This is a genomic window from Dickeya lacustris (assembly GCF_029635795.1).
Classification (GTDB): Bacteria; Pseudomonadota; Gammaproteobacteria; order Enterobacterales; family Enterobacteriaceae; genus Dickeya; species Dickeya lacustris.
Genome location: NZ_CP114280.1, coordinates 920,952 through 1,036,294, shown reverse-complemented (window position 1 = coordinate 1,036,294; position 115,343 = coordinate 920,952). Strand labels below are relative to the sequence as shown.

Annotated in this window: 99 protein-coding genes, 1 tRNA gene and 2 pseudogenes (2 of these 102 cut by a window edge); 65 read left to right on the top strand and 37 right to left on the bottom strand. The window is 52.9% G+C overall.

From position 1 onward, the window contains the following. The 4 genes from O1Q98_RS04625 to efeB form a co-directional block, all read left to right on the top strand. On the top strand, nt 1-221 hold the 3' end of the coding sequence (locus O1Q98_RS04625; protein ID WP_125258984.1) for a sensor domain-containing diguanylate cyclase. The gene continues 1,348 nt to the left of window position 1, outside the view; 221 of the gene's 1,569 nt are visible here — the last part of the coding sequence; the start codon falls outside the window, past its left edge; the stop codon is at nt 219-221. A 235-nt stretch (nt 222-456) separates the two neighbouring features. Then, nucleotides 457-1,302 (top strand): iron uptake transporter permease EfeU, encoded by an 846-nt coding sequence (gene efeU, locus O1Q98_RS04620; RefSeq protein WP_125258985.1) that lies wholly within the window; start codon nt 457-459, stop codon nt 1,300-1,302. Nucleotides 1,303-1,420: 118 nt separating this feature from the next. Beyond that, on the top strand, nt 1,421-2,542 hold the full coding sequence (efeO, locus tag O1Q98_RS04615) for an iron uptake system protein EfeO (protein WP_125258986.1): 1,122 nt from the start codon (nt 1,421-1,423) through the stop codon (nt 2,540-2,542). Nucleotides 2,543-2,554: 12 nt separating this feature from the next. Continuing rightward, a complete protein-coding gene (gene efeB / locus O1Q98_RS04610; RefSeq protein ID WP_125258987.1) occupies nt 2,555-3,877 on the top strand; it encodes an iron uptake transporter deferrochelatase/peroxidase subunit in 1,323 nt (440 codons plus the stop codon). Between the two features lie 114 nt (nt 3,878-3,991). On the opposite strand, the gene O1Q98_RS04605 is transcribed toward efeB, so the two are convergent. Together O1Q98_RS04605 and O1Q98_RS04600 are read right to left on the bottom strand one after the other, a co-directional pair. Further along, a complete protein-coding gene (locus O1Q98_RS04605) occupies nt 3,992-7,126 on the bottom strand; it encodes a multidrug efflux RND transporter permease subunit (protein WP_125258988.1) in 3,135 nt (1,044 codons plus the stop codon). A gap of 31 nt (nt 7,127-7,157) precedes the next feature. After that, on the bottom strand, nt 7,158-8,384 hold the full coding sequence (locus O1Q98_RS04600) for an efflux RND transporter periplasmic adaptor subunit (protein ID WP_278143044.1): 1,227 nt from the start codon (nt 8,382-8,384) through the stop codon (nt 7,158-7,160). A 146-nt stretch (nt 8,385-8,530) separates the two neighbouring features. On the opposite strand from O1Q98_RS04600, the gene O1Q98_RS04595 reads away from it, so the two are divergent. After that, entirely contained in the window at nt 8,531-9,268 is a 738-nt protein-coding gene (locus O1Q98_RS04595; RefSeq protein ID WP_125258990.1) for a response regulator, read from the top strand. Beyond that, on the top strand, nt 9,265-10,398 hold the full coding sequence (locus O1Q98_RS04590; RefSeq protein WP_125258991.1) for an ATP-binding protein: 1,134 nt from the start codon (nt 9,265-9,267) through the stop codon (nt 10,396-10,398). The genes O1Q98_RS04595 and O1Q98_RS04590 overlap by 4 nt, the downstream gene beginning before the upstream one ends. Here the strand turns inward: O1Q98_RS04590 and O1Q98_RS04585 are convergent. Beyond that, nucleotides 10,395-11,321 (bottom strand): LysR family transcriptional regulator, encoded by a 927-nt coding sequence (locus O1Q98_RS04585; protein ID WP_125258992.1) that lies wholly within the window; start codon nt 11,319-11,321, stop codon nt 10,395-10,397. The genes O1Q98_RS04590 and O1Q98_RS04585 overlap by 4 nt on opposite strands. Nucleotides 11,322-11,528: 207 nt before the next feature. Here O1Q98_RS04585 and O1Q98_RS04580 point away from each other — a divergent pair, with 207 nt between their 5' ends. From O1Q98_RS04580 to O1Q98_RS04565, 4 genes are all read left to right on the top strand, one after another. Beyond that, on the top strand, nt 11,529-11,921 hold the full coding sequence (locus O1Q98_RS04580; RefSeq protein WP_125258993.1) for a VOC family protein: 393 nt from the start codon (nt 11,529-11,531) through the stop codon (nt 11,919-11,921). Nucleotides 11,922-11,988: 67 nt separating this feature from the next. Then, nucleotides 11,989-12,744 (top strand): sulfite exporter TauE/SafE family protein, encoded by a 756-nt coding sequence (locus tag O1Q98_RS04575; RefSeq protein WP_125258994.1) that lies wholly within the window; start codon nt 11,989-11,991, stop codon nt 12,742-12,744. A gap of 281 nt (nt 12,745-13,025) precedes the next feature. Next, entirely contained in the window at nt 13,026-14,795 is a 1,770-nt protein-coding gene (locus O1Q98_RS04570) for an ABC-F family ATP-binding cassette domain-containing protein (protein ID WP_423201724.1), read from the top strand. Nucleotides 14,796-14,915: 120 nt separating this feature from the next. After that, nucleotides 14,916-15,719, top strand: a complete 804-nt coding sequence (locus O1Q98_RS04565) for a helix-turn-helix transcriptional regulator (protein WP_269975651.1) — start codon at nt 14,916-14,918, stop codon at nt 15,717-15,719. Between the two features lie 23 nt (nt 15,720-15,742). On the opposite strand, the gene O1Q98_RS04560 is transcribed toward O1Q98_RS04565, so the two are convergent. The 6 genes and pseudogenes from O1Q98_RS04560 to O1Q98_RS04535 form a co-directional block, all read right to left on the bottom strand. After that, nucleotides 15,743-16,438 carry a CidB/LrgB family autolysis modulator gene (locus O1Q98_RS04560; protein WP_125258996.1) on the bottom strand — a complete coding sequence of 232 codons (696 nt, stop codon included), beginning with the start codon at nt 16,436-16,438 and terminating at the stop codon, nt 15,743-15,745. Continuing rightward, nucleotides 16,428-16,844, bottom strand: a complete 417-nt coding sequence (locus O1Q98_RS04555) for a CidA/LrgA family protein (RefSeq protein ID WP_125258997.1) — start codon at nt 16,842-16,844, stop codon at nt 16,428-16,430. Before O1Q98_RS04555 ends, O1Q98_RS04560 begins: the two co-directional genes overlap by 11 nt. Before the next feature lie 181 nt (nt 16,845-17,025). Further along, nucleotides 17,026-17,695: pseudogene (locus O1Q98_RS04550) on the bottom strand (response regulator transcription factor). Then, nucleotides 17,688-18,770, bottom strand: coding sequence for a sensor histidine kinase (locus tag O1Q98_RS04545; RefSeq protein WP_125258999.1), 1,083 nt, complete (start codon nt 18,768-18,770; stop codon nt 17,688-17,690). Before O1Q98_RS04545 ends, O1Q98_RS04550 begins: the two are co-directional and overlap by 8 nt. 78 nt (nt 18,771-18,848) lie before the next feature. Then, the gene (locus O1Q98_RS04540) at nt 18,849-20,183 is read right to left on the bottom strand and encodes an ABC transporter ATP-binding protein (RefSeq protein ID WP_125259000.1); all 1,335 of its coding nucleotides are present in this window, start codon (nt 20,181-20,183) and stop codon (nt 18,849-18,851) included. Nucleotides 20,184-20,193: 10 nt separating this feature from the next. Then, entirely contained in the window at nt 20,194-21,948 is a 1,755-nt protein-coding gene (locus O1Q98_RS04535; RefSeq protein ID WP_125259001.1) for an ABC transporter permease, read from the bottom strand. 489 nt (nt 21,949-22,437) lie between these two features. Here O1Q98_RS04535 and O1Q98_RS04530 point away from each other — a divergent pair, with 489 nt between their 5' ends. Further along, a complete protein-coding gene (locus tag O1Q98_RS04530) occupies nt 22,438-23,133 on the top strand; it encodes an MgtC family protein (protein WP_125259002.1) in 696 nt (231 codons plus the stop codon). Nucleotides 23,134-23,208: 75 nt separating this feature from the next. Here O1Q98_RS04530 and katG read toward each other — a convergent pair whose 3' ends face one another. Beyond that, nucleotides 23,209-25,398: a catalase/peroxidase HPI gene (gene katG / locus O1Q98_RS04525; protein WP_125259003.1), complete on the bottom strand. Its 2,190-nt coding sequence runs from the start codon at nt 25,396-25,398 to the stop codon at nt 23,209-23,211. Nucleotides 25,399-25,804: 406 nt separating this feature from the next. Between katG and O1Q98_RS04520 the strand changes: the two genes are divergently transcribed. The 4 genes from O1Q98_RS04520 to phoH all read left to right on the top strand — a co-directional run bounded on the left by O1Q98_RS04520 (nt 25,805) and on the right by phoH (nt 29,868). Next, entirely contained in the window at nt 25,805-26,302 is a 498-nt protein-coding gene (locus tag O1Q98_RS04520; RefSeq protein ID WP_125259004.1) for a YjjA family protein, read from the top strand. A gap of 952 nt (nt 26,303-27,254) precedes the next feature. Continuing rightward, nucleotides 27,255-27,977: an RNA polymerase sigma factor FliA gene (locus O1Q98_RS04515; protein WP_125259005.1), complete on the top strand. Its 723-nt coding sequence runs from the start codon at nt 27,255-27,257 to the stop codon at nt 27,975-27,977. Nucleotides 27,978-28,028: 51 nt separating this feature from the next. After that, on the top strand, nt 28,029-28,541 hold the full coding sequence (fliZ, locus tag O1Q98_RS04510; RefSeq protein ID WP_125259006.1) for a flagella biosynthesis regulatory protein FliZ: 513 nt from the start codon (nt 28,029-28,031) through the stop codon (nt 28,539-28,541). 538 nt (nt 28,542-29,079) lie between these two features. Further along, complete coding sequence (phoH, locus tag O1Q98_RS04505; RefSeq protein WP_125259007.1) at nt 29,080-29,868, top strand: phosphate starvation-inducible protein PhoH; 789 nt, start codon at nt 29,080-29,082, stop codon at nt 29,866-29,868. Between the two features lie 46 nt (nt 29,869-29,914). On the opposite strand, the gene O1Q98_RS04500 is transcribed toward phoH, so the two are convergent. The 3 genes from O1Q98_RS04500 to O1Q98_RS04490 form a co-directional block, all read right to left on the bottom strand. Then, the gene (locus O1Q98_RS04500; protein ID WP_125259008.1) at nt 29,915-31,519 is read right to left on the bottom strand and encodes a methyl-accepting chemotaxis protein; all 1,605 of its coding nucleotides are present in this window, start codon (nt 31,517-31,519) and stop codon (nt 29,915-29,917) included. 480 nt (nt 31,520-31,999) lie between these two features. Further along, entirely contained in the window at nt 32,000-32,209 is a 210-nt protein-coding gene (locus O1Q98_RS04495; protein ID WP_125259009.1) for a hypothetical protein, read from the bottom strand. Between the two features lie 62 nt (nt 32,210-32,271). Next, entirely contained in the window at nt 32,272-33,429 is a 1,158-nt protein-coding gene (locus tag O1Q98_RS04490) for an NADH-dependent flavin oxidoreductase (RefSeq protein ID WP_125259010.1), read from the bottom strand. A gap of 218 nt (nt 33,430-33,647) precedes the next feature. On the opposite strand from O1Q98_RS04490, the gene O1Q98_RS04485 reads away from it, so the two are divergent. Next, complete coding sequence (locus O1Q98_RS04485; protein WP_125259011.1) at nt 33,648-34,610, top strand: AraC family transcriptional regulator; 963 nt, start codon at nt 33,648-33,650, stop codon at nt 34,608-34,610. Here O1Q98_RS04485 and O1Q98_RS04480 read toward each other — a convergent pair. Together O1Q98_RS04480 and O1Q98_RS04475 are read right to left on the bottom strand one after the other, a co-directional pair. Next, nucleotides 34,592-34,816: pseudogene (locus O1Q98_RS04480) on the bottom strand (IS481 family transposase); the annotation flags it as partial. The gene O1Q98_RS04485 and the pseudogene O1Q98_RS04480 sit on opposite strands and share 19 nt — an antisense overlap. Before the next feature lie 157 nt (nt 34,817-34,973). Then, entirely contained in the window at nt 34,974-35,378 is a 405-nt protein-coding gene (locus O1Q98_RS04475; protein ID WP_125259012.1) for a YybH family protein, read from the bottom strand. Nucleotides 35,379-35,628: 250 nt separating this feature from the next. On the opposite strand from O1Q98_RS04475, the gene O1Q98_RS04470 reads away from it, so the two are divergent. Continuing rightward, nucleotides 35,629-36,522, top strand: a complete 894-nt coding sequence (locus tag O1Q98_RS04470; RefSeq protein WP_125259013.1) for a LysR family transcriptional regulator — start codon at nt 35,629-35,631, stop codon at nt 36,520-36,522. A 338-nt stretch (nt 36,523-36,860) separates the two neighbouring features. Here O1Q98_RS04470 and O1Q98_RS04465 read toward each other — a convergent pair. The 4 genes from O1Q98_RS04465 to O1Q98_RS04450 form a co-directional block, all read right to left on the bottom strand. After that, nucleotides 36,861-36,950 (bottom strand) — tRNA-Ser (locus O1Q98_RS04465). 179 nt (nt 36,951-37,129) lie between these two features. Continuing rightward, nucleotides 37,130-37,768: an RpiB/LacA/LacB family sugar-phosphate isomerase gene (locus O1Q98_RS04460; protein WP_125259014.1), complete on the bottom strand. Its 639-nt coding sequence runs from the start codon at nt 37,766-37,768 to the stop codon at nt 37,130-37,132. A gap of 345 nt (nt 37,769-38,113) precedes the next feature. Beyond that, complete coding sequence (fabA, locus tag O1Q98_RS04455) at nt 38,114-38,632, bottom strand: bifunctional 3-hydroxydecanoyl-ACP dehydratase/trans-2-decenoyl-ACP isomerase (RefSeq protein WP_125259015.1); 519 nt, start codon at nt 38,630-38,632, stop codon at nt 38,114-38,116. Nucleotides 38,633-38,722: 90 nt separating this feature from the next. Then, nucleotides 38,723-40,450 carry an AAA family ATPase gene (locus tag O1Q98_RS04450; protein ID WP_125259016.1) on the bottom strand — a complete coding sequence of 576 codons (1,728 nt, stop codon included), beginning with the start codon at nt 40,448-40,450 and terminating at the stop codon, nt 38,723-38,725. A gap of 202 nt (nt 40,451-40,652) precedes the next feature. Here O1Q98_RS04450 and matP point away from each other — a divergent pair, with 202 nt between their 5' ends. Then, nucleotides 40,653-41,141, top strand: a complete 489-nt coding sequence (gene matP / locus O1Q98_RS04445; protein ID WP_125259017.1) for a macrodomain Ter protein MatP — start codon at nt 40,653-40,655, stop codon at nt 41,139-41,141. Nucleotides 41,142-41,320: 179 nt separating this feature from the next. Here matP and O1Q98_RS04440 read toward each other — a convergent pair whose 3' ends face one another. Next, complete coding sequence (locus O1Q98_RS04440) at nt 41,321-41,506, bottom strand: GhoT/OrtT family toxin (RefSeq protein WP_125259018.1); 186 nt, start codon at nt 41,504-41,506, stop codon at nt 41,321-41,323. A gap of 636 nt (nt 41,507-42,142) precedes the next feature. Between O1Q98_RS04440 and O1Q98_RS04435 the strand changes: the two genes are divergently transcribed. Together O1Q98_RS04435 and O1Q98_RS04430 are read left to right on the top strand one after the other, a co-directional pair. Beyond that, the gene (locus tag O1Q98_RS04435; RefSeq protein WP_125259019.1) at nt 42,143-42,418 is read left to right on the top strand and encodes a hypothetical protein; all 276 of its coding nucleotides are present in this window, start codon (nt 42,143-42,145) and stop codon (nt 42,416-42,418) included. Nucleotides 42,419-43,256: 838 nt separating this feature from the next. Continuing rightward, nucleotides 43,257-44,912 carry a methyl-accepting chemotaxis protein gene (locus O1Q98_RS04430; protein WP_125259020.1) on the top strand — a complete coding sequence of 552 codons (1,656 nt, stop codon included), beginning with the start codon at nt 43,257-43,259 and terminating at the stop codon, nt 44,910-44,912. Nucleotides 44,913-44,993: 81 nt separating this feature from the next. Here O1Q98_RS04430 and O1Q98_RS04425 read toward each other — a convergent pair whose 3' ends face one another. Further along, nucleotides 44,994-46,460, bottom strand: a complete 1,467-nt coding sequence (locus O1Q98_RS04425; protein WP_125259021.1) for a PepSY-associated TM helix domain-containing protein — start codon at nt 46,458-46,460, stop codon at nt 44,994-44,996. A gap of 142 nt (nt 46,461-46,602) precedes the next feature. After that, nucleotides 46,603-47,064: a DUF2946 domain-containing protein gene (locus tag O1Q98_RS19760; protein WP_125259022.1), complete on the bottom strand. Its 462-nt coding sequence runs from the start codon at nt 47,062-47,064 to the stop codon at nt 46,603-46,605. A 404-nt stretch (nt 47,065-47,468) separates the two neighbouring features. Between O1Q98_RS19760 and O1Q98_RS04420 the strand changes: the two genes are divergently transcribed. Then, nucleotides 47,469-49,037: a glucan biosynthesis protein G gene (locus O1Q98_RS04420; RefSeq protein ID WP_164512979.1), complete on the top strand. Its 1,569-nt coding sequence runs from the start codon at nt 47,469-47,471 to the stop codon at nt 49,035-49,037. Continuing rightward, a complete protein-coding gene (gene mdoH, locus O1Q98_RS04415) occupies nt 49,030-51,585 on the top strand; it encodes a glucans biosynthesis glucosyltransferase MdoH (RefSeq protein WP_125259023.1) in 2,556 nt (851 codons plus the stop codon). The genes O1Q98_RS04420 and mdoH overlap by 8 nt, the downstream gene beginning before the upstream one ends. 175 nt (nt 51,586-51,760) lie before the next feature. Here the strand turns inward: mdoH and O1Q98_RS04410 are convergent, their stop codons facing one another. Beyond that, the gene (locus tag O1Q98_RS04410) at nt 51,761-52,687 is read right to left on the bottom strand and encodes a Kdo(2)-lipid IV(A) acyltransferase (RefSeq protein ID WP_125259024.1); all 927 of its coding nucleotides are present in this window, start codon (nt 52,685-52,687) and stop codon (nt 51,761-51,763) included. Between the two features lie 222 nt (nt 52,688-52,909). Then, nucleotides 52,910-54,007 (bottom strand): NADH:flavin oxidoreductase/NADH oxidase, encoded by a 1,098-nt coding sequence (locus O1Q98_RS04405; protein WP_125259025.1) that lies wholly within the window; start codon nt 54,005-54,007, stop codon nt 52,910-52,912. A gap of 160 nt (nt 54,008-54,167) precedes the next feature. Here O1Q98_RS04405 and trhO point away from each other — a divergent pair, with 160 nt between their 5' ends. Next, nucleotides 54,168-55,226, top strand: coding sequence for an oxygen-dependent tRNA uridine(34) hydroxylase TrhO (gene trhO, locus O1Q98_RS04400; RefSeq protein WP_125259026.1), 1,059 nt, complete (start codon nt 54,168-54,170; stop codon nt 55,224-55,226). A gap of 73 nt (nt 55,227-55,299) precedes the next feature. Here the strand turns inward: trhO and O1Q98_RS04395 are convergent, their stop codons facing one another. The 4 genes from O1Q98_RS04395 to pyrC all read right to left on the bottom strand — a co-directional run bounded on the left by O1Q98_RS04395 (nt 55,300) and on the right by pyrC (nt 58,339). Continuing rightward, a complete protein-coding gene (locus tag O1Q98_RS04395) occupies nt 55,300-55,878 on the bottom strand; it encodes a YceI family protein (RefSeq protein WP_125259027.1) in 579 nt (192 codons plus the stop codon). Nucleotides 55,879-55,904: 26 nt separating this feature from the next. Then, nucleotides 55,905-56,459: a cytochrome b gene (locus tag O1Q98_RS04390; protein WP_125259028.1), complete on the bottom strand. Its 555-nt coding sequence runs from the start codon at nt 56,457-56,459 to the stop codon at nt 55,905-55,907. 289 nt (nt 56,460-56,748) lie between these two features. Further along, nucleotides 56,749-57,003, bottom strand: a complete 255-nt coding sequence (gene bssS / locus O1Q98_RS04385) for a biofilm formation regulator BssS (protein ID WP_035341087.1) — start codon at nt 57,001-57,003, stop codon at nt 56,749-56,751. Nucleotides 57,004-57,295: 292 nt separating this feature from the next. Continuing rightward, nucleotides 57,296-58,339: a dihydroorotase gene (gene pyrC / locus O1Q98_RS04380; RefSeq protein ID WP_125259029.1), complete on the bottom strand. Its 1,044-nt coding sequence runs from the start codon at nt 58,337-58,339 to the stop codon at nt 57,296-57,298. A gap of 177 nt (nt 58,340-58,516) precedes the next feature. Here pyrC and O1Q98_RS04375 point away from each other — a divergent pair, with 177 nt between their 5' ends. Further along, nucleotides 58,517-58,804 (top strand): putative quinol monooxygenase, encoded by a 288-nt coding sequence (locus tag O1Q98_RS04375; protein WP_125259030.1) that lies wholly within the window; start codon nt 58,517-58,519, stop codon nt 58,802-58,804. Nucleotides 58,805-58,869: 65 nt separating this feature from the next. On the opposite strand, the gene rne is transcribed toward O1Q98_RS04375, so the two are convergent. After that, on the bottom strand, nt 58,870-62,118 hold the full coding sequence (gene rne, locus O1Q98_RS04370; RefSeq protein WP_125259031.1) for a ribonuclease E: 3,249 nt from the start codon (nt 62,116-62,118) through the stop codon (nt 58,870-58,872). Between the two features lie 595 nt (nt 62,119-62,713). Between rne and rluC the strand changes: the two genes are divergently transcribed. Continuing rightward, nucleotides 62,714-63,670 carry a 23S rRNA pseudouridine(955/2504/2580) synthase RluC gene (gene rluC / locus O1Q98_RS04365; RefSeq protein WP_125259032.1) on the top strand — a complete coding sequence of 319 codons (957 nt, stop codon included), beginning with the start codon at nt 62,714-62,716 and terminating at the stop codon, nt 63,668-63,670. 74 nt (nt 63,671-63,744) lie between these two features. On the opposite strand, the gene O1Q98_RS04360 is transcribed toward rluC, so the two are convergent. After that, a complete protein-coding gene (locus tag O1Q98_RS04360; RefSeq protein ID WP_125259033.1) occupies nt 63,745-64,329 on the bottom strand; it encodes a Maf family protein in 585 nt (194 codons plus the stop codon). 245 nt (nt 64,330-64,574) lie between these two features. On the opposite strand from O1Q98_RS04360, the gene yceD reads away from it, so the two are divergent. The 25 genes from yceD (at nt 64,575) to O1Q98_RS04235 (ending at nt 86,383) form a co-directional block, all read left to right on the top strand. Continuing rightward, nucleotides 64,575-65,096 (top strand): 23S rRNA accumulation protein YceD, encoded by a 522-nt coding sequence (gene yceD, locus O1Q98_RS04355; protein ID WP_125259034.1) that lies wholly within the window; start codon nt 64,575-64,577, stop codon nt 65,094-65,096. Nucleotides 65,097-65,112: 16 nt separating this feature from the next. After that, nucleotides 65,113-65,283, top strand: a complete 171-nt coding sequence (gene rpmF, locus O1Q98_RS04350; protein WP_012765199.1) for a 50S ribosomal protein L32 — start codon at nt 65,113-65,115, stop codon at nt 65,281-65,283. Between the two features lie 26 nt (nt 65,284-65,309). Continuing rightward, nucleotides 65,310-66,356 carry a phosphate acyltransferase PlsX gene (gene plsX / locus O1Q98_RS04345; RefSeq protein ID WP_125259035.1) on the top strand — a complete coding sequence of 349 codons (1,047 nt, stop codon included), beginning with the start codon at nt 65,310-65,312 and terminating at the stop codon, nt 66,354-66,356. A gap of 6 nt (nt 66,357-66,362) precedes the next feature. Next, a complete protein-coding gene (locus tag O1Q98_RS04340) occupies nt 66,363-67,319 on the top strand; it encodes a beta-ketoacyl-ACP synthase III (protein WP_125259036.1) in 957 nt (318 codons plus the stop codon). Between the two features lie 19 nt (nt 67,320-67,338). After that, the gene (gene fabD, locus O1Q98_RS04335) at nt 67,339-68,268 is read left to right on the top strand and encodes an ACP S-malonyltransferase (RefSeq protein ID WP_125259037.1); all 930 of its coding nucleotides are present in this window, start codon (nt 67,339-67,341) and stop codon (nt 68,266-68,268) included. 13 nt (nt 68,269-68,281) lie between these two features. Beyond that, nucleotides 68,282-69,016: a 3-oxoacyl-ACP reductase FabG gene (gene fabG / locus O1Q98_RS04330; RefSeq protein ID WP_125259038.1), complete on the top strand. Its 735-nt coding sequence runs from the start codon at nt 68,282-68,284 to the stop codon at nt 69,014-69,016. 154 nt (nt 69,017-69,170) lie between these two features. Then, nucleotides 69,171-69,407 carry an acyl carrier protein gene (gene acpP / locus O1Q98_RS04325; protein ID WP_012765204.1) on the top strand — a complete coding sequence of 79 codons (237 nt, stop codon included), beginning with the start codon at nt 69,171-69,173 and terminating at the stop codon, nt 69,405-69,407. A gap of 81 nt (nt 69,408-69,488) precedes the next feature. Further along, nucleotides 69,489-70,730 carry a beta-ketoacyl-ACP synthase II gene (gene fabF, locus O1Q98_RS04320; protein ID WP_125259039.1) on the top strand — a complete coding sequence of 414 codons (1,242 nt, stop codon included), beginning with the start codon at nt 69,489-69,491 and terminating at the stop codon, nt 70,728-70,730. A 128-nt stretch (nt 70,731-70,858) separates the two neighbouring features. Beyond that, nucleotides 70,859-71,662, top strand: coding sequence for an aminodeoxychorismate lyase (gene pabC / locus O1Q98_RS04315; protein WP_125259151.1), 804 nt, complete (start codon nt 70,859-70,861; stop codon nt 71,660-71,662). A gap of 6 nt (nt 71,663-71,668) precedes the next feature. Further along, nucleotides 71,669-72,697 (top strand): endolytic transglycosylase MltG, encoded by a 1,029-nt coding sequence (gene mltG, locus O1Q98_RS04310; RefSeq protein WP_125259040.1) that lies wholly within the window; start codon nt 71,669-71,671, stop codon nt 72,695-72,697. After that, a complete protein-coding gene (tmk, locus tag O1Q98_RS04305) occupies nt 72,687-73,340 on the top strand; it encodes a dTMP kinase (protein ID WP_125259041.1) in 654 nt (217 codons plus the stop codon). The genes mltG and tmk overlap by 11 nt, the downstream gene beginning before the upstream one ends. Continuing rightward, entirely contained in the window at nt 73,340-74,350 is a 1,011-nt protein-coding gene (gene holB / locus O1Q98_RS04300; protein WP_125259042.1) for a DNA polymerase III subunit delta', read from the top strand. The genes tmk and holB overlap by 1 nt, the downstream gene beginning before the upstream one ends. A 19-nt stretch (nt 74,351-74,369) precedes the next feature. Next, nucleotides 74,370-75,164: a metal-dependent hydrolase gene (locus tag O1Q98_RS04295; RefSeq protein WP_125259043.1), complete on the top strand. Its 795-nt coding sequence runs from the start codon at nt 74,370-74,372 to the stop codon at nt 75,162-75,164. A gap of 316 nt (nt 75,165-75,480) precedes the next feature. After that, a complete protein-coding gene (gene ptsG / locus O1Q98_RS04290; RefSeq protein WP_125259044.1) occupies nt 75,481-76,917 on the top strand; it encodes a PTS glucose transporter subunit IIBC in 1,437 nt (478 codons plus the stop codon). A gap of 340 nt (nt 76,918-77,257) precedes the next feature. Next, complete coding sequence (locus O1Q98_RS04285; RefSeq protein WP_125259045.1) at nt 77,258-78,322, top strand: malate/lactate/ureidoglycolate dehydrogenase; 1,065 nt, start codon at nt 77,258-77,260, stop codon at nt 78,320-78,322. A 195-nt stretch (nt 78,323-78,517) separates the two neighbouring features. Then, entirely contained in the window at nt 78,518-78,868 is a 351-nt protein-coding gene (hinT, locus tag O1Q98_RS04280; RefSeq protein WP_125259046.1) for a purine nucleoside phosphoramidase, read from the top strand. A gap of 2 nt (nt 78,869-78,870) precedes the next feature. Next, nucleotides 78,871-79,245, top strand: a complete 375-nt coding sequence (locus O1Q98_RS04275) for a YcfL family putative periplasmic lipoprotein (protein WP_240632740.1) — start codon at nt 78,871-78,873, stop codon at nt 79,243-79,245. 35 nt (nt 79,246-79,280) lie between these two features. Next, nucleotides 79,281-79,883: a penicillin-binding protein activator LpoB gene (gene lpoB, locus O1Q98_RS04270; RefSeq protein WP_125259047.1), complete on the top strand. Its 603-nt coding sequence runs from the start codon at nt 79,281-79,283 to the stop codon at nt 79,881-79,883. Then, nucleotides 79,861-80,700: a phosphotransferase gene (locus O1Q98_RS04265; RefSeq protein WP_125259048.1), complete on the top strand. Its 840-nt coding sequence runs from the start codon at nt 79,861-79,863 to the stop codon at nt 80,698-80,700. The genes lpoB and O1Q98_RS04265 overlap by 23 nt, the downstream gene beginning before the upstream one ends. Before the next feature lie 91 nt (nt 80,701-80,791). Then, nucleotides 80,792-81,817 (top strand): beta-N-acetylhexosaminidase, encoded by a 1,026-nt coding sequence (gene nagZ, locus O1Q98_RS04260; protein ID WP_125259049.1) that lies wholly within the window; start codon nt 80,792-80,794, stop codon nt 81,815-81,817. 33 nt (nt 81,818-81,850) lie between these two features. Continuing rightward, a complete protein-coding gene (gene ycfP, locus O1Q98_RS04255) occupies nt 81,851-82,393 on the top strand; it encodes an alpha/beta hydrolase YcfP (protein WP_125259050.1) in 543 nt (180 codons plus the stop codon). Nucleotides 82,394-82,674: 281 nt separating this feature from the next. After that, nucleotides 82,675-83,982, top strand: coding sequence for an NAD(P)/FAD-dependent oxidoreductase (locus O1Q98_RS04250; RefSeq protein ID WP_125259051.1), 1,308 nt, complete (start codon nt 82,675-82,677; stop codon nt 83,980-83,982). A 459-nt stretch (nt 83,983-84,441) separates the two neighbouring features. Continuing rightward, nucleotides 84,442-84,981 (top strand): glycine zipper 2TM domain-containing protein, encoded by a 540-nt coding sequence (locus O1Q98_RS04245; RefSeq protein WP_125259052.1) that lies wholly within the window; start codon nt 84,442-84,444, stop codon nt 84,979-84,981. A 141-nt stretch (nt 84,982-85,122) separates the two neighbouring features. After that, on the top strand, nt 85,123-85,398 hold the full coding sequence (locus O1Q98_RS04240) for a hypothetical protein (protein WP_125259053.1): 276 nt from the start codon (nt 85,123-85,125) through the stop codon (nt 85,396-85,398). 148 nt (nt 85,399-85,546) lie between these two features. Then, a complete protein-coding gene (locus tag O1Q98_RS04235; RefSeq protein WP_125259054.1) occupies nt 85,547-86,383 on the top strand; it encodes an arylamine N-acetyltransferase family protein in 837 nt (278 codons plus the stop codon). 30 nt (nt 86,384-86,413) lie between these two features. Here the strand turns inward: O1Q98_RS04235 and yegD are convergent, their stop codons facing one another. The 3 genes from yegD to mfd form a co-directional block, all read right to left on the bottom strand. Beyond that, nucleotides 86,414-87,763, bottom strand: coding sequence for a molecular chaperone (gene yegD, locus O1Q98_RS04230; RefSeq protein ID WP_125259055.1), 1,350 nt, complete (start codon nt 87,761-87,763; stop codon nt 86,414-86,416). 127 nt (nt 87,764-87,890) lie between these two features. After that, nucleotides 87,891-89,417 carry an EAL domain-containing protein gene (locus tag O1Q98_RS04225; RefSeq protein ID WP_125259056.1) on the bottom strand — a complete coding sequence of 509 codons (1,527 nt, stop codon included), beginning with the start codon at nt 89,415-89,417 and terminating at the stop codon, nt 87,891-87,893. 496 nt (nt 89,418-89,913) lie between these two features. Continuing rightward, nucleotides 89,914-93,366: a transcription-repair coupling factor gene (gene mfd / locus O1Q98_RS04220; protein ID WP_205744244.1), complete on the bottom strand. Its 3,453-nt coding sequence runs from the start codon at nt 93,364-93,366 to the stop codon at nt 89,914-89,916. Nucleotides 93,367-93,494: 128 nt separating this feature from the next. Between mfd and lolC the strand changes: the two genes are divergently transcribed. The 5 genes from lolC to cobB all read left to right on the top strand — a co-directional run bounded on the left by lolC (nt 93,495) and on the right by cobB (nt 98,673). Beyond that, on the top strand, nt 93,495-94,697 hold the full coding sequence (lolC, locus tag O1Q98_RS04215; protein WP_125259057.1) for a lipoprotein-releasing ABC transporter permease subunit LolC: 1,203 nt from the start codon (nt 93,495-93,497) through the stop codon (nt 94,695-94,697). Then, entirely contained in the window at nt 94,690-95,397 is a 708-nt protein-coding gene (gene lolD, locus O1Q98_RS04210) for a lipoprotein-releasing ABC transporter ATP-binding protein LolD (RefSeq protein ID WP_125259058.1), read from the top strand. Before lolC ends, lolD begins: the two co-directional genes overlap by 8 nt. After that, entirely contained in the window at nt 95,394-96,641 is a 1,248-nt protein-coding gene (gene lolE / locus O1Q98_RS04205) for a lipoprotein-releasing ABC transporter permease subunit LolE (RefSeq protein WP_125259059.1), read from the top strand. The genes lolD and lolE overlap by 4 nt, the downstream gene beginning before the upstream one ends. Before the next feature lie 65 nt (nt 96,642-96,706). Then, a complete protein-coding gene (nagK, locus tag O1Q98_RS04200) occupies nt 96,707-97,636 on the top strand; it encodes an N-acetylglucosamine kinase (RefSeq protein WP_125259060.1) in 930 nt (309 codons plus the stop codon). A gap of 206 nt (nt 97,637-97,842) precedes the next feature. Continuing rightward, on the top strand, nt 97,843-98,673 hold the full coding sequence (cobB, locus tag O1Q98_RS04195; RefSeq protein ID WP_125259061.1) for a Sir2 family NAD+-dependent deacetylase: 831 nt from the start codon (nt 97,843-97,845) through the stop codon (nt 98,671-98,673). A 79-nt stretch (nt 98,674-98,752) separates the two neighbouring features. Here cobB and O1Q98_RS04190 read toward each other — a convergent pair whose 3' ends face one another. Beyond that, entirely contained in the window at nt 98,753-98,968 is a 216-nt protein-coding gene (locus O1Q98_RS04190; protein WP_125259062.1) for a hypothetical protein, read from the bottom strand. A 262-nt stretch (nt 98,969-99,230) separates the two neighbouring features. Between O1Q98_RS04190 and btuC the strand changes: the two genes are divergently transcribed. The 10 genes from btuC (at nt 99,231) to O1Q98_RS04140 (ending at nt 111,389) form a co-directional block, all read left to right on the top strand. Further along, nucleotides 99,231-100,232, top strand: coding sequence for a vitamin B12 ABC transporter permease BtuC (btuC, locus tag O1Q98_RS04185; RefSeq protein WP_125259154.1), 1,002 nt, complete (start codon nt 99,231-99,233; stop codon nt 100,230-100,232). A gap of 68 nt (nt 100,233-100,300) precedes the next feature. Next, entirely contained in the window at nt 100,301-100,852 is a 552-nt protein-coding gene (locus O1Q98_RS04180) for a glutathione peroxidase (RefSeq protein WP_125259063.1), read from the top strand. A gap of 1 nt (nt 100,853) precedes the next feature. After that, entirely contained in the window at nt 100,854-101,678 is an 825-nt protein-coding gene (gene btuD / locus O1Q98_RS04175) for a vitamin B12 ABC transporter ATP-binding protein BtuD (protein ID WP_125259064.1), read from the top strand. Nucleotides 101,679-101,917: 239 nt separating this feature from the next. Then, nucleotides 101,918-102,382, top strand: a complete 465-nt coding sequence (locus O1Q98_RS04170) for an NlpC/P60 family protein (protein WP_125259155.1) — start codon at nt 101,918-101,920, stop codon at nt 102,380-102,382. A 666-nt stretch (nt 102,383-103,048) separates the two neighbouring features. After that, nucleotides 103,049-103,786, top strand: coding sequence for an EAL domain-containing protein (locus tag O1Q98_RS04165; protein WP_125259065.1), 738 nt, complete (start codon nt 103,049-103,051; stop codon nt 103,784-103,786). Nucleotides 103,787-103,987: 201 nt separating this feature from the next. Then, a complete protein-coding gene (locus O1Q98_RS04160) occupies nt 103,988-105,439 on the top strand; it encodes a protein adenylyltransferase SelO (protein ID WP_125259066.1) in 1,452 nt (483 codons plus the stop codon). A gap of 373 nt (nt 105,440-105,812) precedes the next feature. Beyond that, nucleotides 105,813-107,456, top strand: a complete 1,644-nt coding sequence (gene ldtD / locus O1Q98_RS04155) for a L,D-transpeptidase (RefSeq protein ID WP_125259067.1) — start codon at nt 105,813-105,815, stop codon at nt 107,454-107,456. A gap of 181 nt (nt 107,457-107,637) precedes the next feature. Beyond that, nucleotides 107,638-108,186: a peptidoglycan L,D-endopeptidase MepK gene (gene mepK / locus O1Q98_RS04150; protein ID WP_125259068.1), complete on the top strand. Its 549-nt coding sequence runs from the start codon at nt 107,638-107,640 to the stop codon at nt 108,184-108,186. Nucleotides 108,187-108,248: 62 nt separating this feature from the next. Further along, nucleotides 108,249-108,887 (top strand): MBL fold metallo-hydrolase, encoded by a 639-nt coding sequence (locus O1Q98_RS04145; RefSeq protein WP_125259069.1) that lies wholly within the window; start codon nt 108,249-108,251, stop codon nt 108,885-108,887. Between the two features lie 258 nt (nt 108,888-109,145). After that, complete coding sequence (locus O1Q98_RS04140) at nt 109,146-111,389, top strand: YgiQ family radical SAM protein (RefSeq protein WP_125259070.1); 2,244 nt, start codon at nt 109,146-109,148, stop codon at nt 111,387-111,389. A 162-nt stretch (nt 111,390-111,551) separates the two neighbouring features. On the opposite strand, the gene O1Q98_RS04135 is transcribed toward O1Q98_RS04140, so the two are convergent. From O1Q98_RS04135 to O1Q98_RS04125, 3 genes are all read right to left on the bottom strand, one after another. Next, nucleotides 111,552-112,742 (bottom strand): amino acid aminotransferase, encoded by a 1,191-nt coding sequence (locus O1Q98_RS04135; protein ID WP_125259071.1) that lies wholly within the window; start codon nt 112,740-112,742, stop codon nt 111,552-111,554. 252 nt (nt 112,743-112,994) lie between these two features. Continuing rightward, entirely contained in the window at nt 112,995-114,083 is a 1,089-nt protein-coding gene (locus O1Q98_RS04130; RefSeq protein WP_269975655.1) for a porin, read from the bottom strand. Between the two features lie 600 nt (nt 114,084-114,683). Continuing rightward, on the bottom strand, nt 114,684-115,343 hold the 3' portion of the coding sequence (locus O1Q98_RS04125) for a porin (RefSeq protein WP_269975656.1). 411 nt of this gene lie beyond the right edge of the window; only the last 660 of its 1,071 coding nucleotides appear in the window; its start codon lies beyond the right edge, outside the window — the gene reads right to left on this strand; the stop codon is at nt 114,684-114,686.

The window sequence follows — 115,343 nt, the reverse complement described above, 5'->3', positions numbered from 1 at the left end:
AGCAGGGCGAGGCGCTTGGTATTCAGGTGGTTGAGCAGATACGAGCGCGTGCCATTGCGCATCAGGCGTCATTGCTTGCCCATCAAGTTGTGACAGTGAGCGTTGGCGTTTATGCCTACTCCAGCGCCAATCCCTGTAGTCAGCAACGTCTGAAGGAGGGGGCCGATCAGGCATTGTATTTGGCAAAGAAAAAAGGGCGTGATAACTGCGTGCGCTTGTGAACCTTTCTGCTTATTCATCATGATGTTGTCTTGCAACCCCGTCCATTGCCGTAGCGCACCCGGGCCGGGTGGACATATTTAATTAGAAAAAATCGCTTTACCAAACCTTACGTTTGTCTATTAATACGAACCATTATCATTCTTTGTCATGTTCGTGTTAGCGATATGATAATGACCGTCGAGTCCGCAATGTCGCCGCTTGCTGCATGCGATAACGGTGAAGGAGTTGTCAGCCATGTTTGTTCCGTTACTCATTATGTTCCGCGAAGGGCTTGAAGCCGCGCTGATTGTCAGCCTGATAGCCAGTTACCTCAAACGTACCCAGCGTGAACACTGGATGGGCGCTGTGTGGGCGGGCGTTGGGCTGGCGCTGGCGCTCTGCCTGGGGTTGGGCGTGGTGATCAATGCCACCACCGGCGAATTTCCGCAAAAACAGCAAGAGCTGTTTGAGGGCGTGGTGGCGGTGGTCGCCGTCGTCATTCTGACCTGGATGGTGTTCTGGATGCGAAAAGTATCACGCTCGGTGCGCCTGCATCTGGAGTGTGCGGTCGATAACGCGCTCAATGCCGGTAAGCGCCAGGGGTGGGCGCTGGTGGCGATGGTGTTTTTTGCCGTGGCGCGCGAAGGGCTGGAGTCGGTGTTTTTTCTGCTGGCGGCGTTTGAGCAGGATGTCGGCATCGCCGCGCCCATTGGTGCGGTGCTGGGGCTAGTTTGCGCGGTGGTGGTGGGCGCGCTGATTTACTGGGGCGGCGTGAAGCTGCAACTGGCGCGTTTCTTTAAATGGAGCAGCCTGTTTATTTTGTTTGTCGCCGCCGGGCTTGCCGCAGGAGCCATTCGGGCGTTTCACGAGGCCGGATTGTGGAACGAATTTCAACAGGTGGCGTTTGATTTGAGTGCGGTTTTATCCACTCACAGCCTGGCCGGTACGATGCTTGAGGGCATGTTTGGCTATCAGGAAGCGCCGACAGTCAGTGAAGTGGCCGTGTACTGGCTCTACCTGATCCCGGCGTTGCTGTACTTCTTTTTACCTGCGCGCCCGGTGCAACGTGCGGCGACGGTGCCGCAGTCGCGTCAGCGCTAATCACTATTGTCAATCATGATGAGGCGCTGGGCCTGCCACGCGTCGTCATCCAGCGCCCATGATACGGGTATGAATAAAATTACTGCTATTAATCAGTCAATTAATAAAGGATGGCTCTATGTCTACACCCTATTTTCGTCGCACAGCTTTGAGTGTTGCACTGCTGGCATTGCCTGCGTTTGGCGTACTGGCTGCGGATATCCCGCAGGTGAAAGTGACGGTTAACGATAAGCAGTGTGAGCCGATGCAAGTGACGGTGCCTGCCGGAAAAACGCAGTTTGTGGTGACGAATGCCAGCCAGAAAAATCTGGAATGGGAAATCCTCAAAGGGGTGATGGTGGTTGAGGAGCGTGAAAATATCGCCCCCGGTTTCACCCAGAAAATGACCGCCACATTAGAGCAGGGCGAATATGACATGACCTGCGGGTTGCTGAGTAACCCGAAAGGCAAGCTGGTGGTCACGGCGGCGGCCGGAAATACCCCAGTACAAACCAATGTCCTCGATCTGGTCGGGCCGATTGCCGAATACAAAGTGTATGTCACTAAAGAAGTGGACGGGTTGGTTGCGCAGACCAAACGTTTCACCGATGCCATCAAAGCGGGCAAGCTGGATGACGCGCGTAAACTCTATGCGCCGACGCGCCAGCACTATGAGCGTATTGAGCCGATTGCCGAGTTGTTCTCCGATCTGGACGGCAGCATTGATGCCCGTGAGGATGACTACGAGCAAAAAGCGGCTGACCCGAAATTCACCGGGTTCCATCGGCTGGAAAAGGCGCTGTTTGCGGATAACAGCGTTAAGGACATGGCGAAGTATGCCGACCAGCTCTATGCCGATACGCAAGAGTTGCAGACGCGTATTGCCAGCCTGACCTTCCCGCCGAATAAAGTGGTAGGCGGGGCCGCCGGTTTGATTGAGGAGGTGGCGGCCACCAAAATCAGCGGTGAGGAAGATCGCTACAGCCGCACCGATCTGTGGGATTTTCAGGCCAATGTTGAGGGCGCACAGAAAATCGTCAACCTGTTACGTCCGCTACTGACCAAAGCTAACCCGGCGTTGCTGGCAAAAATCGACGCTAACTTTAAAACCGTTGATACGGTGCTGGCGAAATATAAAACGCCGGAGGGCTTTGCCTCTTATGAGAAGCTCAGTGATGCCGATCGCACGGCGCTAAAAGGCCCGATCACGGCGCTTGCGGAAGATTTAGCGCAGTTGCGCGGTGTGTTGGGTCTGGATTAAGGCAGGCGAATCATGAGTCGTTATCATGGCCCGCAGGATGGGCCCTCGACAGGGTTAAATGCGTGCCCGGCGCACGCCGAGCTGGTGTCACCCTCGCGCCGTCGCCTGTTGCAGGGGCTGGGGATGATGGGTGGCGCGCTGGCGCTGGGCGCGGGCCCGGCTGCCGCCACCGGGCAGACTTCCGCCGATGCCGCTGTGGATGAACGCTGGCAAAAGCAGCCATTTTACGGGCCGCATCAGGCCGGGATCACCACGCCGCAGCAGGCTGCCATGATGCTGGTGGCGTTTGATGTGCTGGCAGGCAACAAGGCTGATTTGGCGCGGTTGTTTCAACTGCTGACGCGGCGCATCGCTTTTTTGAGCACGGGCGGCAAGGTGGAATCGGTTGACCCGCGCCTGCCGCCGCTGGATTCCGGCATCATGGGGAGCAATATCTACCCAGACAACCTGACGATTACCGTGTCGGTAGGCGCATCGTTGTTTGATGAACGCTTTGGTTTACAGGCGCAAAAGCCGCGTAAACTTGAACGCATGACGCGCTTTCCCAATGATTCGCTCGATGCCAGCCTGTGCCACGGCGATCTGCTGTTGCAAATTTGCGCCAACACGCATGAAACGGTGTTGCATGCGTTGCGCGATATCATCAAGCAGACGCCGGATTTGCTCAGTGTGCGCTGGAAGCGCGAAGGGTTTATCTCGGCACATGCGGCGCGCAGTCAGGGCAAAGAAACGCCGATTAATTTGCTGGGCTTTAAAGATGGCACCGCCAATCCGAATAGTGCGGATAACGCGCTGATGGATGAAATCCTCTGGGTCGGGCCGCAGTCCGGCGAGCCGTCATGGACACAGGGTGGCAGCTATCAGGCCGCGCGCATCATCCGTTTTCATGTTGAATTCTGGGATCGCACGCCGCTTAAAGAGCAGCAGATGATTTTTGGCCGCGACAAGCACAGCGGTGCGCCGCTGGGCATGGTCAATGAGCATGACGAGCCGGATTACAGCCAAGACCCGCAAGGCCAGGTGATTCCGCTGGATGCCCATATTCGCCTGGCAAACCCGCGCACGCCGGAAAGCCGCGCCAATCTGATGTTGCGCCGGGGCTACAGCTATTCGCTGGGGGTAACAAACGCCGGTCAACTGGATATGGGGCTGCTGTTTGTCTGTTATCAGGCCGATCTGGAAAAGGGGTTTCTCGCGGTACAAAAACGGCTCAACGGCGAGCCGCTGGAGGAGTACATCAAGCCGATTGGCGGTGGCTACTTCTTTGTGCTGCCGGGGGTAAAACACCCTGACGACTGGCTCGCCAGCGTGTTGCTGGGTGGCGAGCCACAATAGCTCATAACACATCACCTCATTAGCATGAGGTGATGTGTTACTCCGCGCACTCCCTATCGGAATAGCCCACACACATCCTGCCGGTTGCACCCGCAGGCAACCGGCCGGGGCGAACTAGTTATCGTTATGCGGCGGGGCGGGCAACGGCGGTTGTCTGGTGCCTGTCAGCCGCTGTTTTACGCGCATGACGCTGGTAAACAGTACCGGGACGAACAGCACCGCCAACACCGTCGCGCTTATCATGCCACCTAACACGCCGGTGCCAATGGCACGCAGGGTCTCGGCGCTGGCACCGGAGGCGAAAGCCAGCGGTATGACGCCGAGGATAAACGCCAGCGACGTCATCAGGATGGGGCGTAAGCGCAATTGGGCCGCGCGTGTTGCTGCCTCTTTCAGGCTAAGGCCTTGCTGATGCAGCTGTCTGGCGAACTCGACAATCAGAATGGCATTTTTCGCCGACAGGCCAATGACAATAATCAGCCCGACACGGAAAAACACATCGTTTGGCATGTCGCGCAGGATAACGGCTGTCAGCGCACCCAGCATGCCAAGAGGCACCACCAGAATCACCGACAGAGGAATGAGCCAGCTTTCGTATAACGCCGCCAACACTAAAAACACCACCACCATCGAGAGCATTAACAGCAGCGGCGTTTGGGCGGCAGACTGGTTATCTTGCAGCGATTGCCCCGTCCACTCGATGCCAAAGCCGGGCGGCAGTTGTGCGGCTAACCGCTCCATTTCCGCCATCGCCTCGCCGCTGGCGTAACCTGTCGCCGCGCGCCCGGAGAGTCGCAGCGCCGAGAATCCCTGATAGCGCGTTAATTGCTGCGCGGTATCGCGCCAGACAGGAATAACCACCTCACGCAGCGACACCATGCCGCCTGCGGTGTTACGCACATACAGGTTAAGCACATCATCAAGTTGCATGCGTGCCGGGGCATCGGCCTGAATAATCACCTGCTGCATTCCGCCTGCATAGGGAAAATCATTCACATACAGTGACCCGATAGCGCCGGACAGCGCATCGCTGATGGTATTAAACGACACACCGAGCGCCTGTGCTTTCTGGCGGTCAATCTCCAGATTAATCGCGCTGCCGGGGGCCAGCCCATCCGGGTAGACATCGGTAACAACCGGGCTCTGGGCTGCCAGTGCCAGCAGGTGAGCCTGTGCTGACATCAGGGCGTCATGGCCGCGATTGGCGCGGTCGAGTAAACGCAAACTGAAACCGGCGGACGTCCCCAAATCTTCAATCGCGGGCGGAATCAGCGACATAATGGTGCCTTCGCGCGCCTGCGACATCGCCTGTTGTGCCAGCTCGGTTTCGCGGGCGATGGAGGTGCCCGCTCGGGCGGCACCGTCTTTGAGCATGGTGAAAGCCAGCGCGGTGTTAGCGCCTGAACCAGAGAAACCGAAGCCGAGAATGGAGATACTGGTCGCCACGCCAGGACGCGCGGCGACATACTCTTCAAAGGATTTCACGACCGCTAATGTGCGCGCTTCAGTGGCATCTGCCGGGAGCTGGAATGAGGTCATGAAGTAGCCCTGATCGTCTTGCGGCAGAAAGTCTGACGGCAGGGCGCGAAATCCGCCGATGACGACCGCAACCAGCGAGAAAAACAGCAACAGCATGCCGCCGGTTCGCTTGAGCAGGGCGCGAGTCGTTGCCTCGTAACGCTGCGTCAGGCGATCAAACCCTCGGTTAAAGACCCCGAAAAGGCCTTTCTTACGCTTATGGTCAGCGCTGACCGGTTTGAGCAGCGTGGCGCATAACGCGGGGGTGAGCGTCAGGGCAAGAAACGCCGAAAACAGGATAGACGTGGCCATTGAGAGAGTGAATTGCTGGTAAATCACCCCAACGGAGCCGCTGGCAAATGCCATGGGAATAAAGACAGCGGACAAGACCAGCGTTATCCCGATAATCGCGCCGGTGATTTCGCGCATGGCTTTGAGGGTTGCTTCTTTGGGCGGCAGCCTCTCCTTGACCATCAGGCGCTCGACGTTTTCCACCACCACAATCGCGTCATCAACGATAATCCCGATAGCCAGCACCATGCCGAACATGGTCAATACGTTAATCGAGAAACCGGCCAGCAGCATCACGGTCAGTGTTCCCAGGAGTGCGATGGGCGCAACAATGGCCGGAATGAGAGTATAACGGACGTTTTGCAAAAACAGGTACATCACTAAAAAGACCAGCACCATCGCTTCAATTAGCGTGGTGATGACTTTTTCGATGGAGAGCTTCACAAAGGGCGCGGTATTAAATGGCAGCGAATATTCCATTCCGGCTGGCATAGAGAATTTTAGTTCGCGCATGCGTTCGTTGATGGCTTCGGCCGTGCGCACCGCGTTCGCGCCGGGCGCGAGCTGAATGGCGGCGGCCGTCGCGCTTTTCCCTTTTTCTCTCACCGAGAAGCCGTAAGATTGCGCGCCCAGTTCAACGCGCGCGACATCGCCTAAGCGCACGCGCGCGCCATTTTCCCGAGCCCGCAACACGATATCGGCAAATTGCGTTGGGGTAGAGAGCTGGCCTTGTACCGTTAATGGCAGCGAAACCTGCTGGCCGGGCACGGTCGGCGTATCGCCTAATCGCCCTGGGGAAACCAGCACGTTTTGTTGGCTGATGGCATCGGAGACATCGCCAAGCGTTAAGCCATAAGCCAGCAGCTTATTGGGGTCAACCCAGACCCGCATCGCTTGTTCTGCGCCAAATAACTGTACCCGGCCGACGCCGTTAATACGGCGTAGCTCGGTGGCGATATTACGCGCCAGATAGTGATTTAACGCCATCATATCGTAGCGGCCACTACGGTCAGTGAGACTGACCAGCATCAGGAACCCCGATGAAGCGGCTTCCACCTGCAACCCGTTTTGCCTGACGATTTGCGGCAGGCGAGGCTCGACGGTTTTGATGCGGTTTTGTATATCAATTTGCGCCAGTTCCGGGTTTGTCCCCGGTTGAAACGTCACATTGATTTGCGCCAGACCGCTGGTATCTGCCGTGGATTCAAAATAGAGCAGGTTTTTAACGCCAGACAGTTCTCGCTCAAGCAGGGTGACGACCGAGTCATTCAACGTTTGTGGGCTGGCGCCTGGGTAGGTGGCGATAATCGTCACTGACGGCGGCGCGACCGAAGGATAGCGCGCTATCGGCAACTGCGGCAGCGCCAGCAGGCCGAATAGCACGATGAACAGCGCAATGACGGCGGCAAAAATAGGACGCTGGATAAAAAATTGCGGCATGGTGTGTCGTTTCCTGATTTAACGCGGGGCGTCATGCGTTGCAGACGCCATCCGACCCCAATACTGCGGTGGTGACGGCGATCCCTTCACTGAGCCGGTCGCCGCCTTCTACGACGACAAGCTGGCCTGGTCGCAGACCTTCCTGAATACGGTATTGCTGGTGAAGCTGCTCGCCGAGCGTCACCGCGACGGCTTGCGCTTTTCTTTGCTCGTCAATGACCCACACTTTGGCGACGCCATCGCTGTGCGTCACCGCTTGTTGAGGGATGAGAATGGCATCATCGTAGTGGCCGCGCGGAAGTCGCGCGCGCACGAACATGCCCGGCAGCAGTTGCCGCTGCGGGTTATCGACCAGGATGCGCACCAAAATATCGCCCGTGCTGGCATCGACCGTGATTCCCGAAAACAGCATGCTGGCGCGTACCGGGTAGGGTTGGCCGTCGCTGCGCAATATGTCCACCGCCACGCCTTCGCTGGCGCGACGGGCCAACATGTCGCGCAGCGGCTCAAGTGTTGACGCTGGCTGGCGAACATCCACATACACCTGGTCGATTTGTTGTACCCGGGCCAGCGCTGTAGTGTCTGTGCTGCTGACGAGCGCGCCTTCGGTAATCAGCGCCTGGTCGATACGCCCGGCAATCGGCGAGTCGATGGTGGCAAATTTTAAATCGAGTTGACGGCGCGCTAAGGTTGCGTTGGCCTGGGCGACATCCGCAGTGGCCTGATCGCGCTGTGCGATGGCGTCATCATAATTTTCCTGGCTGATAGCACCGCTACTCAGGAGAGGCTTGAGACGATTAACCTGAATTTGCGCGCGGTTTAGCACGGAGCGCGCGCGTTGCAGGGTGGCGCTGGCGCTATCGACATCGGCCTTAAATGGCGCGGGGTTAATCTGAAAAAGAGGCTGCCCGGCCTGAATTTCCGCACCCTGTTCAAAGAGCCGATGCTGGATGATGCCGCTGACCTGCGGGCGAATCTCCGCTGTACGCAAGGCGGTGACGCGCCCTGGCAGTTCCTCTTTGAGCGTGATGCTGCCGGTCGTCACTGGCTTGACCGTGACGGCTGGCGGCGGCGCTACCGGTGTTTCCTCGGGGGTATCACAGCCGCTTAACAGCGCGCCGCACAGAACGAGAGTACACACCGATAACGCTTTCATGGCTCGGCGTGGCCGGTGAGACGGGCGGCATTTGGCTGATAACGGTAAGCCGCTGCCGTCTGCGGCGATGCTCTCAGGTTGACGGGGGTATCGGATAGTCATGGTTATGTCGCTATAGTTCAGTTCCGGGCCGCCTATTGGCCCGTGGGCGTGAGTGTGCGCCCTGTATGTGCGGTTTCCGTTGGTGAAAGATGGAGATATGATGGAGAACTTCCACTTTGACGAACATTTTGACGAACGGGCTACCCATGACTGAGTCCATGCCTTCTTTACCGATATCTGACGAATGTAATGGATTGGTGCTGATTGCCGAGGATGAACCGGAAATCGCCGAGATTCTGCGCGCCTACCTGACCCGCAGTGGCTTGCGCACGCTTCATGCGCCCGATGGTCGTAAAGCGCTGGAGCTGCATCTTGCGATGAAGCCGGATTTGGTGCTGTTGGATGTACACATGCCGCAACTGGACGGCTGGCAAGTGCTATCCGGCATCCGTCACCGTGGCGATACGCCGGTCATTATGTTGACGGCCTTAGATCAAGATATCGACAAACTGATGGGGTTACGCATCGGCGCTGATGATTACGTGGTAAAGCCGTTTAACCCGGCTGAAGTGGTGGCGCGCGTTCAGGCGGTACTCCGGCGTACCGGGCTGAGAGCCGCACCGTCGGCCTCTCGGTTCCTGCGTTGTGGGGTTTTTCAGGTTGATGTGGAAAACCACGAAGTGGTGGTGGAGCGAGACCATCACCGTCAGGTGCTGGAGCTGACGTTAACGGAATTCCGCTTGCTGGCGCATATGGCGCGAGCGCCGCGCCGGGTGTTTACCCGAGACGAGTTGCTGGTGTCTTGCTTACCGGAAGGCGATGCGCTGTCTCGCACCGTGGACAGCCACATCAGTAAATTGCGTAAAAAGCTGGCGCAACTGGGTCTGGATGGGGTGCCATCCTGCGTGCGAGGCGTTGGCTATCGACTGGGAGAGCCATCATGACCGCCATGGAGGGACTCAGCCGCCAGATTATGCGCTCGATGGTGGTACTGGCGCTGTCGATCACCCTGCTGATGGTGGTAGGTTCGTACCTGTTCTATGCACTGATGCTGTATGTTTCGCCGGAAAGCCTGTCGCCGAGCGATCAGTGGCTGCCTACCACCATTGAATGGCTCTGGATGGCGGGCACCACTTTGTTGGCGTTGGTGATTGCCGTGGTGAAAGGAATAAGGCTGGCACGGCGTATTTTGGTGCCCGTCAACTCCGTAGCCCACAGTTTGCGCCAGATAGCCTGCGGCGAGCTGAATGCCCGCGCGCAAACCGATGATGACTCGCTGGGCGAGGCGGCAAGGCTTGTGCATGATTTCAATGTGATGGCAGAACGATTGGAGCGCATGGCGCAAGAGCGCGCTTTCTGGAATGCCGCCATCGCCCATGAATTACGCACGCCGGTGACGATTTTACGCGGCCGACTGCAAGGGTTGGCGGAAGGCGTGTTCAAACCGGATACCGTGTTGTTTCATAATTTACTGACGCAAGTGGAAGGGCTGGGGCGGCTGATAGAGGACTTACGGGTCGTTGGGCTGGCTGAGAGCGGCCACCTTGAGCTGCACTGGCGGCAAACGCAACTCGATAGCGAGGTGATGGCCGTCGTGAGCGCTTTTGGCCCGACGCTACAGCGTGCGGGCTTTCACCTTGAATTGGCGCTGGATGCTCACCCGGTGCAGTGTGACCCGGTACGTATTCGTCAGGCGCTACTGGCGCTGTTGGAAAATGCGCAAAAATACGCCGATCCCGGCCTGCTGGTTATCCGCGCCGAAGTGGATAATGCTCAGGCCCGTCTTAGCGTGTCGGACAGCGGCCCCGGTATTGACCCGGTATTGGCCGACAAGATTTTTGATGCCTTCCAGCGCGGCGATACCTCGCAGCGCAGTCCGGCCCACCAACCCCACAAAGGGAGCGGACTGGGATTGGCGGTGGTACAGGCGATCGCGCAGGCCCATGGCGGCGAGGCGCGTTGCTCTACGGCGTCAAGCGGCGGTGCGCAGTTTATGCTGCGTTGGCCGACGTTATCACCGGCGCGCCACGCCGCCAGCGAGACGAACGACACCCTGCTGCCTGCATCGCCCTAATCGTCAGCACAGGTGATGGAATCATCGCCAGCGCCGCGCAAGTGGGCCAGCAGGTTGTTTGCCTCCGGCTGTAGCGTGGCCCCGGCTTTGATGCCGAGCCAGAGCCGTCGCCGCGCCCAGCTATCGCTGAGTCGAATCGCGTGAAGTTCCGTTCCTAAAATCTCAGGGCGAACCGCCCCTTGTGGCAGGATGCTGATGCCAAGCCCGGCCTCGGTCATCCGGCAGATGCCATCGAAACTGCTGACCTGAATACGCAGGCGCAGTATGTTGCCATTATCTTCGGCTGCGTCTTGCAGCAGTTTGAGCAGCGAGCTGCCATTGTTCAGGCCGACAAAGTCATAAGGCAGCGTATCGGCAAAGCTGACTTGCTGCCGTCCGGCCAGCGGGTGCTGTGGGCCCACCAGCACCACCAGTTGATCTTCCCGATAGGGCATTTTCTCCACTCCCGGCGACGGCACATTATCGGCAAAAATGCCCAGGTCAGCCTGACCGGTTACTAGCGCGTTGACCACGGTTTCACTCAGCTTCTCCTCCAGATGAATTCGAACGAGCGGGTGAAGCTGTAAAAATGCAGCCAGCTCCTGCGGCAAAAACTCGATGATGGCCGACGTATTGGCCCAGATGTGTACCTGCCCGCGCGCACCGGCGGCGAAATCTTGCATGTCGGCGGCCATACGCTCGACGCGGCTTAACACCTGACGGGCGTGCTGCACCAGCTCCTTGCCAGCGGCGGTCAGCGCCAGACCGCGCGGCTGACGAATAAACAGGGCGCAGTCCACCGTGCGTTCCAGTTCGGCCACGCGCTTACTCAGCGCAGACAAAGTCATGTGATGCGTGGCGGCGGTTTTGGTCAGGCTGCCAAGACGAGCAACCTGTAAGAACAGGCGCAATGAGTGTAGGTCAATGTGGCTGGGGTTGATCATGGCCGATAACGCTCGTTAAAAACAGACGCGCGCAGCCTAACATGCCCGACCCTTTCCTGACAGGAAAGGGTAATGGAGTATTGAAGGATTATCAAAACCGCGCATCGGGCCTAGGATGTTATCAATTTGTTGAGCAACGTCTCTGCCCGGCGTTGCGGTAACGCCCGTTAACGCCGGGTATAGCCCGGTAACATAAGGAGCGCACTGATGATAAGCCATATTGACCATATCGTACTGACCTGCGTGGATATTGCCGCTACCCGACATTTCTATACTCAGGTATTACAATTGCGCGAAGAAACCTTTGGCAACGGGCGCGTTGCGTTTCATTTCGGTCAGCAAAAAATTAACCTGCATCAGCGCGGCGCGGAATTCTCGCCGCATGCGCACGTGCCTGTGCCCGGCGCGCTGGATCTCTGTTTTATTGCAACCGAACCGCTGGAACAGGTGATTGCGCATGTGCAACGCTGCGATTGGCCGATTGTCGAAGGGCCGGTGACGCGCACCGGCGCCATGGGGGTCATCCGCTCGATTTACCTGCGCGACCCCGATTTAAACCTGATTGAGATAGCGCAATACCTGAACCGCGCAGACGACTGAGTGTGCGTGTATCAGTGCAGGGTGACGTGATTGTGCAATTGACGATGATGTGGAAACTGAGGGCGGTATGTTGTCAGGCGATGTGATGATGTGTTTGGTGCTGGGAATGGGGCTTGGCATTTGCGGTGGGATGTTAGGTATCGGCGGCGGGCTGATCGCCATTCCGGTGATGGGCATGCTATTGGGGATGAATCAGCATATGGCGCAGGGCACGGCGCTGGTGATGATAACGCCGAACGTCTTGATAGGCTTTTGGCGTTATCGGCAGCGTAATCATATTGATACCCGCATGATGTTGAAACTCTGCGCCTTTGCCACGGTGTCGGCTTATCTGGCAGCCCATGTTGCCTCGGCAATCCAGGTGAATAATTTGCAGACCGCGTTTGCCCTGTTCCTGCTGGCGCTGGCGGTTTACTACATCTGGCAGTGGATTAACAGCAAGCGTAGCCGCAAACCGGCGGTGGTACTCTCGCCACGTTATCTGCCGGTTTTGGGGGTAGCCAGCGGTTTTATGTCCGGGATTTTTACCGTTGGCGGTGGGCTGGTGGTGGTGCCTGCGCTGGTGACGCTGTTTGGTTTTACCCAGACGCAGGCGCAAGGAATGGCGCTGGCGTTGGTTGTGCCCGGTGCGTTGGCTGCCTTGGCCTCTTACGCGCAGGCCGGTAATGTGGATTGGGCAACCGGCGTGCCGCTGGCTATCGGCGGTATTCTCAGCGTGTCATGGGGCGTGGCGTTGGCGCATAAATTGCCGGTGATAGCGCTGCGTTTAACGTTTTGTCTGGTGCTGGTTGGCGTGGCGCTGGTGATGCTGTTAGGTAAATAAGCCACGGCGCGATCGTTGGCTGGCATGTTGCTATCATTGCCGTTACAATCGCGCTACCGATTAACCTATAGAAAATCAATAAGGAGGAAACACTATGCTGCGCCGTGAATTGTTTAACACTTCACACCCTCTTGGTGATTGCCGCTGCTCAAGCGTTATCGATATCGTGCTGCGATAACGGTGGCTTGAGCGAAGCAACCTTTTCCCTTCTCTCGGGCTTACCGGGTTCGTCAGCGTTGTGTTGACGAGGCGTTATTACGCCTATAACTCTTGAGTAAGCAATGAGCACATTACTGACCGCACACGCACTGAGCGTGACCACCCCATTCGGCACTCTGCTGGATAACGTTTCATTTACCCTGAAAAAAGGCGACCGCCTTGGACTGATCGGCCATAACGGTTGTGGCAAAAGCACGCTGTTGCATGTGCTTGACGGATCGCTGATGCCGCAAAGCGGCAGCGTCACCCGCGCCCATCACTGTCTGCTGGCCCGCGTTGAACAACATCTGCCAGCTGGTTTACACCCGCTGACGATGCTCGACGCCGTGCTTGACTGTGTGCCGGTTGCCGAGCGCCTTAGCGAGCGCTGGCGCGCGGAAACGCTGCTGGCGCAGATGGGCTTTGCACCACAAGACTGGCAACTGAGCGCCGGTACACTCAGCGGCGGCCAGCATACCCGGCTGTTGCTCGCCAGAGCGCTTATTACGTCGCCGGATTTATTGCTGCTTGATGAGCCGAGTAACCACCTTGACCTGCCGACGCTGCTGTGGCTTGAGCGGTTTTTGCAAAGCTGGAGCGGCAGCTTCATGCTGGTTTCGCATGACCGCCAGTTACTGGATAGCGTGACAAACGGCAGTTATATTTTGCGCGACGGCCAGTTGCATTATTTCGCGCTGCCATGCAGTGCCGCGCGTGAAGCGCTGGCGGCGCGCGATAGCAGCGATGCGCAGCGCCACCAGGCGGAGCAGAAAGAGATTGACCGTGTCAGTGCCAGCGCCAAACGGCTGGCAACCTGGGGGCGGGTCTACGATAACGAAGATCTGGCGCGCAAAGCCAAGCAGATGGAAAAACACATCGTGCGGCTAAAAGAGGCGCAAACCGAGCTCAGTCGCGGTTATCAGTGGCGTCTTACCCTGAGCGGCGAGGCGATTGATGCCGACCGGTTACTGGAAATCAATGCGCTTGCGGTACATCCGGCGGCGGAAAGCCCGATGCTGTTTCACGTCGCACTTCAGCGGCTGAAAAGCGGCGACAGAGTGGCGGTTATCGGGCGTAACGGCTGCGGTAAATCCTCGCTATTGCGCCTGTTATGGCAGCAGTTTTGTCTGGGGCAGGGCGGGGAAGCGATACGCTTTCATCCCCGACTCACGTTAGGCTACTACGACCAGACGTTACAGCAGCTACGTGATGATGACAGTTTGCTGGATGCCCTGACGCCGTTTGAGCCACAACAGCAGGTGCGTAAAATGGCGCTAATCAGCGCCGGGTTTGCCTGGTCGCGCCATCAACAGCCGGTGGCGACATTAAGCGGTGGCGAACGCGCCCGGCTGTTGTTTGTCGGGCTGTCGCTGGCGCGCTATGGCATGCTGATGCTTGATGAGCCCACCAACCACCTTGATTTGGAAGGCAAAGAGGCGCTGGCGCACACCTTGCAAACCTTCTCCGGCGGTGTGTTGTTGGTCACGCACGATCGCACGCTGATAACCCAGAGCTGCAACCGTTTCTGGCTGGTTGAGGCGGGGCACTTGAGTGAATGGCACGATCTGGATGCGTTATACCGGCAACTGAGCGAACCCGGCGCAGGCGAGCAGCCCACGCGACCTGTCGCACCCGCTGGTGATGACGCGGCAAGCACGGGGAATGACCCGCAGCAAGAGGCGCTACTTGGCCAACTGGTGGCGCTGGAGCAACAGTTAGCGCAAGACATGGCGCGTAAACCGAAACATCAAAAAACCGGCGTTGCAGGCCGCCTGGCGTACAGAGATAGCCCGCCTGAGCGTGTTGCTGGATCTGGTGTAACCCTCGGTGCCCCCTCGGTTGAGGGGGCATAACCACCGCGCCGGGCCAGGTTTTACCGGTGCCAATCGGTATCACGGGACGCAGTAATTATCGGGTAAGCCTGGCTTGCCTGCGCTACCTTATCAAAACACACATCATCGAAGAGAGGTCGAATGGTTATGCCCCGTTCGCTTGTGGCTTCCCCGCATCAGCCGATTGCCGGACAACCCGCGCCGATACTGCATGCGTTGCCGCGCCCGGTCTATTTTCGCAGTTATCCGTTGCAAAAAGAGACGGAGGTGGCTGAACACTGGCACCCTTTTGTCGAGTTTCTTTATGCGCGCGAAGGGGGAATGCGGGTTGCGATAGAAGGCAAAACGCTGATTGTGCCGGTGCTCTATGGCGTCTGGATACCGGCGCAGGTGCCGCACCGCGTTCAGGCCACCAGCGATGTGCTGTTAGAGAGTTTGTACATCGAGCCGGATTATGTCGATATTGCGCCTCGCGGCAGCAACGTGGTGCTGGTCAGCGACTTTATTCGTGAGTTCATCCACTACGCGACGCTGAATGTACCGGAGCAATATGATAGCGATGGCGAGGATGCCAAACTGGTCAGCGTATTAACCACCCTGCTAACGCAGTTGCCCGATGCCGGTTTCTCCCTCGTCTGGCCCTATTCAGCACCGCTGATGCGTGTCTGCCGCGCCATTCAACGGGCACCAGAACAACCGCATGCGATTGAGGTCTGGGCCAGTCAAACCGGCATGTCGGTGCGCACCTTTTCTCGTCGCTTTAAAAAAGAGACCGGGCTTACCTTCAGCGAGTGGAAAAAGCGCCTGCGCTTGCTGGAAGCGGTGGTGCGGCTGAAGAATAACCACAGTGTGACGCAGGTGGCGCTGGAACTGGGCTATGCCAGTACCGCATCGTTTACGTTTGCTTTTCGGCAGATGTTTGGGGTGCCGCCTACGCGTTATTGACGGCACCGGCTTGCGTTGTAGTGCTAGCGCGCCAGCAGTAGCAATAGCGGGAACAGCAGTGGAGCCAGCAGTGAAGTGATGATGCCGCACAGCACCAGCGCCAGCGAGCTGAAAGCCCCTTCCTCATAGTCGAGTTCCGCGCAGCGCGCGGTGCCAAGCGCATGTGCCGCTGTTCCCATCGCCAGCCCGCGCGAGGCTTTGGTGTGAATGCGCATGGCGTTAAGCAGCAGATGCCCGAATACCGCACCGAGAATACCGACAAAGATCACACACACCGCGCTGATGGCGGGGATGCCGCCGAGACTGCCGCCAACAGCCATAGCAATCGGCGTGGTGACGGATTTCGGCAGAATGGAGGCGGCGATAGCGGGCGAAGCACCCAGCCGCAGCGCAATCCAGGTGCCGCTTATCATGGCGACCACACTGCCTAGCACGCACACGCTGATAATCGATTTCCAGCGTGCCCGAATCTGATGCAACTGTTCATAGAGCGGGAACGCCAGCGCCACCACCGCCGGTTGCAACAGGCTATTGAGCACCTGGCTGCCGTTAAAATAGCGCGCGTAAGGAATGTGGCTGACCAGCAAAAAAGGGATCAGCACCGCCATCGCGACCAACAGCGGGTTTAGCAGCGGGCTATTCAGCCGCCGGGACAGAGCGCGCGCGCCAAAAAACACCAGCACGGTGAGCGGTAATGACCAGAGTACATCAGGCAACATGGCTCGCTCCTTTTTCTGATTCACCCGGCTGCGAGGTTGCTGTGCGGCGATGCAGCAGGTGTGAGCAGCCGCTGACGGTGATCAGCACGATAAGGGTGCTGACACCGCACGCGATAACCAGCGGCCACCATTCGGCGCGTAAGACCTCGGTATATTGCATAATGCCAACGCCAACAGGCACGAACAGCAGCGCCATGTAGCGGATAAGCAAATGACAGCCGGGCTTCAGCCAATGCGCGGGAATCACGTGCAGTGATAGCAGGAAGAACAGTATCAGCATACCCAGCAGGCTGCCGGGTAAGACCACCGGCAGCACGCCAGACAGCGCGGTTCCAACAGATAAACAGGCATAAATCAGTAAAAAGGCTCTGGACTGTTGCCAGATGTGCATCATAAACGTGTGCATAAATGTGTCTGCCACCGCAAAGAAGTGAAGGGATAACCGTGGGGATTATCGCGCGCTTTGCGGTGGCGTTTATTATTGCATCAGGACGATGTTTATCGAATAAGAGACAACTGCGGCGATGGCCCGCCGCGTTTGTGTTGTTTGGCCGACGGAGTAGGCGGGTTTAGGCTGGCAGACCGGGTTAGTTTGACGAAGTGATGTTCAGCGCGTCGTACAACCGTACCAGTTCTGCCAGCGAGTCGGCCTGCATTTTTCGCATCACGGCGGCGCGCCGTACTTTGACCGTCACTTCGCTTATTCCCAACCGGGCGGCAATCTGTTTGTTCAACAGCCCGGCAACCACCCCTTGCAAACACGAGCTGCTCACCGCTGCTCAGGCTGTCATAACAGGCGCGCAGCTTTTCATGCACCTCGGCAAGGTGGCGCTGGGCGCTATCTCGAGCCAGCCCTTTTTGAATGGCATCGAGCAGTTCCTGCTCACGAAACGGTTTGGTGAGAAACTCTAACGCCCCGGCTTTCATGGCCCGTACCGACATCGGAATATCGCCATGGGCGGTAATAAAAATCACCGGTAAGGCCAGACCTGAACGGTTCATCTCATCGTGAAAATCGAGTCCGCTGATGCCGGGCATACGCACATCGAGAATCAGGCACGCGGGCCTGTCAGGGCGCGGGGCGTCAAGAAATTGCCGTGGTGAGGCGAACGCCTGCGCTTCCAGCCCGACCGAGGCGAGCAAATCCTCCAGCGAGGCACGAACGGAGGCATCATCATCGACGATATAAACAATCGGCGCCGGTGCATGTTGGCTGGAAGAATGTTGGCTAAAAGAATGTTGATTGGAATCATGCATGTGTTGAACTCACTGTTGGCGTGGGCGCGCCCGGCAGGGTAAAGCAGAAGGTGGTGCCCCCTTGCGCGTTGGTTGTCGCCCAAATCTGACCGCCGTGCGCCTCGACAATGGCGCGGCTGATGGTCAGGCCAATCCCCATACCGGTTGATTTAGTGGTAAAAAACGTTTCAAACAGGCGCTCATGGGTTTGTGCCGAAAGACCAACGCCGTTATCGCTTACGCTAAAACGAATATCGCCTTGATCATCGCGCGTGACGTGAACGGCCAGCGTTCGTACGTCGCGTTCGGCCTCGGCGATAGCCTCAATAGCGTTGAGGATAAGATTCATCAACACCTGCTGAAGCTGAATTTTATCAGCCAGTATTGGCGGCAGCCCATCGGCCACCGTCACCGTAAACTGAACGCGTTGCTCGACCAGCTCATTACGGATCAGTAAGAGCATTTCATCAAGCGTATCGGTGATGTTGAGCCAGGCTTTTTGTGCCGGCGTGCGGCTGGCGAACCCCCGAATACGAGCGATGATTTCGCTGGCCCGGTTGGCATCATGAATCATGCGCTGCACCGCTAACTCGGCCCGCGCCTGATTGGGCGGCGAGGCATGCAACCAGCGCAGGCAGGCGTGTCCGCTGGTCACGATAGACGCCAGCGGCTGATTGACCTCGTGTGCGATGGAGGCCGTTAACTCGCCCATCAGGTTCACGCGCGAGATTTGCGCCAGTTGGGCGCGGGCTTCATGATAGGCGTTTATCGCCGCAGACATTTTTAACGCCAGATACGTAGACAAACTGATGGCCACCAGGCTTATCAGGCAGTTAATCAGGCTCGCTTCGCCGCCGTCGGGTTTACTGAGCTGGTAACTCAGCAGCGTCAACAAGATGCACCACAGCGCCATGGCCGTCACGCCGCGTGGATTAAAGCAGCGCACGGCCAGCAGCACGACCGCTATCTGAAATACGCCGACGGCAATATCCAGGTCGGTCAGGGTATCGACCACGGCGATACCCAGAGACATCAATACCAGCGGGATCACCCGCAGCGCCTGTACCATAGGGCCGGTACGCGTTTTATCGCTCATTGTCACAGACCTTTATTGATGCACTTGAAAGCACGCCGGTTGCTGGCGGAAAGCCTCTCTCATTACAGACCGTAACGGTTATGACGGGTTCTCCAGACTGAACAGATCGTTGGTGTCGTCGTAGGCGAACAACTCGGCATAGCGCCCCCATTGTATTGCGCAGTTTAGTGCCTGCAAGGCATCGATTTCAGACATAAAATCCTCCAGTTCGTCACGAAAGCGTCGTGCCGGAGCGGTGCGCGATGAGCGCTCATCCAGCACGCGGCGGATGTGGGCTACCAGCGGAACATAGCTTAACAGGTGCTGGGCGAACAGCTGTTTACGTTCATCGACGCCTGCGCTGGCGTAGCGTCCGGCGGCGGGTAACAGCCGAATATCTCCGCCTTTCAGTTCAGCAAAACGCAGTAATTGCAGCGTTTCTGCCACGGGAAACAGTTCATCGGCAGTATAATGCAGCTCGTTAGCCAGCTCCGGCAAATCGGCTTTTCCGGCATAGGGCGCAGCCTGTAGTGCTTCTATCAACCCTGACAGCGAGTTGGTGGAAACGCGAGGCAACACCATGCCAAGCCCGGAGCCGGGAATAGTGCTCTGGCGCAGGGTATCGCTGTCGCTATCGGTGGTCATTTTAACGTAAATATCTTCAACCAGCGCCCGAAATGCCGGGTCCTGGCGGTTACGCGGTTGCGGCAGCTCTACGCGAATCTCACTGGCAACCCGGCCTGGATTGATAGAGAACAACACGATGCGATCGCACATTAACACCGCTTCTTCGATGTTGTGCGTCACCATCAGGATCGATTTTATCGGCATGCGGCGCTCTGCCCACAGTTCCAGCAGATCGGTACGCAGCGTTTCAGCCGTCAGCACATCCAGCGCGGAGAAGGGCTCGTCCATCAGCAGAATATCGGGGTCTACCACCAGCGCACGCGCCAGACCGACCCGCTGGCGCATCCCGCCGGAGAGCTCTTTGGGATAGGCGTTTTCAAAGCCATCCAACCCGATAAGGTCGATAGCCGCCAGCGCCCGCTTGCGCCGTAACTCAAGCGGCACGCGTTGCGCTTCCAGCCCAACCTCAACGTTTTGTTGCACGGTCAACCACGGAAAGAGCGCAAAACTCTGAAACACCATGCTTACCGTAGACGGCTTGCCTTGGGCATCTGACGGGAAATCAACGTCGCCTGCCGTCGGGGTAATCAGCCCGGCAATCGAGCGCAACAGCGTCGATTTGCCAGAGCCGGAGCGCCCGAGCAGGCCGACAATTTCATTCTCGCCAAGCTGAAGGTTGACATCATCGAGCACTAATCGCTCGGCTCCTTGCTTGCCATAGACATGGCGCAGGTGGCGCACCTCGACCAGGCTCTGTTGCCCGGACGCCGTGAATGGGTGAGGCGTGGCGTGATGAAGCTGAATCATGATGGACTCCTTAACCGAGGCGCAGACGGCGTTCGGCGAATTGATACAAAGGGCGCCACAGCAGGCGGTTAAACGCAATGACAAACACCGACATCACGGCAATACCCAACGCGACGCGTGGAAAATCAGCCGCTGTCGTGGCGTTGGCGATGTAGGCGCCAAGCCCGGTTGCCTCAAGGTGTTGCTGACCCCATGAAATCGATTCGGACACGATACTGGCATTCCATGAGCCGCCGGCTGCGGTTAATGCGCCGGTGACGTAGTAAGGGAAGATGCCGGGGAGCGCCACCTGTCGCCACCACTGCCAGCGCTTGATGCCGTAAATACGCGCCGCTTCGAGCAAATCGGTCGGCAGCGTGCTGGCACCGGCTATCACGTTAAACAAGATGTACCACTGCGTCCCCAGTACCATCAGCGGCGATAGCCACACATCGGGGTTGAGGTGATAACCGGCAATCAAAAATACCGCAAAAGGAAACAGCACATTCGCCGGGAAGGCAGCCAAAAACTGGGCCAGCGGTTGCAGGCGCTCGGCCGCCGTCGGATGTAAACCAATCCACACGCCGACCGGCAGCCAGATGAGGCTTGCGATGATAATCAGCGCCACGACGCGCGCCATGGTAATCAACCCCATACCGATAGCGCTCAGTACATCGGCCAAACCGAGTGATGCACCGATGAACTGCACCAGTTGCGCAACGCCTGCGATGACGCTTATCACCACCACAACCTGCCACAGCCGATCCGTTATCGGGTAGTAACGTGCGCTTACCGGAAAATGCCAGCGGCGCGGCAGCGGCGGCAGGCGTAGCGATGCCAGCAGGTGAAAAGGCCAGCAGACGGCGTTGATAATCAGCGTGGATAAGTGGGTACGGCGCATCAGGTCATAGACCCAGGAGCGCGGCCTTTTTTGTGATGCGGTCTGCTCGAAACGGAATTTATCCGCCCAAGCGACGACCGGGCGGAACAGCAGTTGATCGTAGAGCACGATGACGATGGTCATCGCGACGACCGCCCACAGGATGGCGTACAGATTTTTCTGCTCGATAGCCAAAGCCAGCCAAGAGCCGATACCGGGCAGGCTGACAGTGGTATGCCCAACGGTGATGGCCTCGCACGCCACCACAAAAAACCAGCCGCCGGACATCGACATCATCATATTCCACACCAGGCCGGGAATGGCGAAAGGCAGCTCCAGACGCACAAAGCGCCGCCATGATGAGAAGCCAAACTGTTGGCTGACCTCATGCAAATCATGCGGCACGGTACGCAATGACTGAAAGAAACTGAAGGTCATATTCCAGGCCTGGCTGGTAAAAATGGCAAAAATCGCCGCGCACTCGACACCCAGTTGGCTGCCGGGGAATAGCCCCATAAAAAACGTTACCGTGAAGGTTAAAAAACCCAGTACCGGCACCGACTGCAAAATATCCAGCGCCGGAATGATAACCTGCTCCGCCTTACGGCTTTTGGCGGCAAGCGTGGCGATAACCAGTGTGAACAGTAGCGACACGCCTAAGGCCACAAACATGCGTAGCGTTGTGCGCAGGGCGTAGGCGGGCAACAGATGGGTATCCAGCGTAACCGGGCTGACATCCAGCACCGAGAGCGGCAGGCTCATCTGCTCAATGCCGTAGACGACCAGCACCGCCACGACCAGGAACAGGGCAAAGAACAGCAAGTCCGCCCGGTAAGAAGGGGCGATGGGGCGCTGACGCATCGCGGTTTGGTTGTCAGTGAGTGTGTGTTGAAGTGGGTGGCGCATGGTTTTCCTCACAGTGTCACAGGCCTTCGCCAACGTCATGCTGGCCGGTGATGACAGGGCATCTTCCGGCATGGGGGCGGCTCGCATACCTATTTTTTTACTCGCGCTTGTTGCTCGTGATGGTTGCTCGTGCTGTTTCGTCAATGCCACAGCGTTGCTGTCTTACAAGTATTGACGACAATCGATGAGCGCTGACCATCAATGAGCGCAGAGGTGCGATTAAGCATGTCGGGCCTTTTTCGGTGGGGAAAATAAAATAATCATTACCCTGAGTCCACGATTAAATAGTATCGATGGGATATACCAAAGTATATTTTGGTGAGACGAATGCAGTGTTGTGATGATTATTTTCTCTCTTTATGCTGCGCTTATTATTTATGGGTTGATAAAAATAAAAGGGGGTTGTGTGGAAATACAATCAGGCTGTGACGTTAATAACAAACCACCATAGCGGGTGGAAAAAAAAGTGAAGTAAAGCGAGGAAATAACATGAACCTGACCCTGTTTGTCTCAAATCTTTTACTGGCGATGATTCTCGGCGGCATCATCGGTGCCGAGCGCCAGTGGCGTCAGCGTATGGCAGGCTTAAGAACGAATGCTCTGGTTGCCACGGCAGCAGCCATTTTTATTCTTTGCTCGCGCGCGATTGAACCTGTGAGCGCCGGGCGTATTGCCGCACAGGTGGTTTCGGGTATTGGCTTTTTGGGCGCGGGTGTAATTATGCGTGATGGCATGAATATTCGCGGATTAAATACAGCGGCGACATTATGGTGTTCAGCCGCTATCGGTTTATTGTGTGGCATGAGTTTATATGGGGAAGCGGTGGTGGCCGTGATGATTATTTTATGCGCCAATATTGTATTGCGTGAATTAGTGCAGAGAGTGAATCAGCCGTCATCGTGCCCAACGCAAGCGCCGACGACGCGATATCGGGTAGAAGCGCATTGCCATTCACCGGATGAAATTACGGTGCGGACGCTGATGTTACAGGCGATTAATTTAACGTCGCTGCATTTATATTCATTGCGCAGTGCGGATATGACGGAAAGCACCATGGAAGTCAGTGCCGACATATTGGCCAGTGGCCCGGCGCAAAAGGAGGTAGAAGCGATGGTGTGCCGTATCAGCCTTGAGAAAAGCATCAGTTCCGTGACATGGCGTGTGCTACCGGTGCTGGCGGAGTAACGCGGAGTCGCTCTACGAGAAAAGCAGGGAGAGGACGGTGCCTCTCCCTGAATGATGAGCGCAATCGCGGTGTTATCAGAAGCGGTCAAGCTCCATCACTTTCACCCAGGCGGCGGTGAAATCCTTGACGAATTTCGCCTTGCCGTCCTCACTGGCATACACTTCAGCCAGCGCGCGTAACTGCGAGTGTGAGCCGAAAATCAGATCAACACGTGTGCCAGTCCATTTCAGCGCTCCCGTTTGGCTATCGCGGCCCTCAAACACCCCCTCCTCGGCAGACGGCTGCCAGCGGGTGCCCATGTCGAGCAGGTTAACGAAGAAATCGTTGCTCAGTACGCCAGGGCGTTTAGTGAAGACACCGTATTGGCTCTGGTTAACATTGGCACCCAGTACCCGTAAACCGCCAACCAGCACCGTCATTTCCGGGGCATTAAGGGTCAGCAGTTGTGATTTATCGACCAACAGGGCTTCAGCGCTGACGCTGTATTGCCCTTTCTGATAGTTACGGAAACCATCGGCAATCGGCTCCAGCACGGCAAAGGACTCGACATCCGTTTGTGCCTGGCTGGCATCCATTCGGCCCGGTGTGAAGGGCACGGTAATCGGATGACCGGCGGCCAGCGCCGCCTGTTCGATGGCCGCACCGCCTGCCAGTACAATCAGGTCAGCCAGCGACACGCGTTTGTCGCCCGGTTGCGCCTGATTAAACGCCTGCTGAATGCCTTCCAGCGTCTGCAACACACGATGCAATTGTGCCGGCTGATTGACATCCCAGCTGTTTTGCGGCGCAAGCCGAATACGTGCGCCGTTCGCGCCGCCGCGCTTATCTGAGCCACGGAAGGTTGACGCTGAGGCCCAGGCGGTCGCAACCCATTCTGCGGTGCTAATGTCGGATGCCAGAATGTCGGTTTTTAATGCGGCAATATCCTGCTCGGTAATCAGCGGGTGGTTCAGCGCCGGGATCGGGTCTTGCCAAATCAGCTCTTCAGCCGGTACATCCGGGCCGAGATAACGCGCGCGCGGGCCCATGTCACGGTGTGTCAGCTTAAACCAGGCGCGGGCGAAGGCATCGGCAAACTGCTCTGGGTGCTCATAAAAACGGCGTGAGATTTTCTCGTAATCCGGGTCAAAGCGCAGCGACAAGTCGGTGGTCAGCATCGTTGGGACATGGCGCTTTGCCGGGTCATGGGCATCGGGAATTTCATCAGCGCCCGCGCCGTTTTTAGGCCGCCATTGATGGGCACCCGCCGGGCTTTTGGTTAATTCCCACTCGTAGCCGAACAGGTTCTGGAAAAAGTAGTTGCTCCACTGGGTGGGCGTTTGCGTCCAGGTGACTTCCAGCCCGCTGGAGATAGTGTCTGCCCCTTTACCGCTGCCATAGGCACTGGCCCAGCCAAGCCCCTGCGCTTCGATACCGGCGGCTTCGGGCTCCGGGCCGACCAGTGCGGCATCACCGGCACCGTGGGTTTTACCAAAGGTATGACCGCCTGCGATTAACGCGACCGTTTCTTCATCGTTCATCGCCATGCGACTGAAGGTTTCGCGAATATCCTGCGCGGCGGCCAGCGGGTCAGGATTGCCATTCGGGCCTTCCGGGTTGACATAAATCAGCCCCATCTGCACAGCCGCCAGCGGGTTTTCCAGGTCGCGCTCGCCGGAATAACGCTTATCACCGGCAAGCCAGGTGCTCTCGTTACCCCAGTAGACCTCCTCTTCCGGCTCCCAGACATCGGCACGACCACCGGCAAACCCGAAGGTTTTAAAGCCCATTGATTCCAGCGCTACGTTGCCGGTCAGGATCATTAAATCGGCCCAGGAGATGTTCTGGCCATATTTTTGTTTGATAGGCCACAGTAAGCGGCGAGCTTTATCTAGGTTGACGTTATCCGGCCAGCTATTGAGCGGCGCGAAACGCTGTTGACCCGCTCCTGCGCCCCCACGGCCATCACCGGTACGATAGGTGCCTGCGCTATGCCAGGCCATGCGGACAAACAGCGGGCCGTAGTGACCAAAGTCGGCGGGCCACCAGGGCTGAGAGTCCGTCATCAGCGCGTGCAGGTCTTTTTTCAGTGCGGCTAAATCCAGGCTATTGAACGCATCCGCATAATTGAAATGGTCATCCAGCGGGTCAGAGGCGGATGTGTGCTGATGCAGGATCTTCAGATTGAGTTGATTAGGCCACCAGTCGCGGTTGGTGGTGCCGCGCCCTTCAGCACTGCTGGCGGCTTTCGTGTGGTGAAAGGGGCATTTACTTTCCGTTGTCATGCTTGTTACCTCTGCTCATGTTTGCCTGTCTGCCCGGTGGGTGATTCGGCCAGGCGGAATAAGACGGACAGGTGAGAATTGATGCTGCGGGCGCTCACCTCCATGCTAGTCAGGGGGGTGCCGGGTGCGCACAGCAAGGCTAAAATTCACTTTAATCTTAGACACCTCTTGCTGAGAGATGAAATCGAATTACATGAATATTGTGATAGCCCATGACTATTTAATTATTGTCGATTGATTAATTTATTTTTACATCGAGGGCGCTGAGGTGTTTTTTAGCCGTTTTCGCTCACGTCGCGTCCAGGATAAATAGGCAATGGAATGCGAACGTTTTCAGCGTTATCGGATGGTGATAGCGAGGGATAGCGGTATACTGCCCCTCGCTTTGATCAACAGAGAGAATGATATGGCTTTGATAAAATCGATAATACAGGCCGGTGGCGCACTGGTGCTGACCATCAGTCTGGGCGCACAGGCGGCCGGCTGGCAAGAGTCGCTCTCCAATGCCGCCAGCCAACTGAGCGCAGGGAAGGGTGCCACTGAAGGTAATGCTGAGAGTAACAATCTGGCTGGATTGAGTGCGCTGCTTAATGGAAGCCCACAATCACTGAGCTCCAAGAGCATGAATAATGCTGCTGGCATTCTGGGCTACTGCGTAAAACAAAAATTCGCGGTGGCCAGCAATACCGATTCGATTAAAAATCAGCTATTAACCAAGCTAGGCCTCACCACGCCACAACAACAACAGCAAACCGGGTATCAGCAAGGACTGGCTGGATTACTGACGACCGGTGATGGCAAGTTGCTGAATTTAAACTCGATTGGCAGCTCGGCGCTGGCTGAAAAAGTCAAAGCCAAAGCCTGTGATCTCGTGTTAAAGCAAGGCATAAAATTCATTTCTTGAGTGTGCATTCGTGCTCCCGGGAAGCGTGCCGCGCCCCGGGGGTGGTAGTCGGGAAGCGGCACGTTTTCTTGGTTATCTATTTATCGAGTCGTCCCGATGATATTCGCACGGTAAGCGCTCCACCCTGGCCCGAGAACCAGTTAGGTTGTGGCGCATCGCCGATGCCCATCACCCGCATCAACCAGAGATGCCATCAATCAGCAATGTTTAACGCATTCTGATTATTAATTTCACGGGCTTCCTGATTATGAAGGCAGCCCTTGTTAACACCCCTCATAAATAATCATGCTCGGGTTATTAAATGGATTTATTCACTATAACCAATATCTTAAAAAGGATTTTAAAGTGATTTAAATAAAAAATACTACGGCTGGAGAGATTGCCGATATTAAATGATTAATTACCGGGTTGTCTTTTTGTAAAAGCCAGGCGTTAGGCATTAAGTGGAAATGAAGAGTTACACTGCTTTTCTGATTAAAAAATACCCAAAATGAAATGGGAGACTGAGCTGAATTTTCAGAATGTTATTCGTGCAGGAATTCAGCGTGGTTGCTGGCAAGCCACTCGGCAACGTATGTTGCACGATGATAAAAAGAGTTCGCTGATGAACACGCAGTGGCTTAGAAACCAACAAGCCATCGCGTATCAACAAGCTATCGCGTATTTCTCCGCGCTGGGATGCGCAAGCAAGGAGGGCAGGGCTCGTGCGCGTGATGTCTCGGTTCCAGTTTAATCCCTATAGATGAGCACACCGTTGCTCCCGCACTCTGGCGATTCGACATTATTTAGTTATAGTTAGTGAATGTTAAGCATCATTCTGTATTGTGGATTAGGATGTGAACTCGATTTCATATCCGAAAAAAGCCTTTTTTCTGCACCTGTTCCTGCGATTGCCCTGTTAGGCTAAACGCATAATGTTGTAGAGAACCTTAAATTATAGGTATTTATCACTGTGAGCGAACTGTATACCGCTGAAGGCACAATGGATAAAAATTCATTATGGAAGCGCTATGTTCCTTTAGTGCGCCATGAAGCCTTGCGCTTACAGGTTCGTCTTCCGGCAAGCGTTGAGCTCGATGACCTCTTGCAAGCCGGAGGGATAGGGTTACTTAGCGCAGTTGAGCGTTATGACTCGCTGCAAGGTACAGCGTTTACTACGTATGCCGTACAGCGAATTCGCGGCGCTATGCTCGATGAGCTGCGCAGTCGCGATTGGGCACCACGCAGTGTCAGGCGTAATGCCCGGGAAGTCGCACAGGCAATGCAGCAGACTGAACAGTCTCTTGGCCGTGTGCCAACGGAGCTGGAAGTGGCCCAAACCCTGAATATTCCGCTTGAAGAGTATCGGCAGATTCTTCTGGATACCAATAATAGCCAGTTGTTTTCTTACGATGAATGGCGTGAAGAACATGGGGACAGCGCTGAAGCGCTGTTGGAGGGCAGTGAAGACGCCAATCCTCTTAATCAACTGATGGATGTGAGCTTACGTCAGCGGGTGATGGATGCGATTGAAAATCTTCCAGAACGTGAAAAAATGGTGTTGACACTCTATTATCAGGAAGAGCTGAACCTAAAGGAAATTGGCGCAGTTCTTGAGGTGGGAGAGTCACGTGTCAGTCAGTTGCATAGCCAGGCGATCAAGCGTCTGCGTGCGAAATTAATGAGTGACGTTTAATTTAGGCGCGCAGACATGGAGTAGTATCACTCTATAGTCAGGAATGGACTCATGCCTCAATCAACCAGGAAGAAGCAACTTCTTAGTCGTTATTTGAAAGATTTCAAGCACAAACAGACGCACTGTGCTAACTGTACAAAGGAATTGGATCGCGTTTCTCTCGTGTTCCGCGATCAACTCATCAATAAAAAATCGATTACGATGATGGATCGCCTTATTGACCAGGCGATTTGGGAGTCGGTACAGGAAGAGCTTATCCCTCTGTGTCGTTTTTGTAGCGAAGTCTTTTGTAATACACACGCCAATTATTTTGACATCAAAGCCTTTACTCAATATCTCATCGAGCAGACTGAAGTTCGGCATAGCACCATGCGTGAATATGTCATCCGGCTACGTCGTTTAGATGAGCTGCTCGTGGCTAAAAATTATCCGCAGGAAAGTTTTGCCTCCGACGGTAACGTTCAGCAGCGCATTTGCGACTATTTGCCCGATATTGAGCAGACAACCTACCGAAGTGCATTGCGAAAATACGACCAGTACCTGCATTGGCAGAAACATTACTAAGGTCTTGTTTGCTTTTGCGTTAGCGCATTGTGTTAATGAATTCTGCTAATGACGTCTGTTGATGAATTGTAACAATGCATATTGTTATGTGATGACAGTGTAAAAATACTTGCCAAAAGAGGCATAAATAGCGCACTGTCATCTTATTGACATCGATGGAACGTAGTTTTATCAATGATGTCGGATGCCCGATGCGATCAATCATTATTCGTTTGAATAGTTATTGTCACAGTAAGGAGCACAAATGGTAGAGTCCTTTGCTGGACACCACACTGAGTATACAGACCCGTTTTTACCGCATGTTCCATGCGGTGCTCAACTCTCCCGCTCAATTTCTTCCAACACCACTTTTTATTGTCAAAACGGTACCGGAAAAACCATCACTTATCGCCAGGCGATGGGGTGGTTACTGGCGCCGTGTTTTCATTTTCATACCCGTTGCGGCTTAATAAGGAAGCCAAATCTCATGTGTGAACGAAACACCGTCGGCCTGCGTATTCAGCCGAATTGTCAGTGAAACAAACTGTAAGGTGCCACTATGGGAAGACAAAAAGCAGTGATCAAAGCGCGTCGTGAAGCGAAACGAGTTATTAGGCGCGAATCACGTAATCATCGTCAGCGTGAAGAGGACTCCGTCACGTCTCTGGTGCAATTGGGCGGAATCGAATCTATCGGCATGGCCCGTGAAAGTCGTGATACTTCTACCATTGCAGCGCGTAATCAGGCCCAGACGCTCTATCTGTCCGCCATAGAAAACAAGTCATTGATTTTTGCCAGCGGTGAGGCCGGGTGCGGAAAAACGTTTCTCAGTGCGGCTAAAGCGGCACAGGCGCTGCTTCACAAAGAGGTTGAGCGCATTATTGTCACCAGACCGGTGTTGCAGGCAGAAGAGGATTTAGGGTTCCTGCCTGGCGATATCGCAGAAAAATTCGCCCCTTATTTCCGTCCGGTTTACGATGTGCTCCAGCGCCGTTTGGGGTCTTCGTTCTTACAGTATTGTTTACGCCCAGAAATTGCCAAGGTGGAAATCGCGCCATTTGCATACATGCGTGGTCGTACATTTGAGAATGCGTTTGTTATTCTTGATGAAGCGCAGAATGTCACGGTTAATCAGATGAAAATGTTCCTGACGCGTCTGGGCGAGAATGTTACCGTCGTTGTCAATGGCGATATCACACAATGTGACTTGCCTGCGGGAGTAAAATCAGGCTTACGTGATGCGTTAGAACGGTTTTCCGAAGATGAAATGGTCGGCATCGTTAATTTTGCGACACAAGACTGTGTGCGTTCAGAGATTTGCCAGCGAACATTAATCGCTTATTCCTGACATAAAAATGGGGCTGCGTATGCAGCCCCATTGCTTCAGACGTTAATCAGCGATGGCCTAAGCGAAGGGCACCCATATGACTTGTCTGCTGATGCATACCCTGATGGTTGCTATTCGAGAGTTTGAAAATTTCAACGGACTGGCGTAAGCGCGTCGCCTGATCGTTTAATGAATCTGCGGCTGAAGACGCTTGCTCTACCATGGCAGCATTCTGCTGCGTAACCGATTCCATTTGGTTGATGGCGACATTAATTTGTGAAATGCCACGGCTTTGCTCTTCTGAGGCCAGAGAAACCTCATTCACTAAACCTGACACACTCTGAATAACGTTTTTCACGTTACCAATAGCCTCGCGTACATCGTCAGCTTGTACAGTACCTCGCTGTACCGCAGAGATAGCGCTATCAATCAGGGTTTTTATCTCTTTCGCCGCAGAAGATGAGCGCTGTGACAAGTTTCTGACTTCGCTGGCCACGACCGCAAACCCTCGGCCATGCTCACCAGCCCTCGCCGCTTCAACGGCGGCGTTGAGCGCCAGAATATTAGTCTGAAAGGCGATACCTTCAATCAGGTTGGTGATATCTGCCACTTTTTCTGAGCCATTAGCGATCTCTTGCATGGCCGAGATCATCTTTTGTACCGACTCATTACCATGCTCTACCGTGTGGCTAGCCTGCTGACTCAGGCGATTAGTCTGAGCCGTGTTATCAACATTACTCTCAATGGTTGATGAAATCTCGTGCATGCTTGCAGCGGTTTGCGCCAGTGACGAGGCTTGCTCTTCTGTACGAGCAGACAAGTCCTCATTCGCTGCGGCAATCTCTCCTGCGGCAGTTGAGACGCTTTCACTGGCAGAGCGCACATCGGAAAGGACATCCGAAAAACGTTGAATCAACTGATTAAAGGCGCTGGATGTCTGGCCAATCTCATCGTTTTTACTGGCGTCAGCACGCAGCGTTAAGTCCAGGTTTTCACTGACAGAGATAAGCGTTTGACGCAGAGCATTCAGGCTACGGCGTACATAACTGATGATTATCGTCGACAAGGTTCCTGCGACCAGTAAGGCAACAACAATGAGGCCGACCAGGCCAAAAAACGCTTGTTTAAAGTTGCTGCCGTTTTGTGCTTGTAAGCCACCAGCCAGCTCGACATTGTAAGCATATTGATCCTGAAAACCCTTCACCAGCTTGCCCTGAGCCTGGGTAAGGTAGCCATTATCCGCAAAGGCTTTTTCAACGGCCTGACTGTCGGTTTGAGCTTGCTGGAGCAGTTTCTCTTTGGCGGCGCGAAAATCGTTTAAATATTGCAGATTATTATTGGCCATCTGCAAGTCTTGCGCATCAGAAACCAGGCCGTTGCGGTAGGTGGTGTTGAGTTTCTCAACCGTGGCCAGATTGCTTTCAATCGTCTTTTTTAATGCGTTTTTCTGTTGTTCATCACGGGTTAAAAACATCAGCGACAAGTCATTAAGCGCGTTACTTAATGCATTGTTGGCTTTTACTAAATTGTCGAGACTGGGTAATGTGTTAACCATCACATAATCCAGACGATCTTTGGATTGACTTAATAGTTGAAGGCCCAGGCCACCGACGCTAATCAATGCGAGAGTGAATATACTGATAGCAATGGCCAACTTTTTTACGATAGTCATATTGGAATACTCCGCCAGGATGCGCATGGTAAGAAATGTGATGGTTTAACGCATTTTCGATAAACAATCTATTTTAGTTAGATTAAGTGAACATTAAAGAACTTAAGGATTCACTTTTTCTTTATCTTGTCAGGTAATAGCTAAATAGAAAAGAGGGGATGGTAAGTTGATTTTAAGTATGGTGAGCTAACGCAATGCTGTCCGGCGTTATCCAGATAACATCGCCGACATAACCGTTGGGCCTTTATCGTTGAGTCTTTGCGGTGCGAAATTATAACGTAGAAAAAACGTTGAACCGATGTTTTGGTTTTTTTTCTGGCTGTAGAGGCGTATGCCTGAATTCAAAGTTTTGTTTTTAATATTTTAAAATCAATGGATTGAATGAGTGTCATGGCGGAAGGTTACGGGATTATCACCAAATGAACTGAGTGATTAATAAATATGAAACGCTTTTAAATGATGATTATCATTTTTTTATTATCAGTGATATTTGAGATAATGAATGCTCACCAATACCGGTGAGCTAGCCTTTTTTCCAATACGTTCGCTAAATACAGTAACAACAACCTGTACTTTAATATAGGTATCGTGAACATCAGTTGACTGTAACAAAATAATTAAATTAACGCGCAGTTTGAGGGGGATGTATCCATCGGTCAGCCAGCCCGACCATTTACTGAGGTCGGGCATGAAAAAAATAACCTGCGGCCAGCGAATGTAGGCCGATTACGTATCAGGTTGCCTCGATGAGGTTATTCGGCGGTAGGCGGCGTTGCTTCAACGAGAGGAAACCACCCCTGTGCCATCTGGATAACGCCCCACAATTTGTCGGGAATGGCCAGTAATGGCACGCGATCGGCAGCTAGCGCAGTGGCAATCTCGGTTTCCCGGCCTTCGCCTGCGAGCTCGACCCAGGTTGGGTTCATCACCAGGCCTTGCCCAATGGCGACCAGTGATAATCCTGCGCTTAACGCGTTTTCGGCGTCGCTGGGGGTTCGAATCAGGCCCGCTGCGATGAGCGGAATACGCTCTGCGACATGCTCAACAAGTAACTCTGCGGTTGTATGCTCGCCGCTGTAGTCAGCAGGCCTGGCGTTAGGGATGTCAAAGAGCGACGCATGAAGGTAGTCGATGCCTGCTTCAATCAGTTGGTCAATTAACACGTAGCTATCATCGATACGCAGAGCGCCTTCACCGGCCTCTTCTGGCGATAGACGGTAGCCAAGCAAGAAAGGCCGTTTGGCATGTTCAGCAATTACCCGCTGGACTTCGCGCACTATGGCTAAGGGGAAACGCATACGGTTGTCGAGCGAGCCCCCCCATTTATCGTCGCGCTGGTTAAACATGGGCGAGAAGAAATTCTGGATGAGAAAGCCATGAGCACCATGCAACTCGATGCCATCAAAGCCGGCTTCAATGGCGCGACGAGTGGTTTCACCGAAAGCGATGATGAGCGCTTCAATTTCTGTCTCGCTCAGAGCGTGAGTGGTCACTTCAGCGTTATTGAAGGGGCTGGGCGGCACCTGTAATGCACTGGCGCTGACAACGCGCCCATTCGGTACGAGGTGGGGTAAGGCTTTATTGCCTGCGTGGAAAATCTGCAATATAGCGAGAGCACCGCCGCTTTTAGCCGCGTGTGCGAGGCGACTGAGGCTGGGAATGAAGCGATCATCATGACTGGCGAATTCGTCAGTAAAACCGATGCCATCCGCTGTTACGTGCGTACACCCGGTGATTACCATGCCAACGCCGTTGACCCGGGCACGATAGTAAGCCACTTCTTGATCAGAGATAGTGCCATCCGGGTTTGCCGACCATGTGGTCATCGGTGCCATGACGGCGCGATTACGCAGGGTCAGTCCGTTCTTGAAAGCAAAAGGCTGAACCAGCCTCGATGTGGTTGGGGCCATAACGGTAAATCTCCATCAATAAAAAAGTGGGCAAGAACCGGTTGTTAGCCGATGTGGGGCAGTATGGTGCCGAAGGCCCCGAGAGCGTTTGCCGGAAATGGGGTGTTTTTTGCCTGATTTGATGACTTTCTATCTGTCATTCTGTTGTTGGTAAGCAGGAGTGGTAAGCTGAATCAGGGTAATCAAAGTGTAACTCTCAGATTTTATGGGGATAGAGTATGAACGCTCAAGCAAACCTGGACACTGGTGAACTTGCCAGCCTAATAGGTAAAATTGCACAAATCGACGGAGACTATGACACATTGATCCCGGCGCTAAAGCTTCGGCGTTGCAGCTCAACCACCGATCCGAAGCCTTGTATCTACGGTCTTGGCCTTGTCTTGATTGTGCAAGGCAGTAAGAGGATCACTCAGGGAGATGAGGTGTTTGACTATGGTGCCGGGCAATCTCTTATCACCACGGTGGACATGCCTGTTGTCGCGTATGTGACGCGTGCCAGCCACACCGCCCCTTTTCTTGGCATGTGGCTGGCGCTTGACGCGCGCCTCATCGCTCAGGTGGCAGCCGAAATGGAGTTTACGACGCCGCTTCCGATTTCAACAGCCCGGGGAATATCCCTGGTGACACTGGAGCCTGGCTTACAGGATGCGCTGACCCGGCTACTCAGACTGTTGGCCGAACCGTCGCTGATCCCTCTTCTCGCGCCCTTAATTCAACAGGAAATTGTGGTTCGCTTGCTGAATGGTGGGCACGGTGCCAGCCTGCGCCGCCTCGTTGCTATCGGCTCTCCCAGCCAGCAAATTGCCAAAACGATTACATGGATTAAACAGCACTACACGGAAAATATTTCGATGGATGGGCTTGCTGAAAAGGCCCACATGAGTGCGTCCACTTTTCGGCAGCATTTTCGCGCAGTTGTCGGGGTGAGCCCCTTACAATACCTGAAAAACTTGCGCCTGCTTGATGCCCGGCAACTGATGCTCAATGAGCGTCTGGATGCAGGCACGGCCGCCACGCGGGTCGGGTACGAAAGCGCATCCCAGTTCAGCCGGGAATATAGCCGATTATTTGGAAACCCGCCGAATCGAGATATCAAAAGGATGCGCGAGTCCACCCAGATAAAAGATAATCATGGTCACTCACCGGGAAAGCCTATTGTTATAACAACGGGTTTAACCTGATATCGGCAAAGAATCTTATGGATAGTCGTATAGCCAGAGAGGGGGGAGAGGAGGAGAGGAGAGAAGTAACGAAGCCGTTTTAACCCGCTCTGAATCCGCCTTGCCCCCAAGTTTCGAAGCGTGCGTCATTCCTGAATGGCAACGTCATTTGGGCCGGTTTTAGGCGTTGGTGAGCATTTAGGACGGCGGCTATGGCTTTCAATACCCACAGCCGCCGCCGTTGAATTTCTCTGCCCCTAACGAGTCAGCGTAGTGAAATGATGTCTATGAATTAAATGATTGTAACATACTGATATTGCTGAGATAACGCAGTCAGTTGCTGTCTTGCCCGTTACTCATCTTACCGTCAGTTCTGGCGCATACTTATGAACTTATCTTGGTCGTGCAGTATCGGGCAATCTGCCATGCGCCAGCGGCGGGTTTATGTAGCAGAAACAGCTCCTGATAAGCCGATGGCGTGGCGATACCCGTTGCCTTGTTTGTTTCTGTCCCTTCCGTCGCGCTTCGAACGAATGCCCAGTCTGGGCTGATTTGCTCCACTTCCTTTATTTCATATTTCATACTGAAGCCGGTTGTTTCAAATACGCTATTATAGGCGAGCGCAAGCTCATCCTTGCCTATTGACGCTGGCCTGCCTGGCCCCATAAGCACGCCATCATGAGTATAGGTTTCGAGTAAAGCAGGGATGTCGGCACGATTAAATGCAGTCAGATAAGCTACTGTTGCCGCTTCAATTTTCACCAGTTCTTCATTCAATGTCTTACTCATTACTATTCCTCATTCCTCACTAAGTGTACGCGTGTCGGGGCCAACTAAAACTGACCACCGCTTTAGAGTTTTCCCAGTATCCATCCGGCTGTTATGCCAACAGTTTCCGCGTTGGCTCATACTCTGCATGACCCGTTAGGGCTGGGAAACAATGCATCCGCTTAACATAAAGGGGATTGATTAAGTGGACTAGACGCATAAAAATACTTAGCCTTATCATTTAAATGATAAATGGTGTGGAGAGGATGCTTTGCGTCGCGATGAAATTGCAGATCTGACCGCGTTTGTGGTTGTTGCTGAAGAACGTAGCTTTACCAAAGCGGCCCTCCGCCTGGGGATGGCACAATCAGCCCTGAGCCAGATAATTCGCCGTGTTGAGGAACGCCTGGGTCTGCGACTTCTGGCACGCACGACACGAAGTGTTGCGCCAACAGAAGCTGGAGAGCGCCTGCTTGCAAAGCTTGGCCCGATGCTTCATGACCTCGACCTTATGATGAGCTCTCTCGGTGAGCTGCGCGACCGGCCTTCAGGAACGATTCGGCTCACGACGGTGGAACATGCGGCAAAGACAATACTCATGCCTGCCATTGAGCGATTGCTACCAGAAAACCCAGAAATTCAAATTGAAATCAATGTTGACCATGCATTGGTGGACATCGTGGCCAATCAGTTTGATGCGGGCATCCGCCTTGGGGGAGAGATAGACAGGGACATGATTGCTATGCGGATTGGGCCAGACATCCCGATGGCAATCGTTGCCAGTCCGGCCTATCTGGCAAGATTTCCGGCACCCCAAATACCCACTGAGATAGTCAATCATAACGTCATCAACTTCCGGCTGCCAACATCTGGCACAGTAATAGGATGGCGGCTGATGAGTGACGGACGTGAAATAAAAGTTAAAGGTAAAGGACAACTGGTCGTGAATACTGTTGAGCTACTGGTCAACGCAGTGCTTGATGGCCATGGTCTGGGATATATTCATCTTGATCAAGTGCAAGGTTTTATCGATAGCGGAGAACTTATCCAGGTACTCGATAAATTCACACCGGACATACCGGGTTATCATCTTTACTATCCTCATCGCAAGCACCACTCTTCTGCGTTCTCTTTACTCGTAGAAACTCTCCGATATCGCCACTAATCTGTTAGGTATTTTGCGATGGAAATTTTGCTGTATATCGATAAACCGTCCGCCTTCAGCGTCAATCGCTAACTCAAAACAGGATTGTAGCTGTTCCGAAATTCGATTTTTGTCGTGGTCAACAAAATCAGTGCCGAAATGCCACGTCGTAAAAGCGCGCTGAATGACGGTGGCATGCCGTAAGCCTTTCTGTGCGAGCACAAGATAAAGAGCCGGTTTTAATGAGGAATACGGAGGCTGGCATACAAAAAAAGTCCGCCTGAGCGAACTTTTCATGCATGACTTTATGCAGGACAAAATCAAAAAATGCATTCAATGACTTGATTTTGTTAAAAATATGGCGGTGAGGGAGGGATTCGAACCCTCGATACGTTTTCACGTATACACACTTTCCAGGCGTGCTCCTTCAGCCACTCGGACACCTCACCGGGGTTGCTGCCATGCAGCAATGCGGCGCTACTATAGGGAGTCGCCCAGTCACGGTCAAGCAGTATTTATGGCTTTCAACATGCCTGGCTAAGTGTTGAACGAATAAATAGACTTGAGGCAAAAAAAAAGACCACCAGCAAAGAGGTGGTCTTAAATATCATAATGACAACAACCAGACTTAGGCCAGCAGGGATTTGATGAAGCTGGTCAGTTCAGCGTCTTTGCTGTTGGCGAAGAAGTATTCCTGGAATTTCGGGCCGGCGATTGCACCTTTAACCAGATCCTGATCCAGACCTTTCAGGATAGTGATCAGGTCGCGGTAGGTTACTTCTTTCACTGCATCCAGAATTTTTTTGTTACGCTGCTGCGGAACAACGCGATCGCTCGGATAACCACGGCCGCCTTCTTCTTTAAATAACTGGGTAAACAGGTTTTCCAGGTTCAATTCAGCACCCCAGCCGAAACCTTTAGCATACGGCAGAGAGACGGCGTTGCCGTTGTTGATCTGAGAAAACAGATAAGCGTCAGACGGGTCAACAACCAGACCGCAGATAACGCCCGGGAAAGAGTTACATGCGAGCATTGCACCCTGACCAGTACCGCAACCTGTTACGACAAAATCAGCCGCGCCGGAGTTCAGCAGGATGGCAGCCAGAATACCATTCTGGATATAGGTCAGCTGTGCGGCATCTTCAACGGCGTATTGGCCATAGTTGTCAACAGTATGGCCCAGCGGCTCTACGGCTTTGGTCAAGGCTGCTGCGATGATGGCGTTTTTGGCCGCCTGGCTGTTCTCGTTAATCAGTGCAATTTTCATGTTCGTTCCTTTAGTGATACCCACAACGCTATTGTGTGCGGAGAATTACATTTTTTAAAACACTATTTCATTTAGTCCCCCAGTATACCTTGCTCCACTGAAACAGCAAACCACCAGAATTGGGAATTGATCGCAAAAACGTGATGTGGTCGTCGCCAGTGAGGAGATATACGGTTTTGCAAAAGTCGCAGACGGAGTCATGCAAGCAAAGGCAGCGTTGGGTCAGGTGAGCGCAAAACGACGGTGAAACGGCAGGGAAGAAGCGGGCAATGACGCGTGTTCAGTGACATCATACAAGGGTGATGGAGACTCCCGACACGAGAGGTACTGTGCCGGGAGATGAGATTAGAACGTGCTGGTATCTTTAAACAGGCCAACTTTCAGGTCAGTGGCGGTATAGATGAGGCGGCCATCGACCAGCACTTCACCATCGGCAATACCCATGATCAGTTTACGGTTGATAACACGCTTAAAGTGGATGCGATAGGTCACTTTTTTGGCATCTGGCAGGACTTGTCCGGTGAACTTGACTTCACCTACGCCTAATGCGCGGCCTTTACCTTCACCGCCCAGCCAGCCCAGATAGAACCCGACTAACTGCCACATGGCATCCAGACCCAGACAACCAGGCATTACCGGATCACCGATAAAATGGCAACCGAAGAACCACAGATCCGGCTGAATATCCAGTTCTGCTTCCACATAACCTTTTCCATGAAGGCCGCCTTCTTCGGTCATTGAGATGACACGATCCATCATCAGCATGTTACCGGCGGGTAATTGTGGGCCCTGTGGGCCAAACAGTTCACCCCGGCCGCTGGCGAAAAGGTCTTCTTTGGAATAGGAATCGCGTTTATCTACCATGTTTCTATAAGCCCTGTTTTTGTGGAGCACGCAGGTTAGCGTACAGATGTACGCCGAGCAAGTCCGTTACTTCTGGCCCAACCAGTTTGATTAGCGGAAAAACCAAGGGAAACGCCGCCGCTCTTGAGGTAACAGTTGTGCTATACGTTCACGAATCGTCGCCAGCAGGCTTGGCTGTTGCTCGTCATTATACGGAACGCCAGTCAAGATAGTCAGGGCTTCCGCCACAGACTCTACGACGTAAATGTGGAAGGTGCCGTCTTTGACCGCATCAATCACCTCTTGCTGCAGGCAGAGATGCCGTTGATTGGTTGCCGGAATAATGACCCCCTGCTGGCCTGTTAGGCCTCGTCGCTGACAAACCTCGAAAAACCCTTCGATTTTTTCATTCACCCCGCCAATTGGCTGCACATGACCGAACTGATCGACCGAGCCGGTCACAGCTAACTGTTGGCTGATAGGCTGTTGCGATAGTGCGCTGATTAATGCGCTCAGTTCCGCCAGTGAAGCGCTATCACCGTCTACTTCGCTGTAAGATTGTTCGAAGACGATAGAGGCGGAGAAGGGGAGCTGCTGTTCCAGTTCCAGTTCAGCTATCAGGAATGCCTGCATGATCATCATGCCTTTGGCGTGCAGGTTGCCACCTAATTCCGCTTTACGCTCGACATCCGTTAGCTCGCCGTCGCCGGGATGAACGACGCAACTAATACGGGTAGGTTCCCCCACCGTTAGCGGATAGCCGGGGTATTCCAGCACGGACAATCCATTGACCTGGCCGACGACATCCCCCTCGGTTTCGATCAGTATTTGGCCTAATTCGATTTCATCTTGCATCCGTTCGGCAAGATACCCCTCGCGCCAGCGGCGGGTTGTGACCGCGTCGGTAATGGCTTGTGCGGTAATCTCATCTTCACGGGTATAAAGCATCGCATGGTTGAGTTGATGCACTAGCCACTGTGGGCAAAGTGGGACGTTACCCTGATCGCCACTATAGCGCACGGCAAGCGTGAAGAGCTCAGGCCAGGCATCAGCCGAAAGAACCGGCAACTGATGCTCAAGACACAATGCATTGATATACGCACACCAATGCACCATATCTTCCGGGTCAATCAATTGCAGTTGCGATTCAAACTCGCCATAAATCGCCAGCTCGCCAAGTTCCGGCTCAATGTCGTGGATGTCAGCCAGACTGTCGCGATCGCCCAGTATGACCAGACGCAAATCGACAGGCATCGGGGGAATACTGACGGGCAACGGTTTGCCTTCATCTGGCGACAGCCAGTGATACTGCTTGCTGAGGATAATTTGCTTTAGTCTTAGCCACATAAGCGGCTGCGCTAATAAGGTGCGCGCGGTGAGAATTAAGGTTCCGCCGTTTACCTTATGGATCAATCCCGGCTGGAGGCTGACTTGGTCTTGAAAGAGACGCACGCAGCCAAACAATTGCTCTGACTCTATCCACTCTTGGTAAGCGCTATGCTGTGTGGCTGCGAAATTATCATCGGGATACTGTGCCGGGTGACAGCTAATTTGGTGCCCGTTAATCTGATAACGGCAGCCATGCAACGTACCGGATGGCTGTGCTAATTGGTCAATAGCGTGATCAATCAGTGCCAGGTAAGCATCATTCTCTTGTGCTTTCAATAGCATAAAACGAGAAGGCGAACGAGGGTGGCAGAAAATCGTCAGTGCATCAGCAAGACGAGGCTGCACCGTTGCAAACTCGGCGGGAGCAAGTTGAGCTGCCTGAGAGAATAATGTCTGATATGGCGTATGATCGGGCAGTAATTGCTGCCATTCGAGTCGGTTATTGGTCAAAGTATCTGCTGTAATCGTTTAAAGGGAAAGCGCAATTATACAAGAATTCTTGAAGCTGCATATGTGCTGTGCCTCGAGAGAGCAACCTGAGAGCATCTGGTGTAAAGCGCTGAACAAAAAACAATCAGCAAAAGATTGCCTGTTAAGGGCATATCAGGCAACAATGTACGGGTATTCAGCCATGCGACAGGGCCATAACAGAATGAAATATCAGCAGTTAAAAAATCTTGAATCCGGCTGGAAGTGGAAATATCTGGTCAAAAAACATCGTGAAGGTGAACCCATTACACGATTTGTTGAACAGAGCGCGGCAGATGAAGCGGTGGCACAACTGCTGGCGATGGAGAGTCAGCCGGTGAAGGTGCTGGAATGGATGAGACATTTCATGAATCCAGCGCTGGAGAACCGGATGAAGCAGACAATACGCGCTCGTCGCAAACGGCATTTTAACGCAGAGCATCAGCACACTCGCAAGAAGTCTATCGATCTGGAGTTTTTGGTTTGGCAGCGTTTGGCTGCTCTTGCGCAGCGACGCGGCATAACGTTGTCTGACACTATCGTACAATTAATCGAAGATGCTGAATATAAAGAGAAGTACGCCAGTCAGATGTCGGTATTGAAGCATGATCTGGCCGCGATCCTTGAACCCTCGTCAACAAAACAGCCCTCAGCGGTGAAAAGCTCAAATTAAAGCGCGCAGTTTGTTTGGGGCGCCATCGTTCATCGTTAAACGTTGAAGTATGCGATAGTCATCGATAACAAGACGGGTATATGCAATGGCGTCACAGCCGCGTAGACAGTATTGCTATAGCCATAACCACTTTTATCTAAAGGTTATTATTCTCTGATGATTTATTAAAATAACAATAATTAAAAAAATGAAAAAACAAACACGACGGGAAAGCTCAACGGCCAGGTTATCCCGATTAATATTGAAGCCAGAATACGCATCATCCACGAATTATCCCGGCTCATGAGGAGTGTGAATAACATTGAAACCGGGAGCCCAATAAAATACAGGGTTCTTATCATTTCCCACAAATGATGGTGTGACACATTGGTATCCTTATCGTTGTAGGGACTAGTTGTAGGGGCGCGTATTCTATGTTGTTAAAATTTCATTATCAATCAATTAACTAGATATCGATTTATCTTTCTTCAGATTTCTGCCCGGCATGTGCTGATATCAGATAGGCATTGATGCAGAATGTGGGCTGCCTCACGTTATACAAGCGCTCGCTTGACGTACCTGAATCAATGATGCATTAGGGTAAATGTTAATTTTTTGTTTCTCTTGCTGTTTGCGGCACTGAGAAAACGGTTTATTAATGATAATAGATGGAGTGGCTATTTATTTTTGATGGTCACGTCAAAAAAATGTAATGCAGAAAATTCTTATCTCTGTTTTTACTGCGATAAATTACTACGATAAATGTGCTGTTGATGGTCTGGCGGGATAATTTGAGACGTCTGTCGATAACCTGTGGCGCGGTTATCTGTGCCATCTTGTCACCAACGATGTCAGCATGTTGAAGCCATCATTGTGTTTTGGCGCTATAGCACAGTAAGAACATGCTTTTCTGACATTTTTTTGAGGATAAGATGACGGTTATATTAATTTTTTGTTTCACTATAGACTTTGGCGTCATACTGGCATAGCTTGAGGTTTTCCGCTGCCATAAAGGTAACAAAATGAGTGAGATATCAAGTCTATCCCTGAAAATTCCACAGGATCTCAAAGAGAAGATTAAAGCAGCTGCGCTGGAGAATGAGGTTTCCCTTAGCGCTGAGGTTTGTGCTCGTTTGGTGAAGAGTTTTGATATCGAAGAACATGCCCATGATGTGGATGAGGCAGACGCCATTGATAATCAAAATACAGAAGAAATTGTTGAACAGCCGTTAACAGCAAAAGAAATAAAAAAATTACGTCAGTTATTAAAAGGCAAAGGACTCGCCAAGAAAAAATAGTTTTTATTTCTTTCTGTGCCGTGTCCACCGCTATTGGGCACGGTATAATTTCCCGCCCCATAAAATTGCTACATCCCTTTCTACTATAATGTCATGTCGGGCTTGCTCTCTCCGTCGGCGTATTCCTTTTTTTACCTGTTTTCGGGAACGGAAAGCATAATTTTTGTACTTAATGACAAGACGCCTTTTCTTTCATCAGGCTTAACATTATCGCTGTGTTTTTTCTATCCGTTTCCTTGCTTTTAGACATAAAACGATGTCCATTTTTCTTGTATCATGATGGGCATACTATTAACGCTCAGAGCGCTGATATCACCCTTTTACAGGTTATAGTAATGATGGTATTTATTACCTCAATAGGACTCAACGTGCCAGGTGGTATGTGGCGTAACATGGTATCTAACTTGTTGTAATATTTTAGGTTAACAGGTAGTGATGTTGTCATGATACTGATGGCATGATAATGAATTTATAGCATTCCTGGAGAACACTACTCATGGAGGATAATATGAACCCTGTTTTACAAGCGCTATTATGGTCATACCACACAATTGGTTTTGAACCTATGACGGAGAGCTGCGCTCTTAACAATGAGCCATTTTTTGATGGCATATTTATCATACGTCAGTATGCTGAACGTTGATGTTATCAGGTGTTCAGATGCTGAGAGCTCGTTAAGTGAGAACCAGTGAGGCAAGGACAGATGCGCTATCTGTCCGTCGTTATTATCCGGGTTTATACTTAACAGCGCATATGGATGTAACATGTAATTAATGCTGTATTGATTACATGTTATTTATAGGAAGGTCGTCAAAGGGAATTAATGAAGGGGCGTGAAATGAATTTTTCCAATTTTAAAATAGGCTATAGACTCGCGGCTGGTTTCTCATTTGTTATTCTTATGTTGTTAATTACAGGCATCGTGGCGCTAAGTAAATTAAGCGATTTTAACCAAAAAATGAATTACACCGTTTCGATGCTTTATCCAACAACCGCGAAGGGTAATCGACTGATTGATGAGTTAAATAATGCACTGATGGGGCAGCAATTGATATTGATGATGGACTCTAAAGAGGACATTAAAAGGCAAAATGAGGAAACAAATAAGTATTCTGCGGAAATTACCAGCTTGTTGTCGGATCTAACGGCACATGCGAATGATGAGCGGTCGGTCAGCTTATTACGTGATATTCAGAAAATTCGTGCCGAATACGCAGTTTCAGGTAATAAACTCATGGAGCTTGCCAGCCGTGGCGATAAACAGGCCGCCATCACAGAATTACTTCACGTCTCCTTACAGCTACAAAAAAAATATAAAGAGAAAGTCGCTGAATTCATTGACTATCAAGACGACCAAATGGTTCTGGCCAGCCAGAATGTACAGAAAAATTATTTCGACATTAAAATCGGTTTATGGCTGGTACTGATTCTGAGTACCGTGGCGGGGGGCATGATAGCCTGGTGGATGACCCATAGTGTCACACGACCATTGCATGAAGCCTTGAAACTGGCAGAAAGAGTCGCGACCGGCGATCTAACCTTTGAACCAACGGTGTGCCACAAGGATGAAACCGGGCAACTGTTGCATGCGCTATATAATATGAATGACAGCCTGCGTCATATCGTTAGCCAGGTACGCGATGGCGCAGAAACCATTTCATCCGCAGCCTCGCAAATTGCGGCCGGCAATCAGGATTTATCGGCGCGCACGGAAGAACAGGCGAGTTCGCTTGAACAAACGGCTGCTTCTGTTGAACAGTTGACCGCGACTATCAAAAACACAACGGATAACACCAATCATGCTGCGTCGTTGGCGGGGCAGGCTTCGGATATCGTGCGGCAAAGCGGTGACATGATGGCGAATGTCACCCGCGAAATGCGCGAGATTCGTGACGGCTCTACGCGTATGGCCGAGATTGTGAGTGTGATAGACAGCATTGCGTTCCAGACAAATATTTTGGCCCTTAATGCAGCCGTTGAAGCCGCGAGAGCGGGTGAGCAGGGGCGTGGGTTTGCGGTTGTCGCCAGCGAGGTTCGAGCGCTGGCACAGCGTAGCGCCAATTCCGCCAAGGAAATAAAAGCGTTGATTGACAGCTCCGTGCAACGTATTCAAGACGGTATGCGCTTAGTGGAAAGTACGGAGCAGATAATGGGCGAAGTCATTGAAAATGCCCATCATGCGGGAGGCATTATTCGCGAAATCGCGCAAGCCAGCCAGGAGCAAAGTGATGGCATTAACCAGATAAACCTGGCGATTGGACAGATAGATGTGACAACGCAGCAAAACGCTGCTCTCGTCGAGGAATCAGCAGCTGCGGCCTTGTCATTGCAGGAGCAGGCTCAAACGCTGGCGAAAACGGTCAGTGTATTCAAACTGGATGCTCGTACAAACCAACCCATCGGATGGCAGCATCAGCACCACAGCCAGGGGCTGGGCTTGATGAACGTTAGCGAAAAAAACCAGCAGGGCACGCCAAACTGGGCTGCATTTTAGGTTATACCGCATCGCGATAAACCGCAGCATGTGCTGCGGTTTGCAGGATGTCACCGTGGTCAGATTACCGCGCGCAATATGCTATCGGGTACGACGCCAGCGCCAAATATCGATGAGTAAGAAAAGTAACAAGCTTACCCCCATTACCGGCAAACTGAGGGCAAGCATCATTGCGCTTATCAAAATAACCCCTTTTGTCGCGGTTCTCAGCGGTAAAAAGGCGAGCGTTAGCGTTTGCAGGGGATGAGAAATGGCATGATGGCGGGGGCGGCGAATCCACCACATTCTGTATCCCCACACGATCAGCAGGCACAGGCTGAAACCAAAAGCAGCCAGCAGTAGCTGATTGGGCCAACCGAAGAGAATCCCCATATGCGCATCAATTCCCCAGCGGGTTAACTTGGCGGCTAAGGGATAGTCGGCAAAACGAACACGATCAATGACAGTTAGCGTCACCGGATCGATGGCAACGGCATCCACCTGCGTGGGCCATGAGCGGTCTATCTCGCTAACCGTCCAGGCGCGATGGGGTTTTGTCGCTGGTTTGATTTCAATCTTACCTGCATCGATACCCGCCTGGCGGGCAAGAGTCTGTACTTTGTCAAAGGTATCAACGGAGAGCGGCGACCCAGCCGAGGCCGATGTTGCCTGATGCTCAAGATGAAGATTGCCTGTAGCCGGTGATGGTGCGTTTAGCTGGGTGCTTAATGACGGTGTGAGCCAACCAAGCGTAGCACGCAGAGACGCGATATTTTCGCCTGCCCAGCGAGACCATGTCAGGCCGGTCGCGGAAAAGAAGATCAGGCCAAGAGTTAATGTTAACCCGATGACGGTATGTCGCTGGCGCAGACGCATACGTTGCCTGACGGGGCTGTTGCTGGCCGAGCCTGACTGACGATGTAATCTCGGCGTCATTTTTCGGTTTCGATGCCAAATGAACAGGCCGCCGAGCGCGGAAAGCCATAACCAGGAGGCGGCCAGCTCGCTGTAAGCGCGCCCCATCTCGCCGAGAAGCAAATGGCGGTGTAGATAATCCAGCATAGTACGAAATGGTAAAATACCACTGGTGCCATAGACTGTAGCCGCACCGCGAATGTCAAGGGATACCGGGTCAACAAAGACGGCATAACTCTCGGAGGTATTGAGCGAAGGAAGAGAAAACATGACCCGGGTGGTGTAACCCACTGCGGGTGCTGGCCGTACCGCAGAGAGTGTGGCCTGAGGATAGTGCTGGTTCACCGCTTGCATTGCAGCGGTAATTTGTTGTGATAACGGATGTACGGTGCCGGTGTTATCGGTAAATAACCAGGTCGAGTAATACCGCGATTCTAGTTGCGGCGTCAGTACATAGATGGTGCCGGTTAATGCAGCAATGAAAATAAAAGGCCCAACAAACAAGCCGATATAGAAATGTAAACGCATAAATAATCCCAGCAATGCGCTCTGCTGAGAAACCGAATACCCCTTGCCAGATGCTACAGAAGCGGTTGGCATATCAGATGATATTGGTGAGTGGATGGATGATGTTGCCGATGTAGGTACGGACATAGAATCCCCGCTGAAGGCAGAGTGAGTACGTTAACTATCGAAACCGCGTCGATAGTGGTTTGAGAGATAAAACACGATAGGCAAAAGGGCGAGAGCAAAAGGGCTCCCGGCAACACTCGCGTGTGTCAGTGGTGGCGATGCCTCATCGTGTGTTAATGAAAACCGGTGTCAGAGGGGGCGCTCGGGGTTCGGGGAAAATATGCCAAATATCATCGTAGACGGGGCGGTACACGCAACCCTTGCAACTGTATTGCCTCAATGAAACGGCGACAGGAGACAGTGCGCCGACGATGACTAATATCGGCAGATAAGAGAGCAAGAGGCAATACCCGCATGCGCTGTGATCCATTGCCATATTGCTCGAATGGTCATGCGTTACGGTTTGCGGGACGTGCTCTATTGCTGCAAAGGCGTGAGCAGGGTGCTCTGGCGAGCTTTTATGCGAATGTGCGGCAACACGTGTTTCATCGCTATAGGCCGGTGTTTGAACGTGGTGAGTCGTTCGCAGTGATTGCGAAATTGGCGGCGCGAGAAAAATAGCAACAAGCGCTAAAATTCCAATCCAGGCCGCAAAACGTGATTGTCTTAGTTCAAACAAAGACATAAAGCGTTTTTTACGTGGTCGGGAATAAGTTGGGCGCAGGAATACTACCTTAACTACGGGATAGGGTTAAGGAAATGTTGATATTTAATGGCAGTAGGTAAAAAAATTGCGGCAAGCTCTCCATAAAAAGCCAATAGCACACTGCGGCTGACAGAAGTTTCTTGCCACGCTCATCGGGTGAGAGGAGAATTTAGCGCCATATTACCATGGCCTGTATGGGTTTTTTTATCGCGTGAGGCGTGTGGTAATGGTGACTTTGAAAAAACGTTTGCCACCGGAGTGTGGAGAATGTTGTTTAAACGATGAGCTCTTATGATGACGCATTCTTTTCTCAAGTTGTCGGAAAGCTAACTTATCCTTTAATATGGGTTTTAGTTGATTTAGGCACACATACAGGGGGAGATGTGCTGGTTAATAAATTTAAGGTTAAGCCACGTAGTGTATCGCTTCGTTGGATATCAGCCGCAGTTATGTTGTCGCTGACGTCATTGCACGCTTGGGCTTTTTCTATTGATGATGTTGCGCAAAAAGCGGAAAAGCTTGCCGAAAAAGGCTATGAAGCGCCAAAAAGTAATTTACCTGCTCAATTCCGCGATATGAAATTCGCTGATTATCAGCAGATTCGCTTCAACCAGGACAAATCCTACTGGAATGCAGACCAGACGCCTTTCAAACTGCAATTCTATCATCAAGGTATGTATTTTGACGTTCCGGTCAAAATCAATGAGGTGACGGCGACAGACGTCAATGAAATCAAATATTCGACAGATTATTTTGACTTCGGTACCGTCAATCATGACGAAGCGACTGTAAAAGATTTAGGGTTTGCAGGCTTCAGGGTTCTGTATCCGGTGAATAAAGCGGATAAGAACGATGAAATCCTCAGTATGCTGGGCGCCAGCTATTTCCGTGTCGTCGGAAAAGGGCAGGTATACGGCCTTTCTGCACGAGGTCTGGCGATTGATACGGCCTTGCCATCGGGCGAAGAGTTCCCGCGTTTTCGTGAATTCTGGATAGAACATCCAAAGCCTGAAGACAAGCATCTGGTTATTTATGCGTTGCTTGACTCGCCGCGTTCCGTCGGTGCTTACCGGTTTGTCGTCTATCCCGGTAGTGACAGCATGGTGGATGTGGAAGCTAAAGTTTACCTGCGTGACAAAGTCGGTAAACTTGGCGTAGCGCCGTTAACCAGTATGTTCCTGTTCGGCCCGAGTCAACCGTCACCAACCCTGAATTATCGTTCAGCACTGCATGATTCAAATGGTTTATCTATCCACGCCGGTAACGGCGAGTGGATTTGGCGGCCGTTGAATAATCCGAAACATTTGTCGGTAAGCACATATACCATTGAAAACCCTAAAGGGTTTGGGTTATTACAACGAGGTCGTGATTTCTCTGGCTATGAGGATCTGGATGACCGCTACGATCTGCGCCCCAGTGGTTGGGTTGAAACCAAAGGTGAGTGGGGCAAAGGTCGCGTTGAGCTGGTAGAAATTCCGACGGCGGATGAGACTAACGATAATATCGTTGCATTCTGGACTCCAGATACATTGCCTGAAAAAGGCCAGCCACTGGAGGTTAAATACCGTTTGCACTTCACTAAAGACGAAGAAGCGCTGCATTCACAAGAACTGGCATATGTCATGAAGACGATGCGTTCTACCGGTGATGTGAAGCAATCTAACCTGATTCGTCAGCCAGACGGGACGACAGCTTTTCTGGTCGATTTTGTCGGCGAAAACATGAAGAGTCTGGATCCGAATACGCCGGTTGCGTCACAAGTCAGTATTGGTGACAACGGTGAAATTGTGGAAAACAGTGTTCGCTATAATCCGGTCACTCATGGTTGGCGTCTGACACTGCGTATGAAGGTGAAAGACAACAAGCAACCGACGGAAATGCGAGCGGCATTGGTCAATGGTGAAACCACATTGACTGAAACCTGGAGCTATCAGTTGCCTGCTAATGAATAAGTCAACTCCTTCTTCTCTCGATTATATCGAGAAATTACCTCTGCCTGCTGGTCAGGCAGAGGGCCTAAGCGAGATGCTGTCGCAATCTCCGAACGTCTCTTCTTTACACCAATCACTGTCTGATGACAGCGCCGCTGTATCAATGCGCTCACCGGATGATGTGCCATTAGTTTCGGTTCAGCGTCGTCTGGAACTGGCGTGGAAAGAGGGGCTCAATGGCGGTAAACAGCTCGGTAAAGATCGTGAAGGGCGCACTGCATTACAGGCGATGCCGAAGATTGTTCGTGCGTCGATGTTCCCTGACGCCTGGCAGACTAACCCGATGGCGCGTTGGTGGGATAGTGTCAAAGGCAGAGCGAAACCTCTCCGTCATCAGTATAAGACGGCAGAAGAAAACGAAGCGGAAAATCGCTGGCGTAAAGTGGGAACATTGCGTCGCTATATTCTGTTGGTGTTAACGCTTTTCCAGACGGCTATTGCAACCTGGTATATGAAAACCATACTCCCTTATCAGGGATGGGCGTTAATTGATCCTTTTGCCATGGTACATCAGGATGTATGGCGTACGTTGATGCAGCTACTGCCGTATGTGTTGCAAAGCGGCATACTCATCCTGTTTGCTGTGCTGTTCTGTTGGGTGTCCGCCGGTTTTTGGACGGCACTGATGGGATTTTTGCAATTACTGATTGGCAAAGATAAGTACAGTATCTCATCGACAACCGTGGGTAATGAGCCACTCAATCCCGCTCATCGTACTGCGCTCATCATGCCAATCTGTAATGAGGACGTGGAGCGTGTTTTTGCCGGATTACGTGCAACCTATGAGTCAGTTGCTGCTACGGGGCAATTGAGTCACTTTGATATTTACGTCCTAAGCGACAGTAACGATCCCGATATTTGCGTTGCTGAACAGAAGGCGTGGATGGATCTGTGCCGTGAGGTCGATGGCGCTGGCCGTATTTTCTATCGCCGCCGTCGTCGTCGCGTAAAACGCAAAAGTGGCAACATTGATGATTTTTGTCGCCGTTGGGGTAGCCAATACAGCTATATGGTGGTGTTAGACGCCGATAGCGTAATGAGTGGTGATTGCCTGACCTCGTTGGTGAGGTTAATGGAGGCAAATCCGAATGCCGGTATTATCCAGTCTGCGCCAAGGGCGTCAGGAATGGATACGCTGTATGCGCGTTGCCAGCAGTTTGCCACTCGGGTGTATGGCCCGCTGTTCACCGCCGGTTTGCATTTTTGGCAATTGGGTGAGTCCCATTACTGGGGGCATAATGCAATCATTCGCGTAAAACCGTTTATCGAGCATTGTGCATTGGCGCCATTACCGGGTGAAGGCTCATTTGCTGGTTCGATTCTTTCGCATGACTTTGTTGAAGCCGCATTAATGCGTCGTGCGGGATGGGGTGTATGGATTGCTTATGATCTGCCGGGAAGCTATGAGGAATTACCGCCCAACTTGCTTGATGAGTTGAAGCGCGATCGCCGTTGGTGTCATGGCAACTTGATGAATTTCCGGTTGTTTTTAGTCAAAGGGATGCATCCGGTACATCGTGCGGTATTCCTGACGGGCGTGATGTCCTATCTGTCTGCGCCGCTCTGGTTTATGTTCCTGGCGCTGTCTACCGCATTGCAGGTTGTCCATACCTTGATGGAGCCACAATACTTCTTACAGCCACGTCAGCTTTTCCCGGTGTGGCCGCAGTGGCGTCCAGAATTGGCAATAGCCCTGTTCTCGACGACATTAGTGTTGCTGTTCTTGCCGAAACTGTTGAGCGTCATTCTGGTGTGTGCGAAGGGGGCAAAAGCCTATGGCGGCACGTTAAGGCTGTTTGTCTCGTTGCTGATAGAAATGCTCTTTTCCGTACTGTTGGCTCCGGTGCGTATGCTGTTTCACACCGTCTTTGTTGTGAGTGCATTCCTCGGCTGGTCAGTGCAGTGGAAATCTCCCCAGCGTGACGACGATGCCACGCCCTGGAGTGAGGCGTTTGCTCGCCATGGATCGCAACTGTTGCTTGGGTTAGTGTGGGCAATCGGTATGGCATGGCTTGATCTGCGTTTCTTGTGGTGGCTGGCACCGATTGTCTTCTCGCTGATTCTCTCGCCGTTGGTCTCTGTGCTGTCGAGCCGTGCGAATGTCGGGTTAGCCTGTAAACGCAATCAATTACTGCTTATTCCAGAAGAATCAGATCCACCGCGTGAATTGGTGGCGACGGATGAATATTTCCGCCGCAACCGCGAGCGTAAACTGGAGCACGGTTTTATGCATGCGGTGTTTGATCCTTCCATTAATGCGTTGAGTAGTGCGATGGCTACCGCTCGTCACGGTTTTAGTCAGCCTATCGAAGAGATGCGTGAACAGCGTGTGAGTGAAGCATTAGCGCGCAAGCCTCATGAGGTTGATGGTGCGTTGCGTCTGGCATTGCTCAGTGATCCGGTAACACTGGCTCGCTTACATAATCGTTTGTGGAGTCAGCCGGAGCGCTATCAAAACTGGCATGATGCTTATCAGCCGTTAGCCGAGCCTATCATCAAGAACAGCTGATCAATCAGTTCGCTATATAAAAAAGCAACGGTTTTACCGTTGCTTTTTTTGTCAGCGTTAAACCACTTCCCCGGGAGAGATGATTGTTGTTGGCTTTAAACTGTCCCTTTAGGGGAGAGTGCGCAATAAGGCGAGATAGCCGTTATCGCAACAAACGAAAGAGGGAAACGCATCATCAGTGAGTATATAAGGATGGCTCACCTTCTGGTCTGGTTTTAAAGCGCCGATGGAGCCACATGTATTGCTCTGGGGCGAGTAAAATATTCTCCTCAACCAGCTTGTTCATCCAGGCTGCGGTTATCTCTTCGCTATCAAGCGGGATCTCCAGATGTGCCGGACGAATGATCAATTCATACCCTTTAGCATCAGGCAGGCGGCGCGGTACAAATGGCACGATAGCCGGTTTTGCCGCGCGGGCGAGCATATAACTTCCCACGGTCGTTGCGGTTTTTTCGACACCAAACAGCGGTACGAAAACGCTGCTGCGTGGACCATAGTCATGATCGGGGGCGTACCAAATGATTTCCCCCTGTTTCAGGGCCCGAATCATCCCTTTTAGATCTTTTCGATCGAGCATGGATTTATTCGAACGCATACGGCCCCAGGTTTGCAGCCAGTCGAGTAATTTATTGTCATTCGGGCGATAGACACCAATACCAGCGTTCTGCATGCCAAAAATACGCGCACCCAGCTCAAGGGTGAGAAAATGCAAGCCAATCAAAAGAATACCGCGTTTTTGCTCTCTGAGCGGCAACATGTGTTCAATACCACTGATGCTAAACCAACGCGCAACCCGCCAGTCCGGCCAAAACCAGGCCATGCCCGTTTCCATGATGCCCATACCGACAGACTCAAAATTCTTGATAACCTGTTGTGTACGCTCCTGCTCCGACATATCAGGGAAACAGAGCTGCAAATTACGGTGTGCGATTGCAACACGGCGTTTTAATACTCGCATGGAGAGACGGCCAAGCCCCGTCCCAATACGGTAAATGAGCGGATAAGGCAACAGAACGAGCAGGTAAAGCAAAGCAACGCCAGCCCATGTGGCCCAATAGCGGGGGTGTAAGAGTGAGCGATTAAACGAGGGTATCTGTGTCATGGCCTCAGTATCAAAAAAAGGCACTAATGTGCCGAGAGTTAACGGGATAGCCAGGGTTTTTTAAATCTATAGCCTGAAGAAACGTTATCAGGGATGTTATACAAGCGCTATTTTGCTCGTAAATTCAACGTCGTATTTATAATAGCACTTGCTGTGTCAGGTTTTTAACCTTTGATGACATTTGTGATAACGCACTCCTCGCCTTGATGCGAGGAGCCTGCCTCATGGTTGCTCGAACAGTCCTCGAACATAGTGTGGTTCGCTACGCCAAAATTGTGGTGGGACATTGACATGTGCGTTCAGTTTTACAGCCGCATGCCAAGGCCATCTCGGGTTAAATAAGATAGCGCGAGCAAGGGCTGCGGCATCAGCATCGCCGGTAGCGACAATGGCTTCGGCCTGTTCTGGTTCGGTGATCAGCCCGACAGCGATGGTGGTGAGTCCGGTTTCTTGTCGTATTGCTCTGGCAAACGGCACTTGATAATTCGGCGCAGGTTCAATGTGCTGTAAAGGGGAGAGTCCACCGCTTGATACGTGAATAAAATCGCAGCCTAGCTGTTTTAGCATTTTGCCGAGCGTAATGGATTGTGCGAGATCCCAGCCGCCGTTGACACCATCTGTTGCTGAAATACGCACGCCCACGGCTTTATCAGCGGACACCGCTTGTCGAACAGCAAGGTAGATATCACTGAGCAGCCGCAATCGGTTTGACAGGGAACCGCCATACTCATCGCTGCGCATATTTGTGAGTGGTGAAAGGAACTGGTGCAATAAGTAGCCATGCGCGGCATGAATCTCTATCAGATCAAATCCCAGTCGATCGGCACGTTGGGCTGAGGCGGCAAAAGCATCAATCAGATCGTTGATCTGCGCGTGACTCAGCGCAATAGGTGGCAGATCGTCTGGATGATAAGGCTGTGCTGAGGGGGCGACTGTCTGCCAGCCGCCTTGATCGGGCCGAAGGTGCGATCGACCGGTCCAGGGGGTGCGGGTGGAGGCTTTGCGCCCGGCATGGCCCAGCTGTATTCCGAGCGGAATGGTTGAGTGTTTACGAATCGCCTGAATGACTGGCAATAACGCGCGTTCCGTTTCGTCATCCCACAACCCCAGATCGTGTGGAGAGATCCGTCCTTCCGGCACGACAGCCGTGGCCTCAACAATTAATAGTCCTGCCCCAGAATGTGAAAGCGTGCCGAGGTGCATCATATGCCATTCGGTCGCTTTACCGTTATCAGCCGCATATTGGCACATTGGTGCAATGATTATTCGATTTGGCAGCGTCAGATTTCCCAGTGCTAATGGGCTAAACAGCATACTCATAATAATGGCAACTCCTCTACGTATTTGCTGACAGGCAACACACCTGCGATGTCGAATGTGGTGGCACACTGACAGTCAACCACTGACCCTGTATGATATGCAACATCACTTCAACACTATATTAACGCCGTTTATCCCCATTAAAACAGGACAGTACACCATGCCAGTGTTACATAACCGTGTTTCCAATCAGGAATTGAAAGCGCGTATGCTCGCTGAGGTTGAGCCACGCACAACCGTTTCCTTTTATAAATACGTTCAACTGAGCGATCCCCATGCATTTCGTGATGCGCTGTATATTGCGTTGAACGATCTCAACGTCTTTGGCCGTGTGTATATTGCCAGCGAGGGGATTAATGCGCAGATAAGCGTGCCTGCAAGCAAATTTGCAGCATTCCGCACAGTATTGTATCGATCGCACCCCGCGCTGGATGGTGTGCGTCTGAATATCGCGCTTGAAGATGATGGCAAATCATTTTGGGTTCTGCGTATGAAGGTTCGCTCACGCATTGTGGCTGATGGCATCGATGATGAAACGTTTGATGCCACGAAAGTTGGGCAATACCTAAATGCGCAGCAGGTGAATCAGATGGCGGAAGACCCGCAAACCGTATTTGTGGATATGCGTAATCACTATGAATATGAGGTCGGGCATTTTGAAAACGCCATAGAAATTCCCTCAGACACATTTCGTGAGCAATTGCCTATGGCACTGGAAATGCTGGCGGATAAACGAGAAAAGAATATTGTGATGTATTGCACTGGCGGGATTCGTTGCGAGAAGGCCAGCGCTTACATGTTGCATAATGGCTTTCGCAACATCTATCACGTCGAGGGTGGGATTATTGAATATGTCCGTCAGGCGAGAGAAAAAGGCTTACCGCTGAAATTTATTGGCAAAAATTTTGTTTTTGACGAGCGATTAGGCGAGAGGGTGTCCAACGATGTGATCGCTCACTGTCATCAATGTGGCGATCGTTGTGATACGCATACAAATTGCCGTAATCAGGGCTGCCACTTATTATTTATTCAGTGCCAAAAATGCGCTGAAAAATATGAGGGATGCTGTAGTGTGTCCTGCCAGGAGGAAACCCGACTTCCGCTGGAAGAACAGCGAAAACGCCGTCAAGAGCGTGAGGCAAAGATGAAAATATTCAATAAATCAAAAGGTGTATTAAACACCTCGTTGACGTTAGGTATTCCCCCATCGGAGGAGTAATCTGTTCTAAATTATTCTGGCCCTGGATTTATTTCCCGGGGCCATACTTATTTTATAATCCATGCAGGCCTGATTATTTTTGGCGAATACCTTCTACCGAAATAATCAGTTCAACCGTTTGTGACGCTGGGCCAAGATCGGTGTTAATATTAAAATCTTTCAGTTTTATTTCTCCCTCAGCCTCAAAGCCTGCGCGATAGTTTCCCCATGGATCGTTGCCCTGCCCAATGGCTTTCGCGTCTAAGGTTAATGGCTTGGTTACTCCATTTAATGTTAAACTGCCTGTAATTTTTAGCTCATCCCCCTCTTTTTTAACGTCGTGAGAGACAAAGCTTGCCTGTGGATATTTGGCAGTATTTAAAAACTCCGAACTGCGAATATGCTTATCGCGTTCAGCATGGTTAGTGTCTACACTATTGGTATTAATCGTAACACTCACTTTATCTGCTGAGGTGTTGTTTTCATCAAAGGTGAAGACACCGTCAAAATCCTTGAACGTTCCATATAACCAGCTGAATCCTAAATGCTTTATTCTAAACTGAACAAATGCATGCTGACCTTCCTTGTCTATTTTATATTCCGCAGCCTGAGCTGTAGTCGCAAAAGCCAATAATGAAGTCAGGGTAATGCTCAATAGTGTTTTCTTTAACATTGGTTTTTCCTTTAACCCGTTAATGATTAATTAGTATTTCGACCCAACATCCGTTTTAAGGTACTATCACGATCAATGATATGGTGCTTTAATGCTGCTAACGCGTGAAGAATTGATAATATGACGACACTCCAGGCAAAATATAAGTGCAACGTGCCTGCGATATCGGCCTGATCCTTAATACCACTGATTGTGGCAGGAACGGAAAACCAGCCAAAAACTGAGATAGATTGATTTTCGGCAGTTGAAATTAAGTAACCGCTGATTAGAATGCTAAATAAAATTAAATACAGGAATGTATGTGCGAGTGTTGCGCCTATCCGAGTTATAACAGAATAATGTGGCAGTATTTCCGGGGGCGGAGAAACCCAGCGCCATATGACTCGAAAAAAGAGTATCAGGAAAAGTAAAATGCCGATGCCTTTATGTATATCTGGAGCTTTGTGATACCAAGGGTCATAATAACCTAATGCTACCATCCATAAGCCAAGAGCAAACATGCCATAGACTGTCGCAGCTGTAAGCCAATGTAGTAAAATACTGATATATCCATATTGAGTTGACGTATTACGCCAGGCCATAATCGAGTTCCTTATCGAAGATGAATGCCGAAATAAAAATAAACATCCTGCTTCATAAAATCAACAAAATTTTCATAAATATAAATTATTTCTTATATCGATTTAACTAAAGGAATGTTTTTATGATGGTCATATTCAAGTGCGTGAAATATATTAACGGGAGTGATTTGGCTATATTGAAATGTTATCAAATAATAAACTGACTATTAATAGATGCAGGTATAACACCACCCTTTTCGAGTGGTGTTATACAGGATAGCAAAATGCAGAGTGGTGAAAGATTGAAATATTAATGCTTTAGATAATCAAGAGGATGACATTCTTTAGATTCAATTTTGGCAATACCCGCCTCAAGAATAGAGATGAGCTGTTTTGCCACATCGGTCGTTAACCATAGCGTCCGGTCAACGTGAGCCTCATCTGGAGCTTGATCTGCTGTAGAAAGGTAATGCAAGCGGATCATCATGGCGTCATAACTGTCAACAGTGCTGATATCCCAGCCGACGAGCGGGTGCGTCTGAATAATTTCATTGTTTCTGTCCATAAATCCCCCATATTAACTAGTTACTACCGTGAGTGACTAAACGAGGTTTAAGGCGGCTCTTGTCAATGAGCAATCTCAGTATATCTCCGCCAGATTCATTTATGGAAATGAAATGTAAAAAAACTCAAATGAGAAGAGGCACTGTAGTGGGTAGAACAGGGTAAGCATGCCGCTGCCAGCAGTGCCAGAGTGGCGAAAATTCAGCAGATGGACTATCTAAAATCTGGATGAAATATTTTGATGTCCGGTAATGCAAAAACTGACGCCTCCTGCCAGAGGAAGCGTCAGCTCATCAGGCTATTGACCAGTTAAGGCTCTGCCCGGCAAGGAAGGGGATAATCGTGTCATCATCGGCTGTAATTTCATCCGGGAATTGCTCCGGTTTACGATGTAATACAATGGTTTCCTCGTTAATCGGTAATCCATAAAAGCGCGGGCCATTGAGAGAGCAAAAGGCTTCCAATTTATCCAGCGCGTTCATTTCCTCAAAAACAGTGGCATAGGCGCCTAATGCTGCTTGTGCATTAAATACCCCGGCGCACCCGCAAGACGACTCTTTGCGATGTCGGCTATGCGGAGCTGAATCTGTACCGAGGAAAAACTTCTCGCTGCCGCTGGCTACCGCCTGGCGTAATGCCTGCTGATGAATATTACGTTTAAGAATGGGTAAGCAATAGAGGTGTGGGCGGATACCGCCGACCAGCATGTGATTTCGATTAAACATCAGATGCTGTGGTGTAATGGTCGCCGCAACAAACCGATCGGCCGATTGTACATATTGTGCGGCTTCCTGGGTGGTAATGTGCTCAAAAACCACTTTTAATTCAGGAAAGTGCGCACGCAACGGCAGCATTATGCGCTCGATAAAGCGCGCTTCGCGGTCAAAAATATCCACTTCCGGGTCGGTGACTTCGCCATGCACCAGTAATGGCATTCCCAGTTTTTGCATTGCCTCAAGCACCGGGTAGATAGTTGTGATATCTGACACACCGTGGCTGGAGTTGGTTGTCGCATGTGCCGGGTAAAGCTTGGCTGCGGTAAAAACGCCATGCTGATAACCGGAGACAATCTCATTTTTGTCTAATGACTCCGTTAAATAACAGGTCATCAACGGTTGGAAGCGGTCCCCGGCAGGTACAGCCGATAATATACGCTGACGATAGGCTTCTGCCTGTGCGACGGTGGTGACAGGCGGCGTCAAATTAGGCATGACGATGGCTCTGGCAAATACCCGACTGGTATAAGGGAGTACGGCTTTGAGCATCTGATCATCGCGCAGGTGAAGGTGCCAGTCGTCAGGACGACGAATGTTAAGCGTGGTGGGCAACGGGGTCATGACAAGCTCCGACGGTCGATAAATAACGTCCCTGAATCAGGGCGTGATACGGCGGGGAATAAGCATAAGCGGAAAAAGTGGTGAATGCATCCGTTTGTTGTGAAATGGTTGAAATTAACCAAAGCTTGGCGTTTTATGGTGGGATAGGTTGTTAATTCAAATCAATGGAGAGTAGGGATGGAAATTCGTATCGTTGCCAGTGTGCAGGCTAAACCGGAATATGTTGAAGATGTTGCCGCAGCCGTTCGTCATGTTGTTTCGCCGAGCCGCCAGGAGGAAGGCAATTTACAGTATGAGTTACATGAGGAGTTGAATAAGCCGGGGTCATTCGTCTTTTTTGAGCGCTGGAAAGATCAAGAGGCAATTAAAACTCACGAGCAGACCATGCATTTTCAGGCATTGGTATCCCAACTGGAAGGTAAAATTGAAGGGATGGAGATTAAGTTTCTCAATGCCGTAGCCTAAATAATGAAGCCTGCGCATGCAGGCTTCAGGTCTTACAGTCATCAGCCCGTTGGGGCTGATGTTATTTACAACACAGGGCGTGTTGCAGGAGCGCTGGCGTGGTGTTCCGCAGCGTGTCCGCCGGCAGAACCTTTGCCATCAAACGCAAATGCCGGTCGCTGCCAGTCACTTACACGAGGTGCTTCGGGTACGTAAACCGGTGCGGGTGCCCGAGTCATTGGCGCGCTGGCATAATGCGAACCATGGTGCGGACGCGCATTAACCACCGCCGTTGGCGCTGTCTGGGGAGCCGGTTGTGTGTTGTCGCGATCAGCGTTCTGTTCCACCTGGTGTTCCACCTCAACAGGGGCAGGCGATGTTATCTCCGCTTTTACTGTCTCAGGTTGATCAACAGCAGCCATAGCCGATGTCTCGGGTTCCTCTGACGAACGACTCTCGCTTACCGGTGCTATCGAAACAGCATCAGTGCCAGAGGCTGCTGTGGCAACGGAGGCATCCGCTTGCTGGTTGGCCTGCGCATCTTTGCCGTGCTCCTCTTCAGATAGGGTACTGACCTGCGTGGTCTGCTGAGTCGGCGCTGGCTGTGTGGCCGGTGATGCTTCGGCCTCAGTCATTGACGGCGCGGCTGATTCGCTTTCAGCGATGGCTGTTGCTGCCTGGGTCAGTTCATCTGCATGTGCGGGCGCGACGACGGCTGCTTGCGCGACTACAGACGGTATTCCCTGTTCTGTGACCGGCGTATCCAACGCGTCAGGTGCCGCAGTTGGCGTTATTTCCTGTTGCTGAGGCTGACTTACCGGATAACGAACCCATACTTTACCGGATGCCATTTCAGGCGAAGCCGACGCTTGCGCTAATGGCATCGGCGATTGGGCCGGGTAACGCTCATCACGATAGCGACGACGGCGCTGACCACTCACACGCAGGTGGCGCGGCGAGCGACGCGAACGACGCGGCAAACCGTTTTCACGGCTGTTTTCAGCGTTGTTGGTCTCGCCCTCTGCCTCGGCACTTTCCACTGGTTGTACGGCGGCCTGTGCGACAGGTGGCAGCAGAAGAGCATCAGACTGAGGCTCGGATAACGGTTGTGCAACGGTGTTAACCGCCGTACTTTCCCCGTCTTGCCCCCGGACTTTCTGCGTTAACTGACGACGTTGGCGGCGTGGCATGACCGGTGCGGGTTTTTCCTGCTCGGCGGCTTGAACCTCTTCTGCCTCGGTGTCCGTCAGCGCGGTGTTCAGCTCTTTTACGTCGCTCTGTGCCTGGCGTTTTTCTTCCTGACGGCGACGTTGACGCTCTGCACGCTGATCGCGGCGTTGTTCATCACGCGCGGTGCGATCGTTAAGCTGGGAATCATCCTCGACCAGTGCTGAATCTGCGACGGCATTTTGCGGCTGTGGGCGCTTGTTACGACGTTGCTCATCGCGCTCACGCGGTTCACGCGGTCGATCGTTGCTATTATTGCGTTCACGACGGTTAGGCTGGCGACGGTTATTGCGGCGTTCTTGCTTCTGCTGTTGTTCGCCAGATTCTGCCGTCTCTTCGGTTGCTGCCTGCGGTTTATCGTGTTCGGCGGAACCAAAAAGCCCTTTCAGCATACCAACGACGCGGCCGAACAGACCTTTTTCTTTGGTAACCGCGGTGGTTTCAGGTTGATTGGCCGACGACGGTGTCACCGCTGCGGGTTGATTTTCGCTTGGCGGCGTGTCAGGCATGGCAAACGAAACCAGCGCGGGCTGTTCAGGCGTGCGACGTTCTGCGGTTTGTTCCTCTGTTGACGGCTGGGCTTCCGCTTCCAGCAGTTGAGGTAACATGTAGCTTAATGTCTGCTTCTCTTCGCCTTTTCGCACGCGCACTACGGCATAATGCGGCGTTTGCATACCATCATGCGGTACGATAATCGCTTTAACGCCACCTTGACGTTTTTCAATGGCATTGACGGCTTCTCGCTTCTCGTTGAGCAGATAAGAGGCGATAGGCACAGGCACAATGGCATGAACCTCACGGGTATTTTCCTTCAGCGCTTCTTCTTCAATTAAGCGCAGAATAGACAGCGACAGCGATTCATTATCACGGATAGTGCCAGTACCATTACAACGAGGGCAAACGTGATGGCTGGATTCACCCAGCGAAGGGCTGAGGCGCTGGCGGGACATTTCCAGTAGGCCAAAGCGTGAAATCCGGCCTATTTGGATACGGGCTCTGTCTTGTCGTACCGCATCGCGAAGCCGGTTTTCAACTTCACGCTGGTGGCGAACGGGCGTCATATCGATGAAGTCGATGACAATCAATCCGCCCAAATCGCGCAGACGTAACTGACGCGCAATTTCATCGGCAGCTTCAAGGTTGGTGTTAAATGCCGTTTCTTCAATGTCGCCGCCGCGCGTTGCACGGGCGGAGTTGATGTCAATCGCCGTTAACGCTTCGGTACTATCAATAACAATCGAACCACCGGAAGGCAGACGTACTTCACGCTGGAAAGCGGATTCGATTTGCGATTCAATCTGATAATGACTGAAAAGCGGAATTTCACCGGTATACAGTTTGATTTTACTACTGAAATCCGGGCGACCCAGCGCAGCAATATGCTCTTTGGCCAGTTCGAGAATTTTGGGGTTATCTATCAGGATTTCACCGATATCGGGGCGTAAGTAATCGCGAAATGCACGAACGATGACATTACTTTCCTGATGGATGAGGAAGGGAGCCTGGCGACCTTCAGCCGCTTTTTTGATGGCTTCCCAGTGTTTTAGACGAAAGGCTAAATCCCATTGCAGTGCGTCCGCTGATTTACCTACACCGGCGGTACGTACAATCAGACCCATTCCTTCAGGCAATTCCAGCGAGCCAAGCGCCTCTTTCAATTCGGTACGGTCATCGCCTTCGATACGGCGAGAGATACCGCCAGCACGAGGGTTATTCGGCATCAGCACCAGATAACTACCCGCCAGGCTGATAAAGGTCGTTAATGCCGCGCCTTTGTTGCCGCGCTCTTCTTTATCCACCTGAACGATAACTTCTTGCCCTTCGCGCAGCACATCCTTGATATTCGGACGTCCGTGAGCGTTGTAGTGGCTGGGGAAGTATTCACGTGCAATTTCTTTGAGGGGGAGGAAACCGTGCCGTTCTGCGCCATAATCGACAAAAGCGGCTTCAAGGCTGGGTTCTATGCGGGTGATTTTGCCTTTGTAAATGTTTGCCTTTTTCTGCTCATGGCCAGGGCTTTCAATATCCAAATCATACAGCCGTTGACCATCAACTAAAGCAACACGCAACTCTTCCTGCTGAGTCGCGTTAATCAACATTCTTTTCATCGTACTTAACTCGTTATTTTTACTTGCATTATTGATAAGAGCTGCGGATGAACGCGGTGCATGACCGGAGGGGACCGATGGCCTCGTGTCTTATCGCAGGGGCGTCAACCTCACGGCTGTCGCCTGCATAGAGGCGCATGTTTCGGTAGCCTGCATTTCCTGGTGGAATACAGCGCATTTACTACGGGAATAGCTTCTGAAAATACGTTGCCAGATCTGATTCCATATGCCGGCCAAGCTGCCAACTGCAGCTCGCTAACTGCCTGATTATTCAATACGTCTTACGCCATTGCTGCGTTTATGAGTAATCCGGCAAAGATAATAATTCCGCAATTTCCCTTGTTTTATCGGAAATCAGCACGGAAAGCCAAAGCATTATTCCATTGCTGATACATCAATAGCAAGGTGACTTTGCCTGCCTGAATAAAGATTATTGTGCTGTTTTTAATCAAACTGATACATCTTGATGCTAATGACAGGGCGAATAATCGCAGCACACTATTTCTATAACACAGAATCTCTATAAGACAGAGCGACAGTTAAGCATAGAAAAAGATGTGGCGCTATCGGTGCGTGCTCTTTAAAATTCGCTCCCATGAAAACAGAGAACCCAACCGTACAGTTTCTGACAATTTCCGCCGAGGAATCAGGTCAGCGAATCGACAATTTTTTGCGCACCAAATTGAAAGGTGTGCCGAAAAGCATGATTTATCGCATCTTACGTAAAGGTGAGGTGCGGGTGAATAAAAAGCGCGTCAAACCGGAATACAAATTGCTGGATGGCGACGAGCTACGCATCCCTCCCGTTCGCCAGTCAGAACGTGAAGAAGCGCCGGTTTCCGCAAGCCTTGGCAAAGTGTCTGCGTTGGCCGAGTGCATTTTATTTGAAGATGATTATTTGTTAATCCTCAATAAGCCTTCAGGAACGGCAGTCCACGGTGGAAGCGGCCTGAGCTTTGGCGTCATTGAGGGATTAAGGGCGCTGCGCCCCGATGCGCGTTTTCTCGAGCTCGTGCATCGGCTCGATCGCGACACGTCGGGTGTGTTGCTGGTGGCAAAGCGGCGCTCGGCGTTGCGATCTTTGCATGAGCAATTACGCGGCAAAGGCATGCAGAAAGATTATCTGGCGCTGGTGCGAGGGCAGTGGCAGTCACACTGTAAGACGGTTCAGGCTCCTTTGCTGAAAAATATCTTACAAAGCGGTGAGCGTATTGTGCGTGTTAACAGTGAAGGGAAGCCGTCTGAGACGCTGTTCAAAGTCGAGGAGCGGTTTGACTGCGCAACGCTGGTACGCGCCAGTCCGGTAACAGGACGTACTCACCAGATTCGTGTGCATACACAGTATGCGGGCCACCCTATTGCATTTGATGATCGCTATGGCGACAGAGAGTTTGATGCTCAGTTAGTTGATACCGGGCTCAATCGCTTGTTTCTTCATGCACAGGCGCTGCGTTTTGAACACCCACACACGGGGGAAACGGTGCGGATTGAGGCGCCGCTAGACCCGATGTTGCGAAACTGCCTGCGTCTATTACGTCAGCGCCAGCAATAAGGCGTGACTGCTACACATTCCGGGTACGGGCCCGGAGTGTGTAGCATTTCTCGTATACCGGCACTGATGAGTGCTCAGGGTATCAACGGGTTAACCCCTTCATTGCGTAGTAGCTCCAGCAACGCTATCAGTGGCAAGCCGACCAGCGTGTTGGGGTCTCGCCCAACCAGCTTGTCAAATAGCGTGATACCTAGTCCTTCACTTTTAAAGCTGCCTGCGCAGTCGAACGGTTGGTCTGTATCGACGTAATGGGCAATTTCTGCTGCACTGAGCGTGCGAAAATAGACGTCAAAAGGTTCGACAATGCATTGCAGACGTCCGGTTGCGCTGTTGAGCAGCGCTAATCCGGTATAAAAAGTTACGCAATGGCCGCTGGCCAGGCTTAACTGACGAATCGCGTTTTCTCTGGTGTGGGGCTTTCCGGCGATATGCCCTGCCAGAACACAGACCTGGTCGCTGCCAACGATAAGATGGCTGGGATAGTCAGTGACCAGCGACCGGGCCTTATTCGTTGCCAGCCGTTGCACCAATTCACAGGCATGTTCGCCGTCTATTGGCGTTTCATCGGCATCGGGTCGGGCACAGTGAAAAGGTAATCCGAATTTTTGCAACAGAGACTGGCGGTAAGCGGACGTCGATGCTAGCACGAGTGGAAACATGGTTAGATTGCCTCAGTATCGTTTTCTGCGCAGCCAGCATCTTATCGTCCTTGCGGCTGTTAGACGGCCGCGATTGCTGCCAGCTGACGCAGAATCAGTGTGGTATATTTCAGAAAGGCATTTTAAACTGAGCCGCGCTCAGGAAGCGAATCACGGCAGGTGGCAGTAAATTTTCGGGGAAAGTCCCCCCGCTGACCACCTTTTTCTTTGACTCTCCGTCGTTACGACGTTAATATGCGCGCCCTATGCAAAAGGTAAAATTACCCTTAACCCTTGATGCGGTTCGCACTGCTCAAAAGCGTTTAGATTATGTTGGTGTCTATGCCGCTGAACAGGTGATGCGGGTTGCCGAATCAGTGGTTAGTGTGGACAGCGATGTAAATGCGACGCTATCGTTCAACATTGACAGTCAACGGCTGGCAGTGATTGACGGACACGCTGACGTAACGGTGACGTTATTGTGTCAGCGCTGTAGCAGGCCTTTCGAACATCAGGTACACACCACGTTCTGTTTTAGCCCGGTCGTCAATGATGAGCAGGCTGAAGCCTTGCCGGAAGCATATGAACCTGTCGAAGTGAATGAATTTGGCGAGGTTGATTTGTTGGCGATGATTGAAGATGAGTTAATTCTCTCTTTGCCCATTGCGCCGGTGCATGATTCTGAACACTGTGAAGTGTCCGACGCGGATTTGGTATTCGGTCAATTACCCGCCGAGGCGGAAAAGCCGAATCCATTTGCCGTATTAGCCAGTTTAAAGCGTAAGTAATTAAGGAGTAAGGTCCATGGCCGTACAACAGAATAAACCTAGCCGTTCCAAGCGTGGTATGCGTCGTGCTCACGATGCGCTGACCACTTCTGCAGTATCCGTAGATAAAGTTTCTGGCGAAACCCATCTGCGCCACCACGTCACTGCGGATGGTTACTACCGCGGTCGCAAGGTTATTGCTAAGTAATTCCTGCGATTTAGCAAGGAAAAACTTTGACGCGCCTAACTTTGGCGTTAGATGCAATGGGCGGGGACTTTGGTCCCTGCGTCACAGTGCCTGCATCATTGCAGGCACTGGCTTCTAATCCAGATCTCCATCTGTTGTTGGTGGGTGATCCTTCTGCGCTTACCCCGTTACTTGCCAACGTCGATTCTTCCCTACTTTCCCGTTTGGACATTGTCCCTGCCGAATCGGTGATTGCGGGTGATGCACGTCCATCTCAGGCTATCCGCGCCAGTCGGGGAACATCCATGCGCGTTGCTTTGGAGTTAATCCAGGAAGGGCGGGCGCAGGCGTGCGTAAGTGCAGGAAATACCGGCGCGTTGATGGGGCTGGCGACGTTACTGATCAAACCCGTTGACGGAATTGATCGCCCCGCATTAGTTACATTATTGCCGCATCAACAACACGGAAAAACGGTTGTACTGGATTTAGGCGCTAATGTGGGTTGTAACAGCGCCATGCTGGTGCAATTTGCCGTAATGGGCGCCGTCATGGCGGAGCAAGTGCTGGGATTAACGCGCCCACGCGTGGCATTACTGAATATTGGTGAAGAAGAAAGCAAAGGGCTTGGCAATATTCGAGATGCGGCGGCACAGCTAAAAATGATGCCAGCAATCCATTATATCGGTTATCTGGAAGGCAATGAGTTGCTGACGGGTAAAACGGATGTCATGGTCTGTGACGGTTTCGTCGGAAACGTCACATTAAAGACGATGGAAGGTGTTGTGCGGATGTTTTTGTCCTTGCTGAAACCCTCTTCGGGCAGGGGCGTTGGGCAACAAACACCGTCATGGTGGTGGCGTTTTTTGGGTCGCTGGTTGCAAAAACGTTTAGCAAAACGCTTTGGACACCTGAACCCTGACCACTATAACGGTGCATGTCTGTTAGGATTACGTGGAACTGTCATAAAAAGCCACGGTGCAGCAAATCAAAATGCATTTGCTATGGCGATTGAGCAGGCGGTGCAGGCAGTGCAGCGGCAACTTCCCGAGAAGATTGCGTCGCGACTAAAGGCTGTATTACCCAAGAGTGACTAAGCGTACATGTATACAAAGATTATCGGAACGGGCAGTTATTTACCCGCGCAAATCAGGACGAACGCTGATTTAGAGAAAATGGTGGACACGTCGGACGAGTGGATTGTTACTCGTACCGGTATTCGCGAACGCCGTATCGCCGCGCCTGACGAGAATGTTGCGTCTATGGGATACCGTGCTGCGCAGAATGCACTCGAAATGGCCGGCGTGGATAAAGAAAAGGTGGGGTTGCTGATTGTCGCGACCACATCGTCCAGCCATGCGTTTCCCAGTTCGGCATGCCAAATCCAGCAGATGTTAGGGATCAAGGATACCATAGCCTTTGATCTTGCGGCTGCCTGTGCGGGTTTTACGTATGCGCTTAGTGTTGCTGACCAATATGTAAAAAGTGGTGCGGTAGAATACGCGTTAGTCATTGGTTCCGATACGTTGTCGAGAACGTTAAACCCTGAAGACAGAGGCACGTTAATTCTGTTTGGCGATGCCGCTGGTGCTGTGCTGGTTGGGCGCTCGGAAGAGCCCGGAATCCTGTCTACCCATCTGCATGCTGATGGTCGCTATGGCAATTTATTGGCGTTGCCGTATGCCGATCGCCATACCGATGAACCGCAATCTGCCTACCTGTCAATGGCGGGTAACGAAGTCTTTAAAGTGGCTGTAACGGAACTGGCGCACATTGTTGAAGAAACGTTGAATGCTTCAGGGCTGGATAAGAGTGAACTGGACTGGCTGGTTCCTCATCAGGCTAACTTGCGCATTATCAGCGCCACGGCGAAAAAGCTCGCGATGGGAATGGATAAAGTGGTCGTGACATTAGACCGGCATGGCAATACGTCAGCCGCGTCGGTTCCTTCCGCGCTGGATGAAGCCGTGCGTGATGGTCGGATTCAGCGAGGCCAGCTAATTTTGCTGGAAGCGTTTGGTGGTGGTTTCACCTGGGGCTCCGCTCTGATTCGTTTTTGATTACTCAGGACTGATTGTTATGACGCAATTTGCGATGGTGTTTCCCGGTCAGGGTTCCCAGACAGTGGGGATGCTGGCAGAACTGGCTGAACAGTTTTCGATTATCAAGGAAACTTTTGATGAGGCCTCTTCGGTACTTGGCTATGATTTGTGGCAGCTTGTTCAGCAAGGGCCGGCAGAAGAGCTGAATAAAACCTGGCAAACCCAACCCGCTCTGCTGAGTGCTTCGGTTGCGCTGTGGCGAGTCTGGCAGCAGCAGGGTGGTAAATTACCGGCGTTGATGTCTGGCCATAGTCTCGGTGAATACTCTGCGCTGGTGTGTGCCGGTGTGATGGATTTTAAACAAGCCGTCGGTCTGGTGGAGTTACGTGGCAAACTGATGCAAGAAGCGGTTCCTGAGGGAACGGGCGCAATGTATGCGATTATCGGTCTGGATAACGCCGCTATCGCTCAGGCTTGCGTTGAAGCGGCACAGGGCCAGGTTGTATCACCGGTCAACTTTAACTCACCGGGGCAGGTGGTTATCGCGGGTGACAAAGCCGCAGTAGAACGCGCTGGCGCTGCTTGTAAAGCTGCGGGTGCAAAACGCGCGCTGCCGTTGCCTGTCAGCGTGCCCTCTCATTGTGCGTTGATGGAGCCGGCTGCGCGTAAACTGGCTCTGGCGCTTGAGGATATCACCTTTAATACGCCAGCCATTCCGGTGGTAAATAACGTAGATGTGCGTGTTGAAACCTCTGCGCAAGCTATTCGTAGCGCGCTGGTACGCCAGTTGCATAGCCCGGTTCGCTGGACGGAATGTGTCGAATACATGTCTGCGCAGGGCGTGACCTCGTTACTGGAAGTTGGGCCAGGTAAAGTATTGACCGGACTGACGAAACGAATCGTTGATAGTTTGACGGCCGCAGCGATTAATGATTCTGCTTCCTTATCCGCAGCGCTTGAACAATAAAACGGTGAAAATGATGAGTTTTGAAGGAAAAATTGCCCTGGTCACGGGCGCAAGTCGCGGCATTGGCCGTGCAATCGCTGAAACATTGGCGGCTCGTGGTGCGACCGTGATTGGTACGGCGACCAGCGAGAAAGGCGCTGCGGATATCAGCGAATGGCTGGGGCCGAAGGGTAAAGGATATGCATTAAACGTCACCGATAGCGCGTCTATCGAGAGCGTATTAGCCAGCATCAAAGAAACGTTTGGGGATATTGATATTCTGGTGAACAATGCCGGTATCACTCGTGACGATCTGATGTTGCGTATGAAAGATGACGCCTGGCAGGAAGTGCTGGACACTAACCTGAGTTCCGTTTTCCGTCTGTCGAAAGCGGTATTACGCGCTATGATGAAAAAGCGGTTTGGCCGCATTGTCACCGTTGGCTCCGTTATTGGTTCTCGAGGCAATGCCGGGCAAGCGAATTACGCTGCTGCTAAAGCGGGGTTGGTGGGTTTCAGTAAGTCGCTGGCGCAGGAAGTGGCGTCGCGTGGCATTACGGTGAACGTAGTGGCTCCCGGCTTTATTGAAACCGATATGACGCGGGCGTTGACAGAAGAACAGCGGGCGGGCATTTTGACGAATGTTCCTGCCGGCCGTTTGGGTGATGCCAAAGAGATCGCCAGTGCTGTGGCGTTTTTAGCCTCTGATGAGGCGGGTTACATTACCGGTGAAACATTGCATGTCAATGGTGGCATGTATATGATCTAACAAGTACCACCGTAATTTGCGTTAATTTGCAGCGAAAACTGCAAAAAGCACAAAATCTTGGTTCGACCAGTCTTGATTTTGTTGCATCTTTTTCAACATTTTATACACTACGAAAACCATCGCGAAAGCGAGTTTTGATAGGAAATTTAAGAGTATGAGCACTATCGAAGAACGCGTTAAGAAAATCATCGTTGAACAGCTGGGCGTTAAGCCGGAAGAAGTCGTGAACAATGCCTCTTTCGTTGATGACCTGGGCGCTGATTCTCTTGACACTGTTGAGCTGGTAATGGCATTGGAAGAAGAATTCGATACCGAGATTCCAGACGAAGAAGCTGAAAAAATCACGACTGTTCAGGCAGCCATTGATTTCATTCAGGCTAATCAGCAGTAATCGAACATATCTAGGCGGTCGCTCGACCGCCTAAGTTTTCTTCTACCTCAGAATCATTTTTTCCCTCCCTGGAGGATAAGCGTGTCTAAGCGTCGAGTAGTTGTGACTGGTCTTGGCATGTTATCTCCTGTCGGCAACACAGTAGAGTCAACCTGGAATGCTTTGCTTGCCGGTCAGAGTGGTATCAGCTTGATTGACCATTTCGATACTAGTGCCTATGCAACGCGTTTTGCTGGCTTAGTAAAGGACTTTAACAGTGAAGATTTCATCTCGCGCAAAGAAGCGCGCAAGATGGATGCCTTTATTCAATACGGAATTGCAGCAGGCGTTCAGGCTATGCAGGATTCTGGCCTTGAAGTCACGCCTGAGAATGCGGGCCGTATCGGAGCCGCTATCGGGTCGGGTATTGGTGGTCTGGGGCTGATTGAGGAAAACCATGGCGCGCTGATGCATGGTGGCCCGCGTAAAATCAGTCCGTTTTTTGTTCCTTCAACCATTGTAAATATGGTGGCAGGTCATCTGAGCATCATGTTTGGTCTGCGTGGCCCAACGATTTCTATCGCTACAGCCTGTACATCCGGTGTGCATAATATTGGCCATGCGGCACGTATTATTGCGTACAACGATGCCGATGTCATGGTGGCCGGTGGTGCGGAAAAAGCCAGTACCCCGTTAGGTGTAGGCGGTTTTGGCGCGGCTCGCGCTTTATCAACCCGTAATGATAATCCGCAGGCGGCGAGTCGCCCCTGGGATAAAGATCGTGACGGTTTTGTGCTGGGAGACGGTGCCGGTATCCTGGTGCTCGAAGAATACGAGCATGCCAAAAAACGCGGGGCAAAAATTTATGCCGAAATCGTTGGTTTTGGCATGAGCAGCGATGCTTATCACATGACGTCACCGCCGGAAGATGGTTCAGGCGCTGCGTTGGCGATGGTAAATGCACTGCGCGATGCTGGCATCACCACTGAACAGGTTGGGTATATTAATGCCCACGGTACGTCAACGCCTGCGGGTGATAAAGCAGAAACACAGGCCGTGAAATCGGTATTTGGTGCACAAGCCTCGCGCGTGCTGGTGAGTTCAACCAAATCGATGACTGGCCACCTGCTGGGCGCAGCAGGCGCAGTGGAGTCGATTTTCAGTATTTTGGCATTGCGTGATAACGCTGTTCCGCCGACGATTAACCTGGATAATCCCGATGAGGGATGCGATCTGGACTTCGTTCCTCATGAGGCGCGCCAGGTGAGTAATCTGGAGTACACGTTGTGTAACTCATTTGGTTTCGGCGGTACCAACGGCTCTGTGGTGTTCCGCAAAGTCTGAGGCGTTGTATCCTGAAAGAGCCCGGTGATGCCGGGCTTTTTTTTGCCTGCCTCATATCAGCAAGTAAGTTTTTGCCAACCGTGCAGGCGGCAGGCGCGTATGGGCAGCGAGAGGCGATAGAGGCGATAATGTGGTGGATTAACGGTAAAGCGGAGCAGTACCTGCCGGTTTCAGACCGCAGTGTACAGTTTGGCGATGGGTGTTTTACCACGGCCCGGGTGGTTCAGGGGCGTATCGTGTGGCTGGAGCGACATATTCAACGCTTGCAGCGAGCTGCCCAGCAGTTATTGTTGCCTGATGTTGATTGGTCACAATTACGTGCTGAAATGGAGCGCGCTGCGCAGGGGCGAGACGAGGGCGTCGTCAAAGCGGTGATAAGCCGTGGCAGCGGTGGCCGAGGTTATAGCACCGCAGGGTGCCAGCAGCCGGTTAGAATCGTGATGCAGGCGGACTATCCCCGGCACTATAGCCGGTGGCGTCAGGAAGGCATCAGCCTGGCCCTCAGTCCGGTGCCGTTGGCGCAAAATCGCTGGCTTGCCGGTATCAAACACCTTAATCGGCTGGAGCAAGTGCTCATTCGCACGCACCTTGAGCGCGCCGGGGCTGATGAGGCGCTGGTGCTTGACACTTCGGGGGCGCTGGTGGAATGCTGTGCGGCCAATTTGTTCTGGCGCAAAGGCCAGCAGGTGTTCACACCGGATGTGTCACTGGCCGGTGTTGATGGTGTCGCTCGCCAGCATATTATGGCCCGCTTGCAGACTTCCGCTTTTACCGTGCAGGTGGTTTGTGAACCGCCAGAGACATTGGCTGATGCCGATGAGGTCGTGGTGTGTAACGCATTGATGCCGATTATTCCGGTGAATCAAGCACATAACTGGTGTTATCGCTCACGAGAGTTGTATGACTTTCTGAGCCCTTATTGTGAGTCATAAGCGGTCATGAAGAAAATAACGTGGGGCCTTGGCATTCTTCTTGTGTTAGCGGCCGGTGCGTGGTGGGGCTGGGGGCAGATCCAGCGTTTTGCCAGCTCTCCGCTGGCTATTGATAAGGAAACCCTTTTTACGCTTCCCGCCGGAACAAATCGTGAAGGACTGAAAGATCTGCTGGTGTCGCAGCATATCATTCCTGACGGCGGTAGCCTGTTACCGCTCCTGCATTTGGAGCCGGAGCTGGCAGCGTTTAAAGCCGGTACTTATCGCGTCACCCCGGCGATGACGGTTCGTGACATGCTGGCATTACTTGCCAGCGGCAAAGAAGCGCAGTTTTCCATGCTATTTGTCGAAGGATCGCGCTTTAAAGAGTGGCTGGAGATTCTCAAAAATTCACCCTACCTGAAACATACGTTGGAAGATAAAACGCCGCAGGACATTGCGGATAGTATCGGCCTAAAGGATACGCCAAACCCGGAAGGGTGGTTTTACCCTGATACCTATCTGCATACGGCTGGCATGAGCGATAAATCCGTGTTGCAGCGCGCACATCAACGTATGGCTAAAGTGCTTAATGAGGTGTGGCAAGGTCGTGCTGAAGGCTTGCCCTATAAAACGCCGTATGAGCTACTGATAATGGCCTCGCTGATTGAAAAAGAGACTGCCGTTGACGCAGAGCGCCCGCAGGTTGCGTCGGTTTTTATCAATCGGTTACGTCTGGGAATGCGTTTACAAACCGACCCTACGGTGATTTATGGTATGGGGGATAGCTATAACGGAACCATTACCCGCAGCGCGCTTGAAACAGCTACGCCCTATAATACCTACACCATCAGCGGTTTGCCGCCGACGCCCATCGCGATGCCGGGTAAAGCCTCGCTAGATGCAGCGGCGCATCCGGCAAAAACGGCTTACCTTTATTTCGTTGCTGACGGTAAAGGGGGGCATACATTCACCACCAATCTGACGGATCATAACCGTGCCGTACAGGTTTATCGCTCCATGTCCGCAGTCGGGAAGGAAAAGAATGCACAGTAAATTTATCGTCATCGAAGGGCTTGAAGGCGCAGGGAAAACCAGTGCCCAGGCAGTGGTTGTGGAGACATTGCGCGCTTTTGGCATTCAGGACATCGTCTTTACGCGTGAGCCGGGCGGCACGCCGCTGGCGGAAAAATTGCGCGAGTTAATAAAACAGGGCGTGCAAGGCGAGCCACTGACCGATAAAGCAGAAGTGCTGATGCTCTATGCCGCGCGAGTGCAATTGGTGGAGAATGTGATTCGCCCGGCTTTAGTGCGTGGCGCCTGGGTGGTCGGCGACCGCCACGATCTCTCGTCTCAGGCCTATCAAGGCGGCGGACGCGGTATTGACCCGCAGTTACTGCTATCACTGCGTGACACGGTATTGGGTGAATTTCGCCCTGATCTCACGCTCTATCTCGATATTTCCCCGGATCTTGGGCTCAAGCGCGCGCGTCAGCGCGGCGAGCTTGACCGCATTGAACAAGAGTCGCTGGCTTTTTTTGCCCGCACCCGTGCGCGTTACCAGCAACTGGCGGCGCAGGACGCCAGTATCATCACGATTGATGCGTCCCGTGAACTGGCGCAAGTCAGTGCCGATATTCGTCAGGCGTTATCTGGCTGGCTGCAACACGCCGCATCAACCGCCAGGACATCAGCCTGATGGAATGGTATCCGTGGCTAAACGCACCTTATCGACAATGGCTGGCCGAGCATCAGGCAGGCAGGGGGCACCATGCCGTGTTGCTGCACGCATCAGAAGGGATGGGCGAAGCGTCACTGGTTTATGCCCTGAGCCGCCGGTTGCTTTGCCAGCACCCGGAAGGCGGTAAAAGCTGTGGGCGCTGCCATGATTGTCAATTGATGCGCGCCGGGACTCACCCGGACTGGCACAGTGTGATACCGGAAAAAGGAAAGCAAAGCCTGGGGGTTGATCAGGTGCGTAGCGTGCTGGAGCAGGTGTATCAACGCTCGCGGCAAGGCGGCGTAAAAATTATCTGGCTGGCGCAAGCCGAATTGTTGACCGAAGCGGCGGCTAATGCGCTCTTAAAAACGCTGGAAGAGCCTCCGGCACAGAGTTATTTCCTGTTGGGATGCCGAGAGCCGGGGCGTTTGCTGGCGACATTACGTAGCCGTTGCCTCTATCGTCATCTTGACGTGCCGGATGAAGTACAAGCCATACAGTGGCTGCGTGCCCGTGGGCACGGCGATGAGGCCGCCTGCCAGACCGCTTTGCGGCTAAATCATGGCGCGCCACTGGCGGCAGACATGTTATTGCAGCCGGAGCGCTGGAAGGTGCGGGCGCAATTATGTCAGCTCCTGTCATCCAGCGTGCGCAGCCATGATGCGCTATCACTGCTGGCCGCGCTGCACCATGATGATGTCTGCGAACGTATCCACTGGGTATGCAGTATCTTGTTAGATGCGCTGAAAGGGCACCATCAGGCCTGGGATCACGTTATCAATCGTGACCAGTTAACGCTGATTGCGCAATGCCGTACCGCAATGAGCGAGGCGCTGCTGCACTACAGCCTGCGTTGTTGGCTGGCGTGCCGCCATCAATTGCTGTCCGTCACGGGCGTGAACCGTGAACTGTTATTAACATCAATGTTACTGGATTGGGAACGCGCGTTGTCTTCCCCATCGTTGCCGATGTCACCTTCTTTTTCCTGAAAATCGGATAATTATTGTTATGTTGTTAGTCGATTCCCATTGTCATCTTGATGGCCTGGATTATCAGGCGTTACACAAAGACGTTGCGGAGGTGCTGGAAAAAGCACGTCAGCGTGATGTCGGTTTTATTCTGGCTGTTGCAACCACATTACCCGGATTTCGTGCGATGACGTCGTTTATCGGCGAGCGTAAAAATGTGGCGTTTTCTTGTGGCGTGCATCCTCTGAACCAGGATGAGCCCTATGATTTTGCTGAATTGCGCGCGCTGGCAAGCGACCCTGCGGTTGTTGCGCTGGGTGAAACCGGACTTGATTACTACTATCAGCAAGATAATGCAGCGCAACAGCAGGCCTCATTTCGCGAACATATCCGCATTGGACGCCATCTCAACAAACCGGTCATTGTGCATACCCGTTCAGCCCGTGAAGATACGCTGGCCATTTTGCGTGAAGAAAAAGCCGAAGAGTGCGGCGGTGTACTACACTGTTTTACCGAAGATAAGGATACTGCCGCCGCATTACTGGATTTGGGGTTCTATATCTCTTTTTCCGGGATAGTCACGTTTCGTAATGCTGAGGCATTGCGCGAAGTCGCGCGCTATGTTCCGTTAGATAGGCTATTGATTGAAACCGATTCGCCTTGGCTGGCACCGGTTCCCCATCGCGGTAAAGAGAACCAACCGGCGTATACCCGCGATGTGGCTGAATATCTTGCCGTGCTCAAAAACGTCAGTCTTGAACAGTTGGCAACCACCACAACTGAAAATTTTGCTCGGTTATTTCACATTGATCCAGCACGGTTGACCACAGCCTGATACTGGTTAAGAATACGCGAGTTTTTTTCTGCTTCGTAATTAATCGCTGTTACCCCCGGCTATTTCTGGCTTATGCCACGCGGTGGCAGGGGGGATTTTCAGCGTTAGATCACAAACTATAAGACTTCTGATAGTTACGCCGGTTTCCCATGAGTTGAAACGTGACTGCTATCAAACATTTGATGCAACATTTATTTTACTCTGCGTAAAAATTAGTGAGGATGCAAATCACATCCCGACTATCTGAAGGCGGGTTAGCCCAAATGAGGTTAACTGTCAGAAGTAAAAGCACTATTACTCAGGAGCACTCTCTATTATGTTTAAAAATGCATTTGCAAACCTGCAAAAAGTAGGTAAGTCGCTGATGCTGCCGGTGTCCGTGCTGCCTATCGCCGGTATCCTGCTGGGGGTTGGTTCAGCCAACTTTAGCTGGCTGCCAGCGGTAGTTTCCAGTGTGATGGCACAGGCGGGTGATTCGGTTTTTGCCAATATGCCGTTGATTTTTGCTATTGGTGTGGCGCTGGGCTTTACCAATAATGACGGCGTTTCTGCGCTGGCGGCGGTCGTGGCCTACGGGATTATGGTGAAAACCATGGCCGTGGTTGCGCCACTGGTGTTGCATATGTCACCGAGCGATATTGCCAGTAACCACATGGCCGATACGGGCGTGTTAGGCGGCATTATCGCAGGGGCGATTGCAGCGTATATGTTCAATCGTTTCTATCGTATTCAATTGCCTGAATATCTCGGCTTTTTTGCCGGTAAGCGTTTTGTGCCGATTATCTCCGGTCTGACGGCGATTATCATCGGTGTGGCGCTGTCGTTTATTTGGCCTCCGGTGGGCAGCGCGATTCAGGCTTTCTCCCAGTGGGCGGCTTACCAGAACCCGGTGCTGGCGTTCGGTATCTACGGTATTGTGGAGCGTAGTTTGGTGCCGTTCGGCTTGCACCATATCTGGAACGTACCGTTCCAAATGCAGGTGGGTGAATTTACCAACGCGGCAGGTCAGGTGTTCCATGGCGACATCCCGCGTTATATGGCGGGCGACCCGACGGCGGGTAAACTGTCTGGCGGCTTCCTGTTCAAAATGTATGGTTTGCCGGCCGCAGCGCTTGCTATCTGGCATTCGGCTAAACCGGAAAATCGCGCCAAAGTGGGCGGTATCATGATCTCCGCTGCGTTGACCGCCTTCCTGACCGGGATTACCGAGCCTATCGAGTTTTCTTTCATCTTCGTTGCGCCGATTCTGTATATCATCCACGCGGTGCTGGCTGGTCTGGCGTTCCCAATCTGTATCCTGCTTGGTATGCGTGATGGCACCAGCTTCTCGCACGGGCTGATTGACTTCGTGGTATTAAGCGGCAACGGCAGCAAACTGTGGCTGTTCCCGATTGTCGGTCTGTGCTACGCCGTGGTGTACTACACCGTGTTCCGCGTGCTGATCGCTAAACTGAATCTGAAAACGCCGGGCCGTGAAGAGTCTTCATCCGAGCAGTCTGCACAGGGCAGCTCTGAAATGGCGGCATCACTGGTTTCCGCTTTTGGCGGCAAAGATAACATCACTAACCTTGACGCCTGTATCACACGTTTACGCGTAAGTGTGGCAGATGTTACCCGCGTTGATCAGGCGGCGTTGAAGAAACTGGGCGCTGCTGGTGTGGTTGTGGCCGGTTCTGGTGTGCAGGCTATCTTCGGCACCAAGTCTGATAACCTGAAGACCGACATGGATGACTATATTCGTCACCACTCGTGATCTGTTGTCACAACGAGCGTTGTCAGCGCTAGTGCTGATAGATAATTCGGTGTGATGGTGTAAAAGGGGCTACGGCCCCTTTTTTTATGTGCTGAACATTGCCTGCCCGTAGCACAGAATCGTTTCCCCCGCGATGAGGTTCAGCAGTAGGATACCCCTGATGAGGTGCGCGGTAGCCGCATCCTGCTGACTGATGAGCGCCGTCTTTATCTCGATTATCTCGATTATCTCGATTATCTCGATTATCTCTTATCGCGATGTCACGCCCGTCACACGGCGCTTATCAATAACAACATCTCACCGCACACATGACAGCCTGCCACAGTTCAGAGGGAGAGGTATGCAGATTTCAGCCAGCCGTTTAACACAAATAACCTATAACCTGTTACGCCATGTCGGATGCGAGCATGATGAAGCCGATATTGTCACGCAGCACCTGGTCGGCGCTAATTTAAAAGGGCATGACAGCCACGGCGTTGGCATGTTGCCGGAGTATGTGCGATTTATCGCTCAGGGCACCATGCGTCCCAATACACCCACACGTTTGCTACAAGATGGCGGCGCTATCTTGCAATTCAGCGGTGACAGAGGGTTTGGGCAGCGGACGGGGCGTGAGGCAATGCAGCTGGCGATGGCGCGTGTAAAAAGTACCGGTGTTTGCTTGATGACGCTCTCCTCGACCTGTCATCTTGGCCGGATTGGGACTTATGGCGAAATGGCCGCTGCCGCTGGGCTGATTGCGATTCATTTTGTCAATGTCAGCGATATTGCGCCGCTGGTCGCGCCCTTTGGCGGCAGCGATGCGCGTTTTGGCACCAACCCAATTTGCATCGCGTTTCCCGGTAGTGAAACGCATCCTGACTTTATTCTGGACTTTGCCACCAGCATCGTTGCGCTGGGAAAAACCCGCGTGGCCTGGCTTGCGGGCCATACGTTTGATGAGCCGGTGATGTTGGATAACCACGGCAAGCCGAGCGCTGACCCGCGCGTCATGTGGGAAGAGGAGCCGGCAGGTGCGCTGCTACCGATAGCCCGCCATAAAGGGGGCGGCCTAATTCTGGCTGCCGAGCTGCTGGCCGGTATCCTTTCCGGCGGTGGCACGATTCAGCCTGGCAACCCGCGTGAAGGCGCAATTGTTAACAACATGACGACTGTTTTAATCGATCCGTCCAAACTCGTGACCATGGATTGGCTCAGGCAGGAATATGACGCCATGCTGGAATATGTGCGGGCATCGCCAGCCTCTCATCCCGATAACCCGTTATACGTGGCCGGTGAGCCAGAGCAACGCGCACAGCAGCAGCGCCTGCGGCAAGGCGTGTCGATTTCAGAGGGCGAATGGCGCAAGATTACCGAAGCAGGATGTTCGCTTGGCATGGTGCCTGCGGATTTCGCGCCCGAATAACCATAAAAAGCGAGGGGAGGCGATATGGCCGCGTCGGCTATGTCGCTCGTAAGGCGCTGCGAGCGCCTGCGAACAGAGTTGAAATATATCGGTTTTATCACTCATACTGCATCCCGTATTGCACCTTACACGTGTTTTTAAACACACCGCGCTTGTTTTTAAACACATGATGCTTGTTTTTAAAGGAGCCATGTTATGGCTGAAGAAACTATTTTTAGTAAAATTATCCGCCGTGAAATCCCTGCCGATATCGTTTATCAGGATGAGCTGGTAACGGCTTTTCGCGACATCGCCCCGCGTACGCCAACGCATATCCTGATTATCCCTAATGTATTAATTCCCACAGTGAATGAGGCGGGCGCAGAACATGAAGCGGCATTGGGCCGCATGATAACCGTTGCCGGGAAGATTGCGCGTCAGGAAGGGATCGCTCAAGACGGTTATCGTTTGGTGATTAATTGCAATCGCCACGGCGGGCAAGAGGTGTATCACATTCATATGCACTTGCTGGGTGGCCGTCCGCTTGGCCCATTACTGGCCAGTTAACCGTGGCGTCGCGTTGTTTTGCCGCATTGCTGATGGCGGGAATGCTGGCCGGTTGCAGCAAAACGCCCACGCTGGCTATCAACCCTGCGCAAACGCGGGTGATGGATGCGTCTGTGGTGGCGCGTGGCGTCACGGCCACTGCGCCATCGCTGGTCATGAACGCGGCCAGAAAGCATGCAACCACCTATATTCATAATGCCTCAGATAATCCTGTCACCGTCTCCTGTCGCTTCTATCTGTATGATTCACAAGGGTTGGAGATAATGCCTGCGTTACCGGTTCAGGCCGTTACGGTGCCTGCACATGGCGATATTGAGGTTACGGCATCGCCAGTTGCGCCTGTAGCCAGCCAGGTGCGGCTTTACCTTTTTCTCTGAGAGTAACGTCCCGAGATAATATTGAGAGGAATGAGATGAAAAAATACCTTGGCGTGGTGTTGATGGCGCTGGTCATTGCCGGATGTTCGACCCGCGAGCCACAAACCGGGCAGGCACCGGTTGTCATCGAGCCCGCCGTACCGTCGCCGCCCAAGCCGCACAAACCGGTTACGCCGCCCGCGCAAAGCCAACCGCTGCCGGTGCCGCCGAAAATACAGATGCAGGTGCTGAATTGGTCGGCAGCGGCTACGCCGCTGGTCGCACAGTTAGTGAGAACCGACGGCGTGGCCAGGGGCAGTATGTTGTTGCTCAACAAGCTGAAGAATAACACCAACGGATCGTTGCAGACCGCGCAGGCAACCAATGAGATCTACAATGCGTTGTCCACCTCAGGGGCATTTACGCTGGTATCCCGCGAGCAATTGGGCGCGGCGCGACAGTCACTGGGGTTATCGGAAGACGACAGTCTGGAGTCACGCAGTAAAGCCGTTGGGCTGGCGCGCTACGTCGGTGCGCAATACGTGCTCTATGCTGATGCCAGCGGTGAGGTGAAAGCGCCGCAGCTATCGATGCAGCTGATGCTGGTGCAAACCGGGGAAATTGTCTGGTCAGGTAATGGCAGCGTTAGCGCCCAGTGATCGGTTGCGCGCTTTATTGCCGCGCGTGGTTTCTGGCGTCGATCCCGGTGAGGTTGAGTGGCAGCCGCTGGGGGGGCTGAGTCACCAAAGCGTTTCTATTCACAGCCCGACTGGGCGCTGGCTGGCTCGCGGCGAAACAACACACGGGCGGCAGATGGGCATTGCCCGTCAGCGTGAATTCCGCGTGCTGCGTCATTTAACGGGCTTTGCGCCGCATGCATTATGTTGGCGAGATGGCTGGCTGCTGGTGGAGTGGCTGTCGGGCACTGTGCCGGAGCCAGCGCAATTTGCTGCGCTGCTGCATAGCGGCGAGCTGGCGAGACTGCTGGCCGAATTACATCATCGCCCGCGTTATGGCTACCCTTTGCGTCTGGCTTACCTGTTGGAGCAGCATTGGCAGAATATGGCTCCAGCCCGGCGTACGCCCAAACTTCGGCGCGCGTATCGGCGCATCAGCGCGCGAGGGTTGCCAACGCCCTGTCATCTGGCTCCGCTGCATCTGGATGTTCATGCCGGTAATCTGGTGGCGACGACCTGCGGTTATCGCCTGATTGACTGGGAATATGCCGCTGATGGCGATATCGCACTGGAACTGGCGCTGCTCTTTCGCTCAGCCGGTTTATCCGGGCCGCAGCAGCAGGATTTTTTGCAACACTATTGCGCGTGTTGGCAAGCCTTGACGCCGGTGCGTTTGCAGCGACACATCGCGGGTTGGTATGACGTTGTTGATTACTTAGTGTTGATGTGGTTTGAAGTACGCTGGCAGCAGAGTGGTGAAGAAATTTACCGGCAGATGGCAGACAACTGGCAACAGTAGCTTGGCGGTAGTCGTTTTGATTTCGCGCCACAGGTTTATGCCGTCAGCGTTTGCGCTATTGGGTGGCGCTGAAAAAAGAAAGGGGAGAGTTGTGGGACCATTAATGTTAGATGTCGCCAGTTATGAACTGGACGCTGAAGATAGAGACGTGCTGGAGCACCCGCTGGTTGGCGGCGTGATTTTGTTTAGTCGCAATTTTCACGATGCAGACCAGTTGGCTGAATTGGTGCGTCAGATTCGTGCGGCGTCGCGCGAACGGCTCGTGGTAGCCGTCGATCAAGAGGGCGGGCGGGTGCAGCGTTTTCGCGATGGTTTTACTGCGCTCCCGGCGGCACAATCCTTTGCGGCACTCAACCCATTGGCGCAGGCGCAGCAACTGGCGCAAGACGCAGGATGGCTGATGGCGGCTGAAATGATCAGTATGGATATCGATATCAGCTTTGCGCCGGTATTGGACGTGGGCCATCAGAGCGCGGCGATCGGCGACAGATCGTTTCATGATGACCCGGATACGCTGCTGACGGTAGCAGAACATTTCATTATGGGCATGCACAGCGCAGGTATGAAGGCGACCGGTAAACATTTCCCCGGCCATGGCGCAGTGAGTGCGGATTCACATAAAGAAACCCCGCGCGATCCCCGCCCGCTGGCGCAGATACGCGAACGCGATATGCGGGTATTCAAGACGCTTATCGCGCGTGGACAGCTGGATGCGGTGATGCCCGCACATGTGATTTATACCGACGCAGACCCCCTTCCCGCCAGCGGCTCACCGTTCTGGCTACGGCAGGTATTACGTCAGGAACTGGGGTTTGATGGCATTATCTTTTCTGACGACCTGTCGATGGAAGGGGCGGCGATGCTGGGGAGTTATGCCGAGCGTGCTCAGGCCGCACGTGATGCCGGGTGCGATATGATTCTGGTGTGTAACCAGCGACAGGGGGCAATCAGCGTGTTGGATAATCTGTCGCCGGTCAATGTCCCGGGGCTTGAGAAGCTTTACCATCAGGGTGGGATAGTGCGTAAGGAATTACTGGGCTCGTCGCGCTGGAAGCAGGCGCATGCACAGTTGACCGCATTGAGTGAGCGTTGGCAGGCGCATAAGGCGGCTGGTTAACTCACCTGCAATATGAGGCTGGGAGAAGGGACAATGATCATCTATTTGCACGGTTTTGATTCAAGCAGTCCAGGTAATCATGAAAAAGTGTTGCAGTTACAGTTTATTGACCCGGATGTTCGGCTGCTGAGTTACAGTACGCTGCATCCACGGCATGACATGCAACACCTGTTGCGCGAAGTTGACAAGATGCTACAGTCCGGCACCGATAGCTGCCCGCTGATTTGTGGCGTTGGTCTTGGCGGGTTTTGGGCGGAGCGGATTGGTTTTTTGTGCGATATCCGTCAGGTGATGTTTAACCCGAATCTGTTTCCGCAAGAGAACATGGCCGGTAAGATTGACCGCCCGGAAGAGTACGCCGATATTGCCACCAAATGTGTGGAGAACTTCCGCGAGAAAAATCGCGATCGTTGTCTGGCGGTGTTGGCTCGCCATGACGAGAGGCTGGATAATCCGCGCAGCGCCAGACTGCTGGGCGAATATTATGAAATCATCTGGGATGATACCGCCAGCCACAAATTCCGCGATCTCTCGCCGCATTTGCAGCGAATCAAAGCCTTCAAAGCGCTAGGTTGACCTGCCTTTAGCTGCCGGACTGAGAAGACGTCCGGCAGCGTCCTCCGTCTTTCCCTTTCTGAACGATATTTTTAACGTTTTGTATTTAAACGTGATTTTTTGACGTCGAAAGATCTGTAACTAAATTAAATTGATATAAATCAAATTTGGTATGACCAAATGACCTTACATGCTATTCTCATAGCAGATATCCACTCTTTTTTTCATAACCGTATGTAATATAAGGATATTGTTTTTTACCCTTTATTAACTATTGGTTCACAAAATTTCAGGGGGTCATTTTGACATCATTGCCAACCAAGAAAATCGTGATTGTCGGCGGCGGTGCCGGTGGGTTAGAACTGGCAACCAGCCTGGGCCACAAACTTGGCCGCAAAAAGAAAGCGGACATTACCTTGGTAGACCGTAATCACAGCCATTTGTGGAAACCGCTGCTACACGAAGTGGCAACGGGCTCGCTGGACGATGATATGGATGCGTTGAGCTATCTGGCTCATGCGCGCAATCATCACTTTAATTTCCAACTGGGAATGCTGACCGGGATTGACCGTGAACAGCAGACCGTCCAACTGGCGGAAATCCGCGATGAACAGGGTGAGCTGCTGGTGGCGGCGCGCTCGCTTTCCTATGACATTCTGGTGGTCGCATTAGGCAGCACCTCGAATGATTTCGGCACGCCGGGCGTCAAAGATCACTGCATTTTCCTCGATAATCCGAAACAGGCGCGCCGTTTCCACAACGAAATGCTCAATCTTTTCCTGAAGTTCTCCGCCGCGCAGGGGGAAAAAGGCAAAGTGAATATTGCGATTGTCGGCGGTGGGGCTACCGGGGTCGAGCTCTCAGCCGAATTGCATAATGCGGTCAAGCAGTTGCATAGCTATGGTTTTGACGGGCTGAGTAATCAGGCGCTCAATGTTACGTTGGTTGAGGCGGGGGAGCGCATTCTTCCTGCACTGCCGCCACGTATTTCCTCAGCCGCGCACCATGAATTGACCAATCTTGGCGTCAGGGTACTGACAAAAACCATGGTAACGAGCGCCCAGGCCGGTGGGTTAAATACCAAAGATGGCGAGTTCATCGAGGCTGATTTGATGGTCTGGGCGGCCGGGATCAAAGCGGCTGATGCGATGAAAGAGATTGCCGGGCTGGAAACTAACCGGATCAATCAACTGGTGGTCGAACCCACTTTGCAGACCACGCGCGATCCGGCCATTTTTGCCATTGGCGACTGCGCATCATGCCCGCAGCCGGGCGGCGGTTTTGTCCCGCCACGCGCTCAGGCGGCACATCAGATGGCGTCCCGTTGCTACAGTAATATTCTGGCGTTGCTCAATAACCAGCCGCTCAAGCCCTACGTGTATAAAGATCATGGCTCGTTGGTGTCGCTGTCCAAATTCAGTACCGTCGGCAGTCTGATGGGCAATTTGATGCGGGGCTCGGTCATGGTTGAGGGGCGTATCGCGCGCTTTGTCTATATTTCACTCTATCGCATGCACCAGATAGCGCTACACGGTTATATCAAAACCGGGCTGATGATGTTGGTCGGGGGAATTAACCGGGTGATTCGCCCCAGACTTAAACTGCATTAATTTATTCTTGGTAGTGATAGTTCGCCTGAAAATGGTCTCTATGGTATTGATTGGTGATACCGGCAAGCGGGCCACGGATTATTCGCACGAACAGGCGCTATCTGCTGCGGCATGAGTCGGGTTATTTATCCGGCTCATGCCGATTCCTCACTAAATCAATCTGTTAATTCCTTTCTTTTTGAAACTTTACCCTGTTGGTCGCTTTTATTCGGGAATAAAACCCTGTCGAGCGGAAAGTTAAGATAAGAGAACTCTCAAATGTGACACGTTTGTTAGGGCGTGCGCTGCTTGGGGGAGAAATCTGATTGAGCCCTTCTGAGTGATTAGGCAGACTTCATGATGTCGGAGGTAATGAATAGCGGGCCATTCGGTATGCTATCTCCTTGACAGGGAAGCGTATCCCGCCGTGAACAGCGGGCGGCGATAGAAATGCGTGATTATTTATTCAGGAGGTTTCCTGTGAACAAATCAATGCTAGCAGGCGTGGGGATCGGCATGGCGTCCGCATTAGGCGTCGCCGCTGTAGCCAGTCTGGATGTGTTTGCATCCAAACCGCAATTTGCACAGGTGTTAACGGCTACGCCAATCAAAGAGACGATAAAAACGCCGCGTCAGGAGTGTCATAATGTGGCGGTCGTGCGGCGTCAACCGGTGCAGGATGAAAACCGGCTGGCCGGATCGCTGCTGGGCGCGGTCGCCGGTGGTGTGCTGGGTCATCAAATCGGTGGTGGTCGGGGACGTGATGTGGCAACGGTTGCTGGCGCTCTGGCGGGGGGTTACGCCGGTAATCAGGTTCAGGGCAATATGCAGGAGGGTGATACTTACCACACCACGCAGCAGCGTTGTCAAACCGTCTATGACAAATCGCAAAAAGTGCTGGGGTATGACGTCACCTACCAAATTGGCGATCGCGAAGGCAAGGTGCGTATGGAACGCGACCCGGGCACTCGTATTCCTATTGATAGCAACGGCCAGTTAATCCTCAATGCAGCGCATTAATAGATTGCCGAGGGCCTGCACCGGATGTTCATGGGCAGGCCTTACCCCGCATTAGTCAGCCAATCATACAGATAGCTGGCCTGCACCGGCGTATGGCGCAGGCCAGGCCAGATGCGTTTTACGGCGCGCTGAGTCACCCGCGTGCCGTTAAGCCACCGGTGGCCGCAGCGCTTGTCGGGCTGTATTGATTACGATGGTAATAACCGCACCGCTTCGCGCCCTTATTTGTCACCAGACTCTTTTCTCAACGCACTCTTCTCAAAGTGCTCTTCCCAAAGCGCTCTTCTCAACGCATTCATCAAAAGCACAGCTCACCATGAGGTTGCTAAAGCCAAAAGCGCCAAAGCCGATATCCGTGGTATGTCGGGCTTGCCCGGTGCCAAAACTGCCGGGCGGGTGGAGCCTGCCACGCAATAACGGCAATAAAATCAGCAATACAGTGTTCTTTGTGCGGTGATTTGTGTCGCTTTCTTGGTTTCCTGATGGTACTTCACGGTTTATCAACAGCGGTTGAAGGGGTATTATCAGGCATACATTGGAAGTTTTTCAGGCACCGGGAAGAGTTATGCTGGAACAGACAGAAGTGCAACGCTATTTGCAGCGAATCGGTATTCGTTCGCTGCCTGAAGACCCCACTTTACGACTACGCACACTCCATTTCGCCCATCTGACCCATATCCCGTTTGAGAATCTGGATGTGGTGTTTGCCAAACCCATCCAGCTCAATCAACAGGCGATTTTTCAAAAAGTGGTTGAGGCACGGCGCGGCGGCTTTTGCTATGAATTGAATTACGGCTTTTATCTGTTGCTACAGGCGCTGGGTTTTGATGTGCAGATGCTGGCCGGGCAGGTATGGAATGAAGACGGCCACTACGGGCCGCCGTTTGACCATCTGTTCTTGCATGTTGCTTTGCCGCAAGGCCCGGTGATTGCCGATATCAGTTTTGGCGATGCATTCAGTATCCCGCTTCCCCTGTCTGGTGAGGTGTCGCAAGAGGCCTTTGCGTGCTATCGGGTGGTCGCTGAGGATGGCGGCGAGTACCTGTTACAGCAACAACCGGCGCACGGACAGTGGCAGCCAATGTATCGTTTCACGCTGCAACCCCATCAACTGGACGCGTTTACGGCGATGGCCGATTACCATCAGACGTCGTCGGCGTCGCCATTTACCCGCAAATCTCTGTGTACTCGCGCCACGGCACAGGGGCGGGTGACATTGTCGGATAACCGTTTGATCATGACCCGGCAGGGGCAGAAAACAGAACAGTGCCTGAGCCGCTACCGTGACTATCTGGCCTGTTTACGCCAGCATTTCGGCATTGTGCTGGGTGATGAGTATGACAGCCAACGTTGGTTCAGCCAGTTTGAGACGAGCGAGGCGTGCAGCACGGCCAGACCCTGACCGCGTCGGTCAGCGTCTGGCGGCATACCGTTAGCGGAACAGCGTCTGTGCCCAGCGCGCCAGACCGGCGGTAACAGAACCGAAGTCATCGCCGCTGGCTATCGGCACATCGGGCAGGCATTGACTAATGGCGGCGCGCAGCTGTGGCGATCGCGCGCTGCCACCCGTCAGATAGATAACATCCGGTTGGGTTTGGCTGCTGGCTATCACCTGTGTTACCTGCTGTTTGATGTGCTCAATCGGCTGGACGATGGCGCTTTCGAGCGCCGAGGCGTCAATTTCGGTGTGCAGCGTTGGTGCAATGAACGTTAACGCAGCCTGTGAGCGCTCAGTGGTCGATAGTGCAATTTTTTGCTCTTCGGCCAGTCGCACCAGTCGGTAACTCAGCCGTTGCTGCCACACCGTCAGCAAATGTTCGACATGCTGAGGCTCGCGGGCATCACGGATGAGATTACGCAGCAATCGCCCGCATGCCTGACTGTAGAACTCTATCTGCGCGGGCACATCGTTGATGGCAACCGCGTTCCACCACGGCATAATCGGAAGCGCGTTGCCTTTTTCCGTTACGCCATTCATGCCCAGTAATGGGCAGAACTGACGAAATGCCAGCATAATGTCCAGATCGTTACCGCCCACCCGACAGCCGCTGTGCCCAAGCAGGCTGTGTGTGCGATCGCTGCGGGCGCGCCAGTCGGGGCCCATCAGGATCATCGAGCAGTCCGTCGTACCGCCGCCGATATCTACCACCAGCACCCGCTGTTCTCTTTCAAGCGTGGCTTCGAAATCAAGGCCTGCGGCAACGGGCTCAAACTGAAACGCGACCTCATGGAAACCCGCGCGCTTTGCCGCACGCTCCAGAATGCCCTGAGCCTGACGATTAGCCTCTTCGCCGCCGGTGCCCTGAAAATTGATAGGACGGCCAATAACGGCGCGCTCCAGCGGGGCGTCCAACTGGTGTTGCGCTTGGTCACGGATATGCAACATCATTGCACAGACCAAATCCTCAAACAGCGCTAATTGCTGTGGTTTCAGGCCGCTGGCGCCCAGAAACGATTTCGGCGATTTGACGAACCAAACCTCCTGAGGGTCTTCCATGTAGAGCGACAAGGCTTGCAGGCCGAATTGAACGCTCTGCGGCTGCACCTGAATATCTTCTTCACGGTTGTAGGCTATCGCCCGTTGTAGCAGTTGTGCGTTTTCCCCGGCTGCCGCCACATGATGATGCCGCCACAACCATTCACTGATAGCCTCGCGGCTGGGCGCGCACAACATGGAGGGCAGATAGGGCGATTGCTGCTCCAGAGACAATAAACGCGGTGTTCCGTGTTCCATCACTGCCAATGAGCAATTGGCAGTCCCATAGTCAAAACCAATAAACATGATGTTGTTATCCCCATGCCAATAGAGAAGGGGCGGGAATTTACCGCGAGTTTGCAGGGTTGTAAATAATCAGGAAGATAAAAGCGCCAGCACCGCTGGGTGACGGTGCCCGGCGACGGTCGTGTGGCTAAGATTGATGAGGCGTCGCCACGTGTTGATTCAGCCAGGTTTTCGTCAATTCATCAAACGGCAGCGGGCGTGAGAAATAGTAGCCCTGCATGAAGTTGATTTGTTTGTTGCTGAGGAATTCGGCCTGATACGGGGTTTCCACCCCTTCGGCAATGGTCATCAGGTTCATCTGCTGCGCCAGGTCGATAACACAATTCACCAACGTGCTGGATTGCGGGTCATCCTCATCAATCATGCTGACAAAAGATTGATCTATCTTGAGAAAATTCACCCGTAGCTTGCGCAGATAATCAAAATTAGAGTAGCCCGTGCCAAAATCATCCAGCGCGATAGACATTCCCGCCGCACTTAACTTGCTAAAAAAGCCGAGCACCTCTGGCGTCAGGTCGATTTTTTCCCGTTCGGTTATCTCAATCATCAGGTGGACTTTCTTGTTGCCGAATGCTGCCACGAAATTCTGGCAGTCGCTAATAAACTCTTCTGACTGGCAATGCAGGGCGCTGATGTTAAGCGCGACGTGTAACTCATCAGGCAAGCTATCAAGATGGCTGAGTAAATCCCGCAGTACCTGGCTCATCAACGAGCGCGTCAGCGGAATAATCAGGCCGCTCTGCTCACACAGGGGAATAAACACATCGGGAGAAATAAATCCGCTTTTGGGATGGAACCAGCGCGCCAGCACTTCAACACCGTACATCTCGTGCGTTTTGGTGCAGATAACCGGCTGATAATAAGGGATAACTTCCTGTTGATCGATAGCCCGTCGTATACCATCGTAGGGGGTGTTGAAACGGCGGGAATATTTATAGGCTAAGATGCCGGAACAAAAGGCAATCAGGAAGATGACGAGCAACGTCATTTTTTCCTGATCCCAGAATATCATTAGATTATAAGAGGTTGCCATCGGGAACATAATGGCGAAATGGTAACGTTGGGATGAAATGGTGACAAAATTCGGGTGCTCGCTGGTTTTGAAGGGTTGCACCCTGTTTTCCTGTGATACCCAACTGTTGCCCACCTTGAAATACAACTCGCGCCGCTTACTAAGAAGACCTAACACGTTGGTTAAATGCGCCGCATGAATGCCAATCCCGACGCTGCCATTCAGCGTGGTTTCCAGGTACATCACCAGCGATTTGTCCGGGGTGACGGAGTTACCGGGTAGCAGCACCAACTGACCCATAAAAAAGCGCTCCAGCGCGGCAGGCCGGTTATCGACCCCGTAGAGCGATGAGCAATAAACAATATCGTTTCGAATCAGGCTCACCGTGCGCAGGTGGGGCTCGGTGGCCGCCGCCATGTTCAGGATACGGATAACATCGGGTGTACAGGGCTGGGTTAACAAGGGGCGGGTATGGAGTACCGCATCGCGGGCTTCATCGATAATAGCCTCGATACTTTTGGCCGCTCGTTCAGCTTCCGCATAGGCTAACCGTTGGTCTGAGCGATAATTTTGGTAATAAATAGCCGAAGAGCCCAAGACCATCATCGCCAAAAACGTCAGAAAAGCGATCAGTTTATTCATGTGTGTATGGGCCCTTGGCTGATCTTTATTGTTGTATGCCGACTGTTGTATAACGACTGCTGTATAACGGCTGTCGTATACCAATGGTTGTATACCAATGGTTGTATAGCAACTGTTGTCGTATACCAACTATTGCCATATACCGACAGGCGGGCCGACTCATTGCATCAAAATACGCCAGCGGCGTCGTAATGATAAAGACTCGGCCAAGCCGCTGATTCGATAAAGCCAGCCTATAGGCCCTGCCTGACTCAGCGTATTACGGTTCTGTGTGTTCCAACGGGCTGGTGTCCCCGGCCACTGGCGCGTGTCAGCACCGGGGCGATTCCCGGTTACTGACATGCGCCAGTTGGTATAACTGACATCGAAAAATGTGCGCTATGTGATTAATGCGCGTTAAGTTATATCGGCGATTATCGCGTTGATTTTAGGCGTTCTTCGCGATACAGAGCACAAAAATGATGAGACATGTAAAATGTTGCCGTTACCAATAGGATTATATTGCCTGGGTATGGCGCGCCATCTCCTCAAGTAAATCGCTGACGAACGTCAGCCGCTGCGGGTAACTATCCAGCGCGGTAATGAATTTAAGCCGGGTCGGGCCGTCTAGCCGATACAGTTTCGGGTTGCGCTGCAATAACCCTATCAGGTAGGTCGGGTCAACGCGGTTATGCGGGCCGAATTCGACAAATCCGCCTTTGTCATTCCCTTCAATCCGCTTGATACCGAGCGTTTGCGCCAACTGGCGTAGAGCCGCGACCTGTAGCAGGTGGCGCGCGGCATCCGGCAAGGGGCCGAAACGATCAATCAGCTCGACTTTCAGCTCATCCAGCTCACGGCTGGTGGTCGCGCTGGCGATGCGTTTATAGAAGGACAAGCGGGTATTGACGTCAGGCACAAATGCCTCCGGCAACAGCGCTGGCAGGCGCAATTCCACGTCCGTCTGGCTGCTGATTAAATCCTCCAGCGAGGGTTCGCGCCCGGCCTTGAGCGACTCAACCGCGCTTTCCAGCAACTCCATGTAAAGCGAGAAGCCCACGCTTTCCATCTGGCCGCTCTGATCCTCGCCCAGCAACTCCCCGGCACCGCGAATCTCCAAATCATGGGTGGCCAGCGCAAAGCCCGCGCCCAAATCCTCCAGTGATGCGATAGCCTCAAGCCGTTTGTGCGCATCGCTGCTCATCGCTTTGGGGTTGGGGGTCAGAAGATAAGCATAAGCCTGATGGTGTGAGCGTCCGACGCGGCCACGCAACTGGTGTAACTGCGCCAGGCCAAAATGGTCGGCCCGTTCAATAATGATGGTGTTGGCGCTCGGAATATCAATGCCGGTTTCAATAATGGTGGTACAAACCAGTACGTTGAAACGCTGGTGATGGAAATCGTTCATCACCCGTTCAAGATCGCGCTCGCGCATCTGGCCGTGGCCGATGGTGATGCGGGCTTCCGGCACCAGTTCTGTCAGGCGCTGGGTGGCTTTTTCAATATTTTCGACATCGTTATAAAGGTAGTACACCTGCCCGCCGCGCAGTATTTCACGCAGAATGGCCTCGCGCACCACCAGGCTGTCATATTCACGCACAAAGGTTTTCACCGCCAGACGGCGTGCGGGCGGTGTGGCAATAATCGACAGATCGCGAATGCCGCTCATCGCCATATTCAGGGTACGCGGGATAGGCGTGGCGGTGAGCGTCAGAATATCGACATCGGCCCGCATCGCTTTAATGCGCTCTTTGTGGCGAACGCCAAAGCGGTGCTCTTCATCGACAATCAACAGCCCCAGATCGCGCCAGCGAATGTCGCTTTGCAGCAATTTATGGGTGCCAATCAGAATGTCCACCTTGCCTTCCTGCGTGTGTTCCAGCACCTGCGTCTGCTCTTTTGCGCTGCGAAAGCGCGAGAGCATGTCGATGCGTACCGGCCAGTTGGCAAAGCGGTCGCGGAAGTTATCGTAATGCTGCTGGGCCAACAGGGTGGTTGGCACCAGAACCGCCACCTGCTTGTGGTTTTCTACCGCCAGAAACGCCGCGCGCATCGCCACTTCGGTTTTACCAAAACCGACATCGCCGCACACCAGCCTGTCCATGGCGATAGGGCGGCACATGTCACTGAGTACGGCGTTGATGGCCTGAGCCTGGTCGGGCGTGGTGTCAAACGGGAAACCCTCACAGAACATCTGATACTGTTCGCGGTCATGCTTGAAGGCAAAACCATGTCGGGCCGCGCGCTGGGCGTAAACATCCAGCAATTCGGCCGCCACATCGCGGACTTTTTCCGCCGCTTTTTGCCGGGCGCGTACCCAGGCATCGCCACCGAGTTTGTGCAGCGGCGCATTCTCTTGCGCGCCACCTGAATAGCGGCTGATAAGGTGCAGCGAGGAAACCGGCACGTACAGTTTATCTTCACCGGCGTAGTGCAAAATCAGGTATTCGGCTGCGATACCCCCGGCGGTGAGCGTGGTCAGTCCGGCATAGCGGCCCACGCCGTGCTCCAGATGGACGACCGGCTGGCCTGGGCGCAACTCGGCCAGATTGCGAATTAAAGTATCGGTATTGATGGTGCGTCGGTTGTCCTGACGCCGACGCGTGACGCGCTCGCCCAGCAAATCGCTCTCACAAATAAGCGCGCGCTGGCGCAGGGTGTCGATAAAACCGTGCTCGCTGGCACCAATCATCAAATAACAGCCCGATGCGGTGGCCTGATCGAGATGCGTGATAAGTTTTGGTGCCAGCTTGATACGTGACAGCAACTCCTGCAAGGTCTCGCGACGGCCTTCACTCTCGACACAGAAAATGATCGGCCCGTCGAACTGTTCGGTGAAGCGGCGCAGCGCATCCAGCGGCGTTTTACTTTGGTGTACCACCGCCAACTGCGGCAGTGGCTGATAGCCCAGATTCTGGTTGGCGGCTTTATCTGCCAGCGTATCCGTGTGTAATTGCACGCGAGGCCAGGCTTTGAGCGCGCCAAACAGCCCATCTTCCTGTAACCAGAGGTTTTCCGGCGAGAGCAGCGGGCGCATCGGGTCAATGCGGCGGTTGTCATAACGCTGTTGCACATCTTGCCAAAACCGGGCGGCAGCCTGCTGAATATGGCCAACGGAAATCAGCAAGGTGGTGTCCGGCAGGTAGCTAAACAGCGTCGGCAGCGGTTCGGCGAAGAACAGGGGTTGCCAATATTCTATCCCGGCGGGCAGCGTGCCTTTGCTCACCTGCTGATAGAGATGTTCGGCATCGCGGCGCACGTCGAACTGTTCACGCCATTGGCTGCGAAATAACTCAATGGCGGTTTTGTCGCTGGGAAACTCGCGTGCAGGCAACAGGTTAATCTGGGCCACTTCGCTCAGAGTGCGTTGCGTATCGCTATCAAATAGGCGCAGGCTGTCGATTTCGTCATCGAAAAAATCAATACGAAACGGCTCTTCGCTGCCCATCGGAAACAGGTCAAGTAACGCCCCTCGGGTCGCAAATTCGCCGTGCTCCATCACCTGATCGACACTGCGATAACCGGCCTGTTCAAGCTGGCTGCGTAGCCGGTCACGCGACAGGCGCTGGCCTTTTTTCAACATCAGCGCATGGCCGTGCAAAAAACGGTGCGGGCACACTTTCTGCATCAGCGTGTTGACCGGCAGAATAAGCACTCCGCGTGTCAGCGTCGGCAACTGATACAGTGTAGACAGACGAGCGGAAATGATCTCCTGATGCGGCGAGAAGCTGTCATAAGGCAGGGTTTCCCAATCCGGCAACGTCATCACAGGCTCGGCGGTAAATTGCCGTATTTCGTCACGCAGGCGCAGCGCGTTTTGCATATCCGGGGTGATGATAACCACCAATCCGGGGTGACGAGTCACGATCTCCGCGCATTCAACGGCGCAAGCCGCACCGGTAAGCTGCCCCAGCAGGCGTTGTTCACCCGCTTTGCCAGGCAGAGTATAGCGATAGTGTTCTGGCATCATCCGATTATCAGGTCTCGATATCCACTAAGAAAAAGTCGGGAAGAGAGAGGGTTAGGGTTCCATAAAGTGGGTCTACCCTTTATTATCCTTGTTCACTTTGCTTTAGCAACCTCATCCAGACGGATTTCATGTATCAACCTGTCGCACTTTTCATTGGCCTGCGCTATATGCGAGGGCGGGCTGCTGACCGCTTTGGGCGGTTTGTTTCCTGGTTATCGGCCATTGGCATCACCCTCGGGGTGATGGCGCTGGTGACGGTGCTCTCGGTGATGAATGGCTTTGAGCGAGAGCTGGAAAGCAGCATTCTTGGCCTGATGCCGCAAGCGCTTATCACCACACCGCAAGGTTCGCTTAACCCTGAGTCTATTCCGGCGTCTTCACTCTCACACCTGACCGGCGTGCAGCGCATCGCGCCGCTGACAACCGGCGATGTGGTGCTGCAAAGCGCGCGCAGCGTGGCGGTGGGGGTGATGCTTGGCATCAACCCTGATGAGCCGGAACCGTTGGCGAACTATCTGGTAAACAGCCGTTTGCAGCAACTGCAAGCCGGTGAATATCAGGTGATTTTGGGTGAGCAACTGGCGAAACAGCTGGGGGTAAGCCGGGGCGATTCGCTGCGCCTGATGGTAACGGGAGCCAGCCAGTTAACGCCGATGGGCCGTATTCCCAGCCAGCGCCTCTTTACCGTCGCCGGTACGTTCGCCGCCCGTAGCGAGGTCGATAGCTATCAGTTACTGGTCAATCAGCAGGATGCATCAAGATTAATGCGTTATGCGCCGGGGAATATTACCGGCTGGCGGCTGTGGCTTGCACAACCGCTGTCTGTCGATACCCTAAGCCAGCAGGCGTTGGTGCCGGGGGCGGTCTGGAAGGACTGGCGCGATCGCAAAGGGGAGCTGTTTCAGGCAGTCCGCATGGAGAAAAACATGATGGGGCTGCTGTTAAGCCTGATTGTGGCGGTCGCGGCGTTTAACATCGTCACCTCTCTTGGTTTGCTGGTAATGGAAAAGCAGGGCGAAGTGGCCATCTTACAAACGCAGGGGCTGACCCGTCGCCAGATTATGGCTGTGTTTATGATCCAGGGCGGCAGCGCCGGTGTGCTGGGCGCGTTATTGGGCGCGGTGTTTGGCATCGTGCTGGCAAGCCAATTGAACACCCTGATTCCGCTGCTGGGGCTGTTGATAGACGGCGGCAGTCTGCCGGTGCAAATTCAGCCGATGCAAGTCTTGATGATAGCGCTGGTCGCCATGCTACTGGCGCTGCTGTCCACGCTGTATCCTTCCTGGCGCGCGGCCGCCACCCATCCCGCAGAGGCTCTTCGTTATGAGTAATTCCCCTTTATTGGCGTGCCGTCAATTGTGCAAGCGTTATCAGGAAGGCAACCTGTCTACCGATGTACTGCGTGAGGTGTCATTTGAGATACAGCACGGTGAAATGATGGCGATTGTCGGGAGTTCCGGCTCGGGTAAAAGCACCCTGTTACACCTGCTCGGCGGGCTGGATTCCCCCACCTCGGGTGAGGTGATTTTCAAAGAGCAGGCGCTGGGCTCATTGTCGGCGGCGGCAAAAGCGGCGTTGCGTAACCGTGAGCTGGGTTTTATCTATCAGTTCCACCATTTATTGCCGGATTTTTCCGCACTCGAAAATGTCGCCATGCCGTTACTTATTGGTGGCACGGCTCCGGCTGTGGCCAAAGAGCAGGCGCAGGCGATGCTGGCGGCAGTGGGGCTGGCGCAACGCAGCCAACATCGCTCGTCAGAGTTATCCGGTGGTGAGCGTCAGCGTGTGGCGATTGCCCGTGCGCTGGTGAATAAGCCGTCGCTGGTGCTGGCCGATGAGCCGACCGGCAACCTTGACCAACGCACGGCGGACGCCATTTTCGAGCTGCTCGGCGAATTGAACGATCGCCAGGGAACCGCGTTTCTTGTCGTCACGCATGATCTGGCGCTGGCGCGCCGTCTGGGGCGTCAGCTTGAGATGCGGGACGGGCAGCTACAGCAGGAGTTAACCCTGATGGGGACGTCACGATGACCTTTCCTCCTCTCGCGCTACAAATCGGGCTGCGTTTTAGTCGTGGCCGTCGGCGGGGCGGTATGGTGTCGCTGATTTCAGTGATTTCAACGCTGGGTATTGCTCTTGGCGTCGCGGTGTTGATTGTCGGATTGAGCGCGATGAACGGCTTTGAGCGCGAACTGAATAACCGCATTCTGGCCGTGGTGCCGCACGGTGAAATCGAAGCGGTTAACCAGCCGTTTCGCGACTGGCAGCCATTGTTGCCGAAAATCGAGCACGTGCCGGGCGTGGCGGCAGCGGCACCGTATGTCAGCTTTACCGGGCTGCTAGAGAACGGCGCGAATCTCAAGGCTATCCAGTTCAAAGGCGTTGATCCGGCGCAGGAGTTGAAATTGAGCGCGCTTCCGCGTTTCGTGTTGGATGACGCCTGGGCGCGCTTTCACGCCGGGGCGCAGCAGGTCGTTATCGGTAAAGGGGTGGCGGATACTCTGGGGGTGAAAAGTGGCGATTGGGTGACGGTGATGATCCCCAATAGCGACCCGCAAATGAAATTGCTACAGCCCAAGCGCATTCGGCTACAGGTGGCCGGTATTTTACAACTCAGCGGCCAGCTCGATCACAGCCTGGCGCTGATACCGCTGGCCGATGCCCAGCAATATCTCGATCTCGGCGATGGCATTACCGGTATTGCGCTGAAGGCCCAGGATGTCTTCGCTGCACAAAAACTGGTGCGGGATGCAGGTGAAGCGATCGGTGTTTATGTTTATATCCGTAGCTGGATTGGCACGTATGGCTATATGTACCGCGATATCCAGATGATCAGAACCATTATGTATCTGGCGATGGTGCTGGTGATTGGCGTGGCCAGTTTCAACATTGTCTCGACGCTGGTGATGGCAGTAAAAGATAAAAGCGGCGATATTGCCGTACTGCGCACATTGGGCGCAGGCGATGGTTTAATCCGTGCGGTATTTGTCTGGTACGGACTGCTGGCAGGCTTACTGGGCAGCGTGGTGGGCTGTGTGGCGGGCGTTGTGATGACCTTGCAACTGACGCCGCTTATCCGTGCGCTGGAATCACTGACCGGCCATCGCTTTCTCTCCGGTGATATCTATTTTATCGATTTTCTGCCCTCGGAATTGCATCTGCTGGATGTCGTGGCGGTGTTGGCAACGTCGTTACTGCTGAGTTTGATAGCCAGCTGGTATCCTGCGCGACGCGCCAGCCGTATTGATCCGGCACGCGTATTGAGCGGCCAGTAATCTGTCGGCGGGTGCCAGCCGCGCCCGCCTGTCTACCCCCACGGCACAGTAGGGATAACCGTTTCATGCATTACTACGGCTTCGATGTCGGCGGCAGCAAAATTGAAATCGCGGTATTTGACGAAACGCTGCAATGCTGCTGGCGCAAACGTGTGGCGACGCCGCGCGAAAACTACAATGCGCTACTCAACAGCCTGCATGCACTGACAGCCGAAGCCGATGCACTCACTGGCGGTCGGGGGCATGTTGGCATCGGTGTGCCCGGCATCGAACGGGCTGAAACCGGTGAGCTGTTCGCGGCGAATCTGCCGTCGGCAATGGGCCGCCCGCTGCGCGCCGATCTCTCCCGTTTGCTGGCGCGCGAGGTGCGCCTGAGTAATGACGCCAACTGTTTTGTCCTCTCTGAAGCCTGGGATGAGGGCACGTGCCGCTATCCGGTGGTGCTCGGCGTGATTTTGGGTACCGGCATGGGCGGTGGGCTGGTGGTCAATGGTCAGGTGGTGGATGGGCGTAACGGTGTGACCGGTGAACTCGGGCATTTTCGCCTGCCGGTTGAGGCGCTGGATATCCTCAGTGCGGATATACCGCGCTTGCCTTGCGGATGTGGTCGCCACGGCTGTATCGAGAATTACCTGTCTGGGCGCGGTTTTGAGTGGCTGTATAGCCATTTCTATCAACAACGGTTGTCTGCAACGCAGATAATCGCGCAGTTTACGGCGGGGGAACGCAGCGCCCAGGCCCACGTCGAGCGTTATTTGTCGCTGCTGGCTCTCTGTCTTGGCAATCTACTGACGCTGTTTGATCCGCATATGTTGGTGTTAGGCGGCGGTTTATCTAATTTTGATGAAATATATCGTCAGTTGCCGCTGCGTTTACCGGATAATCTGTTGCCCGGTGTGCAACTGCCACGGATTGAAAAAGCCCGCCATGGCGATGCGGGCGGCGCGCGTGGCGCGGCTTTGCTACACTTGATGAGCGCTACGCCGAGCCGGTAACGGGCGTGAGCCACAGCATCAGCGCATTTTTCTCGGGTGTAGTCATACTTCTGATAGGGCTATGCTGAACCGCCCTCTGCAACGCGCTATTATCAAAATACATTCTCGTTAACCTTGCTGAAACCAATAGCGAGGCGGTGTGGGTGAAGACAGGTGTTTGTGAACCGATGTTTGTGAACCGATGTTTGTGAATAAAAGGAGCAGACATGCATTCGCTTTTGCGGTTACATCGTTTTCGACAGCGAAAACGTCTGCGGCATCAGCGCCTGCGTGCCCGTATTTTTCATCTTGATTATCTGGTGGTCAAAAACGTGAATAAGCCACGTGTTGTTGTACTGACCGGAGCAGGGATTTCTGCCGAATCCGGTATTCGCACGTTTCGTGCGGCAGATGGGCTTTGGGAAGAGCATCGGGTTGAAGATGTGGCAACACCTGAAGGGTTTCACCGCGACCCGGCTACGGTGCAGCGCTTTTATAACCAGCGGCGGCGTCAGTTGCAGCAACCAGACATCGCACCCAATGCGGCGCATCTGGCGCTGGCTCGCCTGGAGGCGGCGCTTGGCGATCATTTTCTGCTGGTGACACAGAACATCGATAACCTGCACGAGCGGGCTGGCAGCCAGCGTATCGTGCATATGCACGGGGAATTGCTGAAGGTTCGCTGTAGTCAAAGCGGCCAGGTGTTTGACTGGGCGGAAGATGTCGCCGTTGATGAACGCTGCCACTGCTGCCAGTTTCCAGCCCCGTTGCGCCCGCATGTGGTGTGGTTTGGCGAGATGCCGCTCGGCATGGATAGCATTTATCATGCGTTGTCGCAGGCAGATGTGTTTATTGCTATCGGCACCTCAGGACATGTTTATCCGGCGGCGGGATTCGTCCATGAAGCGCAGGCGCACGGCGCACATACGGTAGAGCTGAATCTGGAGCCCAGTCAGGTGCAAAGCCAGTTTAATGAGCGAATTTACGGCCCGGCGACGGACGTTGTACCGCGCTTTGTCGAAAAGTGGCTTGCCGTTCATGTACCGGTCTTAGAGTAACAAGGGGCGCCCGAGGGAATTATCGGTACGGATTGCCAGCGGGCGTGCGCTGCATCACACCGGCTTTCGATGGGCGATGTTATCCGTGATAGCGCTCTGCCAGCGTGCCGTGGTGCTGCGTTAGCGCATCACGGCGAGCGCGCAGGCACTCATCAATCTGATCGAACGGCAAGGTAGCCTGATGATTATAAAAGCTGTATTCACACTCGCTGCACCCGGTTGCATAGCGGGTATGCACCGGCTTGCGCGGGCGTAATGTCCAGTGACGCAACGTGCGCCAAAAGGCTGTCAGCATAAAACCCTCCTGCATAAAATAACGCGCTGTTATAACCAGCATAGTTGAATCTGGTGAGATTAAAAAATAACCCTTTTAGCTAGCCTCATGACAGCCGCAGATATGCCCGTAAAAAGGGTAAAGAGCAGCAAATGCATGCCAGCGCCAGGCGTGGTTGCGAGGCGCATTCCAACTGACGCGAAAAATCGCGTTATCTACTTGATATCATTGTGTGGATGCGCATGATGTTGCCATCGTTCCGTTTTTTGATTTCAGGCCCGCTATGCCGCCCATTCAGGTGAACTACTCCCGGCTCAAACAGCAACAACTCAGGCGCAATCGCCTGCGGCTGTTGGCTTTATGGCTGATTCTTGTCGTTGGCATCGTGGTCAGCCTGTGCGCAGGAGAACACTGGATTTGGCCGCTGTACTGGCTGGACTCGGGATCATCGGTATTCATCTGGCAACTGAGGTTGCCACGCACGCTGGCCGTCATGTTGGTGGGGGCCAGCCTGGCCATGGGCGGGGCGGTGATGCAGGCTGTATTCGACAACCCCTTATCCGAGCCCGGTTTGTTGGGGGTATCGAGCGGTGCCGGAGTGGCACTGGTGTTGGCCGTGTTGATTGGACAAGGCGCGCTGCCGATATGGTGCCTGAGCTTGTGTGCGATAGCCGGTGCTTTACTGATGACGCTACTTCTGCTGCATTTCTCCCGCGCTGGCGTATCCAATGCCCGGTTGCTGTTGATTGGCGTCGGGCTTGGCATTATTTGTAGCGCTCTGATGACCTGGGCGGTGTATTTCAGCACCAGTCTGGATTTGCGCCAACTGATGTACTGGATGATGGGGGGCTTTAGCGGCGTTGACTGGCGCTATGGCGGCCTGATGCTGTTACTGCTGCCGCTGCTGATAGGATTAGCGAGCGTGGGTGGGGTGCTCAATCAACTGGCGCTCGGTGAGATGGCCGCGCGTCAACTGGGGGTCGCAGTATTTTACTGGCGCAACCTGCTGCTCGTGATGATGGGGACGGTGATGGGCATCAGCGTGGCGTTGGCTGGCGTTATTGGCTTTCTCGGTTTGGTTATTCCGCATATTTTGCGCTTGTGTGGCCTGACCGATCAGCGCTATCTCTTAACCGGATGCGGCGTCAGCGGCGCACTGGTGCTGCTGCTGGCAGATACGTTGGCGCGCACGCTGTTGCCGGTCGCCGAGCTGCCGGTAGGGGTGGTGACGGCAACGCTCGGCGCGCCCTGGTTCATTTGGCTATTGCTGCGCCATCAGGCATAAGAGGTGCTCAATGAGCATCGGATAAGGCGGGTTAAACTGCCAATCGATTGATAATTAAGGAAGAAAATATGAGTAACGCATTATATGACATTCCCCTGCAAACCATCGACGGGCACGCCACATCATTAGCGAACTGGCGTGAGCAGGTACTGCTGGTGGTGAATGTAGCTTCGCAATGCGGTTTGACCAATCAGTATGAAGGGTTGGAAAGCCTGTATAAAACCTATCGCGATGAGGGATTTGCGGTGCTCGGTTTTCCGTGTAATCAATTTGCAGGCCAGGAGCCCGGCAGCCATGAAGACATTCAGGCTTTTTGCCGTACCACCTTCGGTGTGCAGTTTCCTCTGTTTAGTAAGCTCGAGGTTAACGGCGCGGGGCGTCATCCGCTCTATCAGGCGTTAATTCATGCACAACCGCAGGCTCAGTATCCACAGGGCAGTGAATTTTATGCGCGTCGCGTTAGCCGTGGGCAGGCACCGCAACACCCCGGCGATATATTATGGAATTTTGAAAAATTCCTGATTAATCGTCAGGGGGACGTCGTGGCGCGCTTTTCACCGGACATGACGCCGGACGATGCGCAGCTACTTGCTGCCATCAAGCAGGCATTGGCATCGTAAGATGACGCAGCCCTCACCTGCCGCTGGCATTGACGGCGACGTGTCGCCGGTGATTACCGTGCAGCATGCCAGTGTGCGCCAGCGTTTGCATGATGTCTGCGTGAGCGGTATGGCCGGTGAGCTGATACATCTCATCGGGCCTAATGGCGCAGGGAAAAGCACGCTACTGGCATACATGGCCGGTGTGTTGTCGGGGCAGGGGACGCTCTCTTTGTTGGGGCAGCCGATGGCGGGCTGGTCTGCTCGCGATATGGCGCGCGTGCGGGCCTACTTGCCGCAACAGCATGCGGTACAGGTGTTGATGCCGGTATTCCAGTACCTGCAATTGCATCAGCCGCCGCATGCAGATAGCAAGCAAGTGGATGGGGTGGTGCATGAGCTGGCCGAGCGCCTGTTATTGCGCGAAAAACTGGCTCGCCCGTTGAATCAACTCTCCGGCGGCGAGTGGCAGCGGGTCAGATTGGCGGCGGTGTTTTTGCAGATTTGGCCGACTTTAAACCCTGCGGCACGCCTGCTCCTGCTTGATGAGCCTGCGGCCAGCCTGGATATTGGTCAGCGCGTCGCCCTTGATAGCCTACTGGCTGAGGTGTGTCGGTATGGTATTGCGGCGGTGGTTTCCGGCCACGATTTGAATCACACCCTACACCATGCAGACCGTGTATGGCTGATGGAACATGGCCAATTGATTGCACACGGGCCGACGGTGCAGGTGATGCAGCCAGAGCGGTTATCACAGCTGTTTGGCGTCGCCTTTTCTCGCTATACGCTGGGCGATCGTTATTGGATGCTGGCACGCCAGGAAATACCGGCAGACGATGAGAGCTAAAGCGTCACCATGGCCGTGAACCTGCGTAATCTCCGGTCGGCGTCAATTCATCAATGTCATATCATCAAGGCCATACCATGAGTGCTATATCATGAATGTTATATGATGAGCGACGAGCGCTCACCGTAACCAGAATAAATCGGCGATGCGCTGGCGATTATGAGTAGCAACACCATGGCAACACCATGATAGTATGGCGAAATGAGTTTTTTATGGCATGTGATAGCGAGCGTAGTGGCATGAGATTTTGGCGGTTCTGGCTCATATTGATGGCGTTATGTCTGGCTGGCTGTAGCAGCCACGTTCCACCCAATACCCGCTTAGGGGAGGCTGGCGAAGTGCGGGCGCAACTGAACGCGCAGTTGTCTCAGTGGCAGGGTACGCCTTATCGCTATGGCGGTCTTGACCGGTATGGTATTGATTGCTCTGGCTTTGTTTACCTCACCTTTCGCGATCGTTTTGGTTTGAATTTACCGCGCTCAACAGAAGAGCAGGCTGAGGTAGGATCACCGGTTAGCCGTAACGAGCTACTGCCAGGCGACCTGGTATTTTTCCGCACCGGGAGTGGTGAAAACGGATTGCATGTGGGCATTTACGATAGCCGTGACCAATTTATTCATGCCTCCACCAGCCGGGGGGTAATGCGTTCATCACTCAATAACGTTTACTGGAAACGGGCCTATTGGCAGGCACGACGTCTTTGAAGGGCTGATGGCGATAAACCGCCCGCAGTCGCAGAGGCACTATCGCGTATTTGCGGCCATTACCGAGCGATGGCATCTTGACGCAGGCCAACCGGCACCCGCAGTGGCCTGCCCGTCTCCCGGCTGTTGCTGAGGGGATATCAGCGTTATCCGGCGCTATTGATATATCAATTAACTGGCGATGGCATCCATATTACTTGTCGCATGGGCGGTGGATAGGCGTGCAGGGTATTATCTGAAAAAGAACAAGAAGAGTGTTTTCTCAATCAATCAAATGCTAAGTTAGCCATATCATCAACATGATAATAACGATGCGGTGTTTGTTTTTTCGATAACTACTGACGATGGGCTTCGTTATTTTCACAGGTTGATGGTATATGCCAGTGCTGATGCAATATAGGGCTGGTAATAAGCGAAATCCTATGCAGTCAGTTAATGTAATTAACATAATTAATGTATCAAGTAAAAAATGATGTTTATCACTTCATTAATGACTTGATGAATTCTTGATGGAAATAATGCAGGCTGTTGCATAGGAAAGGGGCTGGTTGCGGCGAATAACAGCGATGAGATGCTCTCTTAATAGGGAATAACAGGTGTTCTTATCTTCGTTAAGGCAGGAATCGGCCCGGTTATATTTACCTTTCAACTCCGGTTATGAATATTATGCGCATTCAGCTTGACGTTAATGATGATAGCGAATATTTCTTCTCTCCCGTCTATCATCTGGATTCACGCCTGCTGGCTATGGAAATGCAGGGATACGTCCATAGCGTGCAAGGGGTGCTCCCGATGCATCAGGCGTTGATGATGGGTAAGTGGAGCCGCCAGCAAAAACTGGCGCTGCTAAATGAACAGCTCAGTATCCTGCAAGATAACGCATCTTGGTTTTGTCATCACCACGTCATCGCGTTATTAAAGCTTGATGTTAGCCTGGCGGCGCTGTTAATAGAGAATGCCTGGCTGGAAAGCGCATTCCGTGCGCTGCCCTTCTTGCAGATTGCAATTAATGAGCATTTTCCTAATATTTCTTCCGGTCGTGATAATACACAGCTTGAAAAGTTAAGTCAGTCTTTTCATTTATGGCTGGATGATTTTGGTATCGGTTATACCAATATGAAGCCTTTTTATGATGGTGTATTTTCCTGTGTAAAAATGGATGCATTATTTATCGATAAACTGGTGGTGCGCCCTGTGTCGCGCTCTATTATGACGCCGCTGTTGCAGGTGATAAAAAAACATTGCCCTGGATTATGTATTGTTGCTAAAGGGGTTGATGATATTAGGCGTTTTGAGCAACTACGACATCTGGATATTGACGCAGTGCAAGGGAATTTATGGCCGCCACTATTACCTGATGTGTTGGATAATGCATTAATGCCACTACGCTGTTATGGCGAATAAAAGCGCCAGTTGTCAGCGATGCTCTCTGTCATTGTCTGGATGAAGAAAAGGCGTACGTTGAAACGAGAGAGAGAATAAAAGAGAGAAGAGTAGCAATAAGAGTAGCAATAAGAGTAGTAATAAGAGTGACGTAATAACCCTGTGGTTACTCGGTGTTAATTACCACAATGCGGTTCTACACTGAGAGAAAAAGGGGAATGTATGCCACATCATCTGTTGTTTCATAACCACTATCACCAACAGTTGCCCGGGTTTTATACCGAACTGACGCCGCAACCGTTGCAGGGTGCCCATTTGCTTTACCACAATGCGCCCCTGGCCCAGACATTGGGGTTATCCGATGATGACTTTCAAGGGGATAACCAGCAGATTTGGACCGGTGAGCGGATATTGCCGCAAATGGCGCCGTTGGCTCAGGTTTACGGGGGGCATCAGTTCGGCGTCTGGGCTGGGCAGTTGGGCGACGGGCGCGGTATTTTGCTCGGCCAGCAACAGATGGCGGATGGGCAGACGCTGGACTGGCATCTCAAGGGGGCTGGTCGCACGCCTTATTCCCGCATGGGGGATGGCCGGGCGGTACTGCGTTCGGTGGTGCGTGAATTTTTGGCTTCAGAGGCGTTACATCACCTTGGTATTCCCAGCACGCGCGCATTAACCCTCGTTGGCAGTGAACATATGGTGCAACGCGAGCAGGAAGAGACCGGCGCAATGTTAATGCGCATAGCGCAAAGCCATGTGCGTTTTGGTCACTTCGAGCATTTTTATTATCGCCGGGAGCCGGAGAAGGTGCGCCAACTGGCTGAGTATGTGATTGCACAGCATTGGCCGCACTGGCAGCAGGAACCGGAGCGTTACTTTTTATGGTTTTGCGATGTTGTTGAGCGCACCGCATGCCTGATTGCGCAGTGGCAGGCCGTGGGGTTTGCGCACGGTGTCATGAATACCGATAACCTGTCTATTTTGGGCATCACGCTGGATTATGGCCCCTATGGTTTTATGGACGATTATCAGCCGCAATACATTTGTAACCATTCAGATTATCAGGGGCGCTATGCGTTTAATCATCAACCGGCTGTGGGGCTGTGGAACCTGCATCGGTTGGCTCAGGCGCTGTCATCCCTGATGTCGGCCAATCAACTGGAACAGGCGCTGGCCTGCTATGAGCCAGCGCTGATGCGGCGTTTTGGCGAACTGATGCGCGCCCGGCTGGGCTTTACGACACCCCAGACGCAGGATAATGCGCTTCTGCAAGAATTACTGGCATTAATGCAGCGCGAGCGAGCCGATTATACCCAGACCTTTCGCCTGCTGGCTGAAACCGAGCTACATAGCGCCGCCTCGCCGCTGCAAGACCTGTTTGTTGACCGGCCCGCGCTTGACCGTTGGCTGCATGCTTATCGTCAGCGACTGCAACAGGATGAATGTGATGAGGATAAGCGCCGACAGCGCATGAAGCAGGCGAGCCCCCGCTATGTCCTGCGAAATTATTTGGCCCAGCGCGTTATTGATGAGCTTGCCAGAGGCGATAGTCAGTTATTGGCGAGGGTTCATCAGGCCTTATGCCAACCCTATGACGAACAACCGGATATGGCTGACCTGGCGGCCTTACCCCCGGAGTGGGGTAAACAGCTGGTGATCTCCTGCTCCAGTTAAGCGCATCAGGCAAGCGTGCGTTGGCGCTGTTGTGTCGATACGCGGTTCTGCGCTATCAGCTATCAGCTATCAATAGTGGCTGTTGCCATGCGTGAATCAAGGCCAATGCAGAAGTATGACGGGTATAATCAGATAACTCACTGTATGATAGTTATAATTATCGCACAGAACGTATAATTATTGGCCGCTTGAGTGTGCCTGCCCGGTATAAACCACGAGTCATTATGTTATGTTCATTTATGTTTATAGGCCGTCCGAGTGGGTGGCCGCTTTCACATTACGTCTGTGAGTGCTGTTGTGTGTCTCAGTTTTCAGTCCGTTGATGATGCCGGCGTCATACCGCCGCGTCATGTTAAGTACAGGGGATAAATGGATGTTGTCAGGTAAACAAAGAAAACAAACGCGGCTGCTGGGTATGGTCGGTGCTGTATGGGCTTGCGGCATGAGTGCGGCATTGCCTGTTCAGTCTGCGACATCATCGGCGGCGCTACCCGTGGCTCAAACGCATCCCGCTTCGCTATCCGCTGGTTTACCCGCCGGTATTTCTCTGCGTTATCTTAATGAACTGAACGCGCTGTACTCGCATCAGCATCACCAACCGCTGTGGCGTGATAGTCAATTGGTCAAAGCCTTCCAGCAACAACTGGCAGAAGTGGCGTTGTCCGGTGTGCAACCGCAATTCACCGCCTGGGTGACGTGGCTGACAGACCCGCGCCTGAGCGACTTTTCTCGCGATGTGGTGCTGTCTGACGCGATGCTGGGTTATATGCAATTTGTCGCGGGTGTCGAGAAAAACGGCAATAACTGGCTGTATGGCAGTGTGCCTTACACGCTTTCAGCGCCGCCAGCGGCGATGGTTAACCAATGGCAGCAAGCGCTTGCGGCTGGCAATGGTGTGGCCTTTGTTGCTGCACTGGCACCACGGCATTCGCAATATACAAAGATGCATAATGCATTGAAAACCCTACTTGCTGATAACCGCGCGTGGCCAAAACTGGTACTGGCTGATTCACTGCGCCCGGGGGATAACAGCGAAGCATTACTGGTATTGGCTGAGATTTTACAGCGTAGCGGCCTGCTGAAGCCGGAGAGCGCCGCTGCGGTGGCAACCCATTATGACGGCGAGCTGGTTGAAGCGGTCAAACGTTTTCAGCATGCGCAAGGGTTGCAGGATGACGGCGTGATAGGCAAACGTACCCGTGACTGGCTGAATGTGCCGCCCCAGCAGCGAGCGGCGTTATTGGCGTTAAATATTCAGCGCTTGCGATTGGTGCCGGATAAGGTTAACAGCGGCATCGTTGTTAATATTCCCAATTACTCGCTGAGTTTTTATCAAAATGGCGCGGAAATTCTGGCATCAAGGGTGATTGTGGGCCAGCCAAAGCGTAAGACGCCGCTGATGAACACCTCACTGAGCAATGTGGTGATGAATCCACCGTGGAATGTACCAACGACGCTAACGCGTCAGGATATTATTCCCAAAGTAATACAAGACCCCAGCTATCTACAGCGCCACGGTTATACCGTGCTGTCCGACTGGAGCGATAATGCCCAGTCTATCGATCCGGCCATGATTGACTGGCCGACCGTGTCGGCAGGGAATTTCCCTTATCGGCTGCGTCAGGCCCCGGGGCAGAGTAATTCTCTGGGGCGCTATAAGTTCAATATCCCGAATACGGATGCTATCTACCTGCACGATACACCGAACCACAATCTGTTCCAGAAGGACATTCGCGCCTTGAGTTCAGGCTGCGTGCGGGTGAATAAAGCTTCCGAACTGGCCGCGCTGTTACTGCAAGATGCTGGCTGGAATGGTGCGCGCATCTCCTCAACCATCGAGCAGGGTAATACGACCTATGTTCCTGTGCGCCAGCGTATACAGGTTCATTTCTATTATCTGACCGCCTGGGTAGCGGAAGATGGCAAGCCGCAATTCCGCACAGATATTTACAATTATGATGACACGGTAAAAAGCGGTGCGATGGTGTTATCTAAAGCAGGCTTATTATTGCAGTAAGTCTGCGTAATTGTGGTTGTTCTGCTCGGAGGCGTTGAGCATCGCAGCCGGATACTCGCTGCGATGCGCCCCGCGTGCGCCGCTAAAGCGGGTTGACGCCGTGAGGCGTGGCAGTTAAGGTGCAGGGCGATACATGTGGTGTATCGCTTTCTCCTTTTTCAGTCCAGGGTGTTCGTGTTTTATGGAACCAATTGATCATCATCGACGCAAATGGCTTGCACTCGGCGGCGCGGCGCTGGGTATTGCATTGCTGCCGGGGCAATCGCTGGCTTCGCTATCTACCACCCGTCCCCGTATCCTCACGCTGAATAATGTGAATACCGGTGAGCGTATCAAAGTCGAATTCTTTGATGGCCGCCGCTATAACAAGTCAGAGCTATCACGGTTGAACCATTTCTTCCGTGATTACCGGGCGAATAAAGTGAAAACGATCGATCCGGCACTGTTTGATCAGCTATACCGCTTACAGGTGATGCTTGGCACAACCAAGCCGGTACAGCTGATCTCTGGCTATCGCTCCTACAGTACCAATGAAGATCTGCGCTCAAGCAGTCGGGGTGTGGCAAAACAGAGCTACCATACTCAGGGGAAAGCCATGGACTTCCATATTGAGGGTGTCCAACTGGCTAATATCCGTAAGGCGGCGATGAAAATGCGTGCCGGAGGCGTCGGATATTACCCGCAAAGTAATTTTATCCATATAGATACCGGGGCCGTGCGCACCTGGTAACGTTAAACGACCCAAGCAGAGAATTAGGTGCCCTGCAAGGATGAGGTAACTAACGGAGCGGTATGAAATACCAGATTATTCCCGTCACAGACTTTAGTCAGAATTGCACCCTGCTGTGGTGTGAAAAAACCCGACAAGCCGCCATTGTTGACCCCGGCGGCGATGTGCAAACCATTCGGCAGGCCGTGACGCAAGCTGAGGTAACGGTGACGCAGATTCTGCTCACCCATGGCCATTTAGATCATGTCGGGGCAGCGGCTGAACTGGCTGAACACTTTGCGGTGCCGATTGTCGGCCCGCAACAGGCCGATGCATTTTGGCTCGATGGTTTACCTGCACAAAGCCGCATGTTTGGGTTGCGTGATTGTCTGCCGCTGGTGCCGACGCGCTGGCTGGAGGAGGGCGATACCGTGGTGATTGGCGAGTCAGAGCTGTCAGTGGTGCACTGTCCGGGGCATACGCCGGGTCATGTGGTGTTCGTTGATAAAAAAGCGCGTCTCGCCCAGGTGGGGGATGTTATCTTCCGGGGTGGCGTCGGGCGCAGCGATTTTCCGCAAGGCGACCATCAGGCGCTGGTGGATTCTATCCGCCATAAACTCTTTCCATTGGGTGACGACATTGCGTTCATTCCGGGCCATGGCCCGATGTCAACGTTCGGCGAAGAGCGCCGCACCAATCCATTTTTGCGTGATAGCGACTGACAGCCACACTCACGTCGTCACTCGCGGGCTTCTCTGTTGAATCTATGCCAGTCGGTTTGTCCTGACTGGCATTTTTTTACTGACGCTGATTGCAAAAGCACGCCGTTCGTTTGCGCGCTGTGATGATGTAACCGTTTTCGCCCATGACAACGACAACGGCAAACGGGTAAACGTCAAACAGGTAAAATGAGAAAAAGGCATCGCCGGGGCCCTGACCAGCCGGTATAATGCGCGACCAGAATTTTTCAAGTGGTCAATATGCAACCGATAACCCCCATTTTCTCCTACCCTCGTTACTGGGCCGAATGCTACGGCACCGCGCCTTTCCTGCCCATGTCGCGTAAAGAGATGGATGAGCTCGGGTGGGACAGTTGCGACGTTATCCTGGTGACAGGCGATGCGTATGTCGATCACCCGAGTTTTGGTATGGCGGTGATTGGCCGTATGCTTGAAGCACAAGGGTTTCGGGTCGGGATCATCGCCCAGCCGGACTGGTCTTCCAAGGCGGACTTTATGCGCCTGGGCAAGCCTAATCTCTTTTTCGGTGTGACAGCGGGTAACATGGACTCGATGATTAACCGCTACACCTCGGATAAAAAGTTGCGCCACGATGATGCCTATACTCCCGGTAATGTCGCCGGTAAGCGGCCCGATCGCGCCACACTGGTCTATACCCAGCGCTGTAAGGAGGCGTACAAAGAGGTGCCTGTCGTCATCGGCGGCATTGAGGCCTCGCTGCGCCGTATTGCCCACTATGATTACTGGTCGGAAACAATCCGCCGCTCCATCCTGTTTGATGCCAAGGCCGATATCCTTATCTACGGCAACGCCGAGCGCCCGCTGATTGAGGTCGCCCACCGCATTGCGGCGGGGGAGCGTATTGAGGTGATGCAAGATATTCGCGGCACTGCGATTATTCGCCGCGAGCCGTTGCCCGGCTGGAGCGGTGTAGATTCGAGTAAGCTTGACCAGATTGGCCGTATCGATCCTATTCCTAACCCGTACATGGAAGGCGCGCCATGTTCAGACAGTGCCAGTGAGAGCGCGCCAGCCGCACAAGACGCGAAACCGGTGCAGGTACAGCCAGCGAAACCCAAGCCCTGGGAGAAGACCTATATTAAGCTGCCGGCTTTCGAGCGCATCAAAGAAGACAAAGTGCTCTATGCCCATGCGTCGCGCATTCTGCATCATGAGACTAACCCCGGCTGTGCCCGGGCGCTGGCGCAGGCGCATGGCGATCGCATTATCTGGGTGAACCCGCCGGCTTTTCCGCTGGAAACCGATGAGATGGATGGGGTGTTTGGCTTGCCGTACCAACGGGTGCCGCACCCGGCGTATGGGAAGGAGAAGATCCCAGCCTACGATATGATCAAGACGTCGGTGAATATTATGCGCGGCTGCTTTGGCGGCTGCTCGTTTTGCTCCATCACCGAGCATGAAGGGCGCATTATCCAGAGCCGTTCGGAAGAGTCGATATTAAAAGAAATTGAAGAGATTCGTGACAAGGTGCCTGGGTTTACCGGCGTCATTTCCGATCTCGGCGGCCCGACCGCCAATATGTACCGGTTACGCTGTAAAAATCCCCGCGCCGAGCAGACCTGCCGCCGTGCCTCCTGCGTCTGGCCGGGCATCTGCCCACACATGAACACCGATCATACGCCGACGATCAATCTTTATCGCAAGGCGCGCGATCTCAAGGGCATCAAGAAAATCCTGATTGCCTCGGGCGTGCGTTATGACTTGGCGGTGGAAGACCCGCGCTACGTGCGGGAACTGGCCCGATACCATGTCGGCGGCTATCTCAAAATCGCCCCTGAACACACCGAAGAAGGGCCGCTGGCGATGATGATGAAGCCGGGCATGGGCACCTATTACAAGTTCAAGTCATTGTTTGATAAGTTCTCAAAAGAGGCGGGTAAAGAGCAGTATCTGATCCCCTATTTTATTGCCGCACACCCCGGCACCACCGATGAAGACATGGTGAATCTGGCGCTCTGGCTCAAAGCCAATCGCTTTAAGTTGGATCAGGTACAGAATTTTTACCCCTCGCCGCTCGCAAATGCGACCACCATGTATTACAGCGAGAAAAACCCGCTTGCCAAAGTACGCCGGGTGGGAGGCGATGTGTTTGTCGCCAAGGGTGAGCGTCGCCGTCGCTTGCACAAAGCGATTCTGCGTTACCACGACCCGGCAGGCTGGCCGATTATCCGCGAAGCGCTGCTGGCGATGGGCAAGGGCTATTTGATTGGTTCCGGCCCTGAATGTCTGGTGCCGGTTGAAAGCCGTGGCGAACGGGCAACGCTTGTGGCCAAGGGCGCACGACCCGCGCTGACCCGGCACAGTGATATCAAACATCAACGCCGTCATGCCCAACCGCTGCGCGAGTCAGCGTCAACAACGTCATCCCAGGCAAGGCCGGACGGTAAAGGTAATAAAGCTAAATCGCAGGTTCGCACAGGGGCTGGAAAAACTGCGGTGCAGGGTAAGCGGCCAAGAGGGTGAATGAGCGGCGTAAACCCGAGCCTTGTTTGCCTCGCTCAGGTATCAGGCGCTGGCGCAGAGTAAAAAAATAATGCCAGTCAGGATAACTGACTGGCATTAAATCCAACCGGGCTATTGGCCATTAAGCGCGTTCGCGGCCATGTATTACAGCACGGCGGCACATTACAGCACGGCGACAATTGCCTCGCACAGCGGAGCCATGTTTTCCGGCGTCATCCCGGCGACGTTGATACGCCCTGAATTCACGGCATAAATACCAAATTCATCGCGTAAGCGCAGCACCTGATCTTTGCTCAGGCCACTGAATGAAAACATGCCGTTCTGATTAATGATAAACGAGAAGTCCTGTGCGGCGCCTTTTTCCTGTAGCGTGTTGACGAACAACTGGCGCATACGTTGAATGCGTTCGCGCATCGCCGTTAACTCTTGTTCCCAGATGGTGCGCAGCGCATCGTTTGACAACACCGTAGCCACAACCGCAGCACCGTGTGACGGCGGGTTGGAGTAGTTAGCTCGAATACCGGCTTTCACCTGGCTGAAGGCGATATCTGCTGTGGCGGCATCAGCGGCAACCAGCGTACAGGCACCCACGCGCTCGTTATACAAGCCGAAGTTTTTCGAATAAGAGCTGGCAACCAGCAATTCCTGATGTTTAGCGGCGAAAATACGTAGCCCCTCAGCATCTTCTTCCAGCCCACGGGCAAAGCCCTGATAAGCAAAGTCAAACAGCGGCAGCCAGCCTTTTTCCAGCGCCATCGTTGCCAGTTGCTCCCACTGTTCAGCAGTCGGATCGATACCGGTTGGGTTGTGACAACAGCCGTGGAACAGCACCACATCGCCAGCTTGCGCCGCATTGAGGCTACTGAGCATGCCGTCAAAATCCAGCGCATGGTTCTCGGCGTCATAATAGGCATAATCACACACTTCCAGCCCGACCGAGGCGAACACATTTTTGTGGTTCGGCCAGCTTGGGTTGCTTACCCAAATACGTTTTGCGCTGGTTTGATGGGCGATGAAATCCGCCGCAACACGCAATCCGCCGGTTCCGCCGGGGGTTTGGGCGGTGCGAGCACGCTTATTCGCAATAATCTCACTCTGTTTACCGAACAGCAGTTCCTGCGTGCAGCGGGCAAATTCAGGAATACCATCAATACTCAGGTAATTTTTGGTGGTTTCTGTTTCCAGCAGCAGTTGCTCTGCTTTTTTAACGCACGTCAATACCGGTGTTTTACCGGTTTCATCTTTATAGACACCGATGCCGAGGTTAATTTTGTGCGAGCGTTCATCAGCGCGAAACAGGTCAGCCAGCCCCAAAATCGGGTCAGCAGGAGCGGCAGTGATTTTTTCAAACATTGCGACGTAATCCATGACAGAGAGTAAACAGAAATAGCAGGTTAACGCCAGCGTCTGGCTTTGCCAACCGTTTGCATCAAAAGAAACAGAAATAATGGCACAAGGGTAAACACTGGCATAAATGGCCCTGACGGGCGGTGTGGTAAGCCTATCCTTGCGTAAACATACCGCTATCGCGCCGCTGATGCGCTCAGGTAATAAAAAAGCCGGGAGAGGGTTCCCGGCTTAACACAGGTGTGACATCAAGAGAGATTAGAACTGGTAGGTCAGGCCGGTAAAGACGCTGTTACCCGTTTTCTTACCGTACGGGTTGCTGTCTGCATCAATCAGGTTGACCAGATACTCGACGTTAGCCGCCAGGTTCTTATTGAAGTTATATGTCCCGCCGATGCTGACGTATTTAGTGATATAACCGCTGGTTTTCACGGCGGACGTGTCGTTATCAGCTTTAGCGGAAACATACGCCAGAGACGGCGTTAAACCAAAGTCAAAGTGGTACTGGGCAACGGCTTCGAACACTTTGGTTTTATCCAGTGCAACGCTGCCAACATAGCTCAGGTTGTGATACTCACCGTAGGTGGTGGCAAGGTAGATATTGTTGGCATCATACTTCAGGCCGGCAGCCCAGGCGTCCGCCTTCTGGCCACGGCCATCGGCTACCTGTGAGGTGGTGCGGTCTACCGCTTCATAAGAGGCAATCACGCCTACGCCAATCGGCGACGTATAGGAAGAGGAAATACCAAAGCCGTCACCGGTCTGTTTTTTAGGTGCGGTGGAGTCTGCATGTTTCGCCTGATATTGCAGGCCAAAATCCCAGCCCTGCACCAGGCCGAAGAAGTTCTTGTTGCGATAGGTCGCAACACCAGCACTGCGCCCGGTAATGTTATCGGTATAGCCTTGGTCGCCACCCCACTCTGGCAGTACGTCGGTATAAGAGATACCGTCATAAGCGATGCCTTTATTGCGACCATAATCAAAAGAGCCGAAGTTACCGAATTTCAGGCCAGCATAAGCATAACGGGTTTTGCTGCCGTTGCCATTGCTCCCAGAAGGAAGGCTGTTAGTGTCTTCTGCGTTACTGGCATCAAAGTGATATTCAAAGCGACCATAACCGGTCAGATCGTCATTAATCTTGGTTTCGCCTTTAAAACCTAAGCGGGCATAGGTTTGATCGCCTTTACCTTCAAAGCTTTTGGCTGTATCACCGAAATAATAACCGGCGTGCAGTTTGCCGGTTAAATCAAGCTTATTGCCATCTTTGTTGTACACCTCTGCGGCGTTGGCTGCGCCTGCTGCCAACAGTGCCGGTATCACCACGGCCAGAATATTACGCTTCATCATTAAATTACCCTCATTGTGTTATGTGTCCGGCTTGTCTTTACAGTCGTGTCGTTATGAACTTCTGTCGCCAGCCGGTGTCTTTCTGTGTCCGCAAGCAGTGTTCCATTCATGGTCGGGTTTATCTACTACACAAATGCTACCAATCACGTGTTGGCGAAACACTTTATTTCAATTTGTAAGTAAATATTTTTATAAAATAAAAAATGGGTGGATTATTCATTCATTGTCTTTAGTTATGCATTTTCTTCTTTAAATCAGTGACTGATAACGTTTACCTATAGCTAAAAAAATGAATTTAATATGAAAAAAATCCTTCATTTTCATGATATTAAAATGATAAATATGTATTTAATATTTCATTTTTATTAATATGATTTTATGGCAAAAAACCTTAATTAAAGTCTGTGTTTAAGGTGCCTAATGTACCAAATGATATTTTTACGCTGGAAAATGCGGCAAGGGAGTGAGCCAGGAGGGAGCAGAAGCAGAAAAGGAAGCAGGGGACAATCAGGTGAAATAAAATGGCAGGCATAAAAAAACATCAGCCGACAGGTCGGCTGATGTTCTCGACAGTGTAAATCAGTTAATCAGCAGGGCTGATTAGAACTGATAAATTGCACCGACTGCTACAGTGTTACCAGTTTTAACACCGAGCTGGTTGCTGTCATCTTTGATCAGGTTGATATCGTACTCAACCAGAGTAGAGAAGTTTTTGTTGAATGCATAGGTAGCGCCGATGCTGACATATTTCTTCAGGTAGCCGCTGGTGTTTGCGGTATCGTCATCTGCTTTGGCACTAACATAACCTAAAGACGGGGTCAGGCCGAAATCGAAGTTGTACTGAGCAACGGCTTCAAACACTTTAGTTTTGTCGTAAGCAGAAGTAGCAGTAGCGTTTTTATAAGACAGGTTGTGGTATTCACCGTAGGTGGTAGCCACATAGACGTTGTTAGCGTCATATTTCAGGCCAGTTGCCCACGCTTCAGCCTTTTTACCGCGATTATCAGCAGTCTGTTTGTCAGTACGATCAGCAGCAGTGTAAGAACCGATCACGCCAACGCCAAACGGTGCGGTATAAGAAGAAGAGACCGCCCAGCCATCACCGGTATTTTTTCTGTACTGTGTAGAGCCGTCGTGCTTGGCCTGATAACCCAGCGCGAAGTCCCAGCCATCTACCAGGCCGAAGAAGTTTTTGTTACGGTAGGTTGCAACGCCAGCGTTACGGCCAGTGATGTTGTCGGTGTAGACAGAATCACCACC

Coding starts and splice junctions, on each gene's coding strand:
- O1Q98_RS19760 (WP_125259022.1), bottom strand. CDS start 47,064: ATGTCTTTGTTTGAACTAAGACAATCACGTTTTGCGGCCTGGATTGGA.
- O1Q98_RS04495 (WP_125259009.1), bottom strand. CDS start 32,209: ATGCCCGACCTCAGTAAATGGTCGGGCTGGCTGACCGATGGATACATC.
- O1Q98_RS04225 (WP_125259056.1), bottom strand. CDS start 89,417: ATGAATAAACTGATCGCTTTTCTGACGTTTTTGGCGATGATGGTCTTG.
- mfd (WP_205744244.1), bottom strand. CDS start 93,366: ATGATGCCAGAACACTATCGCTATACTCTGCCTGGCAAAGCGGGTGAA.
- O1Q98_RS04135 (WP_125259071.1), bottom strand. CDS start 112,742: ATGTTTGAAAAAATCACTGCCGCTCCTGCTGACCCGATTTTGGGGCTG.
- lolC (WP_125259057.1), top strand. CDS start 93,495: ATGTATCAACCTGTCGCACTTTTCATTGGCCTGCGCTATATGCGAGGG.
- matP (WP_125259017.1), top strand. CDS start 40,653: ATGAAATATCAGCAGTTAAAAAATCTTGAATCCGGCTGGAAGTGGAAA.
- O1Q98_RS04145 (WP_125259069.1), top strand. CDS start 108,249: ATGAAATACCAGATTATTCCCGTCACAGACTTTAGTCAGAATTGCACC.
- O1Q98_RS04490 (WP_125259010.1), bottom strand. CDS start 33,429: ATGGCCCCAACCACATCGAGGCTGGTTCAGCCTTTTGCTTTCAAGAAC.
- O1Q98_RS04435 (WP_125259019.1), top strand. CDS start 42,143: ATGAGTGAGATATCAAGTCTATCCCTGAAAATTCCACAGGATCTCAAA.
- holB (WP_125259042.1), top strand. CDS start 73,340: ATGGAATGGTATCCGTGGCTAAACGCACCTTATCGACAATGGCTGGCC.
- O1Q98_RS04545 (WP_125258999.1), bottom strand. CDS start 18,770: ATGAGCGATAAAACGCGTACCGGCCCTATGGTACAGGCGCTGCGGGTG.
- O1Q98_RS04565 (WP_269975651.1), top strand. CDS start 14,916: ATGGTTATGCCCCGTTCGCTTGTGGCTTCCCCGCATCAGCCGATTGCC.
- O1Q98_RS04540 (WP_125259000.1), bottom strand. CDS start 20,183: ATGATTCAGCTTCATCACGCCACGCCTCACCCATTCACGGCGTCCGGG.
- acpP (WP_012765204.1), top strand. CDS start 69,171: ATGAGCACTATCGAAGAACGCGTTAAGAAAATCATCGTTGAACAGCTG.
- phoH (WP_125259007.1), top strand. CDS start 29,080: ATGGGAAGACAAAAAGCAGTGATCAAAGCGCGTCGTGAAGCGAAACGA.
- trhO (WP_125259026.1), top strand. CDS start 54,168: ATGCCAGTGTTACATAACCGTGTTTCCAATCAGGAATTGAAAGCGCGT.
- O1Q98_RS04235 (WP_125259054.1), top strand. CDS start 85,547: ATGCTGGAACAGACAGAAGTGCAACGCTATTTGCAGCGAATCGGTATT.
- fliZ (WP_125259006.1), top strand. CDS start 28,029: ATGCCTCAATCAACCAGGAAGAAGCAACTTCTTAGTCGTTATTTGAAA.
- O1Q98_RS04500 (WP_125259008.1), bottom strand. CDS start 31,519: ATGACTATCGTAAAAAAGTTGGCCATTGCTATCAGTATATTCACTCTC.
- bssS (WP_035341087.1), bottom strand. CDS start 57,003: ATGGACAGAAACAATGAAATTATTCAGACGCACCCGCTCGTCGGCTGG.
- nagK (WP_125259060.1), top strand. CDS start 96,707: ATGCATTACTACGGCTTCGATGTCGGCGGCAGCAAAATTGAAATCGCG.
- O1Q98_RS04165 (WP_125259065.1), top strand. CDS start 103,049: ATGCGCATTCAGCTTGACGTTAATGATGATAGCGAATATTTCTTCTCT.
- O1Q98_RS04405 (WP_125259025.1), bottom strand. CDS start 54,007: ATGAGTATGCTGTTTAGCCCATTAGCACTGGGAAATCTGACGCTGCCA.
- O1Q98_RS04180 (WP_125259063.1), top strand. CDS start 100,301: ATGAGTAACGCATTATATGACATTCCCCTGCAAACCATCGACGGGCAC.
- rluC (WP_125259032.1), top strand. CDS start 62,714: ATGAAAACAGAGAACCCAACCGTACAGTTTCTGACAATTTCCGCCGAG.
- O1Q98_RS04390 (WP_125259028.1), bottom strand. CDS start 56,459: ATGGCCTGGCGTAATACGTCAACTCAATATGGATATATCAGTATTTTA.
- O1Q98_RS04530 (WP_125259002.1), top strand. CDS start 22,438: ATGAACCTGACCCTGTTTGTCTCAAATCTTTTACTGGCGATGATTCTC.
- pyrC (WP_125259029.1), bottom strand. CDS start 58,339: ATGACCCCGTTGCCCACCACGCTTAACATTCGTCGTCCTGACGACTGG.
- hinT (WP_125259046.1), top strand. CDS start 78,518: ATGGCTGAAGAAACTATTTTTAGTAAAATTATCCGCCGTGAAATCCCT.
- O1Q98_RS04160 (WP_125259066.1), top strand. CDS start 103,988: ATGCCACATCATCTGTTGTTTCATAACCACTATCACCAACAGTTGCCC.
- mltG (WP_125259040.1), top strand. CDS start 71,669: ATGAAGAAAATAACGTGGGGCCTTGGCATTCTTCTTGTGTTAGCGGCC.
- ptsG (WP_125259044.1), top strand. CDS start 75,481: ATGTTTAAAAATGCATTTGCAAACCTGCAAAAAGTAGGTAAGTCGCTG.
- O1Q98_RS04425 (WP_125259021.1), bottom strand. CDS start 46,460: ATGTCCGTACCTACATCGGCAACATCATCCATCCACTCACCAATATCA.
- efeO (WP_125258986.1), top strand. CDS start 1,421: ATGTCTACACCCTATTTTCGTCGCACAGCTTTGAGTGTTGCACTGCTG.
- yegD (WP_125259055.1), bottom strand. CDS start 87,763: ATGTTTATTGGTTTTGACTATGGGACTGCCAATTGCTCATTGGCAGTG.
- pabC (WP_125259151.1), top strand. CDS start 70,859: ATGTGGTGGATTAACGGTAAAGCGGAGCAGTACCTGCCGGTTTCAGAC.
- lpoB (WP_125259047.1), top strand. CDS start 79,281: ATGAAAAAATACCTTGGCGTGGTGTTGATGGCGCTGGTCATTGCCGGA.
- katG (WP_125259003.1), bottom strand. CDS start 25,398: ATGACAACGGAAAGTAAATGCCCCTTTCACCACACGAAAGCCGCCAGC.
- O1Q98_RS04190 (WP_125259062.1), bottom strand. CDS start 98,968: ATGCTGACAGCCTTTTGGCGCACGTTGCGTCACTGGACATTACGCCCG.
- efeU (WP_125258985.1), top strand. CDS start 457: ATGTTTGTTCCGTTACTCATTATGTTCCGCGAAGGGCTTGAAGCCGCG.
- O1Q98_RS04130 (WP_269975655.1), bottom strand. CDS start 114,083: ATGATGAAGCGTAATATTCTGGCCGTGGTGATACCGGCACTGTTGGCA.
- O1Q98_RS04520 (WP_125259004.1), top strand. CDS start 25,805: ATGGCTTTGATAAAATCGATAATACAGGCCGGTGGCGCACTGGTGCTG.
- fabD (WP_125259037.1), top strand. CDS start 67,339: ATGACGCAATTTGCGATGGTGTTTCCCGGTCAGGGTTCCCAGACAGTG.
- tmk (WP_125259041.1), top strand. CDS start 72,687: ATGCACAGTAAATTTATCGTCATCGAAGGGCTTGAAGGCGCAGGGAAA.
- O1Q98_RS04485 (WP_125259011.1), top strand. CDS start 33,648: ATGAACGCTCAAGCAAACCTGGACACTGGTGAACTTGCCAGCCTAATA.
- O1Q98_RS04170 (WP_125259155.1), top strand. CDS start 101,918: ATGAGATTTTGGCGGTTCTGGCTCATATTGATGGCGTTATGTCTGGCT.
- O1Q98_RS04140 (WP_125259070.1), top strand. CDS start 109,146: ATGCAACCGATAACCCCCATTTTCTCCTACCCTCGTTACTGGGCCGAA.
- O1Q98_RS04410 (WP_125259024.1), bottom strand. CDS start 52,687: ATGACACAGATACCCTCGTTTAATCGCTCACTCTTACACCCCCGCTAT.
- mepK (WP_125259068.1), top strand. CDS start 107,638: ATGGAACCAATTGATCATCATCGACGCAAATGGCTTGCACTCGGCGGC.
- O1Q98_RS04265 (WP_125259048.1), top strand. CDS start 79,861: ATGGCAGCGTTAGCGCCCAGTGATCGGTTGCGCGCTTTATTGCCGCGC.
- yceD (WP_125259034.1), top strand. CDS start 64,575: ATGCAAAAGGTAAAATTACCCTTAACCCTTGATGCGGTTCGCACTGCT.
- rne (WP_125259031.1), bottom strand. CDS start 62,118: ATGAAAAGAATGTTGATTAACGCGACTCAGCAGGAAGAGTTGCGTGTT.
- lolD (WP_125259058.1), top strand. CDS start 94,690: ATGAGTAATTCCCCTTTATTGGCGTGCCGTCAATTGTGCAAGCGTTAT.
- fabA (WP_125259015.1), bottom strand. CDS start 38,632: ATGGTAGATAAACGCGATTCCTATTCCAAAGAAGACCTTTTCGCCAGC.
- O1Q98_RS04580 (WP_125258993.1), top strand. CDS start 11,529: ATGATAAGCCATATTGACCATATCGTACTGACCTGCGTGGATATTGCC.
- O1Q98_RS04475 (WP_125259012.1), bottom strand. CDS start 35,378: ATGAGTAAGACATTGAATGAAGAACTGGTGAAAATTGAAGCGGCAACA.
- lolE (WP_125259059.1), top strand. CDS start 95,394: ATGACCTTTCCTCCTCTCGCGCTACAAATCGGGCTGCGTTTTAGTCGT.
- efeB (WP_125258987.1), top strand. CDS start 2,555: ATGAGTCGTTATCATGGCCCGCAGGATGGGCCCTCGACAGGGTTAAAT.
- O1Q98_RS04600 (WP_278143044.1), bottom strand. CDS start 8,384: ATGACTATCCGATACCCCCGTCAACCTGAGAGCATCGCCGCAGACGGC.
- btuD (WP_125259064.1), top strand. CDS start 100,854: ATGACGCAGCCCTCACCTGCCGCTGGCATTGACGGCGACGTGTCGCCG.
- O1Q98_RS04340 (WP_125259036.1), top strand. CDS start 66,363: ATGTATACAAAGATTATCGGAACGGGCAGTTATTTACCCGCGCAAATC.
- O1Q98_RS04285 (WP_125259045.1), top strand. CDS start 77,258: ATGCAGATTTCAGCCAGCCGTTTAACACAAATAACCTATAACCTGTTA.
- O1Q98_RS04585 (WP_125258992.1), bottom strand. CDS start 11,321: ATGATCAACCCCAGCCACATTGACCTACACTCATTGCGCCTGTTCTTA.
- O1Q98_RS04460 (WP_125259014.1), bottom strand. CDS start 37,768: ATGAAAATTGCACTGATTAACGAGAACAGCCAGGCGGCCAAAAACGCC.
- O1Q98_RS04430 (WP_125259020.1), top strand. CDS start 43,257: ATGAATTTTTCCAATTTTAAAATAGGCTATAGACTCGCGGCTGGTTTC.
- ycfP (WP_125259050.1), top strand. CDS start 81,851: ATGATCATCTATTTGCACGGTTTTGATTCAAGCAGTCCAGGTAATCAT.
- O1Q98_RS04560 (WP_125258996.1), bottom strand. CDS start 16,438: ATGTTGCCTGATGTACTCTGGTCATTACCGCTCACCGTGCTGGTGTTT.
- O1Q98_RS04570 (WP_423201724.1), top strand. CDS start 13,026: ATGAGCACATTACTGACCGCACACGCACTGAGCGTGACCACCCCATTC.
- O1Q98_RS04375 (WP_125259030.1), top strand. CDS start 58,517: ATGGAAATTCGTATCGTTGCCAGTGTGCAGGCTAAACCGGAATATGTT.
- O1Q98_RS04595 (WP_125258990.1), top strand. CDS start 8,531: ATGACTGAGTCCATGCCTTCTTTACCGATATCTGACGAATGTAATGGA.
- O1Q98_RS04590 (WP_125258991.1), top strand. CDS start 9,265: ATGACCGCCATGGAGGGACTCAGCCGCCAGATTATGCGCTCGATGGTG.
- ldtD (WP_125259067.1), top strand. CDS start 105,813: ATGTTGTCAGGTAAACAAAGAAAACAAACGCGGCTGCTGGGTATGGTC.
- O1Q98_RS04295 (WP_125259043.1), top strand. CDS start 74,370: ATGTTGTTAGTCGATTCCCATTGTCATCTTGATGGCCTGGATTATCAG.
- O1Q98_RS04360 (WP_125259033.1), bottom strand. CDS start 64,329: ATGTTTCCACTCGTGCTAGCATCGACGTCCGCTTACCGCCAGTCTCTG.
- O1Q98_RS04555 (WP_125258997.1), bottom strand. CDS start 16,844: ATGCACACGTTTATGATGCACATCTGGCAACAGTCCAGAGCCTTTTTA.
- rpmF (WP_012765199.1), top strand. CDS start 65,113: ATGGCCGTACAACAGAATAAACCTAGCCGTTCCAAGCGTGGTATGCGT.
- O1Q98_RS04575 (WP_125258994.1), top strand. CDS start 11,989: ATGTTGTCAGGCGATGTGATGATGTGTTTGGTGCTGGGAATGGGGCTT.
- O1Q98_RS04535 (WP_125259001.1), bottom strand. CDS start 21,948: ATGCGCCACCCACTTCAACACACACTCACTGACAACCAAACCGCGATG.
- O1Q98_RS04605 (WP_125258988.1), bottom strand. CDS start 7,126: ATGCCGCAATTTTTTATCCAGCGTCCTATTTTTGCCGCCGTCATTGCG.
- O1Q98_RS04395 (WP_125259027.1), bottom strand. CDS start 55,878: ATGTTAAAGAAAACACTATTGAGCATTACCCTGACTTCATTATTGGCT.
- cobB (WP_125259061.1), top strand. CDS start 97,843: ATGCATTCGCTTTTGCGGTTACATCGTTTTCGACAGCGAAAACGTCTG.
- btuC (WP_125259154.1), top strand. CDS start 99,231: ATGCCGCCCATTCAGGTGAACTACTCCCGGCTCAAACAGCAACAACTC.
- mdoH (WP_125259023.1), top strand. CDS start 49,030: ATGAATAAGTCAACTCCTTCTTCTCTCGATTATATCGAGAAATTACCT.
- fabG (WP_125259038.1), top strand. CDS start 68,282: ATGAGTTTTGAAGGAAAAATTGCCCTGGTCACGGGCGCAAGTCGCGGC.